Source organism: Hugenholtzia roseola DSM 9546, assembly GCF_000422585.1.
In the GTDB taxonomy this organism is placed as follows: domain Bacteria; phylum Bacteroidota; class Bacteroidia; order Cytophagales; family Bernardetiaceae; genus Hugenholtzia; species Hugenholtzia roseola.
In genome coordinates this window covers 1-83,929 of record NZ_AUGI01000036.1, presented here as the reverse complement: position 1 = coordinate 83,929, position 83,929 = coordinate 1, and the positions used below count along the sequence as shown (strand labels likewise).

The 83,929-nt window shown below is 41.0% G+C and carries 59 protein-coding genes; 34 read left to right on the top strand and 25 right to left on the bottom strand.

Going from position 1 to position 83,929, the window contains the following annotated elements; translation table 11 throughout:
- Window positions 1-104: 104 nt before the first annotated feature.
- From G500_RS0103510 to G500_RS0103500, 3 genes are all read right to left on the bottom strand, one after another.
- The gene (locus tag G500_RS0103510; RefSeq protein WP_211220128.1) at window positions 105-1,115 is read right to left on the bottom strand and encodes an Rpn family recombination-promoting nuclease/putative transposase; all 1,011 of its coding nucleotides are present in this window, start codon (window positions 1,113-1,115) and stop codon (window positions 105-107) included.
- Entirely contained in the window at window positions 1,108-1,893 is a 786-nt protein-coding gene (locus G500_RS0103505; protein WP_211220127.1) for a hypothetical protein, read from the bottom strand. Before G500_RS0103505 ends, G500_RS0103510 begins: the two co-directional genes overlap by 8 nt.
- 151 nt (window positions 1,894-2,044) lie before the next feature.
- Window positions 2,045-3,865, bottom strand: coding sequence for a hypothetical protein (locus G500_RS0103500; protein ID WP_086047797.1), 1,821 nt, complete (start codon window positions 3,863-3,865; stop codon window positions 2,045-2,047).
- Window positions 3,866-4,142: 277 nt separating this feature from the next.
- On the opposite strand from G500_RS0103500, the gene gcvP reads away from it, so the two are divergent.
- From gcvP to G500_RS0103480, 3 genes are all read left to right on the top strand, one after another.
- Entirely contained in the window at window positions 4,143-7,049 is a 2,907-nt protein-coding gene (gene gcvP / locus G500_RS0103495; protein WP_027001579.1) for an aminomethyl-transferring glycine dehydrogenase, read from the top strand.
- A gap of 71 nt (window positions 7,050-7,120) precedes the next feature.
- Window positions 7,121-8,494 (top strand): AAA family ATPase, encoded by a 1,374-nt coding sequence (locus G500_RS0103490; RefSeq protein ID WP_027001578.1) that lies wholly within the window; start codon window positions 7,121-7,123, stop codon window positions 8,492-8,494.
- A gap of 131 nt (window positions 8,495-8,625) precedes the next feature.
- Window positions 8,626-10,890: a 7TM diverse intracellular signaling domain-containing protein gene (locus G500_RS0103480; protein ID WP_086047795.1), complete on the top strand. Its 2,265-nt coding sequence runs from the start codon at window positions 8,626-8,628 to the stop codon at window positions 10,888-10,890.
- A gap of 220 nt (window positions 10,891-11,110) precedes the next feature.
- Here the strand turns inward: G500_RS0103480 and G500_RS22170 are convergent, their stop codons facing one another.
- The 3 genes from G500_RS22170 to G500_RS0103465 form a co-directional block, all read right to left on the bottom strand.
- Entirely contained in the window at window positions 11,111-12,451 is a 1,341-nt protein-coding gene (locus G500_RS22170; RefSeq protein WP_051203250.1) for a S41 family peptidase, read from the bottom strand.
- A gap of 5 nt (window positions 12,452-12,456) precedes the next feature.
- Window positions 12,457-13,314, bottom strand: a complete 858-nt coding sequence (locus G500_RS24780) for an NRDE family protein (protein WP_051203249.1) — start codon at window positions 13,312-13,314, stop codon at window positions 12,457-12,459.
- 74 nt (window positions 13,315-13,388) lie between these two features.
- Window positions 13,389-15,071 (bottom strand): AMP-binding protein, encoded by a 1,683-nt coding sequence (locus tag G500_RS0103465; protein WP_027001576.1) that lies wholly within the window; start codon window positions 15,069-15,071, stop codon window positions 13,389-13,391.
- A 639-nt stretch (window positions 15,072-15,710) separates the two neighbouring features.
- Between G500_RS0103465 and G500_RS0103450 the strand changes: the two genes are divergently transcribed.
- From G500_RS0103450 to G500_RS22160, 3 genes are all read left to right on the top strand, one after another.
- Window positions 15,711-16,091, top strand: a complete 381-nt coding sequence (locus G500_RS0103450) for a hypothetical protein (RefSeq protein ID WP_027001574.1) — start codon at window positions 15,711-15,713, stop codon at window positions 16,089-16,091.
- Window positions 16,092-16,454: 363 nt separating this feature from the next.
- Entirely contained in the window at window positions 16,455-16,904 is a 450-nt protein-coding gene (locus tag G500_RS0103445; RefSeq protein ID WP_161626072.1) for a hypothetical protein, read from the top strand.
- Between the two features lie 511 nt (window positions 16,905-17,415).
- Window positions 17,416-18,870 carry a metallophosphoesterase gene (locus tag G500_RS22160; RefSeq protein WP_051203248.1) on the top strand — a complete coding sequence of 485 codons (1,455 nt, stop codon included), beginning with the start codon at window positions 17,416-17,418 and terminating at the stop codon, window positions 18,868-18,870.
- A 71-nt stretch (window positions 18,871-18,941) separates the two neighbouring features.
- Here the strand turns inward: G500_RS22160 and G500_RS22155 are convergent, their stop codons facing one another.
- On the bottom strand, window positions 18,942-19,700 hold the full coding sequence (locus G500_RS22155; RefSeq protein ID WP_051203247.1) for a LytR/AlgR family response regulator transcription factor: 759 nt from the start codon (window positions 19,698-19,700) through the stop codon (window positions 18,942-18,944).
- A gap of 54 nt (window positions 19,701-19,754) precedes the next feature.
- Window positions 19,755-22,724, bottom strand: a complete 2,970-nt coding sequence (locus G500_RS0103425; protein ID WP_161626071.1) for a sensor histidine kinase — start codon at window positions 22,722-22,724, stop codon at window positions 19,755-19,757.
- A gap of 580 nt (window positions 22,725-23,304) precedes the next feature.
- Here G500_RS0103425 and G500_RS0103415 point away from each other — a divergent pair.
- The 3 genes from G500_RS0103415 to G500_RS0103405 all read left to right on the top strand — a co-directional run bounded on the left by G500_RS0103415 (window position 23,305) and on the right by G500_RS0103405 (window position 25,954).
- The gene (locus G500_RS0103415) at window positions 23,305-24,624 is read left to right on the top strand and encodes a T9SS type A sorting domain-containing protein (protein WP_211220126.1); all 1,320 of its coding nucleotides are present in this window, start codon (window positions 23,305-23,307) and stop codon (window positions 24,622-24,624) included.
- A 5-nt stretch (window positions 24,625-24,629) separates the two neighbouring features.
- Window positions 24,630-25,271, top strand: coding sequence for a GNAT family N-acetyltransferase (locus G500_RS0103410; protein WP_027001570.1), 642 nt, complete (start codon window positions 24,630-24,632; stop codon window positions 25,269-25,271).
- Window positions 25,272-25,417: 146 nt separating this feature from the next.
- On the top strand, window positions 25,418-25,954 hold the full coding sequence (locus G500_RS0103405) for a dihydrofolate reductase family protein (RefSeq protein WP_027001569.1): 537 nt from the start codon (window positions 25,418-25,420) through the stop codon (window positions 25,952-25,954).
- A 69-nt stretch (window positions 25,955-26,023) separates the two neighbouring features.
- On the opposite strand, the gene G500_RS0103400 is transcribed toward G500_RS0103405, so the two are convergent.
- Window positions 26,024-26,458, bottom strand: a complete 435-nt coding sequence (locus G500_RS0103400; protein ID WP_051203246.1) for a YkvA family protein — start codon at window positions 26,456-26,458, stop codon at window positions 26,024-26,026.
- A gap of 194 nt (window positions 26,459-26,652) precedes the next feature.
- On the opposite strand from G500_RS0103400, the gene G500_RS24775 reads away from it, so the two are divergent.
- The 3 genes from G500_RS24775 to pafA all read left to right on the top strand — a co-directional run bounded on the left by G500_RS24775 (window position 26,653) and on the right by pafA (window position 30,327).
- Window positions 26,653-27,651, top strand: a complete 999-nt coding sequence (locus G500_RS24775; protein ID WP_051203245.1) for a glycosyltransferase family 2 protein — start codon at window positions 26,653-26,655, stop codon at window positions 27,649-27,651.
- A 176-nt stretch (window positions 27,652-27,827) separates the two neighbouring features.
- On the top strand, window positions 27,828-28,532 hold the full coding sequence (locus G500_RS0103390; RefSeq protein WP_027001567.1) for a cell division ATP-binding protein FtsE: 705 nt from the start codon (window positions 27,828-27,830) through the stop codon (window positions 28,530-28,532).
- 52 nt (window positions 28,533-28,584) lie between these two features.
- Window positions 28,585-30,327 carry an alkaline phosphatase PafA gene (gene pafA / locus G500_RS22145; protein ID WP_161626070.1) on the top strand — a complete coding sequence of 581 codons (1,743 nt, stop codon included), beginning with the start codon at window positions 28,585-28,587 and terminating at the stop codon, window positions 30,325-30,327.
- A gap of 198 nt (window positions 30,328-30,525) precedes the next feature.
- On the opposite strand, the gene G500_RS0103380 is transcribed toward pafA, so the two are convergent.
- A complete protein-coding gene (locus G500_RS0103380) occupies window positions 30,526-32,064 on the bottom strand; it encodes a mechanosensitive ion channel family protein (protein ID WP_154656994.1) in 1,539 nt (512 codons plus the stop codon).
- Window positions 32,065-32,532: 468 nt separating this feature from the next.
- Between G500_RS0103380 and G500_RS0103370 the strand changes: the two genes are divergently transcribed.
- From G500_RS0103370 to G500_RS0103345, 4 genes are all read left to right on the top strand, one after another.
- Window positions 32,533-33,228, top strand: coding sequence for an SIR2 family NAD-dependent protein deacylase (locus G500_RS0103370; RefSeq protein WP_027001565.1), 696 nt, complete (start codon window positions 32,533-32,535; stop codon window positions 33,226-33,228).
- A 171-nt stretch (window positions 33,229-33,399) separates the two neighbouring features.
- On the top strand, window positions 33,400-34,620 hold the full coding sequence (locus G500_RS0103360; protein ID WP_027001564.1) for a hypothetical protein: 1,221 nt from the start codon (window positions 33,400-33,402) through the stop codon (window positions 34,618-34,620).
- 117 nt (window positions 34,621-34,737) lie between these two features.
- The gene (locus G500_RS0103355) at window positions 34,738-35,151 is read left to right on the top strand and encodes a DUF5606 family protein (RefSeq protein WP_027001563.1); all 414 of its coding nucleotides are present in this window, start codon (window positions 34,738-34,740) and stop codon (window positions 35,149-35,151) included.
- A gap of 164 nt (window positions 35,152-35,315) precedes the next feature.
- Entirely contained in the window at window positions 35,316-36,278 is a 963-nt protein-coding gene (locus G500_RS0103345; protein ID WP_027001562.1) for a COX15/CtaA family protein, read from the top strand.
- Between the two features lie 188 nt (window positions 36,279-36,466).
- Here G500_RS0103345 and G500_RS25435 read toward each other — a convergent pair whose 3' ends face one another.
- On the bottom strand, window positions 36,467-36,637 hold the full coding sequence (locus tag G500_RS25435; RefSeq protein ID WP_086047794.1) for a FecR/PupR family sigma factor regulator: 171 nt from the start codon (window positions 36,635-36,637) through the stop codon (window positions 36,467-36,469).
- A 109-nt stretch (window positions 36,638-36,746) separates the two neighbouring features.
- Between G500_RS25435 and G500_RS0103320 the strand changes: the two genes are divergently transcribed.
- From G500_RS0103320 to G500_RS0103290, 5 genes are all read left to right on the top strand, one after another.
- Window positions 36,747-40,385 (top strand): SNF2-related protein, encoded by a 3,639-nt coding sequence (locus tag G500_RS0103320; protein ID WP_027001561.1) that lies wholly within the window; start codon window positions 36,747-36,749, stop codon window positions 40,383-40,385.
- Between the two features lie 43 nt (window positions 40,386-40,428).
- Entirely contained in the window at window positions 40,429-41,070 is a 642-nt protein-coding gene (locus G500_RS0103315; RefSeq protein WP_027001560.1) for a methyltransferase domain-containing protein, read from the top strand.
- 132 nt (window positions 41,071-41,202) lie between these two features.
- On the top strand, window positions 41,203-41,787 hold the full coding sequence (locus tag G500_RS0103310; protein WP_245574456.1) for a glutathione peroxidase: 585 nt from the start codon (window positions 41,203-41,205) through the stop codon (window positions 41,785-41,787).
- 245 nt (window positions 41,788-42,032) lie between these two features.
- The gene (gene floA / locus G500_RS0103300) at window positions 42,033-43,043 is read left to right on the top strand and encodes a flotillin-like protein FloA (RefSeq protein WP_035756181.1); all 1,011 of its coding nucleotides are present in this window, start codon (window positions 42,033-42,035) and stop codon (window positions 43,041-43,043) included.
- 219 nt (window positions 43,044-43,262) lie between these two features.
- Window positions 43,263-43,559, top strand: a complete 297-nt coding sequence (locus G500_RS0103290; protein WP_161626069.1) for a hypothetical protein — start codon at window positions 43,263-43,265, stop codon at window positions 43,557-43,559.
- Window positions 43,560-43,577: 18 nt separating this feature from the next.
- Here the strand turns inward: G500_RS0103290 and G500_RS0103285 are convergent, their stop codons facing one another.
- Window positions 43,578-44,120 carry an RNA methyltransferase gene (locus tag G500_RS0103285; RefSeq protein ID WP_027001556.1) on the bottom strand — a complete coding sequence of 181 codons (543 nt, stop codon included), beginning with the start codon at window positions 44,118-44,120 and terminating at the stop codon, window positions 43,578-43,580.
- 138 nt (window positions 44,121-44,258) lie between these two features.
- Window positions 44,259-45,254, bottom strand: coding sequence for a GTPase ObgE (gene obgE, locus G500_RS0103280; RefSeq protein WP_027001555.1), 996 nt, complete (start codon window positions 45,252-45,254; stop codon window positions 44,259-44,261).
- Window positions 45,255-45,569: 315 nt separating this feature from the next.
- Here obgE and G500_RS0103275 point away from each other — a divergent pair, with 315 nt between their 5' ends.
- The 4 genes from G500_RS0103275 to G500_RS0103260 all read left to right on the top strand — a co-directional run bounded on the left by G500_RS0103275 (window position 45,570) and on the right by G500_RS0103260 (window position 53,577).
- Complete coding sequence (locus G500_RS0103275; RefSeq protein ID WP_027001554.1) at window positions 45,570-47,744, top strand: cation:proton antiporter; 2,175 nt, start codon at window positions 45,570-45,572, stop codon at window positions 47,742-47,744.
- Between the two features lie 10 nt (window positions 47,745-47,754).
- A complete protein-coding gene (locus tag G500_RS0103270; protein ID WP_027001553.1) occupies window positions 47,755-49,695 on the top strand; it encodes a RecQ family ATP-dependent DNA helicase in 1,941 nt (646 codons plus the stop codon).
- Between the two features lie 26 nt (window positions 49,696-49,721).
- Window positions 49,722-50,417: a 1-(5-phosphoribosyl)-5-[(5-phosphoribosylamino)methylideneamino]imidazole-4-carboxamide isomerase gene (gene hisA, locus G500_RS0103265; RefSeq protein ID WP_035756178.1), complete on the top strand. Its 696-nt coding sequence runs from the start codon at window positions 49,722-49,724 to the stop codon at window positions 50,415-50,417.
- A gap of 700 nt (window positions 50,418-51,117) precedes the next feature.
- Complete coding sequence (locus tag G500_RS0103260) at window positions 51,118-53,577, top strand: hypothetical protein (RefSeq protein WP_027001551.1); 2,460 nt, start codon at window positions 51,118-51,120, stop codon at window positions 53,575-53,577.
- A 36-nt stretch (window positions 53,578-53,613) separates the two neighbouring features.
- On the opposite strand, the gene G500_RS0103255 is transcribed toward G500_RS0103260, so the two are convergent.
- The 3 genes from G500_RS0103255 to G500_RS22140 form a co-directional block, all read right to left on the bottom strand.
- A complete protein-coding gene (locus G500_RS0103255) occupies window positions 53,614-55,398 on the bottom strand; it encodes a DNA polymerase/3'-5' exonuclease PolX (protein WP_027001550.1) in 1,785 nt (594 codons plus the stop codon).
- 190 nt (window positions 55,399-55,588) lie between these two features.
- Window positions 55,589-57,391: an MXAN_6640 family putative metalloprotease gene (locus G500_RS0103245; RefSeq protein ID WP_027001549.1), complete on the bottom strand. Its 1,803-nt coding sequence runs from the start codon at window positions 57,389-57,391 to the stop codon at window positions 55,589-55,591.
- 153 nt (window positions 57,392-57,544) lie between these two features.
- Window positions 57,545-58,507, bottom strand: coding sequence for a DUF2279 domain-containing protein (locus tag G500_RS22140; RefSeq protein ID WP_051203243.1), 963 nt, complete (start codon window positions 58,505-58,507; stop codon window positions 57,545-57,547).
- Between the two features lie 180 nt (window positions 58,508-58,687).
- Between G500_RS22140 and G500_RS0103230 the strand changes: the two genes are divergently transcribed.
- From G500_RS0103230 to G500_RS0103215, 4 genes are all read left to right on the top strand, one after another.
- Window positions 58,688-60,295, top strand: coding sequence for a S8 family peptidase (locus G500_RS0103230; RefSeq protein WP_027001548.1), 1,608 nt, complete (start codon window positions 58,688-58,690; stop codon window positions 60,293-60,295).
- A 163-nt stretch (window positions 60,296-60,458) separates the two neighbouring features.
- Entirely contained in the window at window positions 60,459-61,559 is a 1,101-nt protein-coding gene (gene carA / locus G500_RS0103225; RefSeq protein ID WP_027001547.1) for a glutamine-hydrolyzing carbamoyl-phosphate synthase small subunit, read from the top strand.
- 150 nt (window positions 61,560-61,709) lie between these two features.
- Window positions 61,710-62,258 carry a DUF420 domain-containing protein gene (locus G500_RS0103220; protein WP_051203251.1) on the top strand — a complete coding sequence of 183 codons (549 nt, stop codon included), beginning with the start codon at window positions 61,710-61,712 and terminating at the stop codon, window positions 62,256-62,258.
- A gap of 288 nt (window positions 62,259-62,546) precedes the next feature.
- Window positions 62,547-64,445 carry a TonB-dependent receptor domain-containing protein gene (locus G500_RS0103215; protein ID WP_154656993.1) on the top strand — a complete coding sequence of 633 codons (1,899 nt, stop codon included), beginning with the start codon at window positions 62,547-62,549 and terminating at the stop codon, window positions 64,443-64,445.
- 569 nt (window positions 64,446-65,014) lie between these two features.
- Here G500_RS0103215 and G500_RS0103205 read toward each other — a convergent pair.
- Together G500_RS0103205 and porU2 are read right to left on the bottom strand one after the other, a co-directional pair.
- Window positions 65,015-66,073: a GDP-L-fucose synthase family protein gene (locus G500_RS0103205; RefSeq protein WP_027001544.1), complete on the bottom strand. Its 1,059-nt coding sequence runs from the start codon at window positions 66,071-66,073 to the stop codon at window positions 65,015-65,017.
- Between the two features lie 120 nt (window positions 66,074-66,193).
- A complete protein-coding gene (porU2, locus tag G500_RS0103200) occupies window positions 66,194-71,377 on the bottom strand; it encodes a putative type IX secretion system sortase PorU2 (RefSeq protein WP_027001543.1) in 5,184 nt (1,727 codons plus the stop codon).
- A 271-nt stretch (window positions 71,378-71,648) separates the two neighbouring features.
- Between porU2 and G500_RS25620 the strand changes: the two genes are divergently transcribed.
- Together G500_RS25620 and G500_RS22130 are read left to right on the top strand one after the other, a co-directional pair.
- Window positions 71,649-72,029 carry a hypothetical protein gene (locus G500_RS25620; RefSeq protein WP_035756176.1) on the top strand — a complete coding sequence of 127 codons (381 nt, stop codon included), beginning with the start codon at window positions 71,649-71,651 and terminating at the stop codon, window positions 72,027-72,029.
- On the top strand, window positions 72,001-72,315 hold the full coding sequence (locus G500_RS22130; protein ID WP_245574455.1) for an NUDIX domain-containing protein: 315 nt from the start codon (window positions 72,001-72,003) through the stop codon (window positions 72,313-72,315). Before G500_RS25620 ends, G500_RS22130 begins: the two co-directional genes overlap by 29 nt.
- A gap of 133 nt (window positions 72,316-72,448) precedes the next feature.
- Here G500_RS22130 and G500_RS24770 read toward each other — a convergent pair whose 3' ends face one another.
- Window positions 72,449-73,096, bottom strand: coding sequence for a YARHG domain-containing protein (locus G500_RS24770; protein ID WP_027001542.1), 648 nt, complete (start codon window positions 73,094-73,096; stop codon window positions 72,449-72,451).
- Window positions 73,097-73,613: 517 nt separating this feature from the next.
- Here G500_RS24770 and G500_RS0103175 point away from each other — a divergent pair.
- From G500_RS0103175 to G500_RS0103165, 3 genes are all read left to right on the top strand, one after another.
- Window positions 73,614-74,216, top strand: coding sequence for an RNA polymerase sigma factor (locus G500_RS0103175; protein ID WP_086047792.1), 603 nt, complete (start codon window positions 73,614-73,616; stop codon window positions 74,214-74,216).
- 97 nt (window positions 74,217-74,313) lie between these two features.
- Window positions 74,314-75,195 carry a hypothetical protein gene (locus G500_RS0103170; RefSeq protein WP_154656992.1) on the top strand — a complete coding sequence of 294 codons (882 nt, stop codon included), beginning with the start codon at window positions 74,314-74,316 and terminating at the stop codon, window positions 75,193-75,195.
- Between the two features lie 29 nt (window positions 75,196-75,224).
- Window positions 75,225-76,307 carry an outer membrane beta-barrel protein gene (locus G500_RS0103165; protein WP_027001538.1) on the top strand — a complete coding sequence of 361 codons (1,083 nt, stop codon included), beginning with the start codon at window positions 75,225-75,227 and terminating at the stop codon, window positions 76,305-76,307.
- Between the two features lie 125 nt (window positions 76,308-76,432).
- On the opposite strand, the gene accC is transcribed toward G500_RS0103165, so the two are convergent.
- The 6 genes from accC to G500_RS0103130 form a co-directional block, all read right to left on the bottom strand.
- Complete coding sequence (gene accC / locus G500_RS22120) at window positions 76,433-77,959, bottom strand: acetyl-CoA carboxylase biotin carboxylase subunit (protein ID WP_035756173.1); 1,527 nt, start codon at window positions 77,957-77,959, stop codon at window positions 76,433-76,435.
- A gap of 117 nt (window positions 77,960-78,076) precedes the next feature.
- Window positions 78,077-78,856, bottom strand: a complete 780-nt coding sequence (locus G500_RS0103150; protein ID WP_027001537.1) for a DUF481 domain-containing protein — start codon at window positions 78,854-78,856, stop codon at window positions 78,077-78,079.
- Window positions 78,857-78,874: 18 nt separating this feature from the next.
- Entirely contained in the window at window positions 78,875-81,388 is a 2,514-nt protein-coding gene (tamL, locus tag G500_RS22115) for a translocation and assembly module lipoprotein TamL (RefSeq protein ID WP_051203241.1), read from the bottom strand.
- 23 nt (window positions 81,389-81,411) lie between these two features.
- On the bottom strand, window positions 81,412-82,167 hold the full coding sequence (locus tag G500_RS0103140) for a DUF4369 domain-containing protein (protein ID WP_027001536.1): 756 nt from the start codon (window positions 82,165-82,167) through the stop codon (window positions 81,412-81,414).
- A gap of 50 nt (window positions 82,168-82,217) precedes the next feature.
- Window positions 82,218-82,751 carry a hypothetical protein gene (locus tag G500_RS0103135; protein ID WP_027001535.1) on the bottom strand — a complete coding sequence of 178 codons (534 nt, stop codon included), beginning with the start codon at window positions 82,749-82,751 and terminating at the stop codon, window positions 82,218-82,220.
- A 51-nt stretch (window positions 82,752-82,802) separates the two neighbouring features.
- Entirely contained in the window at window positions 82,803-83,579 is a 777-nt protein-coding gene (locus G500_RS0103130; protein ID WP_027001534.1) for a PP2C family protein-serine/threonine phosphatase, read from the bottom strand.
- Window positions 83,580-83,929 lie beyond the last annotated feature (350 nt).

The following is an 83,929-nucleotide window of genomic DNA, read 5'->3' as shown; positions in this document are numbered from 1 at the left end:
TTGTAACTCGCTGATTATCAAGGAATTGTACATGTTAGAAAAATAAAAGCGTAAAACAACGCAAAGATAACAAAATTCCGTTCATAAACTCTATTGAAAAAATGTTATTTTTCATTACGCAAGTCTTCTATTTGTTCAATAGTTAAGCCTGTTGCTTTTTCTATAAAAATATTATCAGAATCTAATAAAATCAAGTTTTTCGCAATTTCAATCGCTTTTTCTTGTTTAGCCCTCCATTCTGCCTCAACTTTCAAAGAAAGTGCTTCGCTTGCCTTTACGTGTAAATAATCCAAATAGCGATTGTAGCCATAAGTTTGTTCTTGATTCAGACGCATAACATCTAAAACTTCTTTTGCTTCTGCCAAACCTTTTGCCTTAAAATTATCTTTTACTTCACTATTTTTTAGAAAATATACCCATTCGTCCAAAGTATCTTTGGCTACATCATTGAATTGATTTACTTTGATAATGTAATATTCGGGGAAAATATCCGATATATTTTGTTTGGTAAAAGTTTCTTTTTGTTTATTTGAAAGTTGTAAAAGGTCGTGTTCGTGCAGACCCTGAAAATTAGTTGTCCCTTTATAGACATAATCTTTACCTTGTCCTAAATCAAAATAAACGATATTGACAGAAATTACTTTTTTGATTTCGGAATAAGACTGCCCCAAACTCAAATTTTCCGTTAGAGCTTTTGAAGCCCCATACGCCATGCGATGGAAATAATCGATTTCGTAAGTATTTTGAATCTCTACGATAACAAGCTCATTTTTAGCGTTTTGCACCAAAATATCGACGCGATTGTACTTATCTTGTTCGGTTTCCTGATTGCCCTCGCTTTCCAAAATCTTTTGAATTTTGATGTCTTCAAAAAGAAGTTCGGATAGGAAACCTTCCAACACAACAAAGTTAGCCTTGTTGCGAAGGAGTTTTTTCACTGCCCAATCGAAGCGGATTAGTCTTTTGCTCATGGTTTTCTGTTTTTCACAAAGATACGAAAAAAAGAAAAAGCAAGTTCCAAAAGTGGGAGCTTGCTTTTTATTTTCAAAAGCATCTGTCTGCTCGTCAGCCCCATCTTTTTCTAAACTGATGTTGTGTGCTGTTATTTTATGCATTTCCTGTCATTAATTTCGCTATTCGTTCACAGTTATTTATTCCCATTTTATTTAGGATATTACGGATTCTATTTTCAAAATTATTTTGTCCAGTTCTAATTTTTAATATTTCTTTCTTCAGTTCTTCTTCAGAAAATTGAAGTTTTATTTTTATATCTTTAAAATCTTCAAAATTTAATTCTGTATAATCAGAAAATCCAACACAACCTTTTTCCTTTTTGTAAAATAACCAAGGGTGTCCAACCCATAATTGATGCCAAGTGTTTGATTTATTCTCAAAAATATTTTCCCATTCGTTGAGATTACCTATGTCTCCGCAGCAGGTTGGTTCGATTATTAAAATTTCATTTTCAATGATTGATATACCACCTTTTATTCTACTAACTTGTTCTTCAAAATCATCTAATTCAACTTCTTTCAATTCATTTTTAATAATTTCTTCAAGTTCTCTATCATTAATTGTTTCAATATCCACCAAATAAGAACTTTTTTTGATTGCTTTTAAATTTTCTATATTTTTATCTAAAATACACCTTAACCAAAACTCATTCCATTCGTCAGGCAGTTCAGATGAACTGCCATTAGGAAATTCATACTCTTTTTCAGAATAGTTATACGGGCTAAGTTCTATTGTATTTATTAGTTTCAATTTACGATAGTTTTTTATAATATCACACAACATGCAGTTACACGCAATTCCTTGCGCTTTTTCAAAATTTTTTCGTATCCAAAAGGCTTTGTCCCCTTCGATAATAAGATTCACAGAAGCAACTTTCAAAGCCCAATCCCTTGTACGTTTTTATCCGTCGCAAGTTACACCTTTTCCCCAAAGGGTGCAAGTTTTTTTGACTTTTTTGTAATTAAAATTTGTAAAAGCCTTTCAAACCTATAAGATTTTTAAAATCTTATAGGTTTTATGTTTTAATAAACTACCATTCGTAGTTGCGCGTCGGAATGTTCCAACGTAGGGCAAATTGACTGATGGCGGCATTGCTGGTAAAACGCGCTAAGTCCGATTCAGAGCGTCTTATCGTTTGCTCGAAGTCTATAAAAAGGTTGTGGCGCAGTTGGTAAGAAGCCGAAAGACGCAAAAATAGAAGGTTTGTCGCCTGCCCTTGTCCAATGCTGTTGTTGTATTCGTTGGTAAGTTGTATGGTAGAATTGTCTAAAAGTAAATTACTACCCCAATTTTCGCCTGCACCGTCTTTTCCTTGCACAATATAAAAAGCCCTGCCCGTAATTTGCAGGCGAGCAAGCGGCTGATAGCGTACAATGCCTATTATTTCCCTAAAATTCGCGCCCAAAGGGTGTGCCAAAGGTTGGCGATAATGCACATAATTAGACAAATTCAAGACATCAAAGTGAGTGTAGGTATAGGGGCGCACCCAGTTAATTTCGGCTTGCAGGTCGAGGTTTGAAATTTTGAAGGCATCAACGTATTTAGCCCCAATTTGTACGGCTTGCTTGTTTGCCCACCAGCCCGTATCTCCGAAAACCTCATCTAAGACAAACTCATCTAAGACCAGTTGCCCATATAATTGCATGTTTTTTACAAAATTCCATTTGAAATCTAAACCTAAAAAGGCGTTATCCGAACTGCCCAACCCCTGCTCTACAAAGCGATAGAAAATGAACGGATTGAGATAACCCAACTCCAAAGTAGAACCATTGGATTGGTCGCGCCTGCCATAGACAATACTTTCAAAGATGCCAATGTTTAAATTTTTGGTCAGATTCAAACTAAGATGGTGCAGCGCAAAGAATTTTTTGGGATATAAAGAGCTTGCTCGCAATACATCGGCATTCATCTGACTGAAAATGTTGGTGTATTTGAGTCGCCAAAATTGGGTCTGTAACTTCAAAAATAAATGCGGCGCGGCAAAATCAGAAAGCAAGAGCGAGCGGTAGCCATTTCCGATAAATACCTTGTCGTGTCCGAACTGCACCTCTACAAAGGGCGAGGCTTTGAATTGGATATAGCCTTGTGCGCGAAGGAAATCTACGCCATTTTCATTGAAACGCTTGGCAAAACCTTCATTGGGGACAACCATATTATCGACGGCAAGTAGGCTCAAAGAATCCACTACTTGCTTGACGTATGCAGGAAAAACCGCCTGCGTTTCCGCCAAATAAGTGTAAAAACCTAACCTGCGCCCCAAAGTACCATAGACGACTGCGCCGCGCGTATTGATAGAATTTAGATAATCTTGTGTATTATCTCTGCCGATTCCTACGTGCAGAACGGGATTGACGTGTAGGTCGAAATCGTACCTTCCTTTTTCCAACCTTTGTGCATAGTGTTCGTTTCGGACAGCAAAAAAATCGTTCTGATGCTTGTAAAAATGTTTTAAAATTGCTTTTTTGCTGCGGGAGGTAGAATCGCCTACCTTAGACCAACTTCGGTTGTCGATTGCCAAATACTGCAAATTAAAGCGGTCGGCAGCCGAAAAATTGTCCTGCGAAGCCTGCTGGCTCGAATCGCGCTGCCCCATTTTTAGGTAGAGGCTATCGACAAAAATACCTATCGCCTCACGGCTATAAGGTTTGACTGCGCCAAAATGCACAGGGCTAAAATTGCGTTGCCTGATTTCATAACGCTCTATAAGCCACTGATAATCGGCATTATACATCGGGTTTGTAGATTGTCCGTAAAGGGCAGAGCTAAGGGGGGCGGAAAACAACAAGGCGGCACTTCCAAGCAAAGCCCAAAGCAGGGAGCGGAAAACGACGAAAAAGTTTGGCTGCATCATATCAAGATTCTTAAAAAAAGGTCTATTGCCACAAATGTACCTTAATTTTTAATAGGTGCAAAAAAAAGCCGCGATTTGTGTGAGGAGCTTTTTGTTCAAATTTGTTGTTTTCACTACCTTCATTTCTTAGGCTCTGAAACTACTCCCAACATTTGCCAAACATTCCTACCCTACAAAAGATTTTATGCGCAAAGAAGGCTGCAAAAAGCAGAAAACGAATAAAAATTGTATCTTTGTATCCTCAATACGCATTTTCACCCTTAGCGCATTCTCCCGAATGAAAATCAATCTCCATACGCACAAAACTACTTTCGAAGCACGCCATAACGGTATTGAAGTGGCTGAAAATCAGGCACTTTTAGCTGCCATTGGCGCAAGTTCCATCGAGCAGCTTATCGCTGAAACTATTCCTGCCGATATTCGCCTGCAAAAGCCGCTGGATTTGCCCGCTCCGCTTTCAGAAATTGAATTTTTAGACGACCTCAAACAGATTGCCGCCCAAAATCAGGTCTTCCGTTCCTTTATTGGCATGGGATATTACGAAACCCTGACCCCGACAGTGGTGTTGCGCAATATCATGGAAAACCCCGGTTGGTACACTGCCTACACGCCCTATCAGGCAGAAATTGCACAGGGACGCTTGGAGATGTTAATTAACTTTCAGACCCTTATCACCGACTTGACAGGTTTGCCTATCGCCAATGCTTCCCTTTTAGACGAAGGCACAGCGGCGGCAGAGGCGTTGCGCCTTTTGCAGGTAACCGTTCCGAAAGAAAAGAAAAATGCAAACCAGTTTTTTGTGTCGGAAAAGTGCCACCCCCAAACGATAGCCGTTTTGAAGAATCGGGCAGAGCCTTTGGGAATAGAATTGCTTATCGGCGATTGGAAAAAAGTAGATTTGACCAATGCCAACCTTTTTGGGGCAATCTTACAATATCCCGACACAGAAGGAAAGGTAGATAATTTCACCGATTTTATCGCCGCCGCCAATGAAAACAAGGTACGTGTAGCCCTTGCCACTGACCTTTTAGCCTTAGCACTTTTGCCTTCGGCAGGCACTTTGGGTGCAGATGTAGCCTTCGGTTCGGCGCAGCGTCTGGGTGTGCCTATGGGCTATGGCGGTCCTCATGCCGCATTTTTTGCTACCAAAGATGAGTACAAACGCCAAATTGCAGGTAGAATTATTGGCATTTCGAAAGATGCACAAGGCAATTTTGCCTATCGCATGGCACTACAAACGCGCGAGCAGCACATCAAGCGCGAAAAGGCAACTTCTAATATCTGCACCGCGCAGGTGCTTTTGGCTGTAATGGCAGCCGCCTATGGTGTGTATCATGGGGCAGAGGGGATTCGCCAAATTGCAGAGCGTCTGCATGGTTTTGCCAAACTTACCCAAATCGGCTTGGAAAAATTAGATTTAGAAAAGTTTGGTATGAAAGTTTTGCACCAAAATTATTTCGATACCCTCACCCTTCATAATACCGACCTTGCCTTGCAAGCCAAAGTGAGAGAGGCGGCTGAGGCGGCACAATTCAATTTCCGTTATTACGAAAATGGAAATATCGGCATTGCTTTTGGCGAAAGAGCAACCGTAGGCGATTTGCAGACTATTTTCGACATCTTCAAAACGGCTACCCAATCCGCTACCACTTTTGATTTGGCGCAGGCAGCCCAAAATGTAGAAATTGCGCCACAAAGAGCCGTAGATTATCTGCAACACCCTGTCTTTAAAAACCATCGTACCGAACATGAAATGTTGCGCTATTTGAAGCGTTTGGAAAATAAAGACCTTTCTATGGTTCATTCGATGATTTCTTTGGGCAGTTGTACGATGAAACTCAACGCGACGACGGAAATGATACCCGTTACATGGCGTGAGTTTGGTGGCATGCACCCTTTCGCACCCTTAGAACAGGCAAAAGGCTACCAGATTATTCTACAAAACTTAGAAAAATGGCTCTGTCAAGCGACAGGTTTTGATGCCGTTTCTTTGCAGCCCAATTCGGGAGCGCAGGGCGAGTATGCAGGTCTGATGACCATTCGCGCCTATCATATCGCAAGGGGCGATTCGCACCGAAACATTGCCCTGATTCCTACCTCTGCCCATGGCACAAACCCCGCCAGTGCAGTGATGGCAGGCATGGAGGTTGTTTTGGTCAAATGCGACGACAACGGCAATATTGATGTAGCCGATTTGCGCCAAAAGGCTGAAAAATACAAAGATACCTTAGCAGCCCTGATGGTTACGTATCCTTCTACGCATGGCGTTTTCGAGGAGGCGATTCGCGAAATTTGTCAGACGATACATGATTTTGGCGGCAGAGTCTATATGGACGGCGCGAATATGAACGCCCAAGTAGGCTTGACAAGTCCTGCCAATATTGGTGCAGATGTGTGCCACTTGAATTTGCACAAAACGTTTTGTATTCCGCATGGGGGCGGCGGTCCGGGCATGGGACCTATCGGCGTTGTCAAAGACCTTGCGCCTTATCTGCCTTCTCACCCTATCATTGGCACAGGCGGCGAAGCAGGCATAGACCCTGTGTCGGCTGCGCCTTATGGCTCGGCTTCTATTTTGCTTATCTCTTATGCCTATATTGCTATGATGGGCGGCGAGGGTTTGAAACGTGCCACCGAACGCGCCATTCTCAATGCCAATTATCTCAAAAACAAACTAGAAGGACACTATCCTGTTCTTTATGTGGGCAAAAATGGCAGATGCGCACACGAATTTATTTTGGATTGTAGAAACTTCAAAAAAACTGCCGATATTGAAGTAACTGACATCGCCAAACGCTTAATGGATTACGGCTTTCATGCCCCAACGGTATCTTTCCCTGTGGCAGGAACGCTGATGATTGAGCCTACCGAAAGCGAAACACAGGCAGAATTAGACCGTTTTGCCGAAGCCCTGATTGCCATTCGTTTGGAGATTGCTGAAATAGAACAAGGCAAGGCAGACGCACAAAACAATGTCTTGAAAAATTCGCCTCATACGGCGGCTCTCCTATTGGCAGACGAGTGGCACTACCCTTATAGCCGTCAGAAAGCGGCTTATCCTTTGGAATGGGTACGCGAGCGCAAGTTCTGGGTCAGTGTAAGCCGTATCGATAATGCCTATGGTGATAGAAATTTGATATGCAGCTGTTTGCCTTTGGAGGCTTATGCCGAAGAAGCGAATTAAGAATTTTAATCTATATCTGCCTTGCAGGGTCGTTCCTACCTTGCAAGGCTTTCATCTTTAACATAAAAAATATGGAAAAAGTAATCGTAAAAAACTTTCGTGCCATCAAGGAAGCGGAAATAGAACTAAAAAAAATCACGATTTTAATAGGCGAGCAGGCGACTGGAAAAAGTACCCTTGCCAAAGTTGTGCATTTCTTTAAGACCCTAAAAGAAGAACTATTTAAAGCTGCCCTTTCACAAAAGGAGCTTTACAACGAGCTTAATATCAGAACCTTTCAGCTGATTGCGCGAAGAAAGTTCTACGACCTTTTCGGCTCTACCCTGCATTTAGACGACTTCTTTATTTCGTATCATTTCAACGAAGAGTCGTCTATGACACTTTCGCTTTTCCCCGATAAGCGATTGCGCGTAGAATTTAGCGAAGGCATGGATATTAGCCGCTTGGTAGAGGAGGCGCATCATCTCAAACGTTTTCTTATCAAAGAAAATGCGGTCTTTAATCGTTACGACAAGTGGCAACTTGAACAGGAGAAAGAAAAGCACCTCAATAGCCTTTCGCTTGTCCTCAATGCGGTTTTTCACAACAACCAAAACGATTTCTTATACCTATTGCCCAATAGGGGAGCTACCGTTGCCTATGCAGCCCTTTTCGAAAAATACCTTTTTGAAAGCCTGCAAGCCGCTTTTCGCCCTAACCAGCAAACGGCATTTCGTCAGAAAGTCTTTGCTACCGACGAGGCTTTGATGCTCGATTTTGTTCGAAAGGTAGAAATCATCAGGGGCATTTTCTATAAATATGGAGGCAGCTTTGAAAGCCTACTTCAAAATTTCTTTACCAATAAAAAAGACTACCTTTATATTCTACTTTCAAAGATAAATGAAATCTTGAAAGGGCGTTATGTCTTAGATAATTTTGGTGAGAAGATATTTTATGACGAAGAAAAGTACATAACCCTTTCCGACGCTTCTTTGGGGCAGCAAGAGGTTATCAGACTTTTACAAGATTTTCTTGTATCGGTATTAGAAGATAGCAGTGTTTTCAGAGTTTTGGAAAAACCCGAAGCAGGGCTTTCTCCTAATGAGCAACAGCAACTTATTGAGGCTCTTATTTTCACTGCAAACCACAATCCCGACAATCAATTTCTTATCACAACGCACAGCCCCTATATCTTGCATGCCTTCAACAACGCCATGTTTGCACAAAAAATGGCGCAACAGGTAGCACAAGATGAGGCTTCTCTATATGCCATAGATGCGATTGTTTCGGAAAGTTTCTGGCTAAACCCCAACGAGGTAGCCGTCTATGCGCTGCAAAGCGACCAAAGCCCCATCGAGAGTCTTATCAACGGTGAAACAGGATTGATTGCCCGCAATTACCTCGATTCTACCTTAGATAAATTAGCACAAGATTTTCACGACTTGAATTTGATTTTCCAAAAATAAAAATGAGCCTCCTGCCTGCTCAAAAGACAAACGAAGGTGCGTCTTTTGGGCAGGGCGAGGTTTCAAAAATGGTTGGGGTTCTTTCAAACAACTTTTTCCTTTCCTTAGTTCTTTTTTAAGCTCTTTTTTGTATGATGTCTAATTTTTGCAAAAAAATAAACCTAAATGTACTTATTTTTATAGGTACTTTGTTCGTTGGTCTTATTCTTCAAAAAGACGCACAAGGGCAGCATTTGGTATCGCCCCTTCAAATGCTAAATCCCGATTCTACGTACCACCTTGCCAAAAACCTGCATTTTTTCCCTTCCCCTGATGGCAAAGAAAAGATAGAACAAGTATCGGATTCGGCTTTTTTCGCTGCCAATTTTGGTGATACACTAATTTTAGAAGAAAAGCATCAATACATTTGGCTTTATTTTGAAGTAGAAAACCTAACTCCTCAAAGGCGTTGGTATTTGCAGGCAGACCAATACAAAGCCTTTTTGTATCAACAAATAGCCCCCCAAAAGTGGAAAGAGCAGATTTTTGGTTTCAATACCACTTGGGAAGAGGCAGCTAATATTTTTAGCAAATATGACTTACCTTTGGTTTTAGAGAAGGGGAAAAATGCTTTTTTTCTGAAAGCAGAAATAGAAAATTGTGGTTGTAGTTTTGACTTTCATCAGCGGCGAGCAAGGGCGTTTTTCATCGAGGCTGAACCTAAAATACTTAGTTTTTATGCAAAACAATATCTATTTGAAATATTTGTATTATCGGGAATTTTATTTCTTCTTATTTATAATTTTTTTATTGGCATTTATACACGCAGCCTCACCTACATTTTTTATACACTGACGACGGTAGGTTTTTGGTTTTATATATTGATAGGGTCTAATTTATTTAGAAATTCTTACTTAAACTGGTTTGATTATAAAAATATTTTAATATACCTCATGAATATTTCTGTGAGTTGTGCCGCGATTTTCTTTATTTTATTCGCGCTTTCATTTTTTCGCTTCAAAGGAAATCGCATCTTAATTAGGACATTTTATGTAAGTATCATACTTTTATTAGTGATTGTTTTTTATTTTTTATTTATTACTGTTTTTAAAAAAAGTTATTCATTTCATAATAATATAGTTATCGTATCTAACTATATGTACGTCTTTTTGGTAGTGGCGATGCTTCTTTTTTCATTTCTCAAATGGCGTGAAAAAGCGGCAGCAGCGCGTATTTTCTTCCTAAGCAATTTTATCCCTTGGCTTTTGATGGGATACTATGCCTTTTTGGTAATACTTTCAGTTCAAATAACGAGTCAGATACTAAATTATTTGTATGCGGCGGTGAGTTTGCAGGTCTTGTTTTTCTCTATTGCCTTAGCGCAGCGTTTTAATTTAATCAAGAAACAGGTAGCAGAAAAGCAGTTGGAAAAGGAGCAGCTCGAACGCCAAAAAGCCTTAGAGATGCAGAATTTAATCGCCCAGAAAAATGCGGAATTGGAGCAAAAGGTAGTCATTCGTACAAAAGAAATTGTTTCTAAAAATGAGGAATTAAATCAAATAATAGAAGAATTAGACGTAACAAATGAAAAGTTGCAGGAGGCTTTTGGCAGTTTGGAAACACAACATTTGCAAATAACGGATAGTATTCGTTATGCCCTTACGATTCAGGAGGCAGTTTTGCCCAAAGCGCAGGTTATTAGCCAAAGTTTGCCACAAAATGCCATTCTCTTTCTGCCTCGCAATGTTGTCAGTGGCGATTTTTATTGGTTTGCAGACTTAGGAGGGAGGCGCACTTTGTTGGGCGTTTTCGACTGCACAGGGCATGGCGTGCCGGGTGCTTTTATGAGCTTAATTAGTATTCAAATTTTGAATGAAATCGTTTTCGTCAAAAAAATCAATGAGCCTGCCGCCATCTTAGCAGCCTTGCAAACTGCCATTTATGATAGATTGCGACAGGAAGAAACCCAAAACAAAGACGGTCTGGACGCTGCCTTGCTTCTTATCGACCAAGTGGAAAAAGAAGTGCTTTTTGCAGGGGCAAAAAATCCGCTTTATTATTTGGCACACTCAAAAAAGGAAATACAGGAGGAAATACAAGAGGAAATCATGGAAATCAAGGGCGACAATATCTTTATCGGTGGCGAAAGTGCGCAAACGGCTTCTTTTACACAACACAAACTTTCCTTTGCCCAAAACAAACACACCTTTTTTATTGCCTCTGACGGCTACCAAGACCAATTTGGTGGGGAGGCTGCCAAAAAAATGATGAAAAAAGGTTTTAAAAACAACCTAAAAGCGGCTGCTAAGTTGCCCATTCACGAAGTAGATAAATTTTTATACCAAAGATTTCAAGCATGGAAAAAAGACGAGGAACAGACTGATGACGTTTTAGTCATTGCCTTGCGTCTTGGGTAGGGATATGAAATTCTGAAAATTAAACTCTAAAAGTTAGATTCAAATGCAGGGACAAGGCATTGCCTTTTCTGCATAGTAAAATTGAAAAACATGGTTTGCGCCTTCGCACATAGTTCGGACAACGCACCGCACTGTCCGAACTATATTTGGGTGATTTTTAAGAAAAACAAAATAAAAGTTTTAAATTGTACCAAAATTACACCAAAATTGTACTAATACCTTAATAAGCCCCAATTTCTTCTGCCAAGCCTTTCCACTCTGTCGAGTAGCGAAGGGGCTGAATCTCCACTCTGCCGCTACCTACGGGATTGCCTACGATATAGTTGAGTGCCGTTTGTAGTGAGCCTTCTTCTAAGTCGTTGAAATTGCGTGTGTAGTCGTCGGGGGCAGGAATATCTACTTCTATACCCTCGAAATAATCGGCTACGCCTACGGCATTGACTACCCGAAAGGCAATCGGCAGCACCACATGGGTCTGACCAATGCGCCAGCCATACGAGCCTACGGGTTTGCCATAAGTCTTTGTTCCAACGACTTTGACTTCCATATAAGGGCGCAAACCATTGATGATAGTTTCACTTGCCGAAGCAGTGCCTCCTGCGGTAATAATCGCTACCTTGTTCAAATTCAAGCTATTAGGGGTGCTTTCAAAGCGATAGATGCTATTTTGGTCTTGTTTTTTATCGTTATGGTCGATGGTCATAAAGACTTGTCCGTTTGCGTTGGGGGGGGCAATAAGCTGGACAAGCTGTTGGGCAATGCTCAATCTGCCGCCGCCATTGTAGCGCAAATCGAGGACTAATTCATTTGCACCCTGCGCCTCGAAATAGGCAAAGGCTTCATTTAGCTCTGCTTCGGAAGGCTCGATAAAGGCTTTGAAAACCAAGTGCGCCACTCGTCTGCCCTGATAGGGGACGACCTCGCGATACAAAACGGAATTGATTTGTACCGTACCCTTTTCTAAGGCATATTCCATCTCTACGCCCTCGCGCTCGATGGTAAAGTTGGTGATGATACCTGCCTGATTTGCACCCAATTCGGCACTGATGTCGGCAATTTCTTGCACGCGCTTGCCATTGATGCGCAGGATTTTGTCGCCGCGCTGCCAACCTGCCCTGCCTGCCGCTGAATTGCAATAGGCGAAAAGTACATAAAGATTGCGCTCACTATCCCAAGCAGAGCTATAACCATAGCCAAAATATTCGCCTGCCTGATAGTAGCGTTCGTATTCTTCTACCGTTGTGGCATAAGACCACCTATCGAGTGGGCGGTAGCGCAGAGCCTCTACTAAGGCTTCGGGGCTTTCGTATTCGGCAGGGTCTATGTCGGGTAATTCTTCATACCAATAATACCACTCTTTCATCAAATCATAAATAGAACGATTCGTCGCAGCCATCGGATTTGTGTCGGGCTGTGGCTCGTCGTCTTTCCTACAACTTGTGATACTCGTAATAAAAAGCAGCACCAGCAGCAGGGCAAGGGGGTAGCGTGAAAGCAGGCTTGCCGCAAATTTGGCACTGCCTCTTGTTTTTTTTGTGGGTATCTTGTGTTCTTTTTTCATATTGTTTAAAAATTAGAATTCGAAACTTCCCAAGTCATTTGGGTCTGATTTTGAGCCTGCAACCAATCGCGATACAAGATTTGGTAGCGTTGGGGGGCATCGAGAGCAGGACGCAAAAAAGCGTGAATCTGTGTCGTACTAACGGTCTGTCCTTCTTTTCTGTTCATAAAGATAGGGGGAAACTGTTTCTTTTCACAACAAAATTCAGCTTCGTACTCTACTTTTTCTAAGTTTTGTCCTAAAAGGTGAAACTTTATTATCTTTTCCGCTACCTTATCTGATATTTCAGATAGTTCCTTTTGAGAAAAATGTTGAGCAAAAAAGGTTTCGCGTTCATTTTGTACCGAAGGCGAATAGAGTGTAGCAGAAGACCAGATATGAGGCTTATCGGGGTCTTTTTGGGTTTGGTGCAAAGTTTCGCCGTCCCATCTTATTTCGTGTAGGTTTAATTTTGTTTTTGTAAGATGTTGATATTCAGGACTTTGTGCATTTTTGTTTTGCTTTTTGTCAGATTCTATCCAAACCAAAGTGAAAGGTTCGATGCCTTCGAAGTCTTGTGCTAAAAAGGCTTCTGTATTTGCCCAAACAAGGGCTTCTAATACCAAAAGTCCCCTACTTTTGCGATAGGGCGGGCGGCGCGTGTGCCTTTCGAATGCACCATTGAGCAGGCAGATGCAATCGCCTTGACGATTAAGCCCTAACCAAGTGCCAGCGGCTTGTGGGTCTTGTGCAAAAAGTAGTTCCTTGTTTTCTACCTTGCGCAGGGCAGGCGGTAGGGCGATTGGGCGCGTCCGAAGTTCGTCGCGATTCGAGGTCAGGATAAAGTTTTGCCCTTCGAGGGGCAGGTAGGTGAGCGTACACATAGCAGGTTTGTGTTAAATAAACCCTAAGCATTTTCCAGATGCTTAGGGTTTTTGTCAGATAACGATTGGAGAGCCTACGCCTTTATTTTAGCGGCTTCTTCGGCTTTTAGGTCTTTGCGCAAAATCTTACCTACGGGCGATTTGGGCAATTCGGTTCTAAATTCGTAATGCTTAGGGATTTTATAGCCTGTGAGGTGTTCTTGGCAGTAGGCTTTGAGTTCGTCTTTGGTCAGGCTTTCATCTTTTTTGATGACAAAGACCTTGACGGCTTCGCCTGACTTGTCGTCGGGAATCCCTATTGCAGCCACTTCCATTACCTTGGGGTGTCCGACAATCACATCTTCTACTTCGTTGGGATAGACATTGAAACCAGAAACCAAAATCATATCTTTTTTCCTATCTACAATTTTGAGGAAGCCATCGGGTTGAATAATGGCAACGTCGCCTGTTTTGAGCCACCCTTCGGGCGTAATCATATCGGCAGTCGCTTCGGGGCGTTTCCAATACCCTTTCATCACTTGCGGACCGCGCACCCAAAGTTCGCCGCGCTCACCTTCGGCAACTTCTTCGCCGTTGTCGTCTGCCAACATGACCTCTGTGGAAGGCAGGGGCAAGCCGATTGTACCCACTTGCTCGTTGCCGTCTAAGGGATTGCAGCTCACCACAGGCGAACACTCGGTAAGTCCGAAGCCTTCTAAAACGGCGCAGCCTGTGGTTTCTTTCCACTTTTGCGCCACTGCATTTTGCAGAGCCGTCGCGCCTGCAATCGCAATTTTGAGGTGGCTAAAATCTACATTTCCCACTTCGGGGTGATTAGCAATGGCATTGAAAAGCGTATTTACGCCCGTCATAGCCGTAATGGGGTACTTTTTAAAATCTTTCACCAGCGCGTCTAAATCGCGTGGATTTGTGATAAGCAAATTTTTTGCACCATAAGCAAAAAAGATAAAAGTATTAACCGTAAGCGAAAAAATGTGATACATCGGCAGCGGCGTGATGATAAGTTCCTGCCCCTCGATGAGTTTGCCCGACATCCAAGCCTTGATTTGCTCGGCATTTGCAATGACATTTCTATGGGTAAGTTCCGCGCCTTTGGCTACGCCCGTTGTGCCGCCTGTGTATTGGATAAAGGCGTTTTCATTTTTATCTACTTTGATAGGGGTAAGGGCATGCTGTCTGCCTTTGGCTAAGGCGTATCGGAAGGGGATTGCTTTGGGCAAATGATAGGCAGGCACCATTTTTTTGACATTCTTAACCACAAAATTTGTCAGGGTGCGTCTGAAAAAAGGCATCATATCGCCTACCTCTGTAATAATGACATGCTCTACGGGAGTCTTGTCTAAAACCTTTTCCAACCTATCGGCAAAATTTGCTAACACGACTAAGGCTTTCACCCCTGCATCTGAAAATTGATGCTCCATCTCGCGTGGCGTATAAAGCGGATTGGTATTGACTACTACCAAGCCTGCGCGAATTGCCCCAAAGAGCGCGATAGGATATTGCAAGACGTTGGGCATCTGAATCGCAATGCGGTCGCCCTTTTTGAGTTGTAATTCTTTTTGTAAAAAAGCGGCAAAGTGCGCCGACTGTTCTCCAATTTGGCGGTAGGTCATTTCTACGCCCATGTGAATGTAGGCGACCTTATCGGCATATTTTTCTATGCTTTCCTCTATAAGTTCAATCAGAGAGGCATAGCGTTCAGGGTCAATTTGATGCGGAACAAGAGAAGGATAGTTTTTCAGCCAGATTTTTTCCATGAGGTTTCGTTTGTATAAGTGTTGTAAGATAGAAAGGCGTGGTAGTTGATAAAAAACACAAGAAGAAGCACACAGGCAGGTGAGCCAATGGTTTTTTGTCAAATTTAAAAAATTTTCTTAGGCGTGGCAATCGAATGACGATTTTTTGTAGCGAAAATGACAAAATCTTTTCAAAAGGGTTACTTTGGGCTGCAAATTAAAGACCCAAAAGGCAAAGTGTGCCTACAAATTGAGGACACAAAAGCAAGGACAGGAAAAAATAACCGATATAGACACAATGTCTGCTCTCTTTGAAGTTGGATTGAAGTGAAATATTTTTAAAAATACAAGCCGCTGCCCATAATTTGCAACTTCGAAAAAAAGCCCTTATTTTGAAGCACTCAAAAAAAGGCGCGACGCAAGCTCGACTTTTGCTCCCCGCTGGTCGTAGTCTCCAACTAAGCCTTATCCATTCCGCAAATCTTAGATTTGCAGGGCTGCTACTATTAAAACACAGACAAAATAGCATTTTGTATTTGTTTTTTGCTATTTTTGCAGTACCTTACGGCGCAAATCGAAGATTTGCCGCACTGATAGGTCGTAGTCGGAGACTACGCCCAACAGGGGAATACAAATCCCAAAGTCTAAAAAAATATAATTATGAATAAAAACATTGAAAAAATACTATCTATCATAGATAATAATAAAGAAGTGCCTGCTACTACTAAAGACTTGTTAGTCGACTTATATCATGAAACAAATAAAAAAAATATGTTAAATATTATGTCAAATATATGGAATACTATATTTCATCAAGAAGATATGTCTGAAATTGCTTTTTTTATATCTCCAATTTTAGCTTATTCTATGGAGTATAAAAATAGTTGTTTCATGGAAACTATATCTTATATAAATATAATAGAGTATAATAGAGTTAAATTTAATATACATATAAGTAAAGATAAATTATATTTGTACGAAAAAGGACTTTGTTTAGTTATGAAAAAAAATTTGCAAAATAATTTCATTAAAAAAAAATGATGAAGAATTGTGTTTAGCCATCATAACTTTTATATCTTTGTATAAAAAACAATATAAAATATCTGATTTTTTAATCAATAATTATCAATAACAGTATTATAACAAAACAATATCCCGTTTTGTGTAGTGTTCTAATAACCAAAAAATAACCCAAATGTTAGGCTTAGTCTGCGACTAAGCCTTATCCCTTCCGCAAATCTTAGCTTTTCGTGGCTGCTACTATTAAAACACAGACAAAATAGCATTTTGTATTTGTTTTTTGCTATTTTTGTAGTATCTTACAACGCAAATCAAAGATTTGCCGCACTGATAGGTCGTAGTCGGAGGCTACGCTCAACGGGGACAAGAAACTCTTTAACTATCATGATAAATAAATCTATTACTTTCTTAGAAACAATTGCTTCATGGCATCATGCAGTATTTAAAACTAATAAAAACTTAAATTTACTAAATATAGAAAGTTGTATTTATAACGTATTTAATAAAGAAGATTGGAAACCCATTACTAAATGGTTACAATTTGAAAACGGATGTACTGAATATACAACTAATGAAATATTTAACATATTTGACATAAAAAAAACTATAAAAAACGATTTTTTTATAATAACAATGGAGTCATATAAATACAACACTGTTTTTTATATACCTACTTATAAACATTTTGAATATTTTATAGAAAATTATGATTTTTTTGTAAGTGAAAACATAGAATTTATGCAACCAATGAATTATATAGTTATATCCTTAGATAATATAGTTATGATTCATCATAATGGTTTAAAAGCAATTTATAGTAAAAACTATTTATAATATTAAGTATGATAGCATTTGAACCCCCCCCTGTTGTATGTAGTGTTCCCATAACCCAAAAAATAACCCAAATGTTAGGCTTAGTCTGCGACTAAGCCTTATCCATTCCGCAAATTTTAGATTTGCAGGGCTGCTACTATTAAAACATCTACAAAATAGCATTTTGTATTTGTTTTTTGCTATTTTTGTAGTATCTTACAACGCAAATCAAAGATTTGCCGCACTGATAGGGCATAGTCGGAAAGTACGCCCAACGGGGGACACAAGAGCAAGGACAAGAAAAAATAACCAATATAGGCACAATGCCTGCTCTCTTTGAAGTTGGATTGAAATAAAATATTTTTAAAAATATAAGCCGCTGCTTTAAATTCGCCCCATAATTTGCAACTTCGAAAAAAAGCCCTTATTTTGAAGCACTCAAAAAAAGGCGCGACGCAAGCTCGACTTTTGCGCTATTTTTATATTTTTTATTAGAATTATTATATTTTCAATCCACTTTATCTCTTTTCTTATGGCAGATATTCGCTATATTTGCGTATCCGACCTTCACTTTGGCGCATCGAGTAGCCTTCTAACGCAGGTCAATCCTTTTAGTAGGCAGATAGACCCTCTCAAACCCAGCCCCGCCTTAGTTTATTGGGTCAAGGCATTAAAGGAAGTAGTGCAAAAAAACAACCAAAAAAATGGCAATAAAGGCATAAAGCCTACTTTAATCCTCAATGGCGACATTTTAGAACTTGCCCTCTGCAATACCAATGAAGCCGCCATGTGCTTTGAGCGTTTTATCGAGCTACTCTTTCCTGCCGAAGAAAACCCGCAGGAGTGGCTCTTTGATACACAGATGTACTATCTACCGGGCAATCACGACCACCACCTTTGGGAATCGGCAAGGGAAACGCAGTACGTCAATTACATTCAGAGCGAAAAGTTAAAAAATGAGCCTTATCTGCCTATCCCTTGGCATACGACCACTATGTTTGATAACTCCGAAGGTGTGCCTGTTTTTTTTCTTAATAAGCTATTGCAGCGAAGGGAAGCATATAAGTCCTTGAAAGTCAGTGCTTTATATCCCAATATGGGCATCAAAACGGCAAACGGGCAAAAGGCGATTATTTTTTCACATGGGCATTATATTGAATCAATTTATATGCTCATGACCGAACTAAAAACCATGATTTTCCCCGATAGGCGCAAGCCCGAACAGATTTGGGACATAGAAGCCGAAAATTTCGCTTGGATTAGCTTTTTTTGGTCTACTATGGGGCGTTCAGGCGAAGTAGGCAAAGACATCGAACTTATTTACAACAAAATGCAAGACCCGATTGCGCTTCGCAAACTCACCGATAACTTAGCCCAAAGTTTAGCCGACCGCCTAACTGATACGATGGTTACCGAATTTGCCGCTTCTAAAATTTTGGGTACAGCCTTTGGTTATCTTTTTGGAAAGGCTGCCAGTTCAGAGCGCGGTTTTTCCGACCAAATTTTAGACGAAAAAACACAAAAGGGCTTAAAAGATTTCATAGAAATTCCTTTAAATCTTCAAATTAGAGGCGAACTAAGCGGTCAAATTCCTACCGACCTGACCTTTATTTTCGGACACACCCATAAGCCTTTTGAGCAAATGATTACATACGGCGGCTATCCGCAGGGTATCAAAGTCTATAACGACGGCGGTTGGGTAGTGGATACGGTCAAGACACAACCCTTGCATGGCGGCGCAATGCTCTTTATTGATGAAAATTTAGATACTGTTTCGTTACGAATCTATAACGAAAACAATTATGAAGTGCATCTGGCAGAGGCAAAGTACCCCAATCAACCTGTTTCGCCGCTTTATGAAGCCCTGCAAAATGTGGTCAATCCGCAAGATGATTTATGGCGTGGCTTTGGCGAAACCTTAGCGCAGGAGATAAAGGTGCGTCAGGATTTATTAGAATATGAAATTAAAATGAGAAGTGCTGAATAAGTCAGAATCAAAACTAAAAAAGAATAAAACTAACAGTTCTTTAAAACTGTTAGTTTTAGCTTTAAAAAATCTTAATAAGTAATATCGCCAAAACGGTCGTAGAGAAGTTGCCTTTTTTCGGAAGATAAATTGATTTCATCACCATTTTTCATGCGCACAAAACCGCCTTCTTTTTTACTTATTTTTTCAATTTCATAAATATTGATAATATAAGAACGATTGATGCGCATAAAATAGCCTGTATCTTCTAATCCATTGTATTCCTGCAAACTTTTCGATACCGTAAGTTTTGTACCATCTACAAAGACAATATGCGTATAAGAGCTATCCGCTTTTAGGTAGAGTAGCTCCTGAATGGGGAAAAATTGCAAGCCTTCGGCAGTCTGAAAGGCGATTTTTTTCGCCGAATTTGCTTCTAAATTCTCCTTTAATGCCAAATATTGTTTGCTCCTACTCTCTTGTTTTTTCCGCACAATGCGCTCGAAAGCGCGTTCAAGTTGGTCTATGCGCGTCGGTTTGAGCAGGTAATCGATGGCAGCTAATTCAAAGGCTTGTAAAGCATATTCATTGTAAGCAGTAATAAAAATAATATCAAAAGTTACCTGTTCGGGTTCGAAAAAATCCAATAAGTCCAAACCTGAATAGCCGGGCATTTCAATATCAAGTAGCACAACTTGAGGTTTATATTTGTTTATTGCCTTAACTGCTTCGGGTACAGAAGGCACATCTGCCACTATTTCCACCTGTGGGAAATTTTGAGAGAGCATACCGCGCAGGGCTTGTCGCGCATGGGCTTCGTCATCTACAATCAGTGTTTTGAGTTTCTCCATTTTGAGTCTAATTTTGAGTCTGGTGTTAAATTTGATAAGAAAATAGCTTTTATTTTACTTATCAAGTGGAATAATTAGTTGTACTCGCGTACCAAGTGCTACCCCGTCGGGCGATTTGAGGTCTTCTATTTTGAGGCTAATCGGATTCTTACGCTTTTTATTAAGCAGCTCGATGCGGCTATCAATCGCTTTGAGGGCGAAGGATTCGCGCTTTTGGTAGCGTTTGGCGTTGATTTTTTGCGAGGCTTCGCGCCCGATTCCATTATCCTGAATTTCTATGAGTAAATTTTTGTTTTTAAAAGTGAAATAAATAAGCAGCAATTTTTCTGCTTTTTTATGCAAAAGCCCATGTTTGACAGCATTTTCTACAAAGGGCTGCACTATCATAGAAGGCAAAAAAAGTGAAGTATCTAAATCAGAATTTACTTTGATTTTGAAAAAGAAATCTTCACCAAAACGCAATCTTTCCAAGGAAAGATAAGTCTGTATGCTTTCTATTTCTTCTTTTATTGAAATTTCTATTTGGTTAGAAAAATGAAGTGAATAGCGCAAATGAGTAGAAAAGTGGCTGATGTAGTCGCTGGCTTCGTTAATTTTATTGCTATAAATCAAACCTTGTAAAGAACCTAAAACATTATACAAAAAATGAGGATTCATTTGAGAACGAAGTGCCTGCATTTGCGATTCTATAATTTGTTGTTTTAAAAGTTCTCGCTTTTGTGTCTGCTCCTGCACCAAGCGCACAATTCCAAAGACAATCAAAAGCAATAGAAATAGGCTTAGGCTCAAAAACCAATTCTGCCACCAAAAGGGCTTTTCTATCTGAAAATAAAAATGAATTTCATCTGAAAAACTCTGATTATCAAGGTCTTGCATCAAAATCTCCACTTCATACACGCCATAATCTAAGGCTGCAAAAGAGAGAGAGGGGCTGCTTCTGCCTATTTCGCCTTGTTGTATGAGGTCTGTGTTGCGCCAAAGACGATAATAAATTTTAAAATTATTACTAATAAAAAAAATAGGGTCTAATAGGATAAATAAATTGTTTTTTTCATAAGGAAAAGTATTTTTAACGCCATACTTTTCTTTTGCTGCTATCTCATTCGACGTATCGGAAGTAGTTGCGTAGCGGAAATAAGAGAGCGGCGCGTCTGAAATAGTTGCAGAAACAATATTTATTTTAGGTTTTATAGTTTGAGATGATAAAATATTTCCTTCTTCTGATAGTCTAAAATAAATAATCCCAAGCGGACTACAAACCCAAAGATAGCCATTCTGCACCGCAAAAGAATTGAGATAGGGTATCCCAATTTGTTCGGGTAGCGCAACTTTTTCTACCCGATAATCGCGCAAATGGACTCGCCAAAGGCTTGTACCCGCCAATACGTAAAGCCATTCACCTGCGACTTCCATCTGCCTAATAACCTCCTCTTTGAGCTTTTCCGAAGTACCAATCTGTGCCACACAGCGCGTATTTTCAAACACAAAAACCCCCTGCTGCGTCGTTCCTACCCATATTCGCCCTGTCAGTGAGTCCTGCACAAGGCGCGTGGCATTGATAGATTTTCCCTCACAACTCAAAATTTCGCGCTTCAAAATGTGCGCCGAATCCAGATTTTCATAGACAAAAACGGCACGCAAAGCCGCCACCCAGAGTCGCCTTTTATTAGACAGAGCTTTTTTTTCTAATAGTAATGATTTTACTCTAATTTCATCTATTATCTTTTTTTCTTCTAAAAGTGTAGATTTATTTATTTTTTTTAAACTAAAATTAACAATATTATTATTTGAAGCACCGTAATAATTTTTATCTTTATCAAAAATGATGGCACGATAGTATATGTTTGTATTTTCACTAAAAATATTAAAATTTGTATCTAAAATTTGATACCCTGTATGAACTGTTTTGTCGGTAGGATTGTAAAAAATAAAAGGAGGTTGTATATTTTTGAGGTGCGTCAGAAAACTTTTTTCTTCGCCATTGATGGGGTCTATTTCCGAAATTCTGCCGCTGGGTGTGGAAGCGAAAAGACGATTTTGAGTTGCATATAACATTTTATAATTACTTTTGTTTTGATACTGATAAACTGATAAAGAAGGAATACAGTACAGTCCATTATCTAAGGTCGCTACCCAATAATGCCCCTGATAATCTTGGCAGAGGTCGGAAACACGCAGTTGTGGCAGAATTTGCTCGGCTTCCAAAGTCAGAAGCGGATATTTTTTTTGTGAGTCAGAAGGCTTTAATATCCAAAGTCCGTCATTGCTACAAGCCCAATAGTAATCTTTTTGATATGAAAATAGACTATTTATTGTAATATTTTCATTGTTTTTATTTTTCCATACTATAGAATATTTTTCTTCTATTTCTACTGTATCCTCCTGAAATTTTAGCTCCAATAAAGTTGTCGAGGGATTTAAGTATTTGCTAACCGTAGTCGTAATGTTCTCTTTTTCTAAGAAAGCAAATCTCAAATTTTCATATAAATTATTGTTTGTTTTTATATTCTTTATGTCAATTTTGTTATTTTTCAATGTAGCCATAATAACAAACTTTTTAGTTGAATTATCTTCTTTTTTAGAATAAAAAACAAATATATTTTTTTTATATGTATATATTGAATTAAAATAAATACTTTTTTCATTTGTCTTATATTTATAGATAATTTTCATTTTTTCAGTATCGGCAACAAAGAAAGCATCTCCATAGAGAATCCAAAGTAAATTTTGATGAAAACTAATTTTAGAAATAAGATTTTGATTTGGTATTTCTTTATGAAAAGGAACTAAGTTTAATTTTTTAGTAATACTATCTTGCACAAAAATTTGGTTTGAAAAATTACGACACCACAGTCTATTTTTTGCATCAACAAAAATATCGGTAGCCGAATTAGAAAGCTGGTTTTCAAAGTCTATCTTGCGAAAATTTGTTCCGTTGAATGAAAAAACGCCTATATCAGTACCTAAATAAAGTGCGCCTGTTGCCTCGTCGGTATGTAAATCATAGATAGTTTCAGAGGGCAAGCCTTGTTCTAAATTTATTTTTTTGATAAATATATTTTTAAAATTTATGTCATTGGATTGACTATAAATTATATGTTTTACAAAAATAAAAATGATGAAAATAAGAAATATACTAAAAAAATATTTACATCTTTTTAATAAAATATTTGAATCAAAAACAAGAAAGGGATTGATAGAAAAAAACTTTGGCATTGAAAAAGTCATTGCGATTTTATTTTGAAGACTGCAAAATAGAGAAAAGAAGTTTGAAGGTTGCGCCTTTTTAGCGAAGGTGCTTTTTGGGTTAGTGAAAAGCCGTTTTTATCTATTGAAAGAACGCACATTAGCACTTAAAAAGACTTTTTTGCCACTAAAATAGTGGAAAAATGGCAGAAAACTTACGCGCTATCCGCTTCTATTGTTCTTTTTAGACTTCGGTTTTGGGTTCAGGTGTTCTTTTTTTTCCTACTTTTGTAGGTGTCTAAGGTCTTTTACTCGAACAAGCCAAATCATCTTTATTTATTAAAATGACATGAAAAAATACTTTTCTTCTTCCTTTTTTATTATTTTTTTCGGGTTGTTTTCTTTTTTTATGCCCCTTATGTCCGTTTTTGGGCAGAATTGTACCGCTTGCGATATAACAGTGAGCGACAATAGCAGCGACCTCAATCTTGCGGCGGCTAACCAAACGGTTTGTATTACAGGAAATTTTACTTTTACACGTGGCATAAGTTTTAATAATTATGCAACTGTTATTTGTATCGACGAAACCGTTACCTTCAATCCTGCCTATCAAAACGGGATTGCCAGCACAGAATACAATCTTTATGGCAGTTGGAATATGAACAATGGAAATATTTGCGGAAATTGTACCATCAATAATTACGGAACACTAAGCAATTTTAGCGCAATAGATGGAACATTAAATCACTTTTCAACGATACCTATTTCTGTTACAAATTTAAATATTAATAGCAATGGTGTTTTAAATATTGGAGATAATAGCGTTTTTAACGTTACGGGTGCAATGACCAATAACAACGAAATTATCTTGGGCGGCACGCTCAATGTTAGTGGCTCTTTCACCAATAATAGCGATGGCGAAATAGAAAATAACGGTTCTATAAGCGTAGGAGGGGCTTTTAGCAACAACGGCGACATGTGTAGCAGCACCTGTGGCGAGGTTACTGTGGGCGGTTCTTTCGTAAATAATGGGGGAGCTGGTTTGGGTTATGATACAAATAGTAATTCAAATTGTGGAGAATTAAGTGTCTGTGTCAATGGCGGCACTGTCAATAATGGCGTAATTGGCAATCAGGTTACACAAAATTGTCCGCTTCTGCCTTGTCCGCCGCCCACGCCGCTTGCTTTGGATACGCTTGTTTTGCAGGTGCAGCAGCAGGGCGAGCAACTTTATTTCAAGTGGCAAGCCACTCAAAACTTGCCGCGCGGTGGGCTGTTTTTGATAGAAGAATCTGCCGACGGACAAAATTTTAAGCCCATTTTTCGGCAGCCTTTTATAGATACAGACCAAAAAGATTGTCAATGGCACTACCCTAATCCGCGCTTTTCAAAGGCGTACTATCGTCTTTCCTTTGCTTCTTCTTTGGGTGTCAAGCCACTTTCTTGGGCATGGGCGACGTTTTATAGCCCTTCGCAACCCCCTTTTTCGCTTTTTCCAAACCCTACGGAAGACATTTTGAAGTTGCAATTTGCAGATAACACCCTGCTTTTACAGGCTTTTCAGATTGAAATTTTAGGAGCGCAGGGGCGTGCTTATCGACAGATAAAGGCGGCTGATTTAGCACAAGTATCTGATAATCAAATTGTTATCAATGTAGGCTTTTTGCCTGCGGGACTTTACTTTTTACGATTTCAGAACGCCACTCAAAATTATATACTTTCTTTTATTAAAAAATAGTTTGTATGTTTTCATTTAGAAAAGCAAAATTAGAGGATAGTAAAATAATTGCTTATTTTATGATGTTGGCTATGGAAGATATTGTCTATAATTTTTTAGATGAAAAAAATTACGAAAAAGCTATAAATTTTCTATCTTTTTTTGTAGAACAAGAAAAAAATCAGTATTCTTATCAAAATTGTTGGTTGATGCTGGAAAATGATATAAAAAATGACACAAAAGACGATACAGAAAATGGTGCAAAAAACAAAGTTGAGCGTGTGTTTGCCTGTGCCAATATCTATGCAGGTGCAGATTTAAAAGAATTGCGACAGCCTATTGCAACTTATATCGAGTCTAATTTCAATAAAAAATTTGAGATTGAAGACGAAACCCAAGCAGGCGAATATTACCTCGATACCTTAGCCGTCTTGCCGCAGAAGCAGGGGGCAGGTTTGGGTACAATTTTTTTACAATTTTTGATAAACCAAATTGTAGTAGAAAAAAGAGAAGTTTTTGGACTTTTGGTAGAAAAAAATAATTTTTTAGCTAAAAAGTTATATAAAAAAGTTGGTTTTGTCTTTGTAAATGAAACAACCCTAACGGGCAAAGCTATGGAGCATTGGCAAATAAGTCCTGCCCTCGAAGGTTTGCACTTTATGAGGTAGGTGAAATGGATTAAATAATATGGGATAGAAGAAATGGCAATAAGTTAAAAAATTGTAAAAAAGACAGAACGCACGTCAAAATTTGCAAATAAAATGAGAAAGTGCTATTTTTACAGCTTACTTTTTCAAAAACAAACTTACTTTTTATGCGCAAACTCATTCTCTATATCGCTACTTCGGTAGATGGTTTTATAGCCAAACCAGAAGATGATTTAAGTTTTTTGTCTATCGTTGCCAAAGAAGGAGAAGATTATGGCTATCAGGCTTTTGTAGAAAGCGTAGATAGCGTCATTTTGGGCAGACGCACCTATGATTGGGTAAATAAAAATGCGACTTATCCGCATCAAGACAAACAAACTTATGTCCTGACGCGCCAAACAAAAGCAAAGGAAGGAAATATTACTTTCTATGATGGGTCTTTGTCTGAATTAGTTTCCGAACTAAAAAAAGTTACAGATAGGCAAAAAGCAGACAAAAACATCTTTTGTGATGGCGGAGCGCAAGTTGTGGCAGCTTTGCTCGCTCAAAATTTAATTGACGAACTTATTATTTCTATCGTTCCAATTTTAGTTGGAAATGGGATTAAACTCTTTGAGCAGGAACGCCCAGAAATGCGTCTTACTTTGGTAGATGTTAAAAAATTTGATACAGGTTTGGTACAACTTCACTACAAAAAGTATTAGAAGCAAAACTAAGAAGAACTGTATCTAAAAAGTTTTGTTAAGTACAATTTTTTAGATACAGCTTTTCTACTAATTTTCTAGTAACTTCTGTTCCTTTTCCCAAGCCTCGAATTGGATAACGTCTTGATTGATAGAGTCTAAAAGCCAAACAATTAGCGTAATATCGTCGGCAAAGCCCAAAAAGGGTAGGAAGTCGGGCAGCAAGTCTATGGGCGAAACAAAGTAAATCAGAACCGCCACAATGCGCACTAAGGTATTGATGGGCAAATTTTTATACCTGCCTGTAACTAAGGCTTTGACCATTCTAACTAATAAAAATACCTTTTCTTTCAAATCTTTTCCTAAACTATTGATAGACCCACCTGCCGCTTTATCCATAACGGCTTTGGCAAGTTTGAGGGCTTTGTTCTGATTGGCGGCTACATCAAAGGCTTTTTTGAGGGCTTTTTTGAAAAAAGGCGAACCCGTAACGTATTTGGGTTCGTCGTGCAAGGGAGAGGACATAGATTTTAGACTTAATTTTTTGCATTTTATCGGAAAAAAGCTAATTTCGCACTTTCTTTTGGGTTTTCCAAATCTATTTTTGATTTTATTTGATTTTTTAGATAAATAATGCGCCCTTTTAAAAATAAAATGCAGCACTGTATTTTTTTCGTTTTCTAACTTTTATAGCCAACACAAAATAGCAACATTTCAATATGAAAATTTCTATCATTACTCCTTCCTACAATCAAGGCGCGTTTTTAGAAAAAACCTTACGCTCGGTAGAAGAACAGCAATATCCCTTTTTAGAACACATTGTCATAGATGGGGGGAGTCAGGATAATTCTGTAGAAATTATAAAAAAATATGAAAAAAATTTAGCATATTGGGAATCGAAACCCGATAAAGGACAAAGTGACGCGCTCAATAAAGGTTTTGCGCGTGCCACAGGTGAAATTATTACTTGGCTGAATAGTGATGATTATTTACTACCTAATGCGTTACACAAGGTAGCGCAAGCGTTTCAAGAAAGTAAAAAACAAAATAAAGAATTAGATTTAGTTTTTGGAAAAAGTATTTTATTTGGCGATAAAATGTCGGATACAATAAGCGCACCTAAGTCGCCCGATTTGGCTTGGAAGGGCTTGGCAGGACTGCCTTTTGCACAGCCTTCTTCTTTTTTTAGTAGAAAGCATCTGGAAATGGTACAAAAAGTAGATGAAAACTACCACTATGGCATGGACTACGATTTCTTTGTGCCTATCTTTTTGAGCGGTAAATATCAGGAAATAGATTTTATTTTTTCAAAATATTTATATCATACCAATAGTAAAACGGTCATGGCGCAGGCTAAATTTGCAGTAGATTATGCCAAAATTTTTAGTAAAGTATTGAGAACATTAGGAGCTACGGTGGCGATTGAAAAAATGAAACAGGTTGGTTTTTATAGCGAAGGTACGGATAGATATTCGGTAGAAGTACAAGAAAAGTTTAAAAATCTAACAGAAGCGGCGCAAGAAAAACTATTGGCTTATCACCTTCACAATTTATTGATTTTTTATTATCAGGGCTTGGCTCTGAAAGAAACGCAGCAGATTGCCAACTTTTTGGCGTTCAAACTGCCTGCTTATGTGAGGCAAAACCCTGAATTAGAACAAGTTAGATGGCGAAGCCGCTATCTTCCAGCGTGGCTTATTCGTCTTTTGCGACGCTAAGAAAGGACGCAGGCGGCGGCAGTAGAGAAAAGTTCGGCGAAGAACTTGACTAAGACTTGACGGGGGACTTTGCTTTTTTGCTTTCTTTTCCTATCTTTACTTGTTATCCTTTGCCTCTTATTTCTTGTATCTTGCCCTTTATTTCTCTAATTGATTACTGTTATTTTCTTTTTTTTATGCAAATTCCTGTTGTATCTTTGCGCTCTGCCTGCATCAAACAAGCCGATAAAGTCATCTTCGAGCAAGTAGATTTGGAGGTGCAGCATGGCGAATTTGTGTATCTGATAGGCAAAACGGGGAGCGGAAAATCGTCGCTACTCAAAACGCTATATGCTGATTTGCCCTTTCCAAAGGGCGAAATTACAGTGGCAGGCTACGCCCTGCACCACCTTAAAACCGATGACGTGCCTTTTTTAAGGCGTAGAATAGGCATTGTATTTCAAGATTTTCAGCTTTTTTCAGATAGAAATGTATTTGAAAATTTAGCTTTTGTATTGAAAGCAACGGGTTGGAAAAATAAGCTCGAAATTCAGAAACGCATTGCCGAAGTATTGCAACTCTTTGATTTAGAGGCACTTTTATATAAGATGCCGCACCAACTTTCAGGCGGCGAGCAGCAGCGTATCGCCATTGCGCGGGCTTTGCTCAACGACCCCTTGATTCTGATTGCCGACGAACCGACGGGAAATCTCGACCCTACCGTAGCCGTTGGGATTTTAAATCTTTTCAAAAAGGTAAATGAGGAAAAAGGTACAGCCGTTTTGATGGCGACTCACAACCATAGCTTTCTGAAAAAGCACCCTGCGCGGACGCTCTACTGTGAAAATGGCGAGGTGCGCGATTTGGATAAGGATTTGGTTATGAGAAAAATGAATGAATAAAATAAAGTCTTGTTCTAATTTTCACTCTTTTCAAATTATCTCTCTCTACAAAATGCAAATTAACGCTTTCAAAAATATCGCTTTTTTACTTTCTTTAATAACTATTTTCTCTTTTTCTTTTGATGCAAAAGGACAACAGATAGAAAAAGAGGCAATTAAAAGTAAAAAAAACAATCCAAAACCTAAGTTAATTGTTGGAATTGTGATAGACCAGATGCGGGCGGATTACTATGCGCGTTTTCGCCATAAGCTCGGAGAGGGCGGTTTTAAAAGGCTGTATCAGAATGGTTTTGTGTGTAAAAATGCCCATTACGACTATATTCCTACCAACACTGCGCCAGGGCATGCCAGCATTTTTACAGGCACAACGCCTGCTTATCATGGCATTATGGACAATTATTGGTTTGATAGAAAAAGTAAAAATGTGGTATATTGTGTAGAAGATAGCACCCAAAAGACGGTCGGCAGTGCCAATGACAATGGAAAAATGTCGCCACACCGTCTTAAAAGTAGCACCCTTACCGACCAACTTTTCCTTCATACCCAAAAGGGCGCGAAAATTATTGGCATTTCGCATAAGGATAGAGGGGCAATTTTGCCCGCAGGTCATTTCCCAAAAGCCGCTTTTTGGTATGATAAAAACACAGGAAAAATGATTAGTAGTTCGTATTATCTAACTGCCTTGCCCGATTGGGTAGTTGATTTTAACAACCAAAAAATACCTGATTCCTATTTAAAAGGTACGTGGGAAACGCTTTTGCCACTCGATTCATACCAAGAGAGCCTACCTGATTCTAACGCCTACGAAAAAAATATTATCGCCCAAGCACCCACTACTTTTCCCTATCGATTTGCAGAGATAGTAAATGATTTGAATAAATATGAATTTTTCCTCAATACACCCTTTGCCGCTACTTTTTTGAAAGATTTTGCCAAACAAGTAATTCGTGCCGAGCAGATGGGTGAAGACCAAGTGCCTGATTTTCTGACACTTAGCTTTTCTTCTACCGACTACATGGGTCATAATTACGGCATTGATGCCGTTGAGATAGAGGACGCATACTTGCGTTTGGATAAAGATTTAGCCGACTTTTTAAACTTTTTAGATGTTCAAGTTGGTAAAGACGAATATCTTATTTTCCTAACTGCCGACCATGGCGCACCACATGTGCCTGCGTATTTGCGTGATAACGGCTATAAAGTGAGTTGTGTACCCATGCGAGCCTATAAAGATGAATTAAACGAACACTTAAATATAGAACTTAAAAAACTACTAACTTCTAAAAAATGGCAAGAAAATCAATCCTTTGTGTTGGAATTAGACGAGCCACGTTTGGTTTTGGATAGGGAATTGCTTTCAAGTTATGATATTGAGATAGAAAAAGCACAAAAAATTGCTACTAATTTTTTACTATCCTTAGATGGTATCTATAAAGTTTTTCCTGCCTATCAAATAGAAAACAATACGTTGGCAGACGCACAAGAGGCACTTATCAGGCGCGGTTACAACCAAAAATATGCACCCGACGCGCTTTTTTTCTTCGAGCCGCAATGGATTTCAAGCTATTACGGGGCAGGAAAGGGGCAGACGCACGGTTCGAGCTACACCTACGATACGCACGTTCCAATGCTTTTTTATGGTGCGGGCATACCGCAAGGCGACACACAAAGGCGCGTTGCCATTTCCGACCTTGCCCCCACAGTGGCGGCTTGGCTCGAAATTGCCTTCCCCGATGCCTGCATAGGAAACCCCATTGAGGAACTTTTTGAGGCAGCCAAACAGGAGAAAGAGTAGTAACGTTAAATTCTGCGAAAAACCTTGTTTTGTCAAATTAGAAATGAAACAAAATTTTGGCTGCCCTTTTTTTAGCTTTGAAAGCCTTTTTTATTTCCATCTCACTGCGGACAAGGCATGCCTTGTCCCTACATTTATATCTAACTTTTAGAATTTAACAGTAACAGGAGAAAGAATAGGTTAGATAAATTTTTGTTGTTATTTTTTTGTGAAAAAAACTTTCATAAGTTGTAAAAACTTGTCATTTAAGGCTGCCAAATCTTCGCTCTCTTGTGTGCCGTTGGCTACAAATTCGCGTTTGGCTTTTTCTACTTCCGATTGGCGTAGAGCCAAAATGTGGCTTAGGTCTTGTAAGATGCTGCTTCGCTTGTTGATGAGCGGCAAAATGTCTTCTTTTGAGATTTCATACAAAATAACCTCTGCCTCCACTCGCACCGTAGCGCGTCTTTCCTGCCCTGTTAGTAAAGCCATTTCACCAAAAATATCATTTTCTTTTAAATTTGCTACCTTTACTTCTTGTCCATATTGGTTAATAATCCAAGCTGAAAGTGCGCCTTTTGCAATAATAAAAAGACTGTATTTTCTTTCACCTTGCACCGTAATTCTTTCAGGCGGAGCAGCTATGATTCTTTTGGCGCAATGCGCTAAGGTTTTCTTTTCGGTGTCGGAAAGTGTTTTGAAAAGTTCCTGTTTTTGAAGAAGTTGATAGGCGGCTTCCTCAAAATTCAGACTTTTTTGGGGTTGATTATTTAAAAAATTAACGTTTTCTTCTTGTTGGTAAAGGGCAGGTCGTAAGCTAATTTGATGCCTATTAAAGCTATACCAAATTTGCGTTAGAAGTTCATTATTGAGTTCTACATCTTCTAATTCTTGGGTGAAAACTTCTAAGGCATACAAGATACCTTGTTCGCTAAATTCAACAACAAAGGCAGCAGGGGCAGGGTCTTGATAGACCAAAGAGGCATGTTTTGCCGCCTCCACAAGCAATTTTTTTACCAATTCGGGACGCGCTTCGTATTCTACTTTGAGCGAAAGTGTGTGCCTACGGTATTGAGTAGGGTGGCTGCTATTGATAATGAGCGAATCGTCTATGATTTTGTTGGGAATGATAGCCTTCCTACCGTCCCTTGCTTCTATCATAACAGAGTGCCAATTCATATCAATAACTTTTCCTCTTATTTTATCTAAAATGATATAGTCGCCTTTACTAAACGATTTATTGAGATTTAATGCCAATCCTGAAAAGACTCCCCCCAAAGTAGTTTGTGCGGAAAGTCCTAAAATAATTGCCAAAACTCCCGAAGTAATGAGCAAGCCCGAAATAGATTGTTGAAAAACTTGATTTAGAATAAGCAAAATTGTAGATAAATAAATACAAGCATCAAAAAATTGAATGACGTATTTATGGATTGTCCGCTCCTGATTTTTCATAAAAATTCCATTCCACAAAAAGTAGTGCAACAAATTACTCAAAATAATACCCATAGAAAACCACCAGAGGCAGCGCAAACCCATAAAGGCAATTTTCAAGATGTCGGCAGGCAGGTAGAAAAGGGCGGTGTTCCACTCTTTTAAAACCAAAAGGGCAGAGATGACCAGAAAGTTAAAACTGCCAAAGAGGATAAAACGCTGTTTGATTCCAATTTTCTGAATAAAAATAAGCCGTCCGACCAAGAAAAAAAAGGTGATTTCAAAGGCGTATAAAACAGAAAGCAGGAGTATTTCTTCAAATTTCATGATTTTATGCGTAAAAAAGTAAAAAATTGAAGGCAAGTTAATAAAATCTGATAGTCTAATCTTTGAAAATCGTCAAACGATTTTTAAAAATAGACAAAGACCTTAAAAAACTACGCTAAAAATAAAAATTGCTTAGAGGTTGCTACCCAAATAGATAGCAAATAAAGCCATCAAAACCAAAGAAAGTTTGCTTTTATTTTGGCTCAAAAGCAGAAAAAAAGGAAAGTGTAGGCAGGTTCAAAAAAAATTACTATCTTTGTTTGTAGCTTTTTCGAAGGGCAGGGCTTGTTAAGCCTATGACAAACGCTCAAACAAATGACGAGGGCTTGTCGTGTGGCTCTGCCTATTTTCTATTTCCCAAAATTCACACTCTTATATTCTTTTAGCGTGTCAACGCCTACTTTTGTTCGCTTACTTTCGCCACTTAAATTCTTTCCTCGAAATTTCTTTCAAAAACCAGTTCCTTTTATGAAGAAAAAAATTGTAGCCCTCACAGGAGCGGGCATTAGTGCAGAAAGCGGAATCCCCACTTTCCGCGATGCTAACGGGCTTTGGGAGGGGCATCGTATTGAAGATGTCGCAACACCAGAGGCTTGGCAACGCAACCCTGATTTGGTGCTGGATTTCTACAACCAACGGCGCAAGGCTGCCCAAGATGCCAAGCCCAACGACGGACACAAAATTTTAGCCGCCTTAGAACGCTTTTTTGAAGTAACGGTCATTACCCAAAATGTAGATAATTTGCACGAAAAGGCAGGTTCTACACACGTCTTGCACCTGCATGGCGAACTTTTCAAGGCACGCAGCGTGGTAGAAGAAAAACATGTCGTCGAGATGCAGAGTTGGGAGTTGAAAAAAGGCGACCTCTGCCCTTGGGGAAAGCAGTTGCGCCCACACATTGTTTGGTTTGGCGAGGCTGTGCCGATGATGGAAACGGCGATGTTTGAAGCTATGGAAGCCGACATTTTTTTAGTTATCGGAACGTCTATGCTGGTCTATCCTGCCGCAGGGCTGATAGAATATGTACGCAGCGAAGCCCCCAAATTTGTCATAGACCCCAAAATCCCCCAAATTCGCAAGCTGCCCAACTTGCACTTTATACCCAAAGTCGCCAGCGCAGGCATGAAGCAGGTAGAAGAAGTATTGCTAAATGAATACGTGTAGGTTTTCGCTTTTTTAAGAGAAAAAAAGAAAAGAAAATGGCTTTTTGGCATTTTCTTTTCTTGCATGGTAGTATCAAAGCCCCTTATTTTTGCAAATGGTACTTTTCTTTTGAATGTGTCTGACTTCTATCCTAATTTTACCTTTTGTCCATTTTCTTAATTATACAAAAATATGCGCCTCCTCTCTTTGCTTTTTATTTGGGTAGCCTCCGCTTTCTTTTTTTTTTCGGATATAATGCTGCCTTCCTCTTTGCTTTTGGCACAAGGCGAAGAGTCTAATTTTATCAAACTCAAAATCAATAGAGGCAGCCGCTATACGCGCACGCCTATCGTTACGCTACAATTAGTTGCGCCTAATGCTGCCAAGATGCAAATTAGCAACTATGCCGATTTTAGAGATGCCAACTGGATTGGCTACCAATCTAAGGTCTATGGCTGGTCTTTACTCAAAACCGAAGGCATGCAGTCGGTTTTTGCGCGTTTTCAAGATGCCAAAGGGACGTATGTTGGCATGCAAAGTGCGCATATTTTTTTAGACAAAACTGCGCCACAGAACACAAAAATAGAAATCGATGTTCCCAATAAGGTCTTGAATGATACCACACAGCGGGTTACGCTCAAATTTTCTTGGACACAAGAAGAGGAAGAACGCTATTACGTCATGGTGAGTAATCATCGCTCTTTCTACCGTCAGCGTTGGCAGGTAGTACAAGACACCATTTCCGATTGGGCATTGTCGGGTACGCTTGATGGCGAATATTTTGTCTTTGCCAAATTTAGGGATAGGGCAGGCAATATTTCCGAGCTTATTTCCGACAAAGTAGGGCTGGATACCCAAGCTCCTGTGCGCTACGGTATCGTTATTGATGGCAATGTGCCTTTTACGACCAACAAAAAAGGCGAGGTGAGTCTGGTCTTGACTGCCATCGGCGCAACCGAAATGAAAGTTTCTAACCAAGCCGACTTCAAAGGGGCAGAGTGGCAACCCTACCAACGCAACCTCAAATGGCTACTTACCGAAGGCGAAGGCGAAAAGAAAGTCTATGCCAAGTTTCGCGACAATGCCAAAAATGAAACGCCCCCTACTTCGGCAATGATTGTCAAAGACACCGAAGCCCCCAAAAATCTATCGCTTATCATCAACGAAGGCGAAACCACAACGCGCCACATCGACGGTATCGTCGAGCTTTCTATCAAAGCCGAAGAAGCAAGTCTGATGATGATTAGCAACTTTGCCGATTTTAGAAACGCCCGTTGGCAACCCTACGAAGAACTGATTTCCGACTGGCATCTGACAGGCGAGAACGGCAAAAAGACCGTTTATATCAAATTCAAAGATGAAAGCGAAAACACTTCCGAGCCAATTTCGGCAGAAATTATCCTAATTCGATAAGGCGGAAGGCTTGCTATCTTGCTTTTTTTGTATCTTTGCCCTCCCTGTTTTTGCGTTTTCGAGCAGGTCTTTGTGTTTTTTCTTATTCTAACCCTTTTCATTCAAAACGTTTTGCAAATGGAACTTAAAGATATTGCCGTTATTTCTGGAAAACCTGGTTTGTATCGCATCATGAAAACCACACGCAACGGTGTTGTGATTGAGGCTATTGGCGGCGGAAAGACTAAAATCATGGCTGATGCAAGCCATAGAATCTCTATTCTAAAAGAAATCTCTATCTACACAACCACAGAGGAAGGCTCTATCCCGCTCGAAGAAGTCTTTTATGCCATGAAGGAAAAATTCGCTGGTGAGGCAGAAGTTGGAAAAGACGACAATAGCCTACGCGCTTTCCTTTCCGAAGTTTTGCCACAACACGATAAAACCCGCGTTTATATTTCCGATATTAAAAAAATCATAAACTGGTACAATGTCTTAGCCATTCACGCGCCCGAAGTCTTGGAGCGTAGCGAGGCGACAAAAGAAGCCTAAACAGAACCTAATAAAGTTTAAAAGTGGCTTTTTTAAGGCGATTTTTCGTAAAATTAAGACCTGCCCAAAACCTTTCTCTAAGGATTTTGGGTTTTTTTTATGTGCGCTATCCTGCGCTTATCGTATCTTTGCCCTAATTTGTATCCCTCAATCTCTTTCCGCTTATGAAAAATGTCGCTGCTTATCGCACCTTCGGACTTATTACCATCATCGCGATTTATTTTCTTATTTGGGTAGGAGGTGTAGTTCGAAGCACTGGTTCAGGCATGGGCTGCCCCGACTGGCCTAAATGTTTCGGACAGTACATTCCACCTACCGACATTAGCCAACTGCCGCCCGACTACAAGACACGTTTTGCCGTACAAGGAAAAGAAATTGCCGACTTCAACCCCGTCAAGACGTGGATAGAATACATCAATCGCCTCATTGGGGCTTTGATAGGGCTTTTTGTCTTGGCTACCGCTTTTTTCTCTTTTTCTTATTGGAATAGGGGCAAAAGGTACATCACTTTTCTATCGGTCTTGGCGGTCTTTCTGGTAGGTTTTCAGGCTTGGTTGGGGTCTATCGTTGTGGCAACAGACCTACACGAGGGCATGATAACGTTGCACATGGTCATGGCTTTGGTCATTGTCGGAATCCTCATTTTCACCGTCGCTAAGGCACGTTTGGAGCAGCAACCTGCCGCTTGGGGAGTCCCTTCTTGGGTCTATAAAAGGCTCTCTCTGGTCTTGGTTGCCTGCCTATCTTTGGGGCTGGTACAAATTATACTCGGTACGCAAGTCAGAGAAATGGTAGATGTAGTTGCTAAAAAAATGGGCGAAAACTTACGTGCAGAATGGATAGACCAATTAGGGCTTTCTTTCTATATTCACCGTTCTTTTTCCCTACTAATTTTAGGATTACACCTTTATTTAGTAAAAATATTGATAGCTTCGCGCTCCATTGCGGCTGCAAATGCGGGCAAATGGCTGTTAGGTCTGATTGTCGTTGCCATTCTCACAGGGGTTGTGCTGGCGTATTTGGCGATGCCTGCCTTTGTGCAGCCTTTACATTTGCTTCTGGGTACGATTATGTTTGGGCTGCAATTTTGGATTTTTGTCAAAATTCACAGCATAGGCAAAGGATAGTCAAAAGGATTTTCAGACCCAAAATAGGATTTAATCCAAATTTTATTTTGCCAAACTTTATTTTGCTTTAAACTTGAAAACAAAAGACTTTTTACAATCAAAAAGCCCCTCTTTCATCAAAAAAAGTAGGGGCTTCGAGGGGCAAAATTCGCAGGCTTGCCGCTCCGCTAAAAATGGGCTATAATGGGCTATGCCTGTGCCATGAGCCTAAATTTATCCCAGATAGCTTTTTGCTGTTGATACGCCAAAGCGTTGAGGGGGTGGCGTTTAAGCCAAGCAGTGAGTTCGGCTTCTTCGGCAGGCGAAATTTCACCATTGAGCTGTTTGGTAATGAGGCGAAGATATTTCAACTTTTGCATCTATGAAAAATTGTTTAAATTGTGGAAATGCACAGTAGCGTCTTTTTTGTAGGCATGACGACAAAAAGACGAAAAAGTGTGCGTTTGCCCCTATTAAATTTTCTTAAAAATGGAAAAAAAAAATAAATTCACCACTACTTGGTGGAGCGAAAAGTGGCTCGAAATGCTACACAATTTAGCCGATTCGGGAAGATTGCAGCGCGGACGAAGTTATGCAAAAAGTGGTTCAATTTTAGAGCTAAAAATTATACAAAACTACGTAAGTGCGAAAGTTTTGGGCAGCCGCCCTAAGCCTTATCAGGTACGTTTCGAAATAAAGCCTTTTGATAAAGAAGAAGACCAAAAGATATTAGAAATTTTGGCAGAAAATCCTTTACTTATTACCCAACTGCTTCAAAATCAGCTACCCACAGTGCTTTTCGAGATGCTCGAAGCCGAAGAAATTTACCTTTTTCCACGCCGCTGGCGCGATTTGAAAGCCTCCTGCTCCTGCCCCGACCCAACAGCTCCTTGCAAACACATGGCGGCGGTGCTTTATCAAATAAGTCAAAAAATAGAAGAAAATCCATTTTTAGTATTTAATCTTCGTAATACCGATTTGCTTGAAGAACTCAACAAAACTACCTCTAAAATAGCCACTACTCAATTTAATATTTGGTATAAAACTGCTACCGCTATCGAAGAAGATGTATCACTGCCCAAGCAGGATTTTAGCCTCTTTGCTGCCCAAGAATTAGACTTTTCTACCCTGCCCACGCTCAATACACAAATTCCCGAACTACTTTCTGAAAGACCGCCTTTTGATACGGAAACTAATTTTAAAGAAGTTTTAATATCACAATATAAAGTCATTACAAAAGAAATACAAAAAACACAATTTGATACGCTCTCCAACATCAATTCCGAGCAAGATTTAAGGCAGGAAGTTCGTTTGGCGCAGCAATGGCAGCAGCTAAAAGTGGAAGTAGATGGCTTTCTAAATCTCAAAACGCTGCATCTAAGTATAGAAAATGATAGAAAAGAAGGTAATACTAAAAATGCTACCAAACTTTCTAATTCAGAACCGATAAAAGAACTTCCTTTTATAGATTTTTTTAATGAAATTCCGATAGAATATATCCCTACGCTTAGTCCTGCCTTGCAGTGGTTTTATTATTTTCATATTTTTATTCTCCAAATTTTGGAAAAGGGACTCTTTCTGCCACGCATGTTGCGCCATCATAAGGGCTATTTTATTCAGTGGCAGCCTGCCAATTTTGTTGTAGAAGTGGAAAAAATGATGCAAATTTTGGCGGCACACGCGCCCGACGACCTACTTTTTTTTCAGGCAAAGGATAGGAAAGATTCGCTCAAAAAACGATATTATTTTACCAACGCCCAAGAAAAAATTGCTTATCTGTCAGGGATTTACATCGAGCGGTATCTCCATGCGCATCTTGGAAGGCTTGCAAAGTTCAAATCTAAGTGGAACGCCTTTTTTTTGTTGAAAGATTTGCAGCCTTTTGAAAGGTATAGTGAGCAGAATTTGCCTATTCTTATTCATCTTTGGTTAGAAAAGTTATTTCTTTCTAAAAAAGATTTGCAGCCACTTCTTTATATTGGCGAAATCCCCGATATGCCCGAAATTTTCGAGGTTGCCTTGCAGGTTGTAGTCCGAAACGAGCCACAGCAGGCAGTACAAGAGGCAGAAAATTTGCTACACACTCCTGAAAAAATAATAGATTTTTCTACTTTTTTGAGTGAAAAAAAGTATGAAAATCAACACAATTTATTTTGGCAAGATGCCTATTTGCTAAGTGAGTATCTGCCTGCCCTTAAAGTTTATTTGGAGGCGCAAGAAAAAACGCCCGTCCCGATAACCTTGGAGGAAGTGTCGGCTTTTTTCGAGCAGGCTCTGCCCTTGCTCCAACTTTTGGGCATCAAAATTTTGCTGCCTAAAAGTTTGCAGAAGATATTGCGCCCCAAAGGTAAAATTTTTGTAAAGAAAAAAAATCAAAAAAATGAAAAAGGCGGACTTTTGCAGGTGCAAAAAATCTTAGACTTCGAGTGGGAAATTGCCTTAGGCGATAAAAGGCTCGATGTAGAGAGTTTTGAAAAGTTGGTAGAAAATACCGCTGGTTTGGTTTGGTTGCAAAATCAATATGTGTGGATAGACCAAAAAGAGGTAGCCAAAATTTTAGAGCAGGCACATCAGACCCGAAAAAATAAAACCCAATTAAGCCTGCAACACCTACTTTTAGGCGAAAAGGCAGGCGTAGAAATTGCCTTAGAACAAGCCGTCGTGCGTCTTTTGCAGCCTTTAAAAGAAGAAAAAAGTGTAGATTTGCCTCAAAACTTACAAGCTACTTTGCGCCCGTATCAGCAAAAAGGTTACGCTTGGTTGTATAGAAATGCGCGTTTGGGCTTGGGTTCTATCTTGGCAGACGACATGGGGTTGGGCAAGACGCTTCAAACGATTGCTTTTCTTTTAAAGCTAAAAGAAGAAGAAGTTTTAAAAGAAAAACCTGCTCTTATTGTCTTGCCGACGACCTTACTTGCGAATTGGCAGCAAGAAATCATCAAATTTGCACCTACCTTGCAAGTTTTTACCTTTTATGGCAGCCAGCGAAAATTCCCCCATACTACCGAGCAGTACGACATTTTTCTCACTTCTTATGGCATTGCACGCACAGAAGGCGAGCTTTTGGCGGGAAAAAAATGGTCGGTTTTGGTCATTGATGAGGCGCAAGCAATCAAAAACAGCGATACGGCGCAAAGCAAGGCACTCAAAGCCATTCCTGCGGACTTGAAAATCGCACTTAGTGGTACGCCCGTGGAAAACCGTTTGAGCGAATATTGGAGTCTTTTTGATTTTGTATTTAAAGGATATTTAGGCACTTTTAATCAGTTTTATTACGATTACGCACGTCCTATCGAATTGGAACGGAATCACGAAATATTGGAAAAGTTTAAAAAAGTTACATCACCTTTTGTTATGCGTAGGGTCAAGACCGATAAAAATATCATTTCTGATTTGCCCGAAAAAATTAGTCAAAATCATTATTGTACCCTCACGCCACAGCAAGCAGCTCTCTATCAAAATGTGGTAAGCCAAACAATGGAGCAATTAGCACAGGCAGAAGGTATGCAGCGTAAAGGCTTGATTTTAAAGCTATTAGGCTCACTAAAACAAATTTGCAATCACCCTGCCCAATTTTTGAAAAACGATGTCAGAGAAGCCGCCCTTTCGGGCAAAACGCAGCTACTTATTGATTTGCTCAAAGAAATAGAAAAACAAGGCGATAAGACCTTGATTTTCAGTCAGTTTACACAAATGGGTGAAATTTTAGAAACCATTATTGAAGCAGAGATGGGCTACCGTCCGCTCTTTTTACATGGCGGCTTAAATTTGGAACAGCGCAAAGCCGTTTTGAAACAATTTTCAGAAACTAAACAAATTCCTGTCCTTATTCTCTCTTTAAAAGCAGGCGGAACGGGGTTAAATCTTACAGAGGCGAATCAGGTTATTCATTACGATTTGTGGTGGAATCCTGCCGTCGAAGCGCAGGCTACGGATAGAAGTTTTCGTATCGGACAGAAAAAAAATGTCTTCGTTCATCGTTTTATCGTACAAAATAGCTTAGAGGAACAAATTGATAAAATGATTGAAAAAAAGAAAGAGTTGGCTCAACTAACAGTAGAAACAGGTGATACTTGGCTTACTGAACTTTCTAACGAACAGATTTTAGAGCTAATTCAGTTGCGATAATTTTATTTTAGTTATCTTTCATTTTACTTTACTTTCACACAAAATGAATCCAAATGACGTTTCAAATCCTGCCTTAGATGCCCATTATTGGGAAAGCAGGTATCAGCAGCAAGATACGCCTTGGGACGCAAGCGCGATTACAGAACCGCTCAAAACTTACATCGATAATTTGGTTGCGACAGAGGCGGCGCAGCACCCCGATTTTTTTCAGATGGTGATATTAGTGCCGGGGGCTGGCAGCGGCTATGAGGCGGAATATCTGCACCGTCTTGGTTTTCAAAATGTTTGGGTTGTGGATATGGCGCAAGCTCCCTTACAGGCATTGCAGGCGCGTGTGCCAAGTTTTGAGGCGAAATATTTGGTAGAATGTGATTTTTTTAAGTTTGAAAAAGAAAATTATTTTGACTTAATTATTGAGCAAACTTTTTTTTGTGCCTTAAATCCTACCTTGCGTCAGGATTATGTTCAAAAAATGGCGAGTCTTTTAAAACCGAATGGCATTTTAGCAGGCTTGCTTTTTGATTTTCCGCTTAAAAAGGAAGGCGACCCACCCTATGGAGGTTGTAAGCAGGAGTACGAAACTTATTTCGCGCCTTATTTTCATATCAAAAAGATAGAACCTTGTTACAATAGCATCAAACCCAGAGCGGGCAAGGAGTTGTTTTTTATTCTTAGAAAAACATAAAAGCAGGGCTTTTTTCAAACTTCTACAAACAAAGCTACTTCGAAAGGGTTATGCTCTTGAATGGAAAACAAGGTGGCTTGCTTTCCAACTTTCTAATATGATGCGCCTTATTTCAAAATACGACTAAACATTATGATTAAATTCTTTGCTTATACTGCTCTTTTGTCTGTTTTGTTGGGTCTGATGGCTTGTGGCAGCACGACGCAGGCAAACAGCCAATCTGTTTCGAAAAATTCAAACACTTCTTCGGAAAACACCATGAACGATAAAAATTTATTTGACTTTAAAGTCAAAACAATAGAAGGCAAAGAGGTTTCTTTAGCCGATTACAAGGGTAAAAAGCTCCTTTTTGTCAATGTGGCTTCTAAATGTGGCTATACAGGTCAGTATGCCGACTTGCAAGCCGTCCATGAAAAATATGGCGATAAGTTGCTAATTTTGGGCTTTCCTGCCAACAATTTTGGCGGTCAGGAGCCGGGTACGAACGAGGAAATTGCCCAATTTTGTTCGCTCAACTATGGCGTTACGTTTCCGATGTTTGAAAAAATTTCGGTAAAAGGCAATGACCAGCACGAACTCTATCAGTGGTTGGCAGAAAAGGCAGGGGGCGAGTCGCCGTCATGGAACTTTTGCAAGTATTTGGTGAGCGAAGACGGTACGAAGGTCGAGTTTTTTGGTTCTTCTACCAATCCTGTGGAGATTGCAGAAAAATTGTAGGGTCTTGCTATAATCCTAATTTTTATTAGTAGCCTACAAAAAAATAGTATTTCAAAAACAATCCTATCCAGAAGCAAGGGCAAAAGGCTCTTGCTTTTTTGTTTTTGGTAAAAATAGCTTCTCTAAGGGGTGCTTTTTTTGAAAGAATTGAGGGCGGGGGTTGTTTTTTTGAGAACAAACGCCTATTTTCGCCTTTGGCTTTTGACTTGCTTTTCTGTTTTTCATCTCACCCTTAATTTAAAACTATGTTTTCGGAAATCTTTTATGCGGTGCTTGCCATTGCAGTTGTGGTAGGTATGGTTGCAGCACTTTTTTACTATGTTCCTGTCAATCTTTGGATAACGGCTATTTTTTCGGGCGTGCGCGTCGGTTTGGGCGACCTTATCGGTATGCGTTTGCGTCGGGTGCAGCCGCATGTGATAGTAGAGTCTATGATTGTGGCTACAAAAGCGGGTCTGCGCGATTTGGAGTTGCAAGATTTGGAAACGCATTATATGGCGGGCGGCAGCGTACATTCGGTAATTAAGGCTTTGATTTCGGCGGAAAAAGCAAACATAGACCTCTCTTTTAATCAAGCGGCGGCGATAGATTTGGCAGGGCGTGATGTTTTTGATGCCGTTCAAATTTCGGTAAATCCCAAAGTTATCAATACGCCTGCTGTGGCGGCAGTGGCGCAAGACGGTATCCAACTGATTGCGAAGGCGCGGGTTACGGTGCGTGCTAATATTACGCAATTAGTGGGCGGTTCGGGTGAAGAAACCATCTTAGCGCGTGTAGGCGAAGGGATTGTAACTTCTATTGGTTCTTCGGTTTCGCACAAAGAGGTATTAGAAAATCCCGATAAAATTTCAAAATTAGTTCTACAAAAAGGCTTAGATGCTGGCACTGCTTTTGAAATTCTTTCCATCGATATTGCCGATATCGATGTAGGTGAAAATATCGGGGCAAAGTTACAAATAGACCAAGCCAATGCCGACTTGAAGGTGGCAGAGGCGAAAGCCGAAGAAAGACGTGCGATGGCAGTAGCGGTAGAGCAGGAAATGCGAGCGAAGGCACAAGCCTCACGCGCCAAAGTAATCGAAGCCGAAGCTGAAGTTCCCAAATCCATTGCCTTTGCACTGCGAGAGGGCAAATTGGGCATCATGGACTACTATCGCATGCGCAACATTCAGGCAGATACACACATGCGCGAGTCTATCGCCTTCCCCGAAGAGGCGATTCCGAAGAAAAATCAGAGTGATGACGACGACGAGTAGCCAAAAAGGGCTAATTTTTTGCAGGTAGGGGCGATTTTGACCCCAGTGATGTTAAATTCTAAAAAATAGGTTCGAATGTAGGGACAAGGCATTGCCTTGTCCGCAGCAAGATTGAAATAAAAAAGGATTTTCAAACCCAAAAATAGGGTGCTGCCCAAATTTTATTTTGTGTCAAATTTGATAAAATAAGGCTTTTTGCAGAACTTAACATTACTGATTTTGACCCTGCTTTTTGTAGGGACAAGACAAATCTTGTCCCTTATGACAAGGGCAGCAGAAAGCTATGTTTTTTCCACTGTCCCACTTATTGTGATGGGGGTAGGTATCAGTATTTTTCCAACGGCTTTTATGCCTTTGAATGGCTATCGTAGAAAAATCAAAATTGCCACTGAAAAAAAGCAAAATCTCGATAAGCTAAAACAACTTTATAATTTTCACTACAATATCTCTATAAAATTTAAAACAGATATTTTTGGAAACGACAAAGTTGAAATTGTACTAAAAATAGAAAGATAAAATTTGTATGTTTTTTACCTAAATCAGTTTCCCTTTCTGTTTGCTCACATAGTCCCAAAGGACGATACCGATACTGACCGAAACGTTGAGGGAGTGCTTGGTGCCGAATTGGGGAATTTCTATGGCTTTATCTACGAAGGGCAAGACCTCCTCGCTTAGTCCGAAGACCTCATTTCCAAAGAGATAGGCGATTTTTTGAGTGGCTTGGGGAAAGAAATTTTGCAGTGCTTCACTCTGATTGGTTTGCTCGATGGCAATAATTTGATAGCCTTCTAATTTTAATTTGCTTACAATTTCTGTAATATTTCCTACATGCGCCCAACTTACGGTTTGGGTTGCTCCTAAGGCGGTTTTTTCAATTTCGCGATGAGGGGGCTGCGCCGTAATGCCACAGAGGTAGATTTTTTCTATCGCAAAAGCGTCGGCGGTGCGGAAGGCAGAGCCTACATTGTGCATACTGCGCAAGTTATCTAAAAGTACGACAACGGGAAACTTGGCAGCCTGTTCAAAGTCGGCGGGCGAAAGGCGTTCAATCTGTTCGGTTTCTAATTTTGTAAGCATAACACAAAAATAGTAAATTAGATTAAGCTATAAAGTTTTTATTTTTGGGAAACAACTCAAAATTTCTTCGCCCTTTGCAACCACAACTAACAACTTTTTAAGAGTTGCTAATTGTGGGTAGTGCGATTCTTTTTGTTGTTATCGGTTAAGCAGTTCCCAAAGTTTATCTTTTAGCAGTTGGATATTTTTCATATTCGCCGAAGAAATAAAAAGGTGTGGCAAATCGGTAGGCAGTTCGGCACTGGTGAGTTTTTCTAATTCTTCATCTAAGAGGTCAGATTTAGAGATAGCCAAGAACCGTTTTTTGTCTAAAAGTTCGGGATTATAGCGTCGAAGTTCGTCTAAAAGAATGTCGTATTCTTTTCGTATATTTTTAGCATCAGCAGGCACTAAAAAAAGTAGAATGGAATTTCGCTCTATATGACGCAAAAAGCGTAAGCCCAAGCCGCGCCCTTCGGCTGCCCCTTCGATGATACCGGGAATATCGGCAACGACAAAGGAACGGTCGTCGCGATACGGCACTACGCCCAAATTAGGCGCAAGCGTGGTAAAGGCATAGTCTGCGATTTTGGGTTTGGCAGCAGAAATAACCGAAAGCAGCGTAGATTTCCCTGCATTGGGAAAGCCCACTAAGCCTACATCAGCCAAGATTTTAAGCTCGAAGTAGATGTACTTTTCTATGGCTGGCTCGCCGGGCTGTGCGTACTGCGGTGCCTGTGTGGTAGGGGTAGCAAAATGGGTATTTCCCAAGCCCCCTCTACCCCCTTTGACGATAACAACCTCCTGTTCGGGGTGCATAATTTCTGCCAACACTTCTTCGGTTTCGGCATCTTTGATGAGTGTCCCGATAGGCACTTCCACGATTATATCCTTACCCTGTTTGCCAAAACATTTGGCTGCCCCTCCATTTTGTCCATCTTCTGCCATGATGTGCTTGCGATAGCGCAAGTGGAGCAGCGTCCAGAGGTGCGGATTGCCCTTGACGATAATATGTCCGCCCCTTCCCCCGTCGCCCCCGTCGGGACCGCCATTGGGGACAAACTTTTCTCTGCGAAAATGTACCGAGCCTGCGCCGCCTTTTCCTGAACGGCAATAGATTTTGATAAAATCTATAAAATTTTCTGAAGTATCCATAAATAAGTTGCTGCGAGTAGGCGGCAAACGCCTTTTTTCAAACGGCAAAGATACAGATTTTTAAAATAGCGAAAGGATTTTTCCCAAAAAGAGCAGTAGGAAAAGCGGTAAAATACGCAAGCAGTTGGCAGAGTTCAATTTTTTTTCATATTATTGTATTGCCTATGGATTAGCTCGGTTTAGAAAGGGACAAAGAATGGCTTTTGTCTAAGACAAGCCCAAAAGTGATTTTTCTGAAAGCCGCCCCCTATAAAGGGTTACTTTTGCGAAAATCAAACCCGATTGAAGCCGCATTATACACTAAAAAACGACACTATGCACGCCGCAACTCTCTTGCTCAATGCACTCGATTTTTCATTGCCTTTGAAAAATCCTGTTCTTATTTTTGCTTTAATTTTGTTTATCATTCTCTTTTCGCCTTTGCTTTTAAATAAGCTCAAAATTCCACACCTGATAGGGCTTATTATGGCAGGTGCGGTTATTGGCACACATGGGCTAAATTTGATGAGCAGAGATAGTAGTATTGTGCTTTTTGGTACGGTAGGCTTGCTCTACATTATGTTTTTGGCAGGCTTGGAAATAGATTTGGCAGAGTTTAAAAAGAACGGGCGCAAGAGTCTTTTTTTTGGCTTCCTGACTTTTTCGCTGCCCATGATTTTGGGCGTAGGAGCAGGGCTTTATTTGCTCGATTTTAGCCTGATGACTTCGGTTTTGCTTGCTTCCATGCTTGCCTCGCACACACTTATTGCCTATCCTTTGGTGAGCAAACTGGGCGTATCAAAAAATCGCTCGGTCAGTATTACCGTTGCTGGAACGCTTATCACCGATACGCTTTCGCTTTTGGTCTTGGCAGTAATTGTAGGCATGAGTGCAGGGCAACTCACCAACGAATTTTGGATACGCTTGGTCATTTCCGTTATCCTCTTTGCCCTTATCGTGATGCTCGGATTTCCCCTTATCGGGCGGTGGTTTTTCAAACGCTTCGAAGATAGTATTTCGCAATATATTTTTGTCTTGGCGATGGTCTTTTTGGGCGCGTTTTTAGCCGAAGCCGCAGGTATGGAAGCCATTATCGGCGCATTTTTGGCAGGCTTGGCACTGAATCGTCTGATTCCGCGCACTTCGCCTTTGATGAATCGGATTGAATTTGTGGGAAATGCCCTTTTCATTCCCTTTTTTCTGATTGGAGTGGGCATGCTCATCGACTACCGCGCTTTTTTCAAAGACCTCGAAACGCTCAAAGTCGCCAGCGTGATGACCTTTGTGGCGTTGTTGTCTAAATTTTTAGCCGCTTTTTTTACCCAAAAAGCCTTTAAATTTAATAAAAACGAACTCAAACTCATGTTCGGATTGAGTGCCGCACGTGCCGCCGCTACTTTGGCAGCCGTCTTGATTGGCTACAATATTATTTTGGGTACTGATGCCGCAGGGCAGCCCATTCGCTTATTAAATGAAAGTGTTTTGAATGGTACAATTTTAATGATTCTCATTACCTGTACCGTTGCCTCCTTCCTTTCTCAACAAGGCGCACAAGCCCTTGCCTTAGCCGATGCCGCCGCCGATAGCGAGGGCAAATCTGAAAGCGAGGAGCGTATTCTTATTCCGATTGCAAACCTCGAAAATGCCGAAGAATTAGTCAATTTGAGCATTACCGTCAAATCTAAGCGCAACAAAGATGGCGTTTTCGCCCTCAACGTCATCAATAACACGACGGGCGATAGCCAAGCCGAAAAAAATGCGCACAAGATTTTAGACCGCGCCACAGAAGTTGGGGCTGCCACAGACATCAAAATCCAGCAACTTTTGCGATACGACCTCAATATCGTCAATGCCATTACCAGCGTTATCAAAGAGCATAAAATTACGGATATGATTATTGGTTTGCATAGAAAAGGTAACCTTTCTGATTCTTTTTTAGGCACGCTTACCGAGGGTATCCTAACCAAGTGCAACACCACAACGCTTATCTACAAGCCGCATCAACCCTTAGCCACTATCAATCGCCACATTATCCTCATTCCCGAAAAGGCGGAGCGCGAAATTGGTTTTCCTTTTTGGCTTATTAAATTGTGGAATATTGGTAGGAATACAGGTGCAAAATTAGTTTTTTACGCAACTGAAAATACAATTTTTTATCTAAAAGAAATACAAGCCCAAAATCCTATCGACCTCGAATTTCATATTTTTGATGATTGGGAGGATTTTCTCATCATTTCGCGCGAGGTAAAAGTGAATGACAATTTGATGGTGGTCATGAGCCGCAAAAATCACCCTTCTTATACGCCACAAATGAACAAAATACCGAGCTATCTAAACAAATATTTTAATCATAATAATTTTACACTCATCTATCCCATACAGGCAGGCGTGATGGCTGAAAGTTATATGAACCTGAAAAATCCGCCTATTTTAGAACCCTTACAAGAAAATCTAAACCGCTTAGATGAATTTGGTAAAAATTTAGGCAAATATTTTTCAAAAAACAAGTAGAAAAAACGACATGGCTGCAAATATTCGCGAAATTCTCAAAACATATTGGGGCTACGACGCTTTTCGTCCTTTGCAGGAAGACATCATTGCCGCCACTTTGAGCGGCTACGATACCCTTGCCCTGATGCCTACGGGAGGGGGGAAATCTATCTGTTTTCAAGTGCCTGCCTTAGCTATGGAGGGGGTCTGTTTGGTCGTAACGCCCCTGATTGCCTTGATGAAAGACCAAGTTTTCCAACTTCGCAAGCGCAAAATTCCCGCTGCCGCTATCTTTTCGGGCATGCATCAAAAAGAAATTGATTTAGTTTTGGAATGGGCTGCAATAGGCAAAATCAAGTTCCTCTATCTTTCCCCCGAAAGGCTCAAAACAAACCTTTTCCGCGAGCGGCTCAAACGCATGCAAGTGGGGCTTTTGGCAATCGACGAGGCGCACTGCATTTCGCAATGGGGCTACGATTTTCGTCCGCCCTACACCGAAATTTATCAAATTCGCGAACTACTGCCCAAAACACCTTGCCTTGCCCTTACTGCTACGGCTACGCCAAAAGTAAAACAAGACATCATGGAAAAATTACATTTTCCTGATAGTGCAAAAGTATTTATTAAAAGTTTTGCAAGGGCAAACCTCTCTTATTCGGTTTTTTATGAAGAAGATAAGCCTAAAAAAGTTTTACAAATTCTAAAAAATGTGCAAGGTTCGGCTATTATTTATTTGAGAAGTAGAGCGGCTTGCAAAGAAATGGCGGCTTGGCTTCGCAAGCAAGGTATCTCTGCCGATTATTACCATGCAGGACTGACGCAGGAGCAGCGCAATACCGTTCAGCAGTCGTGGATAGAGGGTAAAATTCGCCTTATCGCTGCCACCAACGCTTTTGGAATGGGCATTGATAAGCCCGATGTGCGCCTTGTCATTCATACTGAACTGCCCGATTCGCTCGAAGCCTACTATCAGGAAGCAGGGCGTGCAGGTAGGGACGAAAAAAAAGCATACGCCGTCTTGCTTTACAACCAAAATGATATTCAAAATCTAACAAAAAGAACATTACAGGCACACCCCAGCAGCGCAATCATTAGAAAAACATATCAATCTTTGGCAAATTATTTTAAAATTGCGGTAGGAAGTTTTCCCAAAGATAGTTTTGATTTTGATATAGAAGATTTTTACAAAAAATTTAACATTCCTTATACAGAGGCTTACTATTCTCTAAAAAAGTTGGAAGAACAAGAGTTTATACAACTATCAGAAAGTTTTTATTTGCCTTCAAAATTGCATTTTCTCCTGACTTCACAAGATTTATACAATTATCAAATTCGCTATCCCGAAATGGATTCTTTTATCAAAACGTTGATGCGTCTTTATGGGGGACTTTTTTCGGCTTATGTTTCGATACAAGAGAAAAAAATTGCGACACAGGCAAAAATTACACCTTTTGAAACAAAAAATAAGTTAGAATTTTTAGCACAAACGGGCGTATTGGATTACATACCACAAAAAGACGCGCCCCAACTGCAATTTCTCACCGAACGGTATGGGGCAGCGGATTTGCCCCTCAATGAAGCGTTTTTGGCTTTTCGTAAAAATGACGCACTCGACAAAATCTCTGCCATGACGCAATATGTTCAAAATCAGGTGCGCTGTCGAACCCAAGTTTTGCTGGAATATTTTGGTGAGATAACCGACCAAATTTGTGGCGTTTGTGATGTTTGTATTCAGAAAAAGAAACAAAGCTCGACTACACAACTGCTTAAAAATGAGCAAGATACTGCAAAAATTAGCACCGCCATACTGCAAATGCTCACCTCCGAACCAATAGAATTGCGACTTCTTGTAGAAAAAATTAGCACTCATCAGGGCATCTTGCAAAGTGAAAAAATTATGACCGCTCTGAAAAAACTATTAGAAGAGGAGCTAATTGCACGCAATCAATTTGGTGAAATTTATAAAAAATAAACTTTAAAAATTAAATCATAAAAACTATGCAACTCATTCCTGCCATCGATTTGATAGAGGGCAAATGTGTTCGCCTCACAAAGGGCGACTACAATACTTCTAAAATTTACAATGCCGACCCTTTGGTGCAGGCACAAATTTTTGAAGAAAAGGGCATTACGCGCCTACACATGGTCGATTTGGACGGTGCTAAGGCGCGTGAGCCAAAGCACCTAAGCATTTTAGAAAAAATTGCAACTAAAACCAATCTAATAATAGATTATGGGGGTGGTATTACAACCTTGCAAGCGGCGCAGGAAGTTCTAAATAGGGGGGCAGAAATGGTCAATATTGGCAGTTTGGCGGTGAAACAACCAGACCATTTTTGGGAAATGTTAGCACTTTTGGGAGGTGAAAAAGTCCTTTTGGCGGCAGATGTAAAGCAGGAGCATTTGCTTACCAGCGGTTGGCTTGAAGGCAGCACTTGGCATATTTTTGATTTCATAGAAACGCATCAAAAGAAGGGGCTTACGCAATTTTTTTGCACAGATATAGACAAAGATGGTGCATTAGAAGGTATAAACTTAGAACTGTATCAGAAACTAAGGGCGCGTTTTCCAGAGCTTACACTTATTGCCAGCGGTGGGGTGAGTTCGCAACAAGACCTTGACGATTTGGCTACGGCAGGTATTGATGGCGTGATTGTTGGAAAAGCTATTTATGAAAATAAAATTTTGATTTAGTTTTTTTGAAAGCTAATCATTTTTAAATGGATTAGCTTTCATTTTGCCATTTATCTACCAAATAAAAATTATGATTTTTTCTATAATAGGCGTTTTTGGCTTGGAAATTTGTGGGAGATTTTGTAGGTTTAGGTTACTTTTTCGTGGTCTTGGTTTGATAAATAGTCCTTTATAGCCTTTGTGGGTTGTAGAAAAACTTTTGCAACCACACTTTACAGCATATTGCTACTTCTGTACTACGTAAGATTTAGCAATTATAGATAATGATTAAAAATAAATATTGGAGCGATTTTTATTCGTAACAACAAGAAATAAAGGGTACTTACAACGATTGGGACAGTTTTTGCATCAAGTAGTTGGTGTATAAACTTTGATAGGTATGTTTTTATTTGCCTATTCTATTGCAGGTAGCCAGTGCGTAGTGTCATTAAGTTTATTTTTTGCAATTATTTTTTTCAAAATATAATAGTTAAAAAAATAAAAGTTATGTTTTTTATAAAATTTTTTAATTTGTTATTATTTAACTTTGTTTGTTATAAATACTACTGTTTTTTTGTTTTGATTTTGTGTAAATCTTATAACCATTAGACTAATATTTTCATTGCCCATTTGATTAGCAGATTGTGCGAAAAAAATGCTATCTTGCAGCCTTATTGATGTTAAAAAGTCTGCAAACACAATCTTTTAATCCAGTTTTTTCATGAAATATCAAAATATTAGAGAAGAAGCTATCAAAAATAAGGTAGCACAAGATTATTTTTGGCTTTACAACTGCACAGAGATTATCGGCAATGTAGATTTTTGTGTTTGTATGCACCAATCCTCGCGCGAAATTTTTGAGCAGGAATCGCTTTTATGGGCAGAAGCTAAAAAAGGTAGTTCAGATATTTACAAATCTATTGTGCAGCTAATTCTAACCATTGGCAAGGCGCGAACCTTCGATACCTACCTTCCACCTGCCTTTTTGGGTGCTTTTGATGGTGAAAAGATAGCTTTTGTTCCGTATAATAATATTTATGAAATTTTTTATCTAAATGATTTCAACTGGAATGTTACCCCTTCCGACCATGAAAGCAAAGAATTTAAGCTCATTTATGAAAAAGTAAAGAAAACAATCGAAATAAAAGCTCTTTTGTTTTTTTATGAAAAAGACGACTATGAGCTTAAAAAATTTATAAAAGAGAACTTTATCGTAGGTAGATTTGGACTAACTAAGACAAAAATTGATAAAAATAATTTCATAACAATTTACAATAAATGGCTACAAACTGTCAAGCCCACGATTGCTGTTAAGTGGGATATTGCCAAGCAAGGCGGTATTATTGATGGTGATTTTTATTTGGCAGATTTGCTTTCTAATGAAAATATAACGCTAAAAGAAAAACTTTTTGTACTATTAAAACAAAATCACTATGTTTTAGATAGAAAGTTAAATAAAATGGGTATGTTTGATGAAACAAAAACCTCTTTTACCGACAACCAAGTAGCGCATACACAGTTTTGGAATAAATACGAGCGTCCGCCGAAGGAAGAGTATTGGGACTATATCGTCGAGCGCAGAGATTTGCTTGTCCCGCAGGACATACGCGAGCGAAAAGGTAGCTTTTTCACGCCCCAAATTTGGGTAGAACTTTCCCAAAAATATTTAGCGTCGGTCTTAGGTCAGGATTGGCAAGATGAGTATTTTATTTGGGATTGTGCGGCAGGCACAGGTAATTTATTAAATGGTTTAACGAATAAGTATCAGGTTTGGGCATCTACTTTGGACAAACAAGACGTAGATGTGATGCACGACCGTATCAAAAATGGGGCAAATTTAATAGAAGAAAATGTCTTTCAATTTGATTTTCTAAATGACGATTTTTCAAAACTTCCTTCTTCCTTACAAGCAATTATCAATAATCCTGAAAAAAGAAAAAAACTAATTATCTACATCAATCCGCCTTATGCGGAGGCTACAACAGCCAAAACGGTTACGGGTACAGGTGAAAATAAGGCAGGGGTAGCAAAAAGTCATTCAGTTAGGGAACTATATCGGTCAAAAATAAATGGAGCTGCTAACGAGGTTTTTGCTCTGTTTATGGCACGCATTTATGATAAAATTCCTGATGTGAAATTAGCACAATTCTCTACATTCAAATTTGTTCAGGGTACAAATTTTATAAAATTTCGTCAATTTTTTTATGCAAAATTTCTAACAGGTTTTTTGGTACGAGCAAACACGTTTGACAATGTGAAGGGCAGTTTTCCTATCGGTTTTACGGTATGGGACACTTCCAAAAAAGAAAAAATAAATGAAATTGTTTGCGATATTATCGAAAATAATGGTAACAAAAATGGTGAGAAAAGTTTTTATGGCGATTTGCCTGCAAGCATCAATAAGTGGATAAAAATTTATGACAATGGTGCTAATGAGCATATTGGTTACATGGATAATTCAGGAACGGATTTTCAAAATCAAAAATTCTTGAACTTGTCTAATACAAAAGGAACACGTCATGTAAATTATTATGCCTTTACTATAAATAATATCTTTCAAGGTTGTATCTACTTTGCCGTTCGCCACTGCATAGAAGCGACTTGGCTCAATGACCGCGACCAATTTTTATCGCCTCAACAGGGTTGGGAAAACGATTTAGAATTTCAAACAGATTGTTTAGCTTTTACGCTCTTTCATGGTCAGAATAGAATATCGAGCGAGGAGGGCGTTAATCATTGGATACCTTTTACCGAGCAGGAAGTTGGGGCAAAAGCTAAATTTGAAAGTAATTTTATGACGGATTTTATAAAAGGAAAATTGAAGCCTAACGGCAACGGAAATTTGTTAGAATCGGAAAAAATTAGAACAATTCCGTTATCATTTTCGGTTCAAGCTACTGCTGTTTTTGCGTCGGGTCGTGCTTTGTGGCAATATTACCACAGTCAGGAATTTACCAAAACGCATGGCGGCGTTGTCATGCAGATGGGCGAATACAACGCCAATGCAAGCCTTTATGACATCAGGGCGCATTTTCAGGGCAGAAATGCAAAAGGTCGTATGAATAGCAAAAGCGAAGACGCACATTATACTAAGTTAGTTAGCGATTTGAGAGAAAATCTCAAAATTTTAGCAAGTAGTATCGAACCAAAAATCTATAAATACGGTTTTTTGAGAAAGTAAAATAACAACTATTTTAAATTTGTTGTCTGATATATTTTATTGATTTAAAGCTAATTTCTTTCTTTTTATCATTTTTAAGTAAGATTCAAATTCCTGACTATTAAGCGCATTAAGCGTATCAGCCACAGTAAGACCTGCCTTTTGCGCAATCCAAACGCCAAACTGCGTATCTTCAATACCTGCTATCGAGTGGGCATCGGGGCAGATGGCAATTTTTACCCCTTTTTCAATGGCATAGCCTACCTGTTGCCAATCCAAATCGAGGCGATAGGGGTTGGCATTGATTTCTATGGCAACTTGGTGCGTGGCACAGGCTTCTATAATTGCTTGAAAATCAAGTGGATAGCCTTCACGTGAGAGTAAAAGCCTACCTGTGGGGTGTCCCAAGATAGTAGTAAAAGGGTTTTGAATGGCTTTCAAAAGGCGTTCAGTCGCTTTTTCCTGACTCATTTTCAAACCGCTATGAACAGAGGCAATTACAAAGTCAAAAGTTTCTAAAATTTTAGGTTCATAATCTAAATCGCCATTGGCTAAAATGTCGGCTTCTATGCCCTTAAAGATGCGAAAAGTTGGATTTTGGGCGTTCCACTGGTCTATTCGCGCTTGCTGTGCCAAAACCCTTTCGGGTGTAAGTCCGCCTGCATAGTGAGCCGCCTGCGAATGGTCGGTTAGTCCTAAATAAGTAAAACCTTTTTGAGCGCAAGCCTGCGCCATCTCTTCCAAACTCTGTTTGCCGTCGCTATCAGTAGAATGGGCGTGTAAAATACCTTTTATATGATTTAGTTCTAAAAGCGGACTGTTCTTTTTTTGCGTTTGAATATAAAAAAAATCTTCAAATAGTCCCTCGCGCAAAGGCGGCGGCGGCATTTCTAAGCCACAGGCAGCATATACTTCGGCTTCGCTTTTGAAACTATTTTTGTTCGGATTTGAAAGTTGGTGGCGATAACTTTCTTGACAGAGGCTTAAAAGGGTCTTGCCCGAAGTGCCTACCTTTTGCAGATGCGCCTGCGAACCTGTTTTTTCTACTACTTTTGCATAAAAAGAGGCAGAAGTAGTAAGATAAAAAACTACTTGTATCTCTTTTAAATGCGTTTCTTCAAAATAGCCGCGCCAAGTATAAGGATTTGACTGCGCTTTATCAAATACAAGGCTTTCTATTTGGTGCAGATTTTCAAAAATAGTAGTTCTCTGTGTTTCAAAGTCTGCAATTCCTACCACAAACGCTATTTCGCTAATAGTGGGCATTTTTCGGCGAAATTCCCCTACCTGCTGATAAATTTGCAGGTGAGGATTTTTTTCTTGTAGGCTTTGAAGGCTTTTTTGTAGGTGCAGACTCAATAGCTGCGCTGTATCTAACCTTACTTTTCCTGCTTGTTGGTTTAAAAAAACAATTTGTTCGGCAATATTTTGAGCTGTCTTTTCGCCAAAACCTTTCAAGGCACTGACACTGCCCTTTTCCAAAGCCTCCTTCAAATCGTCTAAACTTTCAATTTTTAGTTCCTGCCAAAGGCGACGCACTTTTTTTGCTCCTAAGCCCTTGATTTTCAAGACTTCAAAAAGACCTGCGGGAGTTTTTTGCTCTAATTGTTGCAATTTTTCAAAAAAGCCTTGTGCTTGTATCTGTTCAAATTTTTGGATATGATTTTTAGAAAATCCTAACCTTTCCAATTCTTTTTCGGAAGTTTGGGCTACCTCTTGGCTGATGCTATTAATTTTAAAAATTAGATTTTGATAGTTTCTAATCTGAAATTCGTTTTCGCCCAATAGCTCCATAAGTTGGGCTGTCTTCTCAAAAATTTTGATAAAATCTTTGTTTTTCATTAGGTAAAATCGTTTTTAAAAAAGTCTTGAAAATAGTTTATTGAGCATTTGTATTTTTTTATCCAAAAAAATGCGATTCGTTTTTGGAAACAAACCCCTCTTTTTGTGGTTGCTTTGCACTACAAAAGGAGGGATTTTTTAGATGCCAAACCGTTTAGATTTTGGATTTAATAAGATTGATGCGAAGGACTTATTCCTTCACAAAACGGCGCACCGCTACACGTTGTCCCTCTTTCCAAATCGAAACCAAGTAGCTTCCTTTTTGGAGGTTTTGTGCAGGAATTTCCATAACTCCTTTGTTTTCAGATGTTTGTGTCTGGAAAAGATTTCTTCCCGTTAGGTCGTGAACAGTAAGGGCGATACTTTCTTGCGTCTGCAATTCGTATGCAATCCAAACTTTTTCTGTGGTTGGATTGGGGAAAAGATTGACAAGTTCGCCTTGTGCTAAATTGTCGATGCCCGTTGGTTCGGTTGTTTGGTCTACGGGTTCTACATCAAGGGAATACTGGATAGAATTGGTGTTGCGAATTTCGAAATCATAGCGCGAAACGATAATAAAAAATTGGTCAAAATTTGTACCATTCGTTACCTCAATTTCTTTGCTATCAATTCCACCTTGTACCTCGAACGCGCCTGTGCTGCTATTGATTTTCAAAAGTTGCATGGCAACCTCGCTGCTATTGACAACCAGTTTGATTTTAAACTTTTGTTGTGAAGTATTTAGGCGAATGTAATCGCGACTGAAACGCAATAGGCGGCTATTTCCTTGCCCACTGCTGTAAGTGGTGGCAGTTCCCGAAAAGGTGAAATTATTTTCTGTGCGTACTCCTGTGCGCCCCGTAAAACGGCGAAGGCTTGTTTTGTAGTCTTCGGCACGCTCGAAGGTATAGACTCCTGCGCCGCTGCTATTGGTTAGAAGTTGGCTCGCAATAGAAAAATCGTTGAAAATTTGCTTTAAATTCCTACCCGTAACTTCATTGAGGGAGGCATTGAGGGCTACAATTTCATCTTCGCTGCGGATTTTTTCCCACGTCTTGCGGATAATCTCATAAGTAGCGGCTTCTTCGATGTATTGCATCAAAATCCAACCGCCATACCAATGTCCTTGAAAGTTACGAAATTCAGACCAGCCTTGGTCGGCGAAGTTGAGGTTTGTGGCTACGTCGGGGGCATCGAAAAGGCTTGGTAGGTACTGCAAATTGTCGTCTGCACCTGCAAAGACCTCATCTTCCATCCAAGCGGCAGTAGATTCGTAAATCCACGCCGAAGGGTTGCGAAGGCGAAAATCTACGCGATAGCCCATCTGAATGGCATGGAAAAATTCGTGTGCCGCCGTAACATTCAAAGCCACATCTTGATTGCCAAAGCCGCGATAATTGTGGCGCATTGCCATAAAACTTGTGCCTGCATTACTCTCTACAGGCGAAGAATTTGGATTGTCGCCGATAATGTCTTCGGGCTGCACATAACCATACAAACCTTCGCCGATGTCGAAGATATAGACATCATACAAGTCTGAACCGCCAATACCCTCGTCAGAAGGTGGGAAAATGTAACCTTGTCGGGTGATTTCGTCATCATAGACTTTTTCGAAAGCCGTTATCATTTTTTCAATGTAGTCGGGCGTTCCGTTGCCGTTGTTGTCGGCTACGTCGATGGCATCTGACCCAACAAGTGTAAAGTGAAAGGCGAAATGTTCGGACTCGACTACTTGTTCGCTGGCAAGGCTTGGGCGGTCTTCAAATTGTTGGAATACTTGTTTTGCCTCGTCGGTTAGCTCGTCCCACGAACCTTTTACCTGCAAAAGTAGGGGGGTTAGGCAGTTTTTATGTATCTGGTTGCGCCCGTCTGCGTGTGAGTGGTTGTGGCTTTGTACTTCTTGGAAAGCGGCGATAAGTTCCGAAGAAAGTTGGTAATTAGGCGAATTTTGCGCCTCTGCGATAGGAATTTGCAAGCCTAAGCCTATTGCAAGTCCGAGTAGGTATTTTTTCATGGGACTAAATATTTGAAAACAAAAAATAAACGGTGGAAGGAGCGGTGCTTTGAGGGCAGGGCTTCTCGAAGTGGTTTTTTCCTAACAGACGAAGGTCTATGAGGCGAAGTGGCAAAGGTGCGCTTTTCTTTTGTTTTTTTTCAAATAAAAGTCTTAAAAAAACAAAATGCGGCTCTGCCATTTGTTTTTTCTATCCCAAAAAAGCGTTGGGGCAGGTATTTTTATGCAATTTACGAAAAAAAATAAGGTCTTGACAAATTTATTCTGTGTTTGGATTCGTTCCCAATCTACATCGAGGGAAAGATAATAGCTTCTATAACTCACAAACCCTGCTGCGTTGTTTTCGTTTTCTCTGCCATAGAGCATTTTGTTTGCGCTATAGCCCACACTTAGGCTCAAAAAAGCAACCTTCGAGCGAGCAGGCAGAGGAGAAAAGGAGAGCCAATATCGCTGTCCGTTGTAGTCTTTCAAGAGCCGTTCCATAAAATTCGAACCCAACACATTGGGGCGCAAGGGAGCGTATGGCGAGGGCTGATATGAAAATTTGAGCTTGATTTTCTGCCTATGATGCCGATTTGAAAAGGCAAGTTCTTGTCCGATAAAAAGGAAACTGCCAAAGGCATTTGCGCCTAAATCGGAAAGACTTGCGCCATAAGCTGCCGAAAAGCCGTCTAAGATTTCTACGGGTAGCAGCATCAGAAAGCCCAAACTGCCGCCTACCCAAGTAGCGATTTTGCGATTTTTGGGGGTATCGGGTAGGCTTTTTCGGAAAAAGGCTTCGCCTAAGCGTCCTATTTGATAAGTAGTGTAGGCGTGTCCGAGCTTGTCCATTTGTCGCCATTGGGGGCTATCATCAAAAAAATGAAAAGGGCTGCGCGGTGCTTTTGCATACCAAAGCCTATCTAATCCGTACAGACCTGCACCGTAGGCAGTGCCTAAGCCCAGAAAAGGCACAAACTTTGTTTTTTTCTTCGTTTCTTTGTTTGCCGTCTGTTTTTGGGGCAGTGAGTCTGAAAGTGCAAATTTGCCCTTCTCTGCACCCTTGCAAAGGGGGATTAGGGCGGCTAAAAAAAGAGCATAAATCCAACCTAATTTGGAAATTTTGCGTTTTATCATTATCTTTCCTCTGTTTTGGGTAGTAAAAGCTGTTTTTTTTGTATCTTTATTGCAGAAATGGCTTTGAAAAAGTGGTCGTCTTCTCTGTCGTTTGTTTTGGTTAGAAAAGTTAGGCAGAGTTGGTGTTTGAAACGACCTTAGACTTCGTTATGCAATTTTCACCTTCAAATTTATACATTTATGGCTTCATGGTTGTATCCGCTCGCTTATTTGGGCATGTTGGCTTCGGCGGCGATTTGGTTTTATTTTAAAGAGCGCGAACAGAGCCTGCGCTTCACACGCCATACCTTCGGGGTTTCGCTGCTCCTCTACATTCTTTCGCTTTTTATCAATGAAGGCGGTGTTTTGTACGATTTATTAGGCGTGCTTACTCCTGATATGGCGATTTTAGTCGTTACGGTCTTGATTTTAAACCGTTACGCGCCTCGTCCGAAGATGATTTATTTTATGGTCTTTGCGATTTTGGCAGGTCTGAAACTGTTTTTCCTCGACCCTGTCAAAGAAAAAGCCATTCACTACGTATTTAATTCGCCAGCCGAAATTTGCACCGCCGAGGGTGAATTGTACCGTTCTACACAAAAAGAAAAAGCCCTTGCCCAAAATTTGGCACAAGAAGGTGAGCTTTTGGTTTTATTAGAAAATGAAAACAATCTAACGGCGGATATTGCCACCCTAACAGAGGTTTTGAAACCTTTTCAAGCAGAGGTGCGCCTTGCTTTTGCTTCCGTAAAATCTAAGTCGGAAACGCGCTTAGACGAATATGCCCTTGTCGATATTCCTACTCAACATTTGGCAGATATTGAAACCATTAAAAAATTGATAGAAGAGACGGGGCTTGTCGCTGATATTGAAAACAACGAAATCTTGAAACTCGATTTGCCTTCTTCATCAAACTACAAAGTAACCAAAAATCCAAACTACGGAGTCAATGACCCTGATGTGAAAAATTTATGGGCTTTCGAGGCGATGGAAATTGACAAATTGTATCAAATTTTGCGCAATACTACCCCTAAGAAAAAAGCAAAAGTCTTTATCTTAGACACAGGCGTCGAAGCCGACCATGAAGATTTGAGCGACCAATACGCTTCCGTAGAAGCGGGCTATGATTACGACAAACTTGGACACGGTACGCATTGTGCAGGTATTGCAGGAGCGGTATCCAACAATGGAAAAGGAATTGCGTCAGTAGCTTTGAATCAAAACTTTTTTACCATTACCAGCATCAAAGTTTTAAGCGATTCGGGTTATGGTTCGCAAGAAACGGTCATTGCAGGCATCATAAGGGCAGTAGATGAAGGCGCAGATGTGATTTCGCTTTCTTTGGGCGGTCCTTCTGACGACGATTACCAAAAGGCTTACCTTGAAGCAGTGGCTTATGCTGAAAAGTCAGGTGCTATTTTGGTAGTGGCGGCAGGCAACTCAAACGAAAATGCCAAATACTTCTCGCCTGCCAATGTAGAAGGCGTAATTACGGTAGCGGCAGTAGATGCAGAGCTAAACAAAGCCGATTTTTCTAATACCGTAGAAGATTTGAAGATGGGCATTGCTGCGCCGGGTGTCCAGATTTATTCTACCTTCCCCAACGGCACTTATCGCTATTTGAGCGGAACTTCTATGGCAACGCCTTATGTGGCAGGCATTATCGGTTTGGCAAAGGCTCTAAAACCCGACCTAACGGCAAAAGAGGCGCACGCGCTTTTGCAAGGCAGTGGAAAAGAACTCGCCGAAAGCGAAAAGGTAGGAATTTTTGTGCAGCCTGCCCAAATGATAGCGGACCTCAAAGACTAAAAGCGGCTTGATTTTGAGTTTGATGACATCAAAATAGATAGGGGGCAAAACTTGGCTTTGTCCCCTATCCTGTTTTCAGGGTTGTATATTCGAAAACTTCGCGTAACTTTGCAGGATTTTACGAAAACGCAAGGCGGCACGCGCCCTTATTCAACCCCCTACTATGAGATACACCAAACGCAAAAAAGCAGTCCTTTTGCTCGAGGACGGCACTTGTTACGACGGCTTCTCGATTGGCAAAGTCGGCACCACAGGCGGCGAAGTCTGTTTCAATACAGGCATGACTGGCTATCAGGAAATTTACACCGACCCTTCTTACTATGGGCAAGTGGTTGTCAATACCAATTCACATATCGGCAATTACGGCATCATCGAGTCGGAAGTAGAGTCGGCAAGTGTCAAGATTAAAGGCTTGGCGGTACGCAACTTTTCCGATATTTTTTCTCGCCTCTCTGCCAAACATTCCTTGCAAGACTACTTAGAAATGGCGGGTATTGTGGGCATTGCCGAAATAGACACACGCGCTTTGGTGCGCCATATCCGCCATAAAGGGGCAATGAACTGCCTTATTTCGTCGGAAGATTTGCCCATAGCGGCATTGAAAGACAAATTAAAAAATATTCCTGATATGAAGGGCTTGGAGTTGTCATCTTTTGTTACAACTGACAAGCCTTTTTTATTAGGCTCGGAAACGGCAAAATATAGGATTGCCGTCTTAGATTTGGGTATTAAGCGCAGTATCCTGCAAAATTTTGTCGAGCGCGGAGCGGTTTGTAGGGTCTTTCCTGCCCGCACTACCTTTGCCCAGATGGAGGAGTGGAAACCCGACGGCTATTTTATTTCCAACGGACCGGGCGACCCTGCCAGCATGGACTATGCCATCGAGACCGTCCGCCATATCTTGGCTGCCAATAAGCCCATTTTCGGGATTTGTTTGGGACATCAGATTTTGGCGCAAGCAGTGGGCATAGGCACTTACAAGATGCACAATGGACATCGCGGGCTAAATCACCCTGTCAAAAATCTTGTTTCGGGCAAATGTGAAATTACTTCTCAAAATCACGGTTTTGCCGTCAGCAGAGAGCAGCTCGAAGCCCATATAGAGGTGGAAGAAACCCATCGAAACCTAAATGACAACACTGTGGCAGGGATTCGCCTCAAAAATAAGAAAGCCTTTTCGGTACAATATCACCCCGAATCTGCCCCCGGTCCTCACGATTCGCGTTATCTTTTTGATGACTTTATCGCATTGCTGCAAAACTAAGCCTGCCGCTGCCCCTTTCAAAACATAGAAGCCTTTTATGGGTTTTGGTATAGAGATGCGCCCTTTGCCGTAAAGTAAAGGCGCATCTCTGAATTTAACCAAAAAAGCAGGTTGTTTAAAAATCAATCTTTCACTTTAACCGTTTTTGCTATGTCGAATCAAATGCCTTTAAAAAGTAATACGCCCATGCTTTGGGTTATTCGCGTCGTTTCGGTGCTTATTCCGCTTGTTGTGGCGTTGCTTCTCTACATCGACCGCTTTTATACCTTAGAAGTGGGCTTCGATACCAAAGTTTTGCCTCACCTCAACGCCTTCCTCAATTCGGGAACTGCCCTGATGCTTATTACGGGTTTTGTTTTTATTAAAAATAAAAATATCCAACTGCATCGCCTTTGTATGATGACTGCCTTTGTACTTTCCTCTTTTTTCCTAATTTCTTACGTACTCTATCACGCCACACAACCTTCTACACCCTTTGGGGGCGAGGGGCTGATTCGCTACTTCTACTTTTTTATCTTGCTAACCCATATTGTCTTGGCGGCAGTGGTTGTTCCTTTGGTTTTGTTAGCTATTTACTATGCTTTTTCTAATCAGATAGAAAAGCACAAGAAAATGGTCAAATGGACGTTCCCCGTCTGGACTTATGTCGCCATTACAGGGGTCTTGGTCTATTTGATGATTAGTCCCTACTATGTCTAAGGTAGTTGTTTTTATCGTTTTTTTATGATGAAAAAAACAAGTTTTTATCTCTAAAAGCCGCCTTTTATAGCCCTTCTGTGAAGTGTTTTTTGCATCAAAAGCGGCTCTCTTTATTTGAGCAACTGTGAAAATAGGATAGAGAAGGCAAATATTTTGGAAATTTTTAAGGACTTTGGGGGTGCAAAATTTTCGCAATCGCTACCTTTTTGCTACCTTGCTTATCAGAAAACTGCACCCCCAGACTCAACAAAAAACAGAAAGCACTATCCCTTTCACAAAAAAACTACCATGCAAAATTATCCTAACTATTTTACCTTTCCTTTTGTGCGGCAATTTCAACATTGGAAAAGTAAGACAATAACTACACTTGTTTTTATGACGGTATGCCATTTTTATAGTGGTATTTTTTTTCCCTTAAAAGCCCAAAATTCAACCCAAAATCCGCCGCAAGATTCCCCACAAGATAGCACCTCTTTCAATCATTCCGAGCGCGAATCCATCACTTGGAACAATCCGCGCCTTCCGAAGGTGGAAAGTTTGCGCTTGCAGTCCATTCCTTTGCTGCTGCCCTTAGAAAATGAACTTTTGAATATTTCTACCAAAGATATACAACTAAATAAAATACTATTTGTAGAATTAGTTGAGGAAATGCCGCCGCCGAATCTTCGCAACTACGCCAAGTTGAATGTAGGCAATTATGCCGCTTGGCAGCTTGAAAGCCTACTTGAACTCACCCCCCAAGAAGATTGGACGATAGAGCCTTTCATCAATCTACGTGGCACGCTTTGGGGCGAAAAAGATAGGCGCAACTCCTCTTTTTCGCAGGCAGATGTGTCTTTAAAACAAAAAATCAGCCTCAATGAAAAAACAAAAACTACGAATTGGGTGCAATTTCGCCGTCAAGCCTTCGGGTTGTATGGCTACCAAATAAGCCCCGAACAGACTCCACCCGATTGGAAGCGCATCAGGCAGACGGCTTATAGTTTTTCAGTTATTCAAGATTTATATAAAAGGCATATTGGAAACTCAAATTCTTTTTTGCGTTTAAAAGGAAACTACTTTTTCGACAACCCCAAAAAAGAAAAACGCAGCAAGGAACTAACGGCAAACTTGCATTTTAATAATACTTTCTATTTTGACAACAAAATGCGCCCACTTGCCGAGCGGCTTCTTTATGAAGAGGAGCATACAAAGGTAAAAACCTTACCTCTGTACTTTTTTTCGGAAATAGATTGGAAAAATGACATCTCCCATTATAGCCCCCAGAATCTACCAACGGATTCTCTGACTTTTGAGCAGACGCGCTTTTTCAGTCAATTAGGTTTGGAATGGGGTGTCAAAAATAAAAAATGGACGCTTAGTGCAGGGCTGCAAACTTTGTATAGTCGAGCCGCTTTTTTGCAGCAGACGGCACTGCAAACCAAACGGCAGTGGCATTTCTTTCCCAAATTAAGTGCGAGCTATCTGCTTGCACCCTTGCACACAAATTTTTATTTGAATAGTTTTTCTGCCTCACAACCTATTCATTTAGAAGAACTTAGCATAGAAAATCCCTATTATGCCTTTGCCTTAGTGTTGCCAAATTTAATTAGGTGGCGCAATGAAATTGGTGCGAAAATAGATTTTTCTAAAAATTTCAATTACAAAATGTCTGCCTTCAAACCCATGCCCAGTGTTGCAACTTTGGCGCAGGTAGAATTTATTTATGAGCGTGTAGAAAACCTGCCACTTTGGATACATAGTCCCCAAGACTCGACAACTTTTAGCCTTATTACTGACCGCGCACAGGTTTTTCAACTGCATTTTGAAGCACAAGTACGCTTTTCCCATTTGCCTTTGCGCTTTTTTGCTAGTACCGATTTGATGAAATATCAACTTCAAAATCAGCAACAGGCGTGGTATTTGCCCACTTGGATAGGAAATGTAGGGGTAGAATACCTATTTTTGAAAAAAATAGAAGCAGAACTTACATGGCTTTGGCAGACAGGTAGAAGCTATCAAAGGGCGACAGAGGTAGGAAAGCTACCTGATATTCACGAATTAAACCTTGCTTTCGGCTATTTGATGTCGAAAAATTGGACTGTTTCGGCAGGTTGTCGCAATGTTTTGGGTTTGCAGCGAGAGGATTTTTGGGGATATGACCGCCTCCGTTGGCAGGCTTTTGCAGGGGCTAAGTATGCTTTCTAATGGCATTTTTCTTGCCTTTGACACTTTATAGGGTTAAGTGGTTGATTGTCAATGACTTGCGTTTTTTTAGTAGCACTACATTTTAGGCTAAATGTTTGGTTTTCAAGCACTTGTATTTGGTTGATAAAGTGAGAAAATTCCAAGAGTCAAATTTTACTTAGTCAAATTTTATTGAGCCAAATTTTATTTGGAAGTAAAAAATGTAAAAACATGATTTTTTGCAGAACCTACGCGCTAAATGCACCCCACCCCAAACCCCGCCCTCATAGGGCGGGGCTTCTATTCGGTATCATTTTTTTTGCATTTATGCAAAAAAAATGACTTGATTTTCGAACCCTCCCCTATGGGGGGAGGGCAGGGTGGGGGTTCGGGAGGTTTGCGCGAAGCACAAAATCCCACTTTCTGACCTTTGTAACAATGTTGCTTTGGGTTGCATTGTAGGCTTCTGTCGTTGTAAGGGACAAGACACTGCCTTGTCCCAAGCCTGATTGAAATAAAATAGAATTTTTTATAGACACCCCAAAAAAGTAACGCCAAGTTCCAACTTCGTGCTGTAGGCTGAACAAGGTTTATTTCCAAGTCTGATAGACGGCGGCGATACCCTTTTCAAGTTCAATTTCGGCTTTCCAACCCAGATTGTGTAACTTGCTGACATCTAAGAGTTTGCGCGGCGTACCATCGGGTTTGGTAGGGTCAAAATAAAGTTCGCCTTCAAAACCGATTACTTTTTTCACCAACTCGGCTAAGGCTTTGATAGAAAGGTCTTCACCCGTTCCGATATTGACAAATTCCTCTGAATCGTAGGTTTCCATCAGAAAAACGCAGGCAGCCGCCAAATCGTCGGCATGCAAAAATTCGCGCTTGGGGCTACCTGTCCCCCAAATCTCAACCTTTACTGCTTCGCCTTGCAGGATAATGCCATACTTAGCAAGTTGCTCCAAAATGGCTGCTTCCGATTCCTGACTCCAATCTTTTCCCTCGATGCCAAAATCTTTTAGGTTTTTGCGCAGGGCAGCCCAATCTTTTTGCATCAAACACTTGCCTAAGTGCATTTTTCGCATCAGGGCAGGCAGCACGTGCGAATTTTTTAGGTCGTAATTGTCTTTTTCGCCATATAAGTTTGTAGGCATAACGGAGATAAAATGACTGCCGTATTGGTGGCGATAGGCTTGGCAGAGCTTGATGCCCGCAATTTTTGCCAACGCATAAGGCTCGTTGGTAGGCTCTAATTCACCCGTAAGCAAATACGCCTCGCGCAAAGGCTGTGGCGCAAATTTGGGATAGATGCAAGAAGAACCCAAAAAGAGTAGTTTCTTCACACCAAAACGGTGTGCCGCCTCTATCAAATTCGCCTCCATCATCAGGTTGTCGTAGATAAACTCGGCGCGATAGGTATTGTTCGCCCAAATGCCGCCCACTTTTGCCGCCGCAACAAAGACCCAATCAGGACGTTCCTGCTCAAAAAAGGCTTCTACTGCACTTTGGCGGCGCAGGTCTAATTCCTTTGAGCGGCGTGTAATTAAATTTTGATACCCTTTTTGGTGCAGTGTTTTAGAAATAGCCGAACCGACCATGCCGTTGTGTCCTGCTACATAAACTTTGAGCAATTTTTTTTCAGCCGTTGTCATATAAAATGAAATAAGAGGAATAGAAACAACAGGTTTTTCAGAACGCGACAAAGATAGCCAGCTGCCTTGTACGCTGTTGTTTCTATATTTTTAGGGTTTGAAAGGTTGGAAAGCACAATGTTATCGCATCAGATAAATCTTGCCAATATTTTTCTTGAAAAGGTCGTCGCGTGCGGTTTGTCGCTTTTCGAAATCTTGCTCTCTATCGCGGATATAGACCTTGTAGAGATAGACCCCGTTGGCAAGTTGGTCGCCGAAATCGTCTTTTCCGTCCCAAGCAAATTCGCTGATGTTGTCGCCAATTCGGATTGCCCCAAGTTCGTCTTTATGAATCGTGCGGACTACTTTTCCTGTGATGGTCATGATTTGAATCCGCATCTCGTCGGGAATATCCGTACCTGTTAGGGTAAAGACAAATCGCATGCTGGTGGAAAAAGGATTGGGATAGGGGTAGAAATTCGTAATGGCTGCCTGATTGATAACTTGGAAGGAAATTTTGTAGGGTTCTAAACCTGCGCGATTGCCTGTAACATCTGCCGCCTCTACCAAAAGGGTGTAAGTGCCATCGGGGAGTTTTTCCGAAGGTTTGTACTCTATCCTAAAATTATTGTCTGCCGAAGCAAACCACTGCACATTATCGCCCTCGAAATCCAAGCGTATGCTGCTGCAAGTATCGCAAGCCATCAAGAAAAGATTGATACCTACCGTATCCTGACGGACAAGGTACTGGTTTTCATCTTTCAAAGAAACCGTTATGAGCGGCTGCGGCGAAACGATGTCGCCATTCAAGATATGCACGCCATCGAAGGCAACATCTAAGACGGGATTTATGTCGTCGGGCTTGACCAAAAATTGCGCCTGCAAGATATTGTTTTCATAAATCTGCTCACGCTGAATTTTGGGGTTGATATAAACCACAACGCTATTTTCACCTCTAAAATCGAGCGAATAGAGGCTCATCTGAAAAGAGAGTTGCTGCCCTGCGGCTAAGGAGCTAAGGGTGTCTGTTTTTTCGGTAATTGTGCCTGTGGTGATGTTGCGAATGGCATAACGCACCTGCAAAGGCTCGTCAAAATCGTTGCCCGAAATATTTTTAAAGAAAAAGCGTATCCTAACCGAATCGCCTTCTATCACTTCTAAGCGCGTATTTTGGCGGTATGAAAGTGTATCATACATCAAAACGCCTTCGGGAACTTCGCGATAAACCACCTGCCAACGGCGTAGCTGCGGAGGCGTGCGATTGAGAGAATCTATCAAAGTGGCTTTTAGGCGCAAATAAGGATAAACATTGGCATCAATGTCCTGAATGTCGTAGGCATCTTGGCGGATGTCGGCGCGTAAGAGCGTTTCTGTGCCATTCAAATCTACGCCTAAGAGGTCGAGCTGCCAAGCATCTCCTTGTCGGTTGTTGTCTAAGGGCGAAATTTTGCGATGCACATTTGTCCAACTTTCTGCGGGTCCTATCAAAGTAGAGCGGACAAGTCCTCTGTCGGGTGTGCCTCTAAAAGTATGTTCATAGACAAAACTGCCGCGGCGTTTATCGCCTGCCCCTTCATAGATTTGGACAATCGCCGAATTTGCGCCTTTTTTACCAATAATCACAAAAGGCTCGCCATTGACAGGAATAAAACCATTGACCCCAATACGCGGCAGTTGTGTAGCAAAACTATAACCCGAACTATTCGCTACCGTCGCATGCGTCGACATAAAAACTACCCAATGACCTTCGGGCGTGGCATCAATAAAATCCTTTAAGGCATCTACGCCTCTAAAAAACTGCGGAATGGAAGCCGCCACAAGGGACGCGCCACAGCCTTCGGTGGGTTGTGGGTTGAAAAATTCGCCTGTATTGGGGTCTATGGTAAGCCCCATGATGCGCGTATTCCTACAATCGCCTTCCACTAAGGTAATGCCATCGGCAATGATTTTGAAATTGTTTCTATCAGGGTGTTGAGAGCCATAAGCCTCAAAGCGCATATTTTTGGTGAAATCTTCGATGTTCCATTGCCAAAGGGCTTCATCGCGGCTCAAAGTGGTTAGCTCTGCCTTTGCAAATTGGTGAATATGCGTCTGCGACCAGCCTTCGGGACTATTGGGAATATGAATAAAAGAAGAAGTAGCCCAAGTGGTATCCTCGCCTTGTTTGGGGTCGGCATAGCGGACGCGCCAAAAATAGACCAAGCTATCGCGCAAGTCGGGCAAACTGACGCGCCATTGGGTTGTGGTGTAATCGGTTGTGAAATGCGTCTGCCGCAAAGCACTATTAAAATGTTGTGTGGTATCAATTTGAAACTCATAACGGCGCAAGGCATCTAATACATTGGCGTTTTGTGCGATTAAATCCAGCGGTTGTGCATTGACAATGCTATACTCCTTTGGCGCAAGGGTAATCATACTACCCACAGAAAAGAAATAGTCTAAGATGGCGTAATTGTTATCTTCGCGGCTCTCGTCTATCTGCTCATTGTAATCGACAAAGACTTCAAAACGATTGACACCATACGCGCCACTTCGCTTTTCTTCGGGCGTGCGGATTTTACAAATTATCGTATCCTCGTTATTGATATGAAAAACCTCGCTTATATGCGCCCACTCATTTTCACCATTGGGATAAGTGCGGCGGATTCGAAGCGTAAAACGCTGCCTATTGGTATCTACTAAGCCCAAATTGGCAATACGCACCTGAATTGCAAAAGAATCCGCTTGTATCAAAGGATTGATGTTGGGTGCGAAGGGCTGCACCTCCAAACGGCTATTATCGACCATGTAATCGGTCTTTTCGAAAGGAATGAGGCGCACAGCAGGGTCGCCCTGCAAAACAATCTGTTGGGAAGAAGCCACAGAAAGCGGATTATTTGCGCCTGTCCTTCTTAAAAATTGTCTAATATTTTGCTGCATCACCTTTCCAAAAGGAGCATTGAGATAATTGACATCAGCAAAGGCGGTTTCGTAGAGCGTTTGGGTATAAAGGCGAAGCTGCCCACTAAAACCCAAATGTGCATGTGCCAAAAAGAGAATTGCCCCTTTATCAGGCGTGTGCATCCAATCCTCGGCAAAGGTGGTGAAGTTGGTAAAAATGTCGCCTGTGGTGCAGCCATTGACAATCACCAAAGGATATTTGCCTTTGTTATTATAGCCCAATCGCAAATCGGAGGGTCTGCCAATTTCTATGTCGGTAAAATCGAGGCTTGCGTGTCCGAAGAAATTGACAACCGAAAGACCGTTGTTGAGCTGGTCGGCGATATTGATAAATTCTACAAAGTCGGTCGTCTTTTTAGCAATCGCCGACACATTTGCCCCTACATAATCGCCTTCCGCAATGGCTTCAAAGCCTTCCATGTAGCGTCGGAAAAGGTTGTGTTCGTTGGCAGTTTTGCCCCCGCTTAGGTGGAGCATGTTTTTGCGCCAACTTTGGTCGCCTACGGGCGATTCGTGTTCTTTTACTTTATCGAGATATGCCAAGACTTCGGCAGGGGTTCGTGCCGCCAATCTGCCTGTGGCTAAGGCAGGAACGTGCCTTTCACCACTCAAACCTGCGGTGAGGGCATGGTCGGAAGGGGGCGTGCCATAAGGCATAATATTGACGATGTCGAGGCGCGTGCTGCGCGGAAAGCCCTTTCCGACAATAAACAAAAATTCGGGGTTGCCATTATCCATCACATATTTGACAAAACGCCTGATAGCCAAAGGGTTAGGTTCGCCAAAAGAAAACCAATCGTAAAGCGTTTCTACATTCAGCACATAGGGCGTGTAATTGCCTCCTGCCGCTGTACGACGGTAAGCAGCATACGCCTCTACGGGGTCGGCTACCTCGCCTACTCGCTCGCGCAAGAGTGAGTGCGTGATGATAAGGTAGTTTGCCGCCGCTGCCAAACTTGCATTAAAGCGGCTCATCTCTACCCTTTCCATAGCAAGTGGCTCGAAGGTTTCGTTTGAAACCCAAAGCCTGCGCCCATTTTCGGTTTGGGGGACAAGAAAGCTATGACGTGCGCCACTTCTTGTGCCTTCCAAAAGGCGATAATTAAAAGGGTCGGTGATGTCTAAGGTGCGAAAATCCGAATCTAAGTCTTCTATTTCTACAAAAGAACGCCCATTTGCGTTGGGAACAAGTTGGAAATTTTTGCTATTGCCTATCATCTTAAAGGCTTGTGGGTAGCGCAAGGCAGCGTAATTGACCGCATACGTACCTGAAATGTTATTGGCAGGATTTAGAAAGGTCTGATAATAGAAGACCAAATTTGCCCCATTGACACTGCCCAAAATATTGAGGCTATCGATGATAGAAAGGTCGGCGACCTGAAAGTTTTGCAGCGTTAGGTCGGCAAGCTCGAAGGCAGGACTATTCGCTCCTACAAAAAATTTGACCTTGTTTTCATTATTCCATCTACCCAAAAGCCCTGTTTCTATGCGTGGCAGATAGGCAGTATCCGCTACCAAGTTTTGAACAGGAACGCTCAAAACGGCAAGCGGCGCGGTAGTACCCCCATTGATGTAGCCGATAGCGCGTGTAGAAAAGCCTTTTCCATACTCCCAATCGCTGGTAATGCAGCCTTTCCCATCTAAGGACACAAAACTTGTCGGATAAAGGGGTCCTTGTGTAAAAGTATTGATGGCAGTGCGGACGCTGTGTTCGAGGTGAAAACGCTCCTTGGGCAAATTGTCGGTATTGGGTAAATTAAGGGTTTCGAGGCGTTTGCCGCGCCCTTCGGCTTCTAAGGTGTAGGTCAGATAGTAGGTTGTGTTTGCGCCATGAATAGAATGGTGCGGATTGGTTCTTCTGCCATTTTCATACAAAAGGGTATCCGATTCGCCTTCATTGGCAAAGGCAAAAAATTCTATAAAATCGCCTGCAATAAAACCTACGCTGGGGTCTGATTGAATACGAATTGGAATTTCTTTGCCATGATGAAAGACCTGATAGCGTAGGCTCTGCACCTGCTGTCCGACAGGAAAGCGAAGCTCCGCCAATCGTTCTTGGCTGATTCTATGCCACCCCGTTTGATTGACCGTAATTTTGACATAAACCTTGTTGGGGTCTTTAATCCATTCCATAAAAGGCTGATAATCTTGTCGCAGGTCGCCGCTTTGGGCAAAAAGTGCGAAGGGTTGCCAAAGGAGCGCGACTAAGCCCAAACACAAGAGAAGGCATCTTCCTTGTTTTTGCGTTTTGCTCAAAAAATGCTCGCTTTGGGGGGTAGAAAGAGAAGCCGAAAGTAAGGAAAGCAACATCATATCGAAGATAAAGGCGGTAGGTAAAGTGGCAAAAAAGGACTTGTGGGCAGGTAGCACCCTCGAAGGCTTCAAAAAAAGAGCAGCAAGATAAGGACGCTGGCTTTTGAAACCTTCTTAGCCTACAAATTTAGCCCAATTTAGCTAAAAATAGCGAAAAAAGTGCGAAAATTAGCCTACCCTATCGCGAAAAAGTTGAAAAGTAGGACAAAAGACAAGGCAAATGCCCTCTCTGCCAAGTCTGGAAGGCGAAAAAAACGCTTTTTTATCCGTTTTTGGAAAACTGTGCTGCAAAATTGAATCGAAATTTGCAAAAAAAGTGCAAATTTGCCCTATCGTTCTGTGCATGCTCTTTTTTGCTCTGGTCTTTTCTTTTCTGCCTTCGGTTTCGAATCTTCTGACGCTTGCGCTTATGTTCTTTTTTATCCAAAACACCCTTATCGAGTTGGTTGCTCAAAAGCAAACGGCGACCCTTGATTTTATACTCCCTCATTTTTCTGATTTTGAAAAACACTACCGTCAGTGGCAGCAGGAAGCCTTCGTTCCTACACAAGCTCGCCAAATTAGAATAGGGGTAGCAAATTTGCCGCTTTTTTTAGAGCAAATGCAAAATTATTTTCACTACATCTCGGCTGCGGGGGGGGATAGTCAGAAAAGAGGACGCGATTCTTTTTATCAGAAGGCGCGGCTTTTGGGATTTGCCCAAAGGACACATCGAAATGTATGAAGATTCGCAAAGTGCTGCCCTGCGCGAAGTGGAAGAGGAAACAGGTATCAAAGCCCTTATCACGCACCAAGAGCCTATCCTTACCTATCATACCTACACACAGGCAGGGAAACCGATAATGAAAAAGACCTATTGGTATCAAATGGCGTGTTTAGACGAAAGCCAAAGCCGTCCCCAGATAGAGGAAGACATTTCAGAAGTAGTGTGGGTAAAAAATCAGGACATAGAAATGCCACTTTCACAGACCTTTGCTTCTATTAGATGGGTGCTTCAAAAAAAGATATAAGATAAGGATAAAAAAATGCGATAAAAAAATTTTTTAAGTCTGGAAGCCCTTTTTTATTTCAATCTAACTTAGGACAAGGCACTGCCTTGTCCCTACCTCATTTGCATCTGATTGTCAGAACTTTATTTAGCTTTTAGCCTGCTACTAAAATGGCAGCCAAGACCCAAGTAGGTCTGCCATTCACCATTTTTTTTGTGAAATGAAACATATAATAAGTTTCAGTAGTCAGGACGCGGTCTTTATCCGAAACGGGTATGCTGCTGGGCGTAGCCTTGCGGAAGGCAGCCACATTTTCGGACGACTCAAAGACCATTTCATAATCTTCATCATTACTAAGGAGGTCATTTAAAAAGCGTTGGGCGTATTCGTCTGTGCCTTCGGTATAAAAATAGTTCCTTACGGCAGCGCGATTTTTACTCAATACCTGCTTTTTGAAGTCATTGAAAAAGGCATCGAAGCCCTCAAAACCTTTCTCTTCGTGCTGCTTAATCAGGGTAGCATTGCGCTGCTCTATGTCGGAAAGATTGACATTGCTTGAAGTGGGTCTGTACCAACTCTTGTCGGCAAAATAATCCTGCCACTGCTTTTTACTAAATTTATAGCCCTTTCGCGCATAGATTTCATTGCGCATAACTGCCCAATTCTCCGCCTCGATGAGGTCTTTCTCTGTTACCAAACGCTTGGCGGTGAAAGGATATTCACCTTGTGCTTTTAGCAGGTACGAAAAAGAAAAAAGACAAGAAAATAAAAAGATAAAGTTCCAAATTTTTGGGTGCTGCATACAGAAAAAAAGATAAGATGAAGGAAAGATAAGGTTTTGCTACAATTTTGATAACTTTTTGATAAAAGGGACGTTGTTGCAACGGTAAAAGTTTTAAATGCACCCCACCCCAAACCCCGCCCCCATAGGGCGGGGCTTTGATTCGTTATCATTTTTTTTGCATTTATGCAAAAAAAATGATTTGTATTTTGAACCCTCCCCTATGGGGGGAGGGCAGGGTGGGGGTTCAGGAGATTTGCACCAAGCACAAAACCCCGTTTTTTGACCTTCTGACCATTGTAACAACGCCATAAAAGGCAAAAAAAACACAAACCAAAAGGTAGGCAGAAAGACAAGCGCAAAAATAGCAATTTGTATGCCTGCCTCCATCAGGCTTGCTTTTATTTTTTTGAAAAAAAACAAAAAGCGGCGCAACCCCAACTCGCCTTTTTGCATCTTAGAAACAAATCACATTCGCTTTTGCCTCTTTTGTTTCACCCCTTTTTGAAGCCGATGCCTACTTTTACCACTACTTGCTATGCGATTATTCTCCTTTTCTTCTAAAAATGAAAAAGCGGCACTTGCCTATCACCCCCAAACGCCCGAAATAGAGCTAATAGAAGGGTGTAAGCAACAAAACCGCTTGGCACAAAAAGTTTTATTTGAAAAATACCATCGCAAGATGTTGGCGGCAGTGCTGCGCTATGTCAGCCATCAGATGGAGGCAGAAGACATCTTGGCGCAAGCCTTCATCAAAGTCTTTGAGCATTTGCCCAATTACAGAAACGAAGGCAGTTTCGAAGGTTGGATACGACGTATCGTAACCAACGAAGCCTTGGGCTTTTTACGCAAAAAAAAGCACCTCTATTTCGAAGAAATAGAACAAGCCGATTGGAACGGACACACCACACCGCCAGACGACCGCCTCGAAGTAGAGGAACTGATGGCACTCATCGAGTCTTTGCCCGAAGGCTACCGCACCGTTTTCAATCTCTATGTGGTAGAAGGCTATAGCCACCAAGAAATAGCCGAGCAGTTGGGCATTTCAGAAAATACCTCAAAATCGCAACTAAGTCGCGCACGTGCCTTGTTGCAAAAATGGTTAAAAAAAAATGAAAATCTGAATAGGGCAGTAGGCTAACTTCGCCCTCGCTCTCTTTTCCTTTTTATGCTTTTCTTCTTTTCCACTTCGATTAGAACGACCTTTTATATCACCTTCTTGGCAAAACAGAAATCTTATGAATCCATCAAATAACATATCGCCACAAAATCCATTAGACCTAAGCCTTCGAGAACGTCTTTTGCGTCAGGAATTGCAGGCGCAAGAGAAAACAGCACAAGACCCCAACAAACTTTGGGAAAAAATAGAGGCAGGCTTAGAAGCCAAAACTTCGAAAAAGCGTTTCCCCCTTTGGATTCCGATAGGAGTCGCCGCTTCTCTTTTGGCAGCAGTTGTGGCTTGGCAGCTATTAGATAAAAATGCGCTGCCTCAGGCAGGGGAGCCTATCTTTGTGGCACAAAAGGTAGAAACTTCCCAAACAGACAAGGTTATGGCTAATAAAATGCCAACAAACGACCTTCCTACCGAAGAAAAAACACCCATAAGCGAAAAAAATAGGGTAGCAGGTGCAACCTTATCTGAAACAAAGGCATCTTTCGAAGCAGAAGTTAGTGCAAATTCAACTTCAAAAAATGAAAGTATGACTTCTATTTCAGTTCAAAACAAAAAGCAGACTACTAAAATTGCTTCCCTTGTGCAAGACTCGCCTACCAAAGAGGTAGCCCCTGCGAAAGAGGCTCTCCGAATAGAAAAAGACGCGCTGGTGCAGCAAGTAGAAAATCCTAATATGCTTTTGGCACAAAACAATAGCCTTCAAGAAAGTTCGCCTTGGACGCAGGGCAAAAAAGAAGAAGGCAGTGAAAGTGGCAAAAAAATGTATATCACCATCAAGTTTGGGCAGACCGAAGAACCAGCCTTAGCCCAATCGGAAGGCAGCGAAACCCCAACCGAATTGAGCCGCGCTAAGGCAATTTTGAGAGAGGCTTGGAACTTGAAGGCAGGAAAGAAAGTGGAATGGCGCAATGTTTTGCCTGAAAGCGGTCAGACTAAATCTTATTAAAACTCCCCAAAGTACAAAAACGAAAAATTATGAAAAACGCATCAAAGCCCCTTGTAGCCTTACTTTTCTCGGCTCTGCTTCTTTTTATCGGATTTTTTTCCGAAACCCTACAAGCCCAAACGCATACCCGTAGGATTCACAACGACACAATTTTTATAGAATTTGGCGATAGCAGTCAGATGGTTTTGTATCTGAAAAACCAACAAGATTTTGAAGACCTCAAAGAAACCGACCTCAACGCCCTTGTAGTCCGCTTAGGACAGTACCTCGATTCGGCAGGCAAACAGACCGAAAGCCTCGAAATAGAAGTAGGCGAAGGTACAGAAAAACAAGTTGTGCAGATGGAAGTGGAAGAAAGGCAGGAAAAAGGCAAGAAATTTTTTCAGTTCCGCATCTCTAAAAAAGAAGGGGTAATTGTCAAAACCAATCTCGGTTTGGGTAGGAATCATTACGTTGATACGACAAATAAAACACGTGTCTATCACTACCGCCGCACGCGCCAAAGCATTAATTTTGATTTTGGTTTGAATAATTACTTGGAAAATGGAAATACGCCCAAAAATACGCCCTACGATTTGCGTCCGCTTGGCTCGCGTTATTTTGCGGTAGCCCCTACTTTTAAGACCCAACTTTTTAGCAAAAATAGCCCTTTTATTATCCAATACGGACTTGAATTTTCTTGGTACAATTTCATGTTTGCAGGCAACCGAAGAGTAAGCAGCGAAAACGGACTTACCTTCTTCGACTCGCCAACTGACCTAAAAAAGACCAAGTTAGTAGCTGCCTATGCCAGTTTGCCCTTTCTTATGCACGTAGATTTGGCAAAAGACAATCGTACCAACCTCAAACTTGCCTTTGGCGGTTATGCAGGGTATCGCGTGGGAAGTTATACCAAAATCGTCTATTCTTTGGCAGGCGACCGTCAGAAAGAAAAGGAACACAACCCTTACGACCTCAACGATTTCCGCTACGGGGTGCGATTGGAGTTGGGTATCGGCGAAAGCAGATTTGATTCTGGGGTGCGCCTTTTTGCTACCTATGATTTCAATACCCTCTTTGCTTCTGAAACTTCGCCACAACTCAATACATTTGTTTTTGGGGTGAGAATTTAAAAAAACTTGGTTTTAGAGCCTTTGAGCAATCAAAGAGATAACCGTAAGTATGTAGTTTCTTTTTTGTTCATAGTTCAAAAGAAATGAGTAGCGCGAAAGTGGAACTTCGCGCTACATTTTTTTTGCTATTTCCAACTTCTTTTTTTCCAATTCGAGCCTTTCGCCGTTTGTGGTAAAGTTGCAGCTGTGCTATCTTCTTGGGGATTTTCAAAAAGCATCAGTGCGACAAGTGCAGCTACTTTTTCGAGTTCGGTTTGCGCCTCTTTTTCCAACCCTTTTGAAAGGTATTCGGGTTTGAAATAACGTTCTACAAACTTGGTATCAAATGCACCCGATTGAAAAGCCTGATGTTGCATCACAAATTTACAGAAGGGCAGAGTTGTTTCGATACCTGAAATTTCATACTCGTCTATGGCTCTGACCATGCGCTCGATGGCTTCTTGGCGTGTGGGAGCATAGGTAATAAGTTTGGCAATCATAGGGTCGTAAAAAATGGGGACTTGCATGCCCGCCTCGAAACCGTCATCTACGCGCACACCTATTCCCTGTGGAATTTTGTAGTGTTCTACCTTTCCGATATTGGGTAGGAAATTATTGGCAGGGTCTTCGGCATAAACGCGCACTTCCATCGCGTGTCCTTCTATTTTGAGGTCGTCTTGTTGGAAGGGCAAGGCGTTTCCTTCCGCAATTCGGATTTGCTCCTTTACCAAATCTACGCCCGTAATCATCTCTGTAACGGGGTGTTCTACCTGCAAGCGCGTGTTCATTTCTAAAAAGTAGAAGTTTAGTTTTTCATCTACGACAAACTCTACCGTTCCCGCGCCGTAATAGTTGCAGGCTTTCGCCACACTGACCGCTGCCTGCCCCATAGCTTTGCGCATTTGAGGCGATACCACAGGCGAGGGTGCTTCTTCCACTACTTTTTGGTGGCGGCGTTGTACCGAACATTCGCGCTCAAAAAGATAGACCACATTGCCCAACTTATCGCCCAAGACCTGAATCTCGATGTGGCGTGGCGAGGTAATGTATTTTTCTATGAAAACAGAACCATCTCCAAAGGCAGAGATAGCCTCGCTAACGGCACGCTGCATCTGTGCCTCGAAATCGGCTTCGGTTTCTACAATACGCATGCCTTTGCCGCCGCCGCCTGCGCTGGCTTTAATCAGGATAGGATAGCCAATTTGAGCGGCTTCTTTTTTGGCAGTGAGAAGGTCGGTTACTGCTCCCTTAGTGCCAGGCACCATCGGAATATCATAAGCACTAACAGCGTTTTTGGCAGCCAATTTACTGCCCATCACTTCAATCGCCTCTGCCGAAGGACCGATAAAAATAAGCCCTGCCGCTTCTACGGCGCGTGCAAAAGTGGCATTTTCGGAAAGAAAACCATAACCGGGGTGAATGGCATCAGCCCCTGTTTGCTGGGCAGCTTCTATGATTTTTTCGATGCGCAGATAGGATTCCGACGAGGGCGGCGCACCCACACAGACCGCTTGGTCGGCAGCCTTGACGTGAGGCGCAAGTCTATCGGCTTGGCTATAAACGGCTACTGTTTTGATACCCATCTCGCGTGCAGAACGCATGACACGTAGCGCGATTTCGCCACGATTAGCTACCAAAATTTTTCGAATCTTTCGAGTGGGAAAAGAAGACATATCTTACAAAAAAAGAGTGAGGCGATGAAGAAGATTAAAGATGCCAAAGATAGCCTTTTGTCGTCTTTTTTCAAAATAAAAATAAAGAAAATGAAGTTGGGTTTCGCTTTCCTACCCTCAAAAAGTTAGCCCTAAGCCATAGGTAAGTTCATAAATCCATCTATCATTTGCCACAATGGGATTGGCATCATGCCAAAGGTCGACGTTTAGATTTATGCTTAGTTTTTTAGTTATTTTTAAAACTAAAAAACTATCTAATAAAACACGCGGTTTGAAAAAATTATCCCACCTTGCTTGATAGTAAATAATGGCAATCCAATCCAAAGTAGGCGAAAGTTCGGTATGAAAATGAATGTAACTGCTTGATTTGTAGGAGTTTATTGTCTGCAAATTTAGAACGCTATCTGTTAGCAGTAACCAATTTTCCGACTCATACATCATACCCGAAGCAAGTGCTAAATCTAACTTGGTAGAGCGTTTGAGGTGATAGCGCAGCTTAGTGCCTGCCACATACCGCGCCGAAAGGCGGCGAATATGGTCGTATTGGGCTTGTGAAAAAAGTTCATAACTTAGTTTTTTTCTGTGTCTTAAAGTATATCTAAGGTGAATAAAACCGTTGTGAATAAAGTCCTTTTTTTCGGCTCTGCCTCTATTAAGTTGGGCAATGAGTTGGGTCTGGTTTTTTGCTCCAAAATGCACCAAGTTGAACGAATTGGAAAGGCTCAAACTTCGCGCTCCCTGTTGAAGCAAAGTGCCGCCCAAAGTGATATTGGTTGCCCATTTGATAGAATCTGATTGCAGATATTTTTTGGCAATATTTAAAGTTTGAGCGGGAAGCCTATCAAAGTATCCTACTATCAAAAACAAAAAAATAAACTTACAAAAAAAATATTTCATATCAAAAGGTGTTAAAAGTTAGAAAGGATAGCCGATTGCCACATTCAAAGACGACTCGCGCAAGGGATATCGCCAAAGTCTATCGCCCACAAAACGGTTTCCTTCGGGCAGCGCAGGGTCAATAATTCTAATGCCAATATCTGCCCTAATGATAAGAAAAGTGAAATCAAAGCGCATACCAAAACCTGTACCTACGGCAAATTCTTTCCAAAAACGATTGACATTAAATTCCGAACCCTGCCGCGAATCTTGTGTGAGCATCCATACATTGCCTGCATCTATAAAAATTGCGCCCTCTACGAAACCAAAAAGCTTTTGGCGAAGCTCGATGCTGCCCTCTAAAATTAGCTCGCCCGGCTGCTCGAAACGGTAGTCAAAAGAGCCGTCAGATAGCAGCGGTGGCGTATAAGAGCCTGGTCCTAAACGACGCTGTTGCCAAGCACGAAGGCTATTGCCCCCGCCTGCGAAAAAATAACGCTCATAAGGCAACACGCCCACCCTGCCGAGAGGAAAAGCCGCACCTGCATGCAGGCGAAGGGCTAATTTCGTATTCCGATTTAAAGATTTGTAATAACGAAAGTCATTATCAAGGCGCGTAAATTGAAAAGATTGAATCGAGTCGCCTAATAGCACACCGCCAATTCCGCCTAAGTTTCTTTGTATAATGTTTAAAAAAGTAGTACCTATTTCTAACCGTTGTTGCCAATAGTGAGCCGTTTGAACGCGCCTACCATTGAAGTCTTGTAAGTTGGTGTTATAGGTATATTGCCCTCCTAAACTACTAATTGCACTTTTTCCAAAACTAAGAAGTAAATTATTCCCTCTGGCAGCCAGCTCTTCCAAATTTTGGCGAAAGGTGCTATCCAAGCGCGAGGTATTGATGAAGTTTAGGTCGAACAAATCAATTTGATAGGTTGTAAATTTATTGTTGTACCAATTATAGTCCCATGAAAAATCGAGGCTAACACGTTCATATTCAGGGCGATTTGTATAGGCTACCCCTGTTTGCAGGCGTGTTCGTGGGTTGAATTGGCTAAGTCTTTTTTTATAGCTTCGCGTCAGGAAGGGCGCGACAAATTGCGGAAAAAGTAGTGAAAAATTGAGGTTTAGCTGTTCTGTGCGAAGGGCTTGACTGAAATTCGTGTTCGTGCCTGCGGTGTTCAAAGCCGACTGGTATTCAATCGCGCCGCGTGCCGAAATTTCTAAAATCTCACAACCGCGAAAGAGGTTGCGATTTTGAAAGGAGGTAGAGAAAAAAGGACCGGGCAAGATTTGATTGACATTTACGCCGATTCCCCCTTCCAAAGAAATGTTATATTTTTTTAAAGGATTTGCGTAAATATGGGTGATAAATTTGCCATCTAAGGTATCGTGCCTGATATTGACCACGCTAAACATATTGAGAAAGGAAAGTGAGCGAAGGGTGCTATTTTCCTGACTTTGATTGAAACGCGCTTGGTTTTTGATAAGAATTTTACTATCTAATACTTTTTTAGAATATTTTTTGTCATATTCATAGTAAGTAATATCTCCGTATTCTGTTTGTTTTGCCAAACTACGCCGTCGCGAATTGGTTACATCTATCCAGACCTGCACGCTATCGACGTAATAAACCTGATGCGCTTCTTTGCCCATAGGGTTTGAAATCACAATTTCAATATCTAAACGATAAGGCGTTTGGATAAGTGTATCTATATTGAAATGAATATATTGTTTTGAAAAGTTAAAATATCCATTATCCAACATAAACGCATGCAAACGGTCGCGCTCGGCAGATAGGTGGCTTTCGTTGTAACGCCTTCCTGCACGAAAACGGCGATTGAGCGTATCCGACAAGACTAATTGTAGCATTGCCGTATCCGCAATTTGGTACTTGATTTGACGAACTCGATAAGGCTCGCCTTCTTGAATTTGGTAGGTAACTTGCGCCAATTTGTCATTAAACTTTGCATTTTGTACCTTTATTTGCACTTGATTATGAAAATAACCGCGCTGTTTGAGAGCCAAATGGAGCTGGTCGGCGGTTTGTTTTGCCAAAAGACTATCATAAATAACAGGCTTTTCGCCGATAGTGCGCATGAGCCAATTCCCTTCGCGCGTGTAACGCTCGGCACGCTCTATTTTTTTGGAATAGCGTTTCTTAATTTTCTGCCGTTTTTTCTGTGCTTTTTCCGAGTCGCCTATTTGCGCCAACATTTTTTGTTCATATTCTTTCCTTAAAAGTTCTAATTTTTGTGTAAATTCTACGGAATCTTTTTCACGATACGCCTGCTCCCCTATCACATAGGCATACAAATAGGGCATAATGGGCAAGTATAAAATTCGCCTGTTTGTCCTTTGGCGATAAAAACCTTCCAAATCTTCGGTAGGAATATTTTGGTTGCCCTCTATTTTTTGATTGTATAAAAACCGTTGATTATCAGATAGATAATAGGTAGGAACACAAGAAAAATTAGAAAAAAATAAAGGAAGGGCAAGAAGCCCCCAAAAAGCAAGTCTTATTTGAAAGCGATTTTTTTTCTTTTGTATCATAAAAAAATAAAATTTTACTAAAATTAGTACCTATCTTTGTTGTTTAGATAGTTTTTGATAGACTTTACCCAAATGCTATTATTTTTCATCACAATTTGCTCTAATTCTGCTACATACATCGTATCGAGCATTTCGGTTGCAGCCACATAAGCCGTTACGGGCGATTCGGGATAACGCTGCGCAAAGGCTTTGTTTGCCCTTACATAGTTTTGCCAATATTTTTCATATTGATTTTCTAAAAGCACTATTTTAGCACTATCGCCAACTTCCTTTGCCTTCATCATCTCTTGGGTGAGGCTGGGAATATCTAAGCCTTCTATTTGTGTGCTTTTGCGATAGGCATCGAAGACCTGATGGCTTTGCGAACCCACAACTTGCGCCTTTGCAAAAGCCGTCGCCGAAGCCGTAATTTGGATTTCAGCACGTTCTAAAAAAAGGAGTAGGTTGTTTTGAGGGTCAAAAATTTCCTCATTTTTGTCTAAAAGTGTCAACATAAAGGGCAAAGGCGCGTCAATTTTTGCTCTAAAAATAAAATCGCCTTTTTCATCTATTGGCACTTCAAAAAGCGGCATGATATTTTCACCACTAATATCGGAAAAAAGTAGTTTGTGCTTTCCTTCAAATCCTGCAATCGTACCGCGCACCAAATACTCATCTTTGAGGCGAGGCGAAGCGTCTGAAAAGGTTTCTGCTTGCTTGTTTTCGGGTGCAGGAGCGGAACAGGCAGCGAGAAGACCAAGTAAGAATAGATGGCAATAAAAAAGCAAGTTTTTCTTCATTTTGTATAAATTTGAATATGGAAAGTATAAAATAATTTACGCGCCTATTTTTATTCCGTATCGAAGGGAAGGGCGATAAATTGGGGTGCAGTAATTTGTTTGTTAAACCTTTTAATTAGACTTGAATCGTAATCGTTTTGGTAATATTTTTCGGCTACCTGCCCTAAGGTTTCGCCTTTTTCTAACCAATGCACGCCTTTTATAGGTACGATAAACCAATTTGCCCCTTGAATTTTACTACTTTTAATTGCACTTTCATTTTCAATATTAAAATCTTTTGCCAAAGTAGTAGTAGAATACTTGTTGTCTAAATCTTTGAAAAGGGCATAGAGGCGGAAATTTTGTGCGTCGTAGGCATCAAAGCGCGTATTTTTGATTTGCTCCTGTGCGGCGGCGGCTTGCTTTCCCTTTCCTTGTACGATAAAATGCAGGCTATCAGAAAGTTGTTGCAGGCTATCGAGCCTTTGGGTAAGGCTTTTTTCTTGGTCTTTCCAATCTTTTTTATTGACCAAAAACATAAAAATCAGAAAGATGGTCAGCAAAAAGACGCTTAGGGTCGTGATGATGGTATTTCTATCTATCATAAAAAAACAAAAGATAAGCAGAGGTTGAAATTTTAAATCTTTTAAAAGGGGTTATGCCGTTACTTTTTCGAGCAAGATGAGCGAAATATTGTCGTGTCCGCCCTTTCGGTTTGCTGCCGCAAGCAGGTATTCGGCTTTGGTTTTGAGGTCTAAATTGAAATTGAGCAAGACAGTTTCAATTTCACTATCGGAGAGTTCGTTGGTGAGTCCGTCGCTGCAAAGTAGGAACATATCGCCTTGCTGCATGCTTTGTAAAAGAGGGCTAAGGTTTTGAATATCAGGCTGATAATCTTCGCCGCCCAAGACGCGCGTCAGGACGCTACGCTGTGGATGTTGGAGGGCTTGCTGTGGCGAAAGGCGTTTTTGGTCGAGTAGGCTTTGCACTACCGAGTGGTCTTTGGTAAGGCGGCTAAGGGTCTGATTTTTAAACACATAGAGCCTGCTATCGCCCACATGTGCGCAATAAGCGACCTTTTCTGCCAAAAGCAACACAACCGCCGTCGTACCCATGCCCGCCCATTGCGGCTGCCCCGCTACCTGCGCCACAAGAGCTGCCTGTGCCGTTTCGAAGGCTTCTTGCAAGGCTTTTTTGAGTGGCAAATCCGCCCAAGCCGTATTTTTTTTACCCTTTAAAAAGGCATCAAAATAGAAGCGCAAGCTCTGAATCGCAATTTGAGCCGCTTTCGCACCTGCCTGATGCCCGCCCATGCCGTCGCAAAGGAAGGCAAAGCGTCCAAGTGGCTGTTCATAGAGGTCGAGCGCATCTTGATTTTCGCTGCGCGTCTTGCCTGCATGGGTCGCCATTTCCGCCATAAATGCAGAAGTCATATCGAGAAGTGTGTTAGGTCGAGTCGGGAAATGTTAAATTTTGATTTTAAGTTTGTTGGATAGTTTTAAATTTTATAGCGCGTTTTGCATAAAGAGAAGGCATTGTTACAACAATAAAAGCCTTAAATGCACCCCACCCCAAACCCCAGTAATGTTAAGTTCTGTAAAAAAACTTGTTTGGTCAAATTTGAAGCGAAATAAAATTTGGTTTTGAAACCCTCCCTTTGGGGGAGGGCAGGGTGGGGTTCATTCCTTTTTTATTTCAATCTCACTGCGGAAAAGGCAATGCCTTGTCCCTACATTCGAACCTAATTCTTAGAATTTAACATCACTGCCCCAAACCCCGCCCC

Bases quoted from the DNA above. Each gene is read 5' to 3' on its own strand.
- G500_RS0103360 (WP_027001564.1), top strand. From the start codon at position 33,400: ATGCGCCTCCTCTCTTTGCTTTTTATTTGGGTAGCCTCCGCTTTCTTT.
- G500_RS0103380 (WP_154656994.1), bottom strand. From the start codon at position 32,064: ATGAAATTTGAAGAAATACTCCTGCTTTCTGTTTTATACGCCTTTGAA.
- G500_RS0103320 (WP_027001561.1), top strand. From the start codon at position 36,747: ATGGAAAAAAAAAATAAATTCACCACTACTTGGTGGAGCGAAAAGTGG.
- G500_RS0103450 (WP_027001574.1), top strand. From the start codon at position 15,711: ATGAATAAAAACATTGAAAAAATACTATCTATCATAGATAATAATAAA.
- G500_RS22170 (WP_051203250.1), bottom strand. From the start codon at position 12,451: ATGAAAAAAGAACACAAGATACCCACAAAAAAAACAAGAGGCAGTGCC.
- G500_RS0103130 (WP_027001534.1), bottom strand. From the start codon at position 83,579: ATGACTTCTGCATTTATGGCGGAAATGGCGACCCATGCAGGCAAGACG.
- G500_RS0103355 (WP_027001563.1), top strand. From the start codon at position 34,738: ATGGAACTTAAAGATATTGCCGTTATTTCTGGAAAACCTGGTTTGTAT.
- G500_RS0103205 (WP_027001544.1), bottom strand. From the start codon at position 66,073: ATGACAACGGCTGAAAAAAAATTGCTCAAAGTTTATGTAGCAGGACAC.
- G500_RS0103410 (WP_027001570.1), top strand. From the start codon at position 24,630: ATGTTTTCATTTAGAAAAGCAAAATTAGAGGATAGTAAAATAATTGCT.
- carA (WP_027001547.1), top strand. From the start codon at position 60,459: ATGAGATACACCAAACGCAAAAAAGCAGTCCTTTTGCTCGAGGACGGC.
- G500_RS0103400 (WP_051203246.1), bottom strand. From the start codon at position 26,458: ATGTCCTCTCCCTTGCACGACGAACCCAAATACGTTACGGGTTCGCCT.
- G500_RS0103405 (WP_027001569.1), top strand. From the start codon at position 25,418: ATGCGCAAACTCATTCTCTATATCGCTACTTCGGTAGATGGTTTTATA.
- G500_RS0103220 (WP_051203251.1), top strand. From the start codon at position 61,710: ATGTCGAATCAAATGCCTTTAAAAAGTAATACGCCCATGCTTTGGGTT.
- G500_RS0103315 (WP_027001560.1), top strand. From the start codon at position 40,429: ATGAATCCAAATGACGTTTCAAATCCTGCCTTAGATGCCCATTATTGG.
- G500_RS0103445 (WP_161626072.1), top strand. From the start codon at position 16,455: ATGATAAATAAATCTATTACTTTCTTAGAAACAATTGCTTCATGGCAT.
- obgE (WP_027001555.1), bottom strand. From the start codon at position 45,254: ATGGATACTTCAGAAAATTTTATAGATTTTATCAAAATCTATTGCCGT.
- G500_RS0103230 (WP_027001548.1), top strand. From the start codon at position 58,688: ATGGCTTCATGGTTGTATCCGCTCGCTTATTTGGGCATGTTGGCTTCG.
- G500_RS0103175 (WP_086047792.1), top strand. From the start codon at position 73,614: ATGCGATTATTCTCCTTTTCTTCTAAAAATGAAAAAGCGGCACTTGCC.
- G500_RS0103390 (WP_027001567.1), top strand. From the start codon at position 27,828: ATGCAAATTCCTGTTGTATCTTTGCGCTCTGCCTGCATCAAACAAGCC.
- pafA (WP_161626070.1), top strand. From the start codon at position 28,585: ATGCAAATTAACGCTTTCAAAAATATCGCTTTTTTACTTTCTTTAATA.
- G500_RS0103465 (WP_027001576.1), bottom strand. From the start codon at position 15,071: ATGGAAAAAATCTGGCTGAAAAACTATCCTTCTCTTGTTCCGCATCAA.
- G500_RS0103135 (WP_027001535.1), bottom strand. From the start codon at position 82,751: ATGATAGATAGAAATACCATCATCACGACCCTAAGCGTCTTTTTGCTG.
- G500_RS0103285 (WP_027001556.1), bottom strand. From the start codon at position 44,120: ATGCTTACAAAATTAGAAACCGAACAGATTGAACGCCTTTCGCCCGCC.
- G500_RS0103490 (WP_027001578.1), top strand. From the start codon at position 7,121: ATGGAAAAAGTAATCGTAAAAAACTTTCGTGCCATCAAGGAAGCGGAA.
- floA (WP_035756181.1), top strand. From the start codon at position 42,033: ATGTTTTCGGAAATCTTTTATGCGGTGCTTGCCATTGCAGTTGTGGTA.
- G500_RS0103260 (WP_027001551.1), top strand. From the start codon at position 51,118: ATGAAATATCAAAATATTAGAGAAGAAGCTATCAAAAATAAGGTAGCA.
- G500_RS24780 (WP_051203249.1), bottom strand. From the start codon at position 13,314: ATGTGTACGCTCACCTACCTGCCCCTCGAAGGGCAAAACTTTATCCTG.
- G500_RS0103345 (WP_027001562.1), top strand. From the start codon at position 35,316: ATGAAAAATGTCGCTGCTTATCGCACCTTCGGACTTATTACCATCATC.
- G500_RS0103275 (WP_027001554.1), top strand. From the start codon at position 45,570: ATGCACGCCGCAACTCTCTTGCTCAATGCACTCGATTTTTCATTGCCT.
- gcvP (WP_027001579.1), top strand. From the start codon at position 4,143: ATGAAAATCAATCTCCATACGCACAAAACTACTTTCGAAGCACGCCAT.
- G500_RS22155 (WP_051203247.1), bottom strand. From the start codon at position 19,700: ATGGAGAAACTCAAAACACTGATTGTAGATGACGAAGCCCATGCGCGA.
- G500_RS0103245 (WP_027001549.1), bottom strand. From the start codon at position 57,391: ATGAAAAAATACCTACTCGGACTTGCAATAGGCTTAGGCTTGCAAATT.
- G500_RS0103140 (WP_027001536.1), bottom strand. From the start codon at position 82,167: ATGAAGAAAAACTTGCTTTTTTATTGCCATCTATTCTTACTTGGTCTT.
- accC (WP_035756173.1), bottom strand. From the start codon at position 77,959: ATGTCTTCTTTTCCCACTCGAAAGATTCGAAAAATTTTGGTAGCTAAT.
- G500_RS0103270 (WP_027001553.1), top strand. From the start codon at position 47,755: ATGGCTGCAAATATTCGCGAAATTCTCAAAACATATTGGGGCTACGAC.
- G500_RS0103215 (WP_154656993.1), top strand. From the start codon at position 62,547: ATGCAAAATTATCCTAACTATTTTACCTTTCCTTTTGTGCGGCAATTT.
- G500_RS0103255 (WP_027001550.1), bottom strand. From the start codon at position 55,398: ATGAAAAACAAAGATTTTATCAAAATTTTTGAGAAGACAGCCCAACTT.
- G500_RS0103150 (WP_027001537.1), bottom strand. From the start codon at position 78,856: ATGAAATATTTTTTTTGTAAGTTTATTTTTTTGTTTTTGATAGTAGGA.
- G500_RS25620 (WP_035756176.1), top strand. From the start codon at position 71,649: ATGCTCTTTTTTGCTCTGGTCTTTTCTTTTCTGCCTTCGGTTTCGAAT.
- G500_RS22140 (WP_051203243.1), bottom strand. From the start codon at position 58,507: ATGATAAAACGCAAAATTTCCAAATTAGGTTGGATTTATGCTCTTTTT.
- tamL (WP_051203241.1), bottom strand. From the start codon at position 81,388: ATGATACAAAAGAAAAAAAATCGCTTTCAAATAAGACTTGCTTTTTGG.
- G500_RS0103170 (WP_154656992.1), top strand. From the start codon at position 74,314: ATGAATCCATCAAATAACATATCGCCACAAAATCCATTAGACCTAAGC.
- G500_RS0103415 (WP_211220126.1), top strand. From the start codon at position 23,305: ATGTCCGTTTTTGGGCAGAATTGTACCGCTTGCGATATAACAGTGAGC.
- G500_RS0103510 (WP_211220128.1), bottom strand. From the start codon at position 1,115: ATGCATAAAATAACAGCACACAACATCAGTTTAGAAAAAGATGGGGCT.
- hisA (WP_035756178.1), top strand. From the start codon at position 49,722: ATGCAACTCATTCCTGCCATCGATTTGATAGAGGGCAAATGTGTTCGC.
- G500_RS0103500 (WP_086047797.1), bottom strand. From the start codon at position 3,865: ATGATGCAGCCAAACTTTTTCGTCGTTTTCCGCTCCCTGCTTTGGGCT.
- G500_RS0103165 (WP_027001538.1), top strand. From the start codon at position 75,225: ATGAAAAACGCATCAAAGCCCCTTGTAGCCTTACTTTTCTCGGCTCTG.
- G500_RS0103480 (WP_086047795.1), top strand. From the start codon at position 8,626: ATGATGTCTAATTTTTGCAAAAAAATAAACCTAAATGTACTTATTTTT.
- G500_RS22160 (WP_051203248.1), top strand. From the start codon at position 17,416: ATGGCAGATATTCGCTATATTTGCGTATCCGACCTTCACTTTGGCGCA.
- G500_RS24775 (WP_051203245.1), top strand. From the start codon at position 26,653: ATGAAAATTTCTATCATTACTCCTTCCTACAATCAAGGCGCGTTTTTA.
- G500_RS0103370 (WP_027001565.1), top strand. From the start codon at position 32,533: ATGAAGAAAAAAATTGTAGCCCTCACAGGAGCGGGCATTAGTGCAGAA.
- G500_RS25435 (WP_086047794.1), bottom strand. From the start codon at position 36,637: ATGCAAAAGTTGAAATATCTTCGCCTCATTACCAAACAGCTCAATGGT.
- G500_RS24770 (WP_027001542.1), bottom strand. From the start codon at position 73,096: ATGCAGCACCCAAAAATTTGGAACTTTATCTTTTTATTTTCTTGTCTT.
- G500_RS0103310 (WP_245574456.1), top strand. From the start codon at position 41,203: ATGATTAAATTCTTTGCTTATACTGCTCTTTTGTCTGTTTTGTTGGGT.